A 115,343-nucleotide genomic window follows, 5' to 3' on the forward strand; every position below is an offset into this window, starting at 1 on the left:
CTTTTAATTCTTTACAGGGACAAACTGGATTTAGTTCCATTAAAGTAAAACCATTATCTTTTAATTGCACACAGCTACATGCTCCCCTTAAATCAGCCAATTGTGCCCCTTGGCTAATAACCTGCTGAACAGCCGTTTTGGAACAACCCGCGTTTTGTAGTGTTTGCAACCAAAGACTTTTTTGTGATCCCTCTTCACCCTCACGTGCTAATGTCGCAAAACCTACTCCAGTTTGCCCACCTTGGGAACCAATAACGCCAACCCCCTCACCCAAAGCTTGAGTTCTGATAATTGTTGGAATAGCACTTCCACCTGTTTGCTCCGCTTTTTGTGCCTGAGTAACATTTTGCTCTTCTTGCAATTTAGCATATTGAGCTGTTGGGCTAAGAACGCCTGGAATGGATTGGATACCGCCTGGACCTTGCCCAACAGTTGCAACTGCTGAAGGTCCGGTATTAATCGATCTTAATTTTAGATACCCTACCACTATAGCAATCAGTATTAATACTATTGTGAAAATAATAATAACTCGTGTCCGAGTATTAGAAAAAAGCGATTTTATATTTTCTTTTCTGCCAGCCATTTATAACCCTTCTACCTTGAGCTGCATGACCTTCCCATGCCAGGAAACTAATAACACCGGTGATTTTTGCATTTCATAAGCATGCGTCCCATCTGCGCTGGTCATACTTGCCAACCAGCCCGGCGACAATATTGTAAGATTGGTTCTAACATACATTCTGTCATTAGCTAACCATGCACGTGCGTCTCCTCCAGTAATACTTAACCGTTTACTTCCAGGAGGAGGCACACCATCTAAAACATGAAGAAGCAATTCACTTGCTGAGGGTGGAATGCCTGTTTCTAGAGGCATGGTTTTAGCATTAGGTCCAAAACCTTGAACCCGCAAATCAACTCGGTAATCTACTGCTTTTTGTCCTGGTATAAGCGTTAGCATCACGGGTGTATTTAAACCCCTTAAACGGACGGCCAAATTACCGTAATTGTATAATTTCATTGCTTGAATCATTATTGTATTACTTGTTTTATCCCATTGAATATTAAATGAGTTTGGATCACCTAAATCATAAGCAGCAATCGGCCATGGTGCTCCTGATGAATCAAGAAAAACCAATGAAGAAACAAATCCTTGTGCCAACCGAATGACAGGGGGAGTCGAGCCTGGAGATAAATTCACAAATTGAGAAGTTGCTGTAGGCTTTGGAGGGGTTCCAGCAGGTGAGGCCTTAGCATACTCCATAGTTTCACTTATTTGTCTTAAATGAACAATTTGCTCCGTACTCAATGGATAGATATTTCGTGTCATATCTTTAAATGCTTTATTGTCAATAACCTCTTCATCAGTTTGGCTTATTATCTGCGGCGCATTAGGATTAGGCGCAGCCGCCGCCGGTGGAGGAGTTTGAGCTGCAGCTGGTGGCTTATAAATATTACCTGCAAGAGGAATAGGAATATTTGGCCCTTGATTTTGGGCCGGTGGAGGAGTTTGACCGGGAGCAGGTGCCGGAGCGGCTTGCCCTGGTGGCAGACCTTGTTGTCCTGCTGGTTGATTTTGTGATAATCGTTGTTGTAGTAAGCGTAACTGTTGTAAGGCTTGTTGGGCACTATCAGACTGATCCTGTGCATAGGCTGGACCAGGTATCCAATAGGCTATTCCATACATCAAACAAAACTTTAAAAACCAGTTCAGCTTTTTCATTAAGACACTCCACCTGCGGCAGGTCCTACAACAAATTGCGATATACCTATTCCCCTTGGCGAATTTAAAGTAGAAACACGAGTAATTAACATAGTAACCACATTATTTTGCTGAGTAAATTCGCTGGCACTCTGGTATGTTACTAATATAGGCATTTGTACACGCCATGAAAAATTTCCGTTCAACACACCTTTTTGCAAGATAATGGGCGCGCGCGTTGCTACAGCAGAAACAATCAGTTTTTTAGCCTTTACTGCATCCAGGTTATTTGACTGCTGTAAAGCGTTTAGAAATTGATCCCAACCTTCGGGTGTAAAAAACCCAGAGGAAGCCTGTAATTCATCTCTATAGTTAACGAAATTATAAGTAAATGCAGCAATAGCAGCCTGATTTGCCCATTGCAATACAGCTGAATCTGATTGGTTTGGCTCATTTAAAGGAAATAGGGGCGTAATACGGCCATTAATACTCGTAGCAAAATATTTAGGAGCTGGTGGATGGGTAATCATATATACTAATAGCGCAGCCAGGATTATATTGACAATAAGAGCAATTAACAACGCAAGTATTACTTTACGTTGACTGTCTTTATAAAATTTATTTCTTAGTGCAACAACTGTTAAGGCATCTTCAGCCATAATATCCTCTATCTATTGCTTATTGTGGTATCAATTTATCTTCCTCAGCCTCTGCAGGCGGATCAGGAGGAAGTAACGCATTCGATGAATAATTCGGAGCAAGAAGAGCTTGTAGCTGAATAGGAGGAGCTATCCCACTTGTTGCATAATAATCTCGCTCAGGCTCTGTTAAATGAATGTAAGCGATTAATAATCCAAAAATGCAGTTTATTAACAGAGAAATAATTAACGCGATTATCCCGCGTCTGTATGAATTAACATAGAAATTCTTACTGCTTTTTATTACTTCCCACGCTTCACGACTCATTCTTTCCCCTATGCCACAGCTCTTCTGAAAGTAATTTCTACTCGTGCATTTATTGAATTATCACCACCCTTAGTGTATCCAATAATAGGTTTATCACTACCTAATCCTTGTGTAAAGATAAAACGACTATCTACTCCCTGAGACCAAAGGTATTCACTAACGACTCGCGATCTGGCTAAAGTCAACGCATGCTCTCTTCTTGGCGATACATATTTATTACTGTAACTAGCTACATTAATGGCAATTTTACGAAATTGTATTAGAAATGCGGCAATTTCATTTAATAATGGATAAGACTTCCATTTTAGATGAGGTGTTTCTGGTTCAAACAAATAACTAGCAGGAATGCTGATCATATAATCCTGACCAATCGTAATTACTTTTACCCCTTTTCTATTTAGTTTTTTAGCAAGCTTCATGATGGTAGCATCACAGGCACCAAGAACTTTACATGGATACTTCGGCTCGTCTTTCTCCAATGCCCAATAATCACCGTTACAGGAGGTCAACGTCAATAAGGCAATCAATCCAACAGCCTGAATTAGATTAATACGTACTGATCTCACTCATATTCCTCATATTTCAAACGACCACTTAAAATGATTCTGACTGTAGTTCTATTGTGTGTTCCATCTTTAAGAAAAACATACAAATTATTACGTTACAATGAATTCAAAAAAATAGCTATTTTTTTAAAACTTTATTTATTTCTTTACATTTTTTTGAGTAAAAACAAAGCGCCAAGGCTTTTTTTTTCACAACTAAAAAAGGAAAACAACGTGCTTTAGTTACTGATTCCAAAGAGCGTTGTTTTCCATAAAAGTGAGTGTTTTTCTTAAACATCTGTAGTGAAACATTAGCCATGAACACGCATGGCTAAATTTCTTGAGATACACAATGGTATTTACCAGAAAAATACGCAGTAACGTCGTAATTAGTATCAATTATTCTTCAGCTTTCTTCTGCGCATTTTCACGTTCACGCGCAATTTTTTCTGACAAAGTTTTTACCAAATCAGTTAACTCATCTGGAGCAATGGCATCTCTCTCTTCAGGTGGATAGCTGGTCGCCAATTGGAAATCTTTAATAAGTTCATTTGCAACCGTACCAGCATATTTATCCTTGGCTCCGGCCAAACGTTCAATATTCATCATCTGATTGCGTGTTTCATTGATAGGCAGCAAGGACTCTGAAAATGCTGCTTTATCACTAACCAAAACTGGAGGATCCTCAGGGCGTTCTCGCAAAGGACTAAATATCGTTAATGCGCCTTCAACTTCTTCTTCAATTAAATCTTCAACAGGTTCAGGTTCATTATGACCATGGAATGCAATTAAAGCAGAAACACCTCGTTCTATAGGCTCTTCTATGGGTGATTCACGCAATAACTTAGAAATAAGGGTAATTTCTTCACTTTCTGTTGTCTTACTAATTGATAAATCACCACTTTCCAAAATTGTCTGAAATGAGGCTAATTGTTTTTGTAACCTCATTATATAATCGTCTGGTGGCGCTTCTACTTTTAAAAATTGATTTAATTTTAACTTCTTAACGGGTTTAGGATTCGCATAAAACATGCGGGCACGAACAATTTTTGACTTGAAGAATATATGTGCCTCACCTTCTGTTTGTTCTTTTAAATCCAATAGGTCAACACGAGCTCTCTTTTCAAACGAAGAACTTTTACTGTCCATGTACGTATTGGCCATACTGGTGTCTTTAGCTTGAAATGAATCCACTTTGGTTACATAAGCCTCGCCTGCGGTTTTGGTGAAGAAATCCCATGTTTCTGTAGGATCTTCCAATTTCATACATATTTTAATGTTTGTGTTTGCACCGATAGACGCAGCTTCTTCTTTAGAAGCCTTTTGGAATGCAGGTAAATCTTGTCCTGCAAAAATCGCTGAGAACCCAAGAGAACGCGCTTGCGCAGGAACCACTGCAAACCCTTGAACTGCATAATATCCATACTCGTCCAGGATACACATATACGGTGTAGGTGCATTCGTTGGCTTTCTCAAGATTACATCTCGATAATCCCCTTCGACATCTTCCCCCAAACCTGCTGCCATCATTGCTTTTAATGAAGAAACGATAATTTTACCAAGGTTAGACAACTCATCGGGAGATTTTTCTAATGCGGGTAATAATACAACCAAAATCCTTCGATTCAATACCACGTCCTTAAAATCTACCTCAGCCAGATTCGTACGGACAATATGACCATAAGTATCTGCCAAGGATGAAAACGCTCTTACCAGCTGCATGGTAATAAAACCGTGTTGTTCCAAAACTTGTGACACTTGCTTTCCTTTTTTCTCTTTATTGTAACCTGGCAAGGTGCCTAAGTAGTTACGTAAAGGGTCTGTAACCAATTTTGGAATCTGTTCGATGTTAACACTTTCTTGATTATCACGTGGGAAGATTTTATCAACGACAATAGTTTCTAATCGAGTTAAATCAAAGTAATTACGGATGGTATCCGCATCCAAAAGTATTGCTCCCTCATCACGCATATATACCAGAAGTCGCATTAAGGCTTCTACGAAAGCGATAGCACGGCCCTTCCACATGTCTCCGTCACCGCCTCCTTTTGAATCACCCATCAAACTCACTACAAGCTGGGTTAACATACTGGAAGAACCTTGAGAAAAGGGATTAAACGTATTAGACAATCTTCTTTCTTGTGGACCAATAATATCCCGGGCACCGGTCATAAAGTTAATCAGAAGCAAATCGTCTTCACGTCCCATGCTCCTGACCATGGAAAAAACTTTAGCATAAAGTGAGTTATCGCCTTTTCCGTCGACATAAATAAAACCACTTCCTTGTACTAAAGCATTAAAAGCGAGGGAAACCAAACATTCTGTTTTACCACTACCGGTGGATCCAAAGATTAAGGCATGGGTACGCATATCATCATTGGCAAACCATAACTCATGTCCCGTTTTACGATCATTACCAAAAAATGCAATTCCACGAGCCATATTGGGCTTATTAACGCCTGGTTTCATATCGTTATAATCTTTTACTCGAGAAATTAGAGGAAGGCGAAAAGGTAATTTTTGTTTGCGTGTATAACTGTAAAGAAAACTTCCACCACCCACAAGCATCAGGAATGTTGCGACCTCAGAGAAATAATAGGACATTGCTGATAAAGTAAAAAGTATAATCGAAATATTCGTAGGATCAGCGAAGAAATCAGCCATTCGCTGTGTCAAAGTCCGCGTATCCCTAAGTAAGAGGGTAGGATCTAACTCATGACGTGAATCAATACCGCGCATCATGGCTCTAACTCCTGCATTTGTCGGGGTGTTAACTTAACTTCTTTTATAGCAATTTCCAAAGCTTTAATCGCCTCATCTATCATAGGCACCAAAGAACGCCGTCCCATTTCTTTCTCTGCTTTCCAGTGAGCGAAAGGGCCTGCAACTTCTGAAAAAGGTGTTTGCCTACCAACACAATTGAGCATATACCATAAACGCCTATCAACGGGTCTTAACCATAAAAACTCAGAACTCGGAACAACCCCATCCATCCGGGCTTTTTCAAGTAAAGAAGCCATTATACTTAAAGTATAGGCATGTTTTGTAACAACTTCCTGGATAAGTTCTGTATTTTTATATTTTTCTATTGTAGGCCTAGCTACACTATAATCCGGTTTTCCTGCAACATAAGATTTATCTAACGTTGATAAAATAGTGTTGGCCGCATCTCTATCTCGATTAATACGGGCAATAAACACAGCAGCTAATGCATAAGCTTGTGGTGAACAATGCTCGAAACCATCCCAGTAAGGACCTAATTGTAGGGTAAAAACTCGTTTTGCATCGCCTCGCCGTATCCCAGCAGTCATCTCTTGTCCAGGTACCGGATCGTCCAATAACACATCTTCTTTTTTTAATAAATTGTATTTACGTGCAAATTCCATTGGCGTCAGCGCCATTGCCCAAGGGCCTTGATTTATATCCTGGTCTACTAAATCTTCTTTAACTACAGGCATAATTGCAGGCCAGTTAAATTGCTCCTGTTCCCGTAATTTTTTCATATCATAAACTTTACGAAACTTTAGGGTGATATTTGACTGATAGAGTAAAACTGCCAAAACAAGCAGGACAAGAACCACGGGATAACGCATAAAATCACCAACAGCACGCGTTGTTTCCATCAGCTGCTCCCAATTTACTGCATTGGGATCTATAGTTTGCATGATTTGAATCAAGCTTGCTAGCTGATCACTGTGAACAAACAAATTAACCAGTTTTGCCTGCCAAATGTTAATTTGAAAAACAAACATCACAATGTACTGATGTCCCATTTTCCAAATAAAAAACACAGTAATAAATAATAGTACCATCACCCATATTGGGCCCATGCCACTATCTTGACCTTGTTGTTGCGGTTGTTGTGCCATTAGCGATTACTTCAAAATAGTTTGTTTCTTTCTAAGTATATACTGCTCTAGGATAATTTTGCGAGAGATTCGCAAGTAATACTGTACATGACTATAAAGAGGCATGTTAAAACAGAATCATTAGACCTCTTTCCAAACTCGCTGTGGTGAGGGAAGTGCAAGGAGACACGAAGCGCAGAACCGGAGTGTACACGACGCCAGTACATGAGGATTCGAGCACCGTATCGACGAAGCAATTCCCCGCCACAGTAGAGTTTGGAAAAGGTCTATTGTTCTTTAATCAAACGACCACGTGAATACTTATAAACACCGCTTAGATGAACAAAACGGGTAATATTCTCAACATTTAAAGCCCTATCCTTTAGCGTAAGTAAGGGGCTACCTAATTTGTCAGACAGCGTTTTATCAGCAGAAAGATTAATTATATCCGTTTTATTAATGTAAATAGCGACATAAGCCTCATTCTGTTTGTTTTCTTTTGATTTGATTAACGCTTGTACTTGCTCTTCATCTGCATAGATGGGGCGAGAAATCATTTGCCGCGGCAAATTAATGATTATTCTTTCCCAAGACTGAAGATTGGACCCATCTGAAGAATATAAAGAAACAAAAACCTCTTGCTGGCCGCCTCTTAGAGCAAGACGGTTTGCTAAATGGGCATCTGATTGAATTTGTGCCTGGCTGCGCTCATTAATTTTTTTGGCAAACCCATCACGAATTCCAATTAAACGATTACCAATTGACCGTAGAAAATTCGACTTATCCCAAGGGCCATTTTGAATTGCATAATCCAATGCCTTAAGAATCGCATCATTATGCTCTTTAGTGAAAGTATTTTTTTCCATAAATCCAAAATTTAAGAATAAAACGTTCTGCAAAAAATCAATGCAGTATTATGGAGTATAACAGTAATTTCGATTATATAAAAAAGATAAAATTCACAAAGAGCTAGGGACCTCTTTGTGAATGCTGAAAAAAATAATTAAATTGTACTCGATGATTCCTAAACTCAACTACCTGAAGTCAATCCAAAACCAGTTCTCTCTTCAGCAACCTGTTCAATTTCTTGAGTGGTTTGTTCTTGCCTAGCTTCTTGAAGTTGTTCTTTAACGCCAGGTATTTGTTGCTTCGCCTCTTGAGTTTGTAGGGCTTCTTGTGGCAATGCAGCAGGGCCTTGGTCATGGACCTTAAGTACAACATCTACGAACTTCTCTGCCTCAGTAAGGTCAGATACATCGCGACCACTTTGCTTCATCGCTGATACCATTTTTTCCACTGGGTTTTTGATTTCAGTAGTAACCTTGTTCTTTAAATCTTGCCCGCCATGCTCGTTTTTAAAAAATGCCATAACGTTTACCCCTAAACCATAAAATCTTTAATTAACATAAGTCTATCAAAATCAATTATAAATGCATCTAAAATTACCATTACTTACGATTTCTTTACAATATATTTTAATAAAACACATCTAGTCGTACATCAACTCATCCAAAGGGGTATAATCACGACTTGGCCCACCTTGAATTAACTCATTTAATACGTCAGTCATACACAACAAACGTAACACATTAGGCGTTACTTCATCAAAAACGACTCTGAGTCCTAACAAGGCTCCTTCTGCCTCATCAAATGTAGCTCCCAAACCATATCCAAGGCATAAAGAACACAATTGATCGGCTCGTTTTGCAATTGCTGGTAACAACCCTGTATCTGCAAAAACCTCCTCATAACTCACAAATCTATCATTAAGATAAAATTTTGCGTTCAAACTTGCGGCTATAACGGACATACATTTACTAATATCACGTTCCATACTATCGCCACCACGGTTTTGAAGACTTAATCGATCCTGCCAAAGTGCTCCTTATCCATCTTAAAAAAACCGGGACTGTAAAACCGTAATGCTCAATGATGCCAAAAAAACTGCAGAGATTAAAACCAGTATCCCTGTCCAAATTCTAATATGCATTAGAAATAAAAAAATTGGAAACGCAGCTCGAGCATCAACTATAAAAAAACGTGCGCTGCGCGCAGAATCCCTCCAATGTGCAGTTTCAGCAAATCCTGCCATATTCAAGCCTCAAAAAATAATACTTCTTTCTAAAAAGTATATACCTAAATTTGGGCTTTAGCATCGTTGTTTTTAGTAAAAATTAATAATATTTTTACAACGATTTGCTCTATTAATAAATATTATGTTTATGAATTAACATTTAAAACATAGCCCTCTCCGGATAGAGAGGGCTAAATGACTACGGATGATTGCTTATTTTTAATACGGATGACCACTAAATTACTTTTTATCCATCGGAGAATATCCTTTTGAAAAAGACGGTCCTAAAATATTGGTTAGGACATTTTTCATTTCCTCAGATGGTTTTGCAGAGGGTACTAATTGAGGTACAGCAAACTCTTGTCCAACTTCCTCTATTTCCTGCGAGACTTCCTCAAGACGGGAATTACTCTGTCCAGCAGCCAGTTTTCCTAACATTTTAGAAGTACTGTATTGACTCATCTGAACTCCTCTTATTACACCAATACTACTAAATTAGCATATACAACTTAAGGAATTATTAACACAATTATTTTTTTTATAAAAAATACTATTGAGTAGTGAGTCTGTTTTACGTTATGTTTAAAACTGCCTATAAGAAAATAGGTTCAATTGTCATTTATGGATGAATGCAATTGCTCACCTGACAGAAAAAGTCAGAGCGATTGAGAAACGATGGAGTCTAGGTCATGAGACTCCGGAAAAGGAGGAAATATGGCTAAAGGTGAAGTGAAATGGTTTAATAATGCCAAAGGCTGGGGGTTTATTATTCCAGAAAATGGTGGCGATGATATTTTTGTTCATTTCTCATCGATTCATGGTACAGGCTATAAAACATTAGTTCCCGGACAAGTAGTCAATTATGATGTGGAACAAGGTGACAAAGGTCTACACGCAGCTAATGTAATCGTACTCAATGAAAATGCTGAGGCTGAGACGGCTTAATTAAATTAACGCAGTATCGTCGTGGTGCTGCGTCCATAAAGCCATAGCAGAATAAATTTTGAACAAATACTGAATTAAGAACCATCTTCATGTATGATGGCCTTATTCTATTTAAGGTCAGTAAATTGCTGATGAAGCGTGGTTTATTACTTATAAATCTTGGGACCCCTAACAGTACAGATACTTCATCTGTCCGGAGTTATTTGCGCGAATTTCTTACTGATAAGCGAGTCATCGATCTCCCTGCCTTCCTTCGCTATATATTGGTTTATCTGTTTATTTTACCGTTCCGCTCAAAGCGTTCTGCCCGTGCTTATCAATCCATATGGACTGAACAGGGTTCTCCTTTGCTATTTCATAGCCAGAATTTAATGAATGAGGTACAAAAAGAAGTTGGATCAGAACACGTAATTGCTCTTGGCATGCGTTATGGGACTCCCTCTATCACCACCGCTTTAAATCAGTTAAAGCAATGCGAATCCATTACTATTTTGCCTTTATATCCACAATATTCATCAGCGGCTAATGGATCATCCATTGCTGAAGCCATGCGTATTCTCAGTTCTTGGGATCTGGTTCCATCAATCAAAATCATAAGTGATTTTTTTCAACATCCAGCGTACCTTAAAGCACAAGCTCAAACCATTAAAACTTATCTTCAAGAGCAAACGCATGTTCTTTTTAGTTATCACGGAATTCCTGAGCGCCAAATTACAAAAAGTAGTTGCAAATCAATTTGTACCGAATCTTGTCCCGCTTTAACAGATAATATCCAGAGATGTTATAGGGCTCAATGTCATCAGAGTAGTCGTTTATTAGCAAGTGAACTGGGCTTATCTAAGAATAGTTACAGTACCGCTTTTCAATCAAGATTGGGTAAAACACCCTGGATAAAACCTTATACTGATCACCTTCTTGCTGAATTGATTGCTAAAGGGATTAAAAAACTAGTTATTGTTTGTCCTTCTTTTGTTGCTGACTGTTTGGAAACACTGGAAGAAATAGGCATACGTCTTAAAAAACAATGGGTAACACTTGGTGGTGAAGAATTAATTATCGTTCCGAGTATGAATAATGATCCTTTATGGATAAAGGCCATAATCGCAATAGCACAAATGCAATCCGATTCCCAATTTAGGAGTATTTCGTGAATCTGCAATTAATCATCCCCAAAATAAGGAATGTTCTACGTTCCAAATATAAGATTATTGGATTATCGAGTATACTTCTTACCGCCTTAGGCATTTACTACCTATTTTATTATCAGGCAAAATCCCCCCCTCCCCAACCCCCTAAAATAGTCGAAACAGTGACTGTAACACCGACTACAATTGAAAAAACAATAAAGCTCATAGGGACTATCCGTCCCAAACATGCAACTGTTCTTGTTGCTAAAGGGTCTGGAATGCTTGACACCCTCATAAGTTCAGGGCAAACAGTCGAAAAAGGAGATTTAATTGCTAAAATAATTAATCCAGACATTGAACGAAGCTACCAACTCTCTAAAGAAACAGAACAACTGGAAAACACTCAATACCGACGTCTTAAAAATTTGCAAAAACCAGGATTTGTGAGTGCAAGGGAGGTAGAAGAGAAAAAAAGAATCTGGATCGACACACAAAAAGAAAAAGCCAGAACCAAAATCGAACTCAAAAACATGCGTTTTTATGCGCCATTTGACGGGGTAATTGGTGCATTTAAAATTAAGGAAGGAGCCCAAGTCACCGAAGGTGCGCCTGTAGTGAGTATTTATGATCCTAACTCATTAACCGTTGAACTTGATGTGCCCTGCACTAATACTCTTTCAATTAAAGAAAACCAACCTGTTTATATATTGAACCAACTTTATCATTTAAGTCATGTACAGAAAATGATAGACGATGAAACACATATGTGTCCTGCGGACGTCGATATCCAATGCACTCACTGCTTAGTTGGCGCAAGCGTATCCGCTCTGCTCGTAGTGAAGAAAAAAACAGGGGCATTAGTCATTCCAACACAGGCCTTATTTCTCAAACAAGGTAAAACACATGTTTATAAGGTTGTTAATAAAAAAATAGAGCTCGTTGCTGTCAAAACAGGGATACAAGAAAAAGATAAGGTAGAAATTATTTCAGGAATACAATCCGGGGAGCACATAGTGAGTAAGAGCCCGGAACGATTATATCCAGGACTGGAAATATCAATTTATAAAGGCTAGCTACCCTGTTATGAAATTTACAAGCTATTTTTTAAAACATCCTGTGATTGCAATTATTCTTAATAGCATGATCCTGCTCTTGGGAATATTATGCTTTCATTCATTATCCCTGAGAGAATACCCCGACATCAGTTTTCCAGTCATTACGGTGAATACCCACTATCCTAATGCCAGCCCTGAATTAGTTGAATCTGTGGTCACTAATGTGCTTGAGGATCAACTTGCTGGCGTAGAGGGATTGGAGTTAATGACGTCACGCTCTAATCCAGGAAAGTCATACATTACCTTACGCTTTCGGCCAGGAACTTCCATGGAAAAAGCGCTAAATGCCACGCATGAAGCAGCACGCTTAGCACAAGCAGAACTTCCTACAACAGTAAAAGCACCCATAATTGAACGTCAAAGACAAGCAGATGGCTTACCTTTTATAGGCATTGCTTTGGAATCTTCTTCTTTAAATTTCGGCGAATTAACGCATTATGCCAACTTGAATCTAAAAAATGTGTTCCGAAGTCTTAAAGGAGTTGCCTCAGTTGATGTATGGGGACAGCCTTTTACTTATTCCATTCAATTAGATCAAAAAAAATTATATAGGTTTGGAATTAATGTCGATGAAGTAGCCAATGCAATTGCCAATAACCGCTTTTCTCTGCCTGCAGGTAATTATCAAAACAAAATCCCTACTACACTTGATTTTGAATTAAAAACTCCTGAAGACTACGAAAATCTGATTATCAAAACTCAAAACCATTATCCTGTCTTTCTTAAATCTTTAGCTCGAATTCAATTAACTACTGACAATAATCAATTCCGGGTGAAGGTCAATGGTAATTCAGGTTTGGTTTTAGCTATTAACCGTGCGAATGACGCAAATCCCATTGAGGTATCCCAAAGTGTACGCAAGGAACTGAATGCTTTAAAAAAAGGTTTGCCCGAGGACATTAAAACTAAAATCATTATTGACCAATCCGAATTCATTAAAGCATCTCTTAAAAACATCCAATCTTCTATTCTCGAATCTATTTTCTTAGTCTTAGTCATTATTTTTATCTTTTTGCGGAATATACGCGCCACAATAATTCCATTAATTGCAATTCCAATTTCACTTTTAGGTTCTTTATTATTTTTGAAAATTGCAGGCTTTACTATAAATCAAATGACTCTTCTAGCAATGGTATTGGCTGTTGGTTTGGTTGTAGACGATGCAATTATTGTTCTTGAGAATATCTGGCGTCATATCGAAGATGATTTATCCCCCATGGATGCAGCACTTAAAGGATCAAAACAGATAGGTTTTGCTATCGTTGCCATGACCTTAACTTTAACTAGCGTTTATGCTCCGATTGCTTTAATTGATGGCATGATTGGTCAATTATTTATCGAATTTGCCGTTGCCCTGGCTGGTAGCGTATTCATTTCAGGAATAGTTGCGCTGACGCTTTCTCCTTTGATGTGCGCTACCTTTCTCCATAAAAATACAAAACAGTTATGGCCCGCCATAGATAGATTCTTAAGTAAACTAGCTCAGTATTACTATAAGTTACTGAATATCATTATTTATCGGAAAAAAACCATCCTCCTCACACTTCTCCTATCACTAAGCATAAGTCTGCTTTTTTATAAAGTGATTCCTGGTGAAACAGCACCAAAAGAAGATCGCGGTTTAGTAGGAATCTATACTCCGCCTGTATCTGGAGACAACTTAGATACGCTAGAAGCCAATACAAAACGCGTGCAACAGTCTATAGGAAAAATCCCCGAAGCAAAAAATACGTTAACCTTTTTAGGAAATTGGGGTAGTAGCATCGTCATGCCTTTAGAAGCTCATAAACAAAGAAATCGTTCTGCAGAGCAAATTGTCAATTCATTAAAACCCAAAACAGAGCAATTACCCTCAGTCGATGCCTCAGTCTGGAGCTGGGACTCTGGATTACCTGGAGTAGAGGATGCCCTCAATAATTCGGAATTAGAACTGGTCATTTCCACCACTGAAAATTTCCGACAATTATTTGATGCAACAGAACATTTTAAAAAAACACTGGATCAGAACAAAGAATTTGCCTCTACTCACTATGACTTACGTCTTGACTCCATGGGGTACTCTGTAAATATAGATAAAAATGCCTTAGCCCAGTTAGGATTAACTCCCGCTCAATTAGCGAAAACAATCGAAGTTTTTTTCAGTGGTGATAAATCCATGTCTTTTCAAAAAGATGGTGTATCTTATAACCTCACTTTAGAAGGTTCTTCTAAGCCCTGGACGTTAAACGAGCTTTATCTTACAACCCCCTCCGGAAAACGCATTTCTTTAGGCGCAGTAGCTCAAATGAAACGACGTGCACAACCGACTGCATTGGAGCATGTTAACCAAATGCGCGCTACCACTTTATATGCCCAATTACCTGAAAAACAATCCTTTAAGAAAGGAATGAATAAACTCTTGAAACTGGCAAAAGAAAACCTTCCCAACCAATATAAATTGAGTTGGACAGGTGCTGCTAAAGCATATACTGAATCGTCACACACAATGGTATTGTTATTCGCCTTATCAATACTCTTTATTTATGCCATTCTTGCAGCACAATTTGAGAACTTTGTTTACCCGTTTATTATTCTGTTCACCGTACCCTTAGCGTGTTTTGGCGCGTTACTTTTTGCCTACTTATTTGGCCAATCCTTAAATATTTTTACTCAAATTGGCCTGGTCACTTTAGTAGGATTAATCAGTAAGCATGGTATTTTGATTGTAGAATTTGCCAACCAATTACAAAAGGAAGGCTTTGCCTTAACAGAGGCAATAAAAAAATCGTGTTCATTAAGGTTACGTCCTATTCTCATGACTACTGGTGCCATGGTTTTTGGTGCCATCCCCTTGGTGCTCTCACATGATGCTGGGGCCGAGGCAAGGCATGCGATAGGTACAGTGCTTATTGGAGGCTTATGCATAGGTACATTGTTTACTTTATTTGTACTTCCCGCCGTTTATTTCATGATCTCAAAAATAATAAAAAAAGCGGGGAGGCAATAAGAAAATTGAGATAATCATTGTGATGCATGGTCAGATCGATTATACCATGTCAAAATTAAAACTCATCGATTCGAGATTCAGGACATTTGACCATGCATTTACTTTTTGATTTTGATGGAACACTAGTAGATAGTTATGATTACGTCATTGAAGCAACTAATTTATTAGCTGAGCAATTTAATTATAAGAAGATCAAGGAACATGAAATCGAATATCTGCGCAATCTTTCTTCAAGAGAGTTAATCAATTTTTTAGGTGTATCCTTTTACAAAATACCTTCACTAATTCGACAAATTAGACATCTTTTACATGATAAAATGGCAAATATGAAACCAGTTGCCCATATTTTATCAATATTAGAGATTTTTTATAAATCTGGATATCCCTTGGGTATTTTGACCTCTAATTCGATTGATAATGTTCTTATGTGGCTAGAGATGCATCAAGTTCATCACTTTTTTAATTTTATCCATGACGAATCAAATTGTTTTTCTAAACGACATTTACTAAAAAAAACACTAAGGAAATATAAAATTGATAAAAGCAAAGTTTTTTATATAGGTGACGAAACTCGAGATATTGAAGCTGCAAAGAGAAATAATATCCAGTCAATTGCTGTTACTTGGGGCTATAACTCAGAGAAATCCCTATTAAAGCACCAGCCAACTTATCTGGCGAAGCAACCTGAAGATCTATTATCTATCTGCTTGCACAACCAAGATCTGATCCCTTAAGTGTTCCTATACTCTGCTCAACTAATTTAAGGTACTATGAAAAAGTTTGTCTTTTTACAGGGAGATTATATTGAAAAGGATATGTTTTTTAATGATTTTTTTTGTTTCTCAAGCAATAAGTTCTGTATTTAGTCTGGAAGATGTTCAAAAGCTAAGGCAGCATTTTTTTGCAAATATTCAATCGAATGGCGCAATAATTGCCGCGCCCTCCAAACAACATCCAGACTATTATTATGATTGGATTCGCGATTCTGCAATTGCCATGGATTTGATTGAAAAATGGTATGAATCTTCTCAGGCATTTGGATACAAAGAGCGCTTATTTAACTATGTTTCCTGGACACAAAAGCTCCAGCATCAGCATGATCCAACACCCGGCCAAGATATATTGGGAGAACCAAAATTTTATATTGATGGCTATCCTTTCGAAGGCCCTTGGGGAAGACCACAAAATGATGGCCCAGCCTTAAGAGCCTCGGTTCTGATTCGTTTTGCTCAACATTTATTAGATAATAATGAAGCAGAGTATGTTCAAGCCAATCTGTATAATAACAATCTGGATCCGCACTCAATGGGCGTAATTAAAATGGATTTGGAATACACTGCGCATCATTGGTCTGATAAAAATTATGATCTTTGGGAAGAGGTTTTTGGACATCATTTTTTTACCGCTATGGCACAACAGAAAGCGCTCTTTGAAGGTGCGGCTCTTGCTCGACGTCTCAACGATAATGAGGCTGCAGTGTATTATGAACACCAAGCAAGGCTAATCAATACACGACTGAACCAACATTTTGATTCAGATCATCAGACAATTCAAGCAACGCTTTTACCCCATCCTGGTCCCCAAAAAACTTTAGAACTTGATTCCTCAATAATTTTGGGAATTTTATTTAACCCACAAAAGAATGGAGATTTATCTCCTAGTAGTACCTATGTCCGGAACACAGTAAAAGCCTTATATGATCAGTTCAATTCAATGTTCCCAATCAATAATAAGCATTCGGGAGAAATTTTGTTTGGTCGCTATCCTGGAGATACTTATGATGGATATCAAACTAACAGCATAGGTAACCCTTGGTTTATTTTAACTGCCACTATGGCTGAATATCACTATACCCTTGCTGATAATTTACCCTTAATCAATCAAAGCGAAATAGCAAAAAATATTCAAACCGGAGATAATTATTTAAAACTTATAAAAAAATATGCTCCCGATATGAAATTAAGCGAACAAATTAATTTAAATACAGGAGTACAACAAGGAGCTCCTTCGCTTACGTGGAGTTATGTAGCTGTTTTACGCGCTATTGAGCTAAGAGATAAACTAACAAGTAAATTAAACCATTCTTCACTAGAAATGGTTTAATAAGACTTCCTTGTTCGTCCTGACTGGTGTGTGATTTCTGGGGCGCCGAGGACAAGCCCAGAGGAAGCCTCGCGAATTTCCCCACTTCCTACATACCGCGTTTTATGCGCGGTATCCAGAACGATGCTTTGATTTACTATTTGAGTTCTATTACAAGGCAAGAGCTATTGGATACCGCGCATAAAGCGGTACGTAGGGAGGTTTATGCAGCCCATTACCTCTTAGGTAGATGCTAAATAGGGTGATTCTTTTTTACTAATGTCTTGAGAGGATATCTCTTCACGGCCTAATAAACGTAACGATTTACCCGACATAATGTAATTCTCTATTTGTTCCAAACTGATGCCTTTTGTCTCCGGCATATAAAAATAGGTATACATGAGCCCTAAAAGACAAATCACTGCATATAAAGCAAAAGTATATTCAATACCCATCATTTTCTCCAAAAGCGGGAAACTAAAAATGACTACTGTATTAAAAGTCCAATTACTCATCGCAGAGAACCCCATTCCGGCACCACGTACATGCAGAGGAAATATTTCAGCCATTGCAATATGTGGTATTGGCCCCACACTCACTGCGAAAGAAAAAATATAAAGAATCAAACAAACGACTGATAAAAAAGGAAGCCAAACAACTTGATATAATGAAAACACACATAAAGCCAGCAAACTAAAAAACATACCGGAAAAACCATACAGCAATAGGTTACGACGTCCTACTTTATCAACACTAAGCATTGCTATAATCGTCACCAGTAAATTAACCATACCAATGCCAATCGTTGCTAATATTTGTCCGGTAATACTGTTCATCCCTAAATTTTTAAAAATTTCAGGCGCAAAGTAGATAATTACATTAATTCCACTCAATTGTTGTAAACAAAATAACATAGTGCCCAGCATCAAAACTGGCAATAAAGGACTCTTAAACAACAACAGCCAACTTCCCTTTTTAGGCTCATTTGCCAATGTCATTTCGATATCTGTCAACTCATGTTGGATTGAATGGCTTTTACGCAGCTTTTTTAAAGCCTTGGATGCTGCCTCACGACGTCCTACACTGCACAACCATCTAGGAGATTCTGGCATGAGTAAAATTCCAATACTTAAAATGAGGGCTGGGAAAGCACTTGATGCAAACATGGCGCGCCAATCATTATTTTCAAGAAACAAGTAATTGACTGAATAAGAGCAGACGATTCCTACAGTCATTGCCAATTGATAAATGGCAACAACAGCTCCTCTGGTTTCGTAAGTTGCTGTTTCCGCCAAGTACAAAGGCGCCATGACTGAAGCCATACCAATTGCCAGACCAAGAACTAATCGTGAGATAACGAGTACCACAATAGAATCAGCGAACCCTGCTCCTAATGCGCCAAAAAAGAACAACACTCCAGCAAAAGACAGTAACGTACGACGGCCAAAACGTTTGGCTCCCTTTGATGCCGTAATCGCACCAATCAGCATGGAGCCAAAAAGCGCACCAAAAGGCAAAGCTGATGCCATCACACCAATATGTGTTGCGGTTAAATTGAAATGATTTTTGACCAACTCCAAAGAGCCGGCAATGATCCCCTCATCATAACCAAATAAAAAACCAGCAACCGAACCAATAATTGCAACAATCCATGTCATAATTTAACTCCTCGATCGATAATTCAAAAATTCGGCATAAAGCGCACATCCCTGTGAGCTGTCCATTGTACTTTTTAACTTATTATGTTGTGCCTGGATTATGCTTCGCTGTTTTCCAGCCAATCATCTAGTCCCATCCTCTTACACTTTGACGCACAGCAAAAGATAAATCAGTAATTAATGACCAATTACCTTTTTTAATTGCTTCTTCGGGTACGATCCAAGATCCTCCGACACACAAAACATTAGGTAGCGCCAAGTAATCAGAAAAATTCACTTCATTAATCCCACCCGTTGGACAAAATCTTGCCTGAGGAAATGGTCCATGCATTGCACGCAACATATTGACTCCTCCTGCAGCTGCTGCGGGGAAAAATTTATAATGGGTATATCCCAAAATTAATCCTTCCATCAATTCAGAAACACTGGATATACCAGGAATTAAAGGAATGCTAGAAGTAAGCCCAGCAGTTAATAGAGCCTGTGTTTTCCCAGGGCTTAGTGCGAATTTTGCACCGAGATCTGCAACCTGCCTTAATTGTTCTGGCGTAGTTACAGTACCCACACCAATTAAGGCTTCAGGGAAGGTTTTTATCAATAATTTAACCGCATCTAAGGCGATTGGTGTTCTCAATGCAACTTCGATTACATGAATACCCCCTGCAAACAATGCAGTAGCCAAAGGAACCGCATGCTCTATTTCTTTAATCACAATAACCGGAATTACAGGTGATGTACTCAATACAACTTCCGGTTGCACGATCCAATTTGGAAACGACATAAACCTCTCCTTGTCGCTAGATATAGTGAAACCCGATTAGCGTTATAGAGGCTGTTTACAGCCCCCTAGCCGGTATCTTTTATTTTTATCTAGACCTCAATTGCTTTAAATAAACTGCAGCCCCTAATATTCCCGGTTGCTCGGCAGTAATCACATAAGTCGGGATTTTTGCATTAAACGCTTTAAAACGACCTTTTTCTTCAAAACACGATCTAAAATCACTACGATCCAGCAATGAAATAAGTCGAGGAACAATACCACCAGCAATATAAACCCCGCCAAAAGCTGCAAAAATTAATGCCAAATCCCCTGCATAAGAGCCTAGAATTGCAAAAAATTGCGCTACTGTCGCTTCGGCGATAGTACATTGGTGTGCCAAGGCCAAAGTAATAATTTCTGACGCAGGAGCATACACTTTTTCTTGCTTATGGAAAGCACCCAGTGCTTGATACAAATTTTCCAAACCATGGCCTGACAATAAGCGCTCATAAGATACATGATCATACTTTTCTTTCAGATAACAATAAATAAACCACTCCTGCTCTGTTTTTGCACCCCAACTCATATGCCCGCCTTCCCCTGCTTGGGCAGAATATCCTTCTTGATTTGATACGAGGAAAGCAACACCCAATCCTGTTCCAGCCCCCAATACCGCTCTTGCACCATTTTTATCTGCGGTACCTCCTCCTATCTGGAATAATTGTTGGTCTGATAAGACCGGCAAGCTCATGGCAATCGCATTAAAGTCATTCAAAACTTTGAGTTCTGTCAGACCTAATTTATGCTTTAATTCACTGATGGAAAAGCGCCAATGTGCGTTAGTCATACAAATAACATCATCAAGCACTGGACACGCAATAGCCAGAGCGACTTGCTTTATTTCTTTTAATTCGTGTTGTGCCTTATAAGCGAATAAAACTGATTCAAGACTGTCGTATGCGGCACATGAATAAATTTCAATTTTATCCATGACCAAATTTTCTAAATTAACACGACTGAAACGCGCAAAAGTTCCACCAATATCAGCAACAATCGCATACGATTTTAAATCATCAAAAATCATAACAAGACTCTTTTCCCTGAAACAAACTACATGCTCCCTGCTCAGCTCCCGTAAACTGTGTTCTTAGGCTGGTAAACAGCTCTCGGCCCATGCCCCGATGAACTTCCGCTTCATTTAAAACAGCACGACTTCTTTGCCCTAACTCATAATCAGTAACTAATAATTGCAATATGCCTTGCTCTGCATCAATTAATATCATATCTCCTGTTTCGATACGGCATAGCACTTCGTTCTCTACCGCCTCAGGCGTAACATGAATCGCCGCAGGAACTTTACCTGAAGCACCAGACATACGTCCATCAGTTACTAAAGCAACCTGATACCCTTTATCCATGAGTACACCAAGCTTGGGGGTCAATTGATGTAATTCAGGCATTCCACAAGCTTTAGGTCCCTGAAAGCGAAGTACAACCACACAATCGTGCTCCAAAATACCTTTTTGAAACATCAGCTCAAATTCTTCTTGGCTGGAACAAACCACCGCTGGAGCCTTAATCTTGCTTTTCCCCGCGGCAAGTCCTGAGGTTTTAATTACAGCACGTCCTATATTTCCACTTAATACTTGCAATCCGCCTTGGGCCTTAAAGGGAGTTTTAGTTGAAGTTAATACGCTTTCATCATTTGATACAGAAGGTCCAGAAATCCATAGTAATCGCTCATTATCCAATAAGGGTTGTTGCGTATATCGTTGCAAACCATAGCCTATTACTGTATGCACGTCTTCATGCACTAATTGAGCGTCCAGTAACGCATGAATAAAATATGCCATTCCACCAGCTCGTTGAAAATGATTGATGTCCGCATATCCATTAGGATAAATTCTGGCAATTAAAGGAGTTACTGCGGACAATTGAGCAAAGTCATCCCAATTGATCGAGTAACCCGCCATGGCAGCTATTGCAATTAGGTGCATTGTATGATTGGTTGAACCACCCGACGCCAACAATGCGACGATCCCATTAACAATATTTTTAACATCCATCAGTTGACCAATGGGTAAATAATCTTCACCTAAATCAGTTAAAGAGAGAATCTGTTGTGCCGCAGCCCGGGTTAGCGCATCGCGCAGCGGTGTGCCAGGATTGATAAACGAGGAACCAGGAAGTTGTAACCCCATAGTTTCAATAATTAATTGATTGGAATTCGCAGTACCATAAAAAGTACATGTCCCAGGGGAATGGTATGAGGCAGCTTCTGCCTCAAGCAAGGCGTTTTTATCTGTCTTTCCTTCTGCAAACAATTGGCGAATACGCGCTTTTTCCTGATTTGATATACCTGATGGCATAGGGCCTGCAGGAATAAAAATAAACGGCAAATGTCCAAAGCTCAAAGCCGCCATCAATAAACCAGGGACTATTTTATCGCAAATCCCCAGCATGAGGCCACCATCAAACATATTATGCGACAAACCTATAGCCGCTGACATAGCAATTACATCACGGCTTAACAAGCTTAACTCCATTCCTATTTGACCTTGAGTAATGCCATCGCACATTGCTGGAACGCCTCCTGCGAATTGTGCTACACCTCCAGCAGCAGAAATGGCATCTTTGATTAAGGATGGATAATCCTTATAAGGTTGATGTGCCGAAAGCATGTCGTTATAAGCAGAAACAATAGCTATATTTGCTTTGGTCATACCGCTCAAATTTGCTTTATCCAGCTTCGCACAAGTAGCAAAGCCATGTGCTAAATTACCGCAGTGAAGCATACTTCGCTGCGGGCCTTTAATACGCAATTTTTCTATATGTTTCAGATATAAATCTCTGTTAGGCGCACTACGCTCACGGATGCGATCTGTAACTTGAGCTACAATCGGATGCATTCTTTTTCCTTAAGGCGCATACATCACCTGAACGTCAGTATTAAAGTTATTTAAAAAAGCACTCACTGGCATAATCATAGGATCATGCTCTGCCATTGCTTGATGCAATACAGTCAATTTTTTCTGGCCTAGCAAATGAAAAAAAATCTTGCGACTTTTTAATAGCCTTTTTTTGGACAGACTTATTCGCTGATGGGGTGCAGTCTTCGGACTGACACGAACTACTGCAGCAGCATTATCATCCATCCCCATTACAAGCTCATCAGCGCACGGAAATAAAGAGGCAATATGCCCGTCCTCGCCCATTCCTAATATAACCGCATCAAAAGTAGGCAAAGAGGCGATTATATGCTCAGTTTGTTCTAGAGTATGACCTTCTTTATATAAACTCAAAAAATGAGCTTTAGATGCCTCATGCTGAAGTAAAAAATGACGAACTAACCGTTCATTTCTATCCGGATCATCCGCAGAGACACAACGCTCATCAGTTAAAGTTACAGTAATTTTATCCCAGGGAATATGAGTTTTCGCCAGAGCTTTGAATAAATCAATAGGAGTTTTTCCGCCTGAAACTACTAAATAAGCATGGCCACGATGTTCTATGGCCTCACACAGAATCTGCTTTAGCTGACTAACCAGATCATCGGTTAATAAAGGGGCTTCACTAAAACTACGTAACAGCATTTTGCTCCCCCCATACATGTGCTTTGCCATTATATAAACGAATTACTTCCAAAGGCCCCCAAGTACCCGATGGATAAGTATAGAGAGGGGTATCTTGTCTTTCCCATGCTTGCTTAATTTCATCAATCCATTTCCAGGCTTGCTCTACTTCTTCGCGGCTAACAAAGAGATATTGATGGCCTAACATCACTTCCAACAATAAGCGCTCATACGCATCAGCAATTCTTTGTGAATTGAACAGATGATTGAAGTTTAAATCCAGCTTACTGTCTCTTAATTGCATGCTTTCACTGAGGCCAGGAATTTTATTCATCATCCGCAGTTCTACGCCTTCATCGGGTTGCAAACGAATGATGAGTTGGTTAGGAGAGAGCTCTTGTTTGAATTGTTTAAAAATATTGTAAGGCTGAGGTTTAAAGTAAATGACCACTTCACTCTGTTTTTTTGATAGTCTTTTACCTGTTAATAAATAAAAAGGAACGCCAGACCAGCGCCAATTATCTATATATGCTTTAATTGCAACAAAAGTTTCAGTGGTTGATCCTTTATGAGCACCTTCTTCATTTAGATATCCAGGCACCTGTTGGCCTTTAATCATGTTTCCCGCATATTGAGCTCGCACTGTATGTTCGTGAACATGTGTATCAGAAATAGTCCGTAATGACTTTAATACTTTTAACTTTTCGCTACGAATACATTCGGCAGATAAGCTCATTGGCGGCTCCATTGCCAAAAGAGACAATATTTGTAATAAATGATTTTGCAGCATATCCCTTACTTGACCTGATTTATCATAATAACCCCACCGTCCTTCGACGCCTACTTCTTCCGCAACGGTAATTTCAACCTTATCAATTGCCTGATTATCCCAATTTGAGGAAAAAATCGCATTAGCAAAGCGCAGTACCAGAAGATTCAATACGGTTTCTTTACCTAAATAATGATCAATTCGATAAATCTGCTCTTCAGCAAAAAAGTGAGCAACCTCATCATTAATTGCAATAGATGAAGGCAAATCATGGCCAATTGGTTTTTCTAAAACGACGCGTGATGGTTGCTTGGTTAAACCAATACTAGAAAGACCCTGACAGGTTTGCGCATATAATGAAGGAGGAATCGCAAAATATGAAATAGTAATCCGGTCTGCACGATTTACATAATTCATTATTTTTGCATAATCCTCAGGCTTTGTAAGATCGATCGGGCAATAGGCCATCCTTTGAATAAGACGTGACCAAACCTGCTCCTCCAGTTCCTCACCAAGAAACATTTGAACTTTAGATTTTATTAATCCGGCACAGTCCATTAATGTTAATGAGTCACGTGCACACCCGATAATACGTGTATTCGCGTGAAGCAAATGTGCTCGTTCTAACTGATACAAAGCGGGAAATAATTTACGACAGGAAAGATCCCCTAAAGCACCGAATATAATTAAATCACAAGGATACTTTACAGTGACTTCTTCGAGCATGCTCATCCTAAACAATCATTTTTTGAGGTTCAATACTAAATTGAAAGACAGTACAGATCAACTCCAATCAAATTATTTGGAAAAGCAACCACAATATGCATGAACTATTTAATATGCTGAATTTTCAGGGTAATCATTGCAAAACCTTTTTTTTATGCTATATGAAATAAATAAGATAGCCGTTCGCTTCTGCCTGACATCCAATGGCTTAGCTATGGAGCGATGACTTAGATGAGTAATTTGTATGTACTTACCTTAACTAAATCATTATTAGGAGAAGCAAATGCTTAATAAGAGATTTTCAGAAAGACTTAATAAAGAGCTTGATAATATTGGCGCACCCGAATCAAGTGCAGAGCGCATTGAAGTATTATCAAAACTGGTTAAGATTCCCAAGTTTAAAGCAGAAGCATTGCTGAATGGCGCAACAAGTCCAGATGAAAAGCTGCTCAACGCATTAGCACAAGAATTCGAAGTCAGTGCGGATTGGCTAGTGGGTAAAAGCGATAAAAGCGATTCATCACATTAATAAATATGTCGTTAATACTCGCATAATTTATATTGGCTATAATTAGATCAAAATGGTCGCGATTATGGGGTATTTGTATTATGCGTACACTGATTGAAATCGATACAACAACCGTAGACTCATTAACAAAAAAAATCGGAAATTATCCTTATGAAGGGACAGTTTGCCTCAGCGAAGAAGGAAGAGAGGAGTTATATAAAGGGATAGAAGAATATGAAAAAGATCGTCTTATTTTAGCTAAAGCTTATTCAGATAAATATCATGAAAATATAGACCCTTATGATTCCTCTGATCCTCAATTTTTTAGGAAAAAACTCATAGAATACATTCAGACGCATCCCGTCCCTATTTTCGAGGGCGACCCTAAGATAAGAGAAACCAATCCGGAAGAAGCTACCATAGAAATGGAAAAATTTCTTGGTAAACAAGGTGTTCATTTATACAAACTCGCGTTGCAAGAAGAAATGTGTAGCAGAGAATTTAGAGATGCAGTCGTCATCAAATCAACCTCTCATTTAAATGGGCCGAAATGGCAAGAACGTCCTGTAGTGATCGTAGCAGGCCCTTCGGCCTCTGGAAAATCCCATGCTGCTAAGGCTGCAATGGATAAAGCCAATCAATTTTTAAAAGCTGACTTTCATGATATGAGTGGAAATAATGTCATTGCTGCTGATGGGGGGATTATCCGTGAAGTGTCTCAAACGCGCAAATTTGTCATTCAATTAGCCAATAATCAAGGATATACGGGTATTAGTGATTTATATAGCAAATCGAATTCACTTATGGATGGTATAAAAGATAGAGTACGTGAAGCAGCATTTTTAACTCCAGAATTAGGCGTTGTCATTCCAGAAACATTTACATCATGGATCGTGTCTAATAAAGGAAAAGGAATGCTGAAAAAAATTGAACAGTTAAGTGACACAAAACATATTTTTACACGTGTAGAAGGTCATGAGCGCAGCAATTTTAAAAAAGTTGTCGCCTTTATGGGGTCAAGACGGGCCTGGAAAACAAAGGACTTTACACAGCAAGAACTAGACTTGAATTGTGAGGGTTTATCAGAATCTAAAGCATATAATTCTAATGCATTTTTCCTCGGTGAATTAGGCTCAAAGCACGCAGAAAACTGGTTTAAGAAAAACAGCAAAGACCAATTAAATATGATCATAACCAATGATCTCATTCTTTTAAAACCAGACCCTGATCAACCTGGAAACTGGATTGCCGCTGAAAAAAACGATAAAGGCGCTCGCTTATTCTCTGAAAGCGTCTATGAACAATGGCAAGGATTACCCTCTAAACCTGATTTAATCGACTACTGCAACTCAGTTTCTCGCAGCATCATTACCACTTCACCACAAATGGCCTTTGCCATAGCCCAAAACAAAATTACACTAAGAATAGAAGCGGTCCATGAAAAAATAGATAAGGTATTGCGTAATTCGCCAATTAATGAAGAAAGACTCAGGTATTTAAACTTAAGACAGGAACTCTTAAAAGGACTTACTAATTTTTCTCTTGAGAATTTAGAAAGCTGGAGTGATATCGAGCAAATGAGGAATCAACTCGACGGGCAGATACTCGTGTTAAAAAGCGATCCTAGTGCGAAGAAGATCTTTACCAAAACAACATCGGATGCGATAAATACATTCACAGCAATGCTTGATAGAGCAACTAAGGAACTCCAAAATGGCTCAACTTTCTACGAAGATCGAGCTGAAACGTGCTTCTTTAAAAGAAAATATCAAGAAGCTCTTTCTGAAGGCGATGGGAAAAAGGAAGAGGATACGAGCACCTGTTCCCCCACTTAAAAAAACTTCAGGATTTTATTAGGGTCTGCAAGAGAAATAATTCGCTCTGCAATGTTCGTAATGCCAATTTCCCTGGCTTTTTAGGTTACCCAGGATAAATTACATACAACAAGGATGTTTGTAGGTCTTTTTTTAACCAAAAATTTCATTCCTTGTTTTAAAATAGATATTACTTTACAATTTTTCCGCATAATTTGGTTATAATTTATATTTTCTAGATTTTTTTAAAACGTAATCATTGGAATGAGCGTGTCTAAAGTCAATAGTTATCAATATAAATGGTATGCTTTTATTGGAATCGCCTTACTCTCTTTTGGGTGTTATCTCGATTATACAGTAGTGAATGTTGCCTTACCCACCATACAACAGGAACTCCAAGCAAACCTCGTCTCAATGCAATGGATAATGAATATTTACTTTCTGGCATTATGTGTTTTAGCGACAGTTATGGGAGGCTTTGGTGATTTATATGGCCGTCGACGTTGCCTATATCTTGGTAGCGTAATTTTTGTTATTGCGTCGATTATCGCTGGCATTTCTTCCAATATCCATTGGCTCATTTTGGGTCGACTACTCCAAGGAGTCGGAGCTGCAATCATCTTCCCTCTAGGTCTTTCATTGCTTCCACAGTTTTTTCCTGAAGAAGAACGGGGTAAAGCTGTAGCATGGTTTGGGAGTATAGGTGGTATGGCATTGGCTTTAGGTCCTCTTTTAGGTGGACTCATTGTCACTTATTTAGGATGGAGATGGATTTTTTTCATTAATATCCCTATCTGCTTATTAGGGTACTTATTTTGTTTCAAATCAGTTTCAGAATCGCAAACAAATGCCCATCAACTTGCCTTAGATATAAAAGGCATGTTCTTACTTGCATTTACCATAAGTGGCATAGTGCTTGGTTTAATTTATAGCCAAACCTATGGTTGGACTGCATCCCTGACTTTAATCTGTTTTGCTGTGGCCATTATTACAGGTATCTTATTAATTAAAGCCGAAGAGAATCACCCTAATCCCCTTATTGATTTTAAAGTTTATTCGAATTTGCTCTTTTCGGCAGGAGCTATTCTCTGCTTTTTAGCGGGAATGTTAAGTTCTGTTACTTTGTTTTTTGATCCTCAATATTTACAAATCATAAAAAATCACTCTGCAGAGCTATCCGGATTTATTTTATTCGCTATTCCAGCCTCTGTTTTTTTAATCGCATTTTTTGCAGGAAAACTCATGAGTCGCCTGGGATTATTACATACCATTTTATTAGGATTGTTCTTCGCATGTTTTGCTACTCTATTACAAGTGTTCTTTACCAGTAATATCTCCCTATTTTATGTTATTTTTGCATTTATTTGCCTTGGTAGCATGTGGGCAATGGGTAACACCGCTTCAGTCATTGCGGCACAAACAGCTGTAGGTCCTGAACGTGCAAGCGTGGCAACAGGCTCTATGGTCACTTTGTTTAATATCGGGGGATCTTTAGGCTTAACACTTGCGATTGTTATTTATAATTTTGTCACGAATAACCTTTTATCGAAGTCTAGTGAACTAAACGAATCACAAATTTCCAGTTTAAAGGATTTCATCGCAAATCCTGCTCATTCGCTACAAATTCCTGAAAATGATGTAATTCATCCATTATTTAATAAAATATTCATGAATGGTTTTATTGGGGTGATGGCGTTTTTATTCATCTCTTCACTTAGTGCATTCCTAGTGGTTTGGCAAAGTAACCGCGCTGAAAGCAGAATCAAAGTAAATACACTTGCCAATGTTAAACGAAATAGTTCCATCGCCTAATCAAGCGGGACTGTTGCACTTACATTAACCATGAAACCTATCATTGGCACTAATCGGTTTTGCATGCTTCTCAATATATTCAATAATTTTTCCAGCAATATTAATACCAGTAGCTTTTTCTACGCCTTCAAGACCAGGTGAAGAATTGATTTCCAAAACTAAAGGCCCATGATTGGAGCGAATTAAATCCACACCGGCAACTTTTAAGCCCATCGTTTTAGCGGCACTGACTGCAATTGAGCGCTCTTGTGGCGATAATTTTACTTTGACGGCTTTTCCGCCCTGATGAACATTAGCACGAAATTCCCCATCTTTTGCCTGGCGTTTTACAGCGGCAACTACTTTCTCCCCTACAACAAAACAACGGATATCGACACCTTTTGATTCTTCAATAAATTCCTGCACCAAAATGTTGGCATGCATTTCTTTAAATGCATTAATGATACTCACCGCGGATTGATGACTGTCTGCCAGGATTACGCCTTTGCCTTGTGTTCCTTCCAACAACTTAATCACTAAAGGTGCACCACCAACCATGCGTACTAAATCCTCAGTGTCATCAGGTGATTGAGCAAAGCTAGTCAATGGCATAGGAATACCTTTGCGTGCTAATAACTGTAAGGAGCGAAATTTATCTCGAGAACGTGCGATTGCTAAAGACTCATTTAAAGGATACATACCCATTGTTTCCAAATGACGCAACACTGCAGTTCCATAATAAGTATTCGATGCACCAATTCTTGGAATCACTGCATCAAAATGAGGCAAAGGAGACCCACCCCGATAATGTACCTTAGGACAGGAGGCTGCGACATTCATATAACAATATAAAGGATTAATAATTCTAATTTCATGACCAGCAGCTTCGCCCTCTTCCTTCAGACGCTTGTGAGAGTACAAATGTGGATTGGTGGCCAATATTGCAATTTTCATGAAAAACGTGTTCCTCAACTTTTTTTATTTTTATTATTAGAAATTCCTGGATGACTAAAACTTTATTTACAACGGGTTCGTATAAATAAAGCCTAGTCCAAAAAATGGAAATTCACATTGGAAAAATGAAAATATGTTTATAAAAAATCCTCTATCTTAAGAAACCAATAACAGGTAATCCTTGGCTAATAAATCAGCATGATGCGGCGTAGTAAAAAATGCATTAAGTTCACCCTGAGGGTTAAATAGCATTAAAGCGCCACTATGCTGAATATCATAATTTGTTGAATCATTTCCTTTCTCAATTACTTTAGCGTAAGCAATACCCATTTCCCGAGTCATCAATTTAATGGATTCTTCATCTCCTCGTGCTCCGTAAAAATCAGGATGGAATGAAGTCACATAACTGCCTAATTTCTCTTGGTCATCACGCTCTGGATCGATTGATATCATCACGATGCGGGGTAAATTCTTTACACCCTTATCTTCAAGCAGATGATACATTTTTGTTAATTCTGCCATAGTAGTTGGGCAAACATAGCCACAGTTTGTAAAGCCAAAAAACAGTACAGTCCATTTTCCTTTTAAGCTCTTATTATCAAATGATTTCGAATCAATTCCTGTCAAACTGAATCGATTAACCGGTCGTGGATTTTCAAGGTAGGTGCCATGAAAATTCGACACATCAATTTTTTTCTTAAAATGGACATGTTGGCCTACAAAGATTCCCGAAAATAATCCTGCAAGAGCCAGCAAAACAACTACAGTAAAGGTAACGCTTTTAGCCTTTAAACTCATTTTACCTCCTTAGAGGAACGCATATGAAATAACTCTCATCAATCAATTTTCATAAGAAAATCGACTCACATTGTTCATAGAGTTTATTTCAATACCTATTCCTATAAATAATGATCAATCAATAAAAAAACAAACAATAACATCAAATACACTATTGAAAATCTGAATGTTTGCATCGCAACCACAGGTTTATCTGTCCGATAGAGTTTATGCGACCAAAACAAAAATCGCGAACCCAGCACTAACGCACCAATTAAATAAAATAAACCACTCATACCAATAACAAAGGGCAATACACTGACTACCAGTAATAAAATGGTATATAAATAAACATTCAATTTAGTAAATGCAATCCCATGGGTTACGGGCAACATTGGAATTTGTGCATGTTGATACTCTTCATAACGATAAATAGCCAAAGCCCAAAAATGAGGTGGTGTCCAAATAAAGATAATTAACACCAGCAATAAAGCTTGCGGGTCCAATTGATTGGTCACTGCGGTCCAACCAAGCAATGGTGGTGCAGCACCGGCTAATCCACCTATGACTATGTTTTGTGAAGTAGCTCTTTTTAAATAGCCTGTATAAATACCCGCATAACCAATCAATGTAACAAAAGTCAGTAGTGCAGTTAATTGATTAACAAAAACGACTAACACAGTCAGCCCCAGAGTTCCTATAATTACAGCAAACAATAAAGCTTGACGCACTGAAACTTGACCACTGGCAACAGGTCTTTTTTTGGTTCTAGCCATAATGGCATCAATTCGTTTATCCACCAAATGATTAATTGCAGCAGCACTTCCTGCGCATAATCCAATTCCGAATAATGAAAAAAACAATAAAGACAGATTAACCCAACCTGGTGTAGCCAAATACATGCCGACAACTACCGTCAATAACATGAGCAATACGACTCGCGGCTTACATAACTCAAGGTAATCACGCCAAGCAGTTGACGAGGATTGAACTACATGATCAGCGTGCATCATTTTGCCCCTTACGCGTAAAATGCAGTGTGCTAAAAAGTGTCGCTAATAATAACGCTGCGCCCCCATTATGAGCTACAGCGACACCAATTGGGAGTAAATAAATTACATTCAAGATACCTAAAGTAAATTGAACCAACACAAGTAACAACATCACTACGGCTGCGGTTTTAAGATACTTAAAATCGCTTCTTCTTAAGATCCATAATGCGAGCACAAGAATATAAACAGCTGTGATTATTGCTCCCAATCGGTGAATGAATTGAATCGTTACTCGAACCTCATGATCAAGTAAACCACCTTGATAATTAGCTCCTACAGGTGAAAATAAATTAAATCCTTGTGCAAAATGCAAATCGGGTATCCATACCCCATTACACATTGGGAAACCAATACATGAAATCCCTGCATAATTTGAGCTTACCCAACCACCTAAAGCAATTTGTAGAAAAACGATAATCACTGCGAGACGCAGCCAAAAACGCCATCGGGGTAAGTCTTTCCCTTTCAGTGAACTGATTTGCAAGCGAAAACGACTTAAACATGCAACGATAAGCATTCCACCTAAAAGATGTCCCATAACTACTACGGGTAACAGTTTCAAGGTTACTGTCCACATACCCAAAGCAGCTTGAAACAAAACCAGTATGATTAATGCTGCAGGTAAATGCCAAGGCAAATCATTACCTTGTATACGCTTACGTACTACATAAAAACAGATAAAAAAGATTAACAATGCCAAAGAACCTGCGGCATAACGATGAACCATTTCCGTCCATGCTTTTCTAGACTCAATAGGAATTTGGGGGTATTGAGTTTGCGCGGCCTGCAATTTTTCCTTGGCGCTGGGAAGGACCATCTGGCCATAACAACCAGGCCAATCAGGACAACCCAAGCCAGCATCTGTCAAGCGTGTATAAGCGCCCAGCATGACGACTAATAAGGATAAAAGCACAGCGAATGACACTGTATATCGTAATAATTTATTCCGCATCAGACTATTCACTCTTGTTTTCCGTTGTATTGAGCAACAACTTCAAATCTTTATATACATCATTAGGATTAACCTGAGATGCATAACTGAGAATTAAATAATTACCTGGATCAGCGATGAACACTTTTGCTTCAGACAATAAAGCATCTTTAGTAGTAAAGTCAGCTGCAGATAATTTTGCCACTTTAAAATCAACTTCCTTTAAAAAGGCCTGTTGTTCTTGCGATAGGGAAGGTGCTTTATCGCTGATAAGAAGCCACTGATCTACCTGGTACAATTTACGCCCCAATGCCAGGCGAACTCGAGCAAGAACATCCAACTCGTTCATACATACTTGGTCGCAAGCTGCTGGACTCCAAAAAATAATACGCCATTTGGGCTTTTCGTCCAAAACACTCAACTTTACTGGTGGATTCAGTAAATCCCCTTTATTGACTCGTGAGGATCCCAACCAGGAAGGATGTTGGTAAAATAGATATGCAGCTATTCCAGGAGCGACAAATATTATAACCAACAACAATAAAATATAATATTTACTAGCTTGTTTTCTCATTTTTTTTCTTCAGATTTAATCCTACAAATATAATTAGTACCACTAATGCCATCACAAACCACTGTAAAGCATAAGCTAAATGCCGCTGTGGCGGCATGGATACCGTCTCCCACTCACGTACAAATCCATTTGCATCGTGCTTGTCGAGGCGAATAATAAACGGAGAGACTGATTTTTGCAAAACTTGACTTATCAATTGATCATCCACACGTTCCAAAATGATTATCTTATTTCCTTTTTCTTCCAAAGCAGGTCCCAAAACCCATTGATTTTTACTTGGAAAGTATGCCGAGCCCTGTAATTCTATCACTCCTTGGGGAGACTGGATGTTTGGAAGAACGCGACGTGTTAACTCGCCTGGAACCCAACCTCTATCTATAATAATGATAGAGCCATCAGATAATTCCAAAGGTGATAACACATCATAACCAAATTGATGATTATGATGCTGGTTATCCAGTAAAAAAACCTGAGGTAAATACCTACCTTTGAGTACTATGCGTTCATATTGTAAAGGCAATTTTTTCTTTGCAGTCCAGGGAACTGGTTTTTGCCTCTCTTGTGTCTTTTGTGCAACAATCATTTTTGTTTTTTCATCGGCACGATGGATTTGCCAAAATCCAAGGCGTACAAATAAGGAAAAAAATAAGAGAGCGAGGATCAGCATTGACCAGCTTGGGGTGAAACGAAATTTAAAACAGGGTAAACTAGGCATCATTATTAATTGTTCAAATGTTAGTCATGATAAGACAGCAATTTCGGGAGTATAACAAATGATCACTAAAATTATCATCATCTGTGTCATGATTATCATCGCCGGCTCTTTAGCAAGCGGTCTTTTTTTTCTTATTCGAGACTCAGGTAATTCCAAACGCACTGTGAAAGCGTTAACTATAAGAATAACTATTTCGGTGAGTTTATTTATATTTTTATTAATTGCTTTTAAACTGGGTTTAATTAAGCCTCATGGCATTTAATTAACGTACGTTCGAAATAATAAAAAGTTTTTTACTTTTTATTTTGCTAAACGAACGTTATCCCCTAAAAATGCGAAGCATTTTGTACGGGATCCATCCTGAATAACGCAACCGTTCAGAGGATATGTTTGAATCTTGGTGAACGGTTGAATTTGAGCGTAGGTTGCGCGAAAATGATGCTGAGGAAACGTAGCATACATCACAGTATGTGAGGCTTACGAAGCATTATTTTCGCGCAAGATGCGCCAAATGTAGCCGTTCGGTGAATGGGGCGTGAACGCTTACTGAATAACCCTGACCTTAAGGATATAATATGCGTATCTTGTTAATCAGTTTTCTATTTCTCTGTAATTGGATACATGCTGACACGATAAAAAACTACATGAACATTGCTGATAATATTCCACAGATGGAAATTAAAGCAGACGCCCAAGCTCAAGCATGGGCTCGCTCAGCGCGTCATGTTTTAACCATAACTTGCGAAAGCATTGCAGAAACAATGATTCATGCCAATGAAATTGCAAAAAATCAAGGTAACCCTATATTTTGTTTGCCAGCAGGGGTACAACTTAATGCCTTTACTCTTTGCGAGTTGATTCAGCAAACTTATAAGGAATTATCAAGCCAGCAAAGCGATAAAGATTCCATGACTGTATCACAGGTAGCCTGGTTAGGCGCGAGTAAACATTATCCTTGTCAACAAGCCCAAAATGCAATATCTCATGTCTCTGCAGCATTCGGACGACCTTCAGAACGACATTAATCGAACGCTGTATTTGGCGCATCTTGCGAGAAAATTGTCCCAATCAATGCTCACATACCGTTGTATGCTGCGCTTGCTTAGAAAAATTTTCTCACAACCTGCGCTCAAACCCAACCGTTCGAGTATATAAGGGACCTGGGCTATTACCATTAATCGATAAAATTGGAAAAGCGCTGCAGCATAGCAGCCTGGATTCTATTTCACTACCATCTCCAGGCTGTAGGCATTACGTCAATTTTTATTTATTAAATTCTTCAAAAGCTTCTAAAGCTTCAGCCGCATACATTAAAGATGGGCCGCCCCCCATATATATAGCCATACCTAAGGTTTCCAAAAGCTCTTCGCGCGTTGCTTGTAATTTAATTAGGGTTTGAGAATGAAATCCGATACAACCTTGGCATTGTTTCGCAACGGCCAAAGCCATAGCAATTAATTCCTTGGTTTTTTTATCTAATGCACCGTCTTTAGTCGCTGCTTGAGCCATCGCTGAAAATCCAGACATTACTTCTGGCATTTCCTTACGCATTTTTGCTATTTGGGTACTAATATCTTTGGTGACTTGAGTAAATTTATCCGACATTTAAAATGCTCCTTTTTGAAACCACTTATTTATGTTTCATTTTCTTGTTATTCATGAGTCAACACGAAGTAAATGGTTTAGTTTGAGTAATTATTTTCAATAATGAATACCGAGAACGCACTCTCGGGCCTGTTTACATTTCTACTAACTGGGCCAAACTCGCGAAATGGAAACCGGCTCTAAATTTACCGCATTACGTTGTTTAGAAAAAGATTATTAATTAAGAAACAGCACGATTTAATGTTTCTTTCGCTAAAGTCAGGCGACGTTCTACTTCCCCTAACTCAGCTTTTAAATGCAAAATCGCACTTGAATTACGATTATGTTTCAAATGCTCCAATGCTTTAGTCATTGCCTGCTGTTGTTCTAAAAGCGTATGAATTTCCATTTCAAGATCATTTATCCATTGTTGTCTGGTACTCAACATCTTTATGCCAAAATAAACTTTTTCCCTGGATTTATTTTTGCCTTGATGCATTTGGCATAAAACGACTAAGACATTAATTTTTTGTCTGATTCGCTCAGCCAAATAAAAAGCACTGTGCCTGTTTTGCTGTTTGGATAACGCATGAATGTCCGCTTTAATTTCTGCAATGCATGCAGAACCACTTGCGTCTGCATCAAAACGAAATAACCCCTTAGGTAACTGGTGACTTGAAAAAAATGAACCAAGCTCGCTAATTTTCCATTCCAGCTCAGGTAATCGTTCCATTAACTGGCTCAGTAATTTATTCGATGCTTCTGCGGGTATATCCATACTTTTCTATCTAACGTGTGTACATGTTTTAGTCCGGAAGAGCAGCGCCCAATACAGCTGTTTTTCCTTGTAACCAAGTACTTATAAACGGGGGTATACACATTAAAATTAAACCACCAATTAGGGTCAACTCGTAACGCGGCAGGCTACCTACATTAATACCTTCTGGTGGGATAAAACTCACCGCCAAGGTGGCGCATACACCAATAATGCCTACACCGGCAACAAATAACATACCGATTAAACCGCCAGGGATTTGAAAAGGTCGATGATGATGCGGCTCTGCAACTCGCAACTTAATTGCTGCTGCAAACATAATGAAATACATCAACATGTACAATTGTGCAGCTAAAGCGGTTAATAACCAATAAGAGCCATTCACGCTAGGCATAAACAAGAATAAACCTGACAATACAGTAACAATGCTTGCCTGGGTATAAAGCATAACAACTGGCGCACCTTTAGCATTAGTGCGTTGGAAATATTCAGGTAAATTGCCATCTTCTGCAGCAACCAATAATCCTTTTGTCGGTGCAATTATCCAGTTACTCACACCACCAAGCCCCCCTAAAACCAGCATTACTGCAACCACAGGCATCATCCAATACAAGTGATAACTGGAAAAGAATGCTTCGAATGCTTGCATAATTCCTGCTACCAAATTGATGTCCTTTCCGGGTAAAACAATTGCTATTGCCAAGGAGCCCAATATTAAGGTACTTAAAATAATTCCTACAGAATAGATCAAGACTTTAGGAAAAGCATGCTGCGGATTGTCAACATCATTCGCATGAACTGTCGCAATTTCGATACCACAAAAAGACATGATGATCGCGGTTAGGGAAACCCACATGGAATGATCATTTAAATGGGGCACAATACTCGGAATATCAAATTGGATTTGCAAAGGATTACCTTGAGTAACCCAAACAACTCCAAGACCGATAATCAACGACATAGGCAACAACAAACCAGCAAGAGAACATAGATTACTGAATGCGGCTGAAGATTTCATGCCACGCAAGTTCAATATCGTAGCGCCCCAAAATGAACTCACGATTATCGCCCAGAGAAAGTAAGGATTACTTGTCAGTGTCGGATTAATTAAATAGCCGATCGTTCCTGCGACAAAAGATAAAATCGTTGGGTACCAAATTACATTTTCTATCCACTGCAGCCAAATGGCTAAAAAACCCATTTTTTTACCAAAAGCCTGTTTGACCCAAATGTAAATCCCTCCCTGCTTTGCCCATCCTGAAGCCAGTTCTGCTGAAACCAAAGCAGTAGGGATTAGAAAAAATAAAGCACCTAAAATAAAATAAAAGATTAATTGACTACCAAATAAGGCTGTAGCAGGCAAATTGCGTATGCTATCTACAGAACCAACCGTTATCATAGTCAGACTGAAAATTGTCAGTGAATGTTTTTTATCGATCATCGCATTCCTTCAGTGCAGTTTTGGGCATGCAGAAGCTTAATTATATAAAAATTAGCTTAAGAAACCCTTAATAATAGGGTAATAGTTAAACAAAATGTTCCTTAATTTCATTTACCAACCCACAAGCTTTTAGCGTGCACTGTAAAATAACATGATTTAATCAGAAAATCTCTGCCTTTTTTCCTATCTTTATGCACAAAATCATTTACCCCGCCAGGGATGGGATGTAAGCAATATCAAAAACTTCCTGCTAAAAAATTAATTATATTCGCAGAAAGTAGCGACTTCGCTTGAAAAAGAAAAACTCCGATTCGATTTCGCCTGCCTCAATTAAATAGTCACACACTGAAAAAATCATGTAAAAAGCACACTGAAATACAGAAATTTTACTAAACTTCATTATACTAATATCTATGGACTTAATCCTTAAGATTTTAAGTAGGATAGTAACCTTGACCTACTTCAAATTGAATCATAGACTGAATAGTTTCATATCATAGCTTCTCTATGCTATAGTTCCTCTTTTTTTCGGGCAACATATCATGTTTGAAACCTTAACCGAACGTTTGACCCGCACCTTCAAAAATCTACGAGGGAAGGGTCGATTAACTGAAGATAATGTACAGCACGTCTTGCGTGAGGTCAGGCTTTCACTGCTTGAAGCAGATGTTGCCTTACCTGTCATTAAAGAATTTATAGAGCAAGTGAAACAGAAGGCTTTAGGGCAAGAAGTTTTAACCGAATTAAATCCCGATCAAGCCTTTATTAAAATTGTTCATGATGAATTAATCCATATCATGGGCGATGAGCGTGCCGAGCTTAACTTTAAAACCCAACCTCCTGCAGTATTTCTGATGGCTGGATTGCAAGGTTCGGGAAAAACAACCAGTACTGCAAAACTCGCCCGTTATTTGAAAGAATCTGAAAATAAAAAAGTAATGGTAGTCAGCGTCGACGTTTATCGACCCGCTGCAATCCAACAGCTTAAAGTATTAGCAGAACAAATCGATGTCGCTTTCTTCCCGGCAGAAGCAAATGAAGAGCCGCTCACTATTGCAAAAAAAGCACTTGATACTGCGAAAAAGCAATATATGGATGTGCTGCTGATCGATACAGCGGGTCGTTTACATATCGATACCGATATGATGAATGAAATTAAAGGATTGAACCAGGAACTGAATCCGATTGAAACCCTATTTGTTGTAGACAGCATGACCGGACAAGATGCTGCAAATACAGCAAAAGCTTTTCATGAAGCGTTACCCTTAACAGGGGTCATTCTGACTAAAACAGATGGTGATGCTCGTGGGGGTGCGGCTCTGTCTGTAAGGCACATTACAGGAAAGCCAATCAAATTTATTGGTAGCGGTGAGAAAATAGAAGCTTTAGAACCATTTCATCCTGAACGAATTGCCTCAAGAATTCTTGGTATGGGTGATATTCTTACCCTTATTGAAGAGGTCGAACGAAAAGCAGACAAACAAGCGAGTGAAAAACTAGCTAAAAAGCTGAAAAAAGGCAAAGGCTTTGATCTGGAAGATTTCAAACAACAATTACTGCAAATGAATAATATGGGTGGTATTGCTGGTATGATGAGCAAGCTACCTGGTGTCAGCCAAATGATGCCGCAACAGGCAATGAATCAAGTCAGTGATAAAGCCATGGCGCAAACCATTGCGATTATCAATTCCATGACTCCCAAAGAACGCCGTATTCCCAAACTTATTGTGGGTTCACGCAAAAAACGTATTGCCTTGGGTTCAGGAACACAGATACAAGACGTAAATAAATTACTAAAGCAATTTGAACAAATGCAAAAAATGATGAAAAAATTTACCAAACCTGGTGGGATGCAAAAAATGATGCGTGGAATTGGGGGTATGGCTGGGTTAAAAGGCATATTACCCGATGATTTTAAATAATTCTCAAGAATTACTTCACATGCTGAATTAATTTTCGTACAATACACGGCATTTTTACGTAACCACTCTAAAGTAGAGGAAAACAATGGTCGTTATACGTTTATCAAGAGGTGGCGCCAAAAAGCGTCCGTTTTATCATATGGTCGTTACTGACAGCCGCAAACGTCGCGATGGCAGTTATATTGAGCGCATCGGTTATTTCAACCCTATAGCACGTGGGCAAGAGGTGCGTCTGCATATTGATACAGAAAAATTAAGTCACTGGCAAAAAGTGGGCGCACAATTGTCTGACCGCGTTAGTGCTTTAATTAAAGAATATAATAAAAAAGGTGAAGCTGCTTAATAACGTGAATAATCAGGAAAACTGGATAGTAATTGCCCGTTTTGGGCGACCTCATGGTGTTAAAGGTTTTGTTACGGTTCATTCCTTTACAGAGCCTCGTGATAATGTTCTAAAGTATGCAGATTGGCATGCCTTTATTAACAATAAATGGCAACCAATCAAATTATTGCGTGCTGAAGTACAAAATAAATCCATCATAGTCCAAATTGAAGGTTATCCTGAACGTGAACTCGTAGCAAACCTCACTAATATAGAAATTGCAATTCAACAGGAGCAACTGGAAAAACTAGAACCTGGTGAATATTACTGGCATCAAATCATAGGTATGAATGTGATCAACCAACAAGGTGAACCTTTTGGAAAAGTCATTGAAATAATTCCTACGGGTGCCAATGATGTGTTGGTTGTAGAAGGTAGCGAAAGACATTTAATACCTTATTTACCCGGCAAATTTATATTAGATATTGATACCAAACAGCGAGCAATTACTGTTGATTGGGATGTGGATTTTTAAGTGGTACTTCATCTTGGAGTGATTAGCTTAATACCTGAAATACTTAATGCCCTGAATTATGGCATTACGGGAAGGGCAATTGAGCAGGGATTAGTAAAAATTGATTACTGGAATCCCAGAGATTGGTCTTCTAGGCTCTATAGGCAAGTTGATGATAAGCCTTATGGGGGCGGTCCAGGAATGGTTATGATGTATGAGCCCTTAAAAGGGGCTATTATGCAGGCACGTAGTCAACTGCCAAGTCATTGCAAAACGATTTATCTAAGTCCTCAGGGCAAGGTAATTCGACAAAATGACTTGAATCAAGTAGTAAATGACAAACAATCCCTGCTTTTTATTTCTGGACGATATGAAGGAATTGATGAGCGTATTCTTCAACATTATGTGGATGAAGAATGGTCTCTTGGAGATTTTGTTTTAAGTGGCGGTGAGCTGGCAGCCACGGTATTTATCGATGCAATTATTCGTTTAATACCAGGTAGCTTAGGGCATCTTGGTTCAGCAGAACAAGATTCATTTATGAATGGGTTACTGGATTGCCCTCATTATACACGACCAGCAACCGTTGATGGATTAGAGGTGCCACCGGTTTTACTCGGTGGTAATCATAGAGATATAGAACTGTGGCGAAGAAAACAATCTCTAGGTAAAACTTGGCTTAAACGTCCAGATTTACTTGAAAAAATACAGTTAAGTGAAACAGACAAGCAATTGCTTGCTGAGTTTAAGTATGAACACGGTGATTCCTAGAGGATGAACCAATTTGAGGAGTAATCCATGACTAATATAATTGACCAACTGAATGCTGAGCAAATGCAAGGCAAGGAAATTCCTGAATTCAATTCTGGTGATACTGTTTTGGTTCAAGTGAAAGTAATCGAAGGTACTCGTGAGCGTTTGCAAGCCTTTGAAGGTATTGTTATAGCAAAACGTAATCGTGGTTTAAACTCTGCATTCACTGTTCGTAAAATTTCACACGGCGTTGGTGTTGAGCGTGTATTCCAAACTTACAGTCCAATTGTCGACAGTATTACTGTAAAAAGACGTGGTGATGTACGTCGCGCTAAACTTTATTACCTACGTAATTTGGCTGGCCGTGCAGCACGTATCAAAGAAAAATTAACCGGTAAAAAAGCAGATTAATATTTAATCTCTCTCTACTCTAAATTTAATTTGTCCCCGCGCATGCGGGGATTTATTTTTGCGCGCTATTTTCAATAGAGTTGTTTGCATTTCTACTATCTTAATCCAAAGTATAAACCTCAGCTGAAGCATTGTGTTGATGTGATGATTATTAAGCATCACAGCGACTACTCGAAGGCGCTCCTATTATTGGCAAACTTAATTCACATTACCCAATTCCTCAAATTCAGCTTTAAAAAATTCCAGCTTTTTTCTCTGCAAAATTTCATCACGACTAAATTCAATAATATTTTTGTTTGCTATACACCGCCAATTTTGCATATTAGTTATATATTCTTTATTTTTAATCTTAAATACATCTGGTGTGAATGCTGCAACGTTTTCCCCAGCATTTTTATCTCGTGCTGAGGCAAATACAAAAGCCTCAACTTTTGCCTCTCTCATCTCCATACCTAAAAGTTGACTATGTTCATAATTTGTTTTGCTTGATATTTTATCTTGATATTTTTGAAATGGAGACTTTGTCAAGTCAATTCCATTTTTTGTTTGTATATAAGTCTTAAATGCGGTCATTCGAATCTCAATGTATTCTAGATTAGCTAAAGTGTCATCAAAAAATTTCAACCGGTAAAATGCTACTTCTGCAAATGCTGTCTGCTGAGATAAAGAGCCATACCACAGCGAAGGCTCATAAGTATTGCCAAATCGGGATCCATACTCAAGCGGAGGATATCTGAAAGGAGTAAAAATTAAATAGTGCTTATTATTGGCTACTTGAGGTTTTGAATTATCGAGTAATTTTTCTAAAAGATCATGTTCTTCGCTGCTCTCAACTAAATCTCTAGAGCTTGAACTATATTGATCCTCGACTATTCTCCACGGTTCCAACTCCAAATATTTGAAAAATTTTAAACCGTCACATTCGATCCAAATACTCATAATTTGCCGCGCATTGCATCTAAATAGTTAAGTACCCTAATTAAACCAGGAATAGTTTTTATTTCTTCAATAGGTTTATTTTTAAAATATTTATTTTGACTATTGAGCCATAATTTAGCTTTTTCATGATTATTTCCAACCATAGCATTTAAGCTTCTATATATCCTTAAAAGTAATAGAGCGATTTCACCTTCTTTTGTATGAGGTGAAATTAATTTTTTCCCCTGACTGAGACGAGATGCACTGGGTTCACTTATGCCAATGATTTTACCTAAGTCTTTTCCGGTTAAAGAATAAAATTTTACCAAGTTGCACAAAGCCTTCGACAAAACAATTTCTTCTTTATGATGTGTGCTACTAGAGGTTTTCATTTTGAATCTCCTTTCATTTGAAATTATAGTTTCATAATATTTCATATGCAAGTTATTTCTTGGAATTAAATCAGTTATTCATATGTTCACTTAATAGGAATTGGGAGACAGCTAGTATGCTGGTCTGGATAAAATGAACAGAACGGCACCAAATGCCAAACGATGAGATTAAAAAATTACAAAATCTTAACTAAATTTCCATAAAAGCTCTTTTTTGCTAGCATTTCGCTAGATTGAGTCAAAATGACCTGATTTTCTGCGCTCCGAAGCGCAGCATACACGGAGTATGTGAGCATCGGAGCGCAGAAAATCAGGTCATTTTGGCCAAGATAGTAGAAATGTAAACAGACCCTAGATTTATTTTTTTAATTCAGAATTAACCGTGTCAATTGAATTAAAAGTCATAGCCGTCCCGGTAATTAACTCGCCAATTGTTTTTTCATGTAAGACAATACTAAAAAAACTAACTCCTATTCCAGTTACCCACCTCCAGGTATGTGCCAGAGTTGAAGGAGGTGAAATTTCATCCAACCTATCCACCTCTCCTTTTCCAGGGTGCAATTCACGGAGTGAATTAACGTAAGTAGCAATTACCTCCTTCACATCCGCTGCCAATTCAGTTTGTTCATATAAATAACCAAGAAAACGTCTAGCCATACTTAATCGAGTAGCATAGAGTTCATCGTCTTTTAGTTTGATACGTTCCAAGTGTAAAATATAGTCTTCAAGAAGATATCTCGGCTTCGTAATCGCATCCACTTTTTGAAAAACATCAGCCACATCCTTTGCATCAACATGTTCTACCCATTGATAAAACTGAGTTTGCATCCCTTCCAATCGTTCCTGATAAATAAATTGATTCAACTCCCTAAGACTTTTTTCAATGAGTGGGTTTACTGTATCCTTCATCACTTTTTCTTCTGAAGGCAACGCCACATGAATGTCAGATTTCTGAAAAACCATACAGATAAACAAGGCACTGCTAATTATTTTGAGCGAATACTCTAACTTTCCTCGTAATGGCCTATATTCCAAATCACATACCGCTTGCAGGACAGCTAATTTTTTAGCGTCTTCCTGCAAGAGGGTTAATTTTTTATCCTCTTCTTCTAAGCGATCTGAGATATTTAATTTTTTTGCATCTACCTCTAAATAAACATTGTTTAACCATTCAAAAATCAAAAAATTTACAGTGTCATCTGCATCTTTAAGCGCGTATTTTTGGGTAATAAAATCAGTCCATCCTAAAAATTGAAGATATTTTCCTTCACGCAGAGCTTGAATGTATTCAGAACTGGAAGAGAGCATAACGTTCCTTTAATGCTTTTTTTGAATCTTATCCTATACTTAAAAAACATAAACATGCAAATGGTGCACACTATGAAAAGGAAATGGTATGTTACTTTTGCTGTATCTCTTTTACCCTTTAATTTAGCTTTTGCAAATTGCGATTTAACCCAGTTTCGTTGGGAATGTGATTTACCGGTACACGTTAAACCGAAACCTGGAGCCACATCACTCGTATATTGTGGTAACTCCTACGGCTACATCACAAAACAGCAATACGACATACTGGCTCGTTATCAACGTGCCAATGTTAATATGGTTTTGGATATTAATGGTGAATATATAGACAGTCCTTGTATCGGGGCGCAGAGATAGTACAATAGCTTCGATTTAATTCCCTTATTAGCTTTGGGGAATTATCATAGCCCTGGCGCAGCGCAGCAAGCCTGGGTTTGTCTGAAGCTTAGCTATCGGGTTCCGCTGCGCTGCACCCAGGCTACACGTAGATGAATGAGATGATCATTGAATTCGACGGTATTCCCATAGAAATATCAAGAAAAAAAATCAAAAACATGCACTTACGCATTTACCCCCCAGATGGTTTAGTTAAGGTAAGCGCCCCTCTTCGCTTCAGTGAACAGCTTATCAGGCAAAGTCTTGAATCGAAAAGCGCATGGATTCACCAGCAAAGAGAGCGGATTCGTAATCGTCCTGTTGAGGAGGATTGCACCTTTAAAATGGGATCCACTGTCGCATTTCTGGGAAAAAAATATATATTAATCATTGAAGAGCATCAGGGCCCCACACAAATTAAAATCAATAATGAACTGATGTACTGTTATGCTCAACCTAATAGTTCACCTACTCAGATTCAAATCATCCTTGAGCGTTGGTACAAACAACAAATGCAGATATTATTGCCTGCTCTCATTCAACACTGGGAAACTGTTATCGGTGTCAAAGTGGCTGAATGGGGAATAAGAAAAATGAAAACACGCTGGGGTTCATGTAACACGAAAGCAGCGCGTATCTGGTTAAATCTCAATCTAATCAAAAAATCATCTATTTGTCTTGAGTATGTTCTTGTTCATGAGTTAGTCCATTTATTAGAACCAAGTCATAATAAACGCTTCTATGGGTTAATGAGTAAATTTATGCCACAATGGCGCGAATATGAATACCAACTTGAAGGACGTGTGCTTTGATTGATTACGACCAACTTATTCATAAGCTTTGTAACCAAGGATTCTATATTATTGATGGATTTCTAGAGCCATCTCAATGCCAATCATTACGTGCAATGGCTAAGAAACTGTATGAGCAAGGCTTGTTTCGAGGTGCTAAAATAGGCCTTAAGCTTGAATCACATGAAAATGAAGTCATTCGCACTGATGAAATTTTTTGGCTGGATGAAAAGGAAACAAATCCAGCACTACGCATCTTTTTAGAACGAATACAGCAGTTAGCTCAAATATTGAATCAGTCACTTTTTTTGGGTTTACATGAATTTGAAACCCACTTCGCCGCATATCAACCAGGCACCTATTATAAAAAACATATCGACCAATTCGCTACGCAAAAAACACGAAAAATTTCATGTGTGTATTATTTAAATAAGCACTGGGAAACTGAGTTTGGAGGAGAATTAAAACTTTATAATACCCAAGATCAGTTCATTGAAAACGTTTTGCCATTAGAAAATCGGTTCATATGCTTTAATAGTGAATTACCCCACGAAGTGTGTATCACGCATCAGCCTCGATACAGTATTACCGGATGGATGAAAACTCATTCTCATTTTTTGCTGAATCGCGACGGGTTTTCCAATTTAAGCAGAGCATATTAGTCCCAGCGTTTTCTTCACTCTGCTTTGAATCAAAATGAACCAAAAGCATGCTCGCGAAACAATGTGTTTATTGTGTATAATGATATTTTTTATTTTCACTTAATCTTCTATGCATGCCTTAGATATCAAACAATTATTTAAAACCTATGCTAATGGTGTACAAGCATTAAAAGGAATTGATTTAACCATAAATCAAGGTGATTTTTTTGCTTTATTGGGGGCTAACGGTGCTGGAAAATCGACAACCATCGGTTTAATTTCTACGTTACTTAATAAAACATCAGGCAGTATCAGTATTCATGGTTATGACTTGGAAAAAGAGCCCGAGAAAGCCAAATCCTGTTTAGGCCTTGTGCCTCAAGAAATCAACCTTAATATTTTTGAAAACTGCATACAGACCCTGATAAATCAAGCAGGATATTATGGAATTTCACGAAAAAATGCACAACCGCGAGTTGACGCGCTCCTTCAACAATTAGGTCTTTGGGAGAAAAGGAATTCGATAGCACGACACTTGTCCGGTGGAATGAAACGTCGGCTCATGATCGCCAGAGCATTAGTGCATCAACCTAAAGTACTTATTCTTGATGAGCCTACAGCGGGCGTAGATATAGAAATTAGACACAGTATGTGGGAATTTCTTACTCGCACTAATGCAGAAGGAACGACCATCATTCTCACGACCCACTATCTGGAAGAAGCAGAACAGTTATGTAAAAACATTGCCATCATTGATAAAGGAGAAATTATAAAAAACTCCTCGATGAAGGCTTTACTACAAACACTGCGTCATCAAACATTTATCTTTAACACAGAGAACCGTATCGATATTTTACCCGATTTACACCCCTTTAAGCCCACCCTAATTGATAGCACAACTATAGAGCTCCGTGTCGATAACAATTTGAATTTAAATGATGCATTTGCATTGTTTACCCAGCATGGAATAAAAATTCACAGCATGCGAAATAAAACCAATCGTTTGGAAGAACTCTTTTTGGATCTTATAAAAAATGGCCATTAAACAACAAGTTATTGCATTATATACTTTGGTAAGACGCGAGCTTGTGCGTATGTTTCGCATTGCAAGCCAAGTTTTTTTACCTCCGGTAATTACAACCACACTCTATTTCCTCATCTTCGGTAGTTTAATCGGACCTCGTATCGGCTCCATTCAAGGAGTCAGCTATCCAATGTTCATTGCTCCTGGATTGATTATGATGTCGGTCATTGTTAATTCTTACGGTAATGTATCCTCTTCGCTTTACAGTGTCCGCTTCCAAAAAAGTATAGAAGAAATGCTTGTCAGTCCAATGCATAACGGCCTCTTACTACTTGGTTATGTTTTGGGGGGGGTTTTTAGAGGGCTAATCGTTGCTGCTTTGGTTTATCTTATTGCCTGTTTTTTCTTAACCATTGAATTCAGTCACTTACCGATGACCCTATTGGTTGTATTGCTCGTATCTGCTGTATTTTCTCTGGCAGGCTTTACGAATGCAATGGTTGCACGAAATTTTGATGATATTATGATTATTCCAACCTTTATACTCACTCCGCTCACTTATTTAGGTGGCGTATTTTACAGCATTAATATGCTTCCAGAGTTTTGGCAAAAAGTATCCTGGTTAAATCCCATTTTATATATGGTTAATGCACTGAGACAAGCAATGATTGGGCAAAGTGAGGTCAATCTCAGTTTAGCCATGGGAATTATTTGTCTTATGTTAGCGTTACTTACATTCATCAATATGTTTTTATTAAAAAAAGGCGTAGGGTTTCGCGAATAATCATAATATTATAAATGCTAGATACCAACGCGTACTTACCTCCAAGTTTCATCAGAAGAAGCGTTTGTAATCATATTCGGAGGCTATGAACAATGTGGATTTAAGAATAACCATATGAGCTACGCACATTATATTCTTCCATTTCTTCAAGTTTATGTACTCCCTTGATCAAATGTAAGATGTCATATTTATAAAGGGTAAGACTTGAAGCTTTTCCATCAAAACCGTTAGGCTCACGGTGTAAATCGTTCAAAGTAAAAGTCCCTGTATATATCGTTCCATTGTGCATGATTTTATATTGAAGCTTATAGTATGTTACTTTTCTAACTTCGTTATTTTCATTAAAGGTATCGAAACCATGTTCCGTTGCTAAAAGATAGATTTTATAAGGTTCCATATTCTCATCTTCAACCATGTCCTCCAAAGTATATTTATCTTCTAATAAGCATTTAACAGTTGCTACACCGCGGGAAATTGTGCTTAGTAAGGCAATAATAGGCATTGCTATGGCAAGAATCGTTATTTCCAAGTAATTAATCAATGTGGCCAGAGCAACTTCCAAATCACCCATAAAAAGAATACAAAGGGAATAAGGCAATAATAATTGTGCCAACGTAGCACCTACTAACATTGAAAAGGAAGCTGTTATAGGCTGAAATAATACTCCTACAAACTCACTTTTGCTTGCAATAGTACCAATAAAAGTATGTTTTATATCTCGTCTATTATGCTCCCATAGGCTTTGGTAACGATTTTGATCGGACTTATTAAAACGCATGCTTGTAACATTTGAGAAGAAAAGCAAATTATTATACATATTGTGGCTTCTTAAAAAAATTAGAGAACTTCTAGAAAATACTCTACGGTTACGACAGAATTTTAGCATTTTTGATAATGTTTTCAATAAGTTATTTCAAAACTCGCTGCAGTGAGGGAAGTGCAAGGAGAAATGAAGCGCAGAACTGGAGTGTACACAAAAGTCACATGAGGATTAGAGCACCGTATCGATGAAGCAATTTTCCACTGAAATAGGGTTTGGAAAGAAGTCTAATGAGTTCCGCGGACAAACCGCGGAACATTGGGTGTAAAAAAGTTACTTGCAGCCTAAAGTGTAGCGGGAATTTGACAAATTAATGAGATATCAGCTATAGCGGCAACCTGGGCAGTGGCTGTTGCAGTAGAGGTTGATGTACTCGTTACCTCAACGGTAGAAACAAATGATACGCTATCGGCACCACTCCCACTTCCAGTATTAGCAGTACTCCCAGATTCAGTTGTGATTACTGAAACCGCTGTAGCTGCCGCAGTTTTAACCTCGCCTTCTTTAGGGAAAGGAGCATTTATCATGCGATCAGCAGTCACACGAACACTTGCACCAGGTCGAAGATATTCTCCCCTCGCCAAAACAAGCCCCTCAATCACTTGAATGTAAGTCTCTTTTCCAACTACGTAAACACGAACCCTTGTTCCAAGTATTGCAAGCGATAAAATTGGAGTTTTAAGTGATTCTTTTATTTTCTCTGGTGTGTTTATTTCAAGCTTACCTTTGCTTAATTCCGCCTTAATTTGTACCGCTTCCTTAGGAGCATAAGCCAAAATTTTGTAGTTCGAATTTGCTCCCATACTAACCAATGCGCCGTTTGAATATTGCAGATTCGCTGCAGCATCGTCACCAGTCACCACTTCATCCCCAACATTTACGCTAGAGCCACGGCTAATCCCTCGCTCAGCTCCATTATGACGTGCTACAACTTTTTTCTGGGTGAATAAAACAGTGGCAGCAGATTGAGCAAATAGCTGGCTGGCTAGCATCAATAATCCTGTAAATATTACTTTTTTCATATATATTCCTGTACAATTTTTTCCATTATAAAGTAGTTACAATCCTTAGCCATTAAGAATCTTTCGATAAAATAATGAAAGATCATTTATGCTGATGCATGTAAATTCCATCCCAGTTTTCAGGAGGGGGAGTTTCCATAAATGCTTTAACACGTTCAAGATACAGCTGATATAAATAAACATCTGGAAATTTGGTTTTTAGCATAGCAAATTTTTTTTCTGCGGACGACCAATTCTGCGCATAATACTCTTCTAAAGCTTTATGATACTCTTCCAACTGAGTTAAAACCTCTTCAGAAACATCACTCACCTTACCGAGAGGCTGATAGATAGTCAATCCGCTTTTTCTTCCTTTAACAGTAATTTTATCTATGGCTCTCCAAGCAAAATGATCTTGACCTGCACATGTCTTATCGCTCACCAAAATAGTCACTTGGTAAAATTTTGTTAAATCTTGTAACCGCGAAGCAAGATTCACTGTATCTCCAATGACTGTATACGCACGGCGAAATTCTGAACCCATATCACCAACGTTCATCAACCCTGTTGCTAGGCCAATGCCAAAACTAACGGCCGGCAAGTCTTTTTCCTGCATTTTTTCATTGATTTCAGGTAATTGTTTTACCATCGCGAGAGAGCACATAATAGCATGAGTAGCGTGATCTTCATCAAGCATAGGAGCTCCCCAAAACGCAACAATCATATCCCCCACATATTTATCAATCGTTCCTCTAAAGCTAAAAATTATTTCTGTAATTGGTGTGAAAAAAGCATTTAACAATCGTTTTACATTAGACGCCTCCAAGCTCTCACTAAGGCTTGTAAAATTACGTATATCACTAAATAAAACAGTCATATTTCGCTCTTGCCCTTCCATGCTGTACTGCTCAGGAGATTCTATGAGCTCTTTAACATAATCTTCTGGAACGTATTGACCAAACAGCTGATTTATTTTTCTTTTTTGTCTTCTCTCGATAACAAATAAGTAGCCATAATTCGTTATAGTCTGAAGCACAATTAAGGTTAAAATCAGGGCTATAGGAAGATATAAACTTTTATAGACAAACAAATAAATAGATAAAGCCCAGATACCGATAATACTGATTATCGCCAGGATCAAAATTCTGGAAACACTCAAAAAAGAAAATAAAAAAGTAAAAAATAATCCAATTAATATCAAATACAATCGAGCTTTATCAGTACTCCAATCATATTCTGATACCAATTGCTGCCCGACAATACCTTGAACCATATTTCCTACCATCTCTACCCCAGGATACGATTGTGCAACTGGAGATTGATGCAGATCCGCCAAAAGGATTATCGTTGACCCAATAATAGCAATTGCCCCTTGCAATTGCTCTGGATTAATTTTGTCCTGGATAATATCTGTCGCAGAATAATAATTAAGTGCGCCGATATGTCCCCAAAATGGAATAAGAATCTGTCCATAAGCGTTTGTCGGTATAAATACATTCCCCATTTGAATCCCATACAATTGATGACGACGCGTTTTAAGGGTAATGTGTTTTACCATCAAATAATTCATAGCAGTTGCAAGCGCCAATGTAGCGTATAATTTGTTGTCATAGCTTGCTAACATAAGCCCATGTCGTATCGTTCCGTCCAAATCCGGTACATTTGTAACAGCTCCCGCTTGTGTCGATGCTTTTAGAAATAATGGCAAACAACCGTTATATCCGGAAAATTGATAAAGAGGGAGATTATCTCTGTATAAATAATTACCTTCTGGATTAGTTAAAGGTGAAGGTAAGTCTCCCCTCCTGATTTCTTTGTCATTATGAAATAAAAAACCCAATACCACATTATGATCCAATAATGATTCAGCCAAAATACGATCATTGTCCACTTTAGGGGCAATTTGCTCAAGAAAATCGGGCAACTGTTTTTGTCCTAAGGATAATTGAGGCATTAATTTCTGTAACTCATTCTTGAGTCCTATTGCATAATTTACTTCTGCCTCAGCCATAACGATATCTGTTGCTATGGTCACAACACCATCTTGTTTTAACTTGTTAATTAAAGTAGCTATTTTGTTTCTAGGCCAGGGCCATCGGCCTTCTTGCTCCACTGACTTATTATCAATATCAATGATAACAACTCGAGGAATTGTTTGATGTGGGCGCCAGTTTAACTGAACGATGTGATCATAAGTTCGATAATCCAACTGAGTAATGAGTGAACTGAGAAGAGGTATGTGAATTACATCAGCCAAAAAGATAAGAGCTAACCAGAAAAGACCTAAAAGGACTTGTGTCCCTTTAGATTTTATTGATTTTGGCGAGAAATAACGATGATCCTTCTTCACTAAATATCGTCCTTAAATACTTTCCTTAACAAAACCAGAAAGTGAGCAAAGATAAATTACATCCTGGACCTCGTTTACAATTCGCTAGATTGAGTCGCAAGGCCTTAATCGTATTACTTAACCAAATTTATATTCTAATGCAGCTAGAGTTTGATAACTCTCAAAAATTCCACCCGCATTATAATATTTTTCCTCAACACGAATGGTTGCATTTTTATAAGTTATGGCAATACCTCCGCCTACACGAAATCCACTTCTATCCATGTTCAATTGAGGAAGAGAACCATTTATTATGCTTGCAGGATCGACTAGTGGACGACTATTTGAAAACTGTGCCACTTGAATCAATCCTCCACTAATGAAAGGCATTACTGAAGGCTTAACAAAATAACCCAATTCAATATTTTCCAAAATTAAAGTCGCTTTATTTGTTAGTGGCTCAATCACTTGAAATGTAACAGTAGATGGGAAAAAATAATTATATCTTCCCGTATTAATTTCACTGTACAACACTCCGAGATTAGCTCTCATAAGCAACTGCTTCCAAGCTTTTCTGTAAATTCCATTTACGCTGACAAACCAGTTGTTATTATTATTCGTTGCTTGAGCGATTAGCGGGGTTGGATTCATAACAATTTCGGTTACCGTATTAAATTTATTGTAACCATAACCTCCCGACACATCAGCATAAATCTGGGGAGTGAACACTTTAAATATATGGCCGAAAATTGTATTGTTATGTATGGTCTGTTCCGAAGTAGTTACAAATCCTGGGTTTAGTAAAAACTCGGAACTCAGTGCAGTATCAATTCTAAAATAATAAATACCGGCCATCATGGTCTGACCTAGAGAAATGTGGTCAGCTCCCGGAGAATAAAGATTTGAATGTCCGTTATATCGGTTAAAATTTCCACCTGAAGTCGAATCAAAATTAAAATCAGTATACCCATAGAGAAATTCTGGTGTTATTTTCCTCAGATATTCCGAAATCTTTGTATTATTTGTTGTTTCATCTTTTGACAACGTATTTGCATTAACGCAGAATCCATTGCATATCAAAAAAGCTGATAAAATTAAGGATTGTATTTTCATCACATCTAAATTCCTTTTCAGAGAAGGTGTTCACTTTCGGGATATAATCATAAACTTAAAATATAAGATTATTCAAGAACAGAGTCATAGAGATGCTATAAACATTTTTTCTTTTTTAGAATTTTCATTTGCGCTTAAATCCCAAAGCGTGTAACCGTTGTTCAATCGAAGGATGAGTTGCAAAAGCACTACTTAAAGACTTCACAGGATCAATATCCGCTGGATTAAAGAGATAAGATGCCTGTCTTACCTGTTCATGAGGTGTATTACCGTACTCCGTTGAATAACGCTCCGCGTATTGCTGATGATCGTCGCTAATTTTGAGTAATGCCCGGGCTAAAGGTTCATTGTCACGCATTAACTCTACGCAGCCAGCATCTGCCATATATTCGCGCGTTCGACTTAAGAATAAGGTTAACAAAATAGTAATTAAAGGCAAGACATACCGAAGAACGATAATAACCATTAATAATCGATTATCTCCACGTCTTCCATTGCGTTTAAATACTGCAGAATAAAACAGTATGTCTATCACAATCAAAAGAATATTACTCAAAACCGCCACCATTAGGGTTAGCTTAATATCATAGTGACGAATATGACTTAACTCATGAGCCATCACTGCTTGCAGCTCTGCCCTATTCAACTTTTCTATTAAACCTCGAGTAATTGCAACCATTGCTGATTTTTCACTATACCCGCTTGCAAACGCATTCATGTAATCTGCTTCGATAATAAAAACTTTGGGCATATACTGCAAACCGGCAGCAACCTTCATTTCCTCAACTACGTTATATAATTGTTGTTCCTGCAAGTTTTTCGCTGTTTGGGGTGTAATCTCACGATATTCAGTACCTAATAACATAATTCGGTCGTAAAATGCATACGTTATTAATAACGATATTACGGCGATACCAACCATAATAATAGTCGCATAGGGAGTGACCTGCAGGCGAATCAAAGCAAGAAAAATTTGCTGTAAAGGAACCTGTGGGTAGGTCGATTGCAAAACAAACAAATCAGCAACCAAACCCACAGCAAAAAAAATTGCAACAAAAAAAGCGATTACCGCACGTGTCTTGCGTTGATTCAACTGTATTTGCGCACGCCAATTCGCTACGCCGCCATGATAGTCTTCAAGGCTCATATTCTAAACTCAAAATTTTACGGTATAGTCTTCTTTCGCTTGAATCTGCTCTTCAGGGAGTCCCCAGTAAACAAACTCTTTATCAAGAGCAGAAGCAAACATAGACACCACCATGGATTCAAAGAACGATTTCTTTTTAGCATAATAACGCTCTACACCATCGTTATAAGCCTGCTTAGAATAGGCCAATTTATTTTCGGTATTGACGATCTCTTCCTGCAACTGCATGACATTTTGGCTTGCTTTCAAATCAGGATAATTTTCAAATACTACATTCAATCCAGCTGCAATCTGAGAAATTTGATTCTCGGCAGCAATACGACCTTCTTCATCCCCTGCCGTTTTAGCTGCTTGAGCTTGATTACGCAAAGCAACTACATCTTTTAATGTGGTTTTCTCATAATCCATATATTTTTTTACGGCTTCAATTAAGGACTCAAATACCTTAAAGCGACGATCGAGTTGAATATCTATTTGTTTTTTGTCGTTATTAATCGCCTCAATTAATTGAATTAAGGTATTGTAAATGCTAATAGCCCATAAAAATATAAGTACTACAATAATGATAAGAGCAATAAAAAAGGTACTCATTTTTCTTCCTATGTAAAATTTTCTACAATTTAGTTATAGATCGAAAATGATAAAAAAAACAGGGGAGTTTCTGAAGATTTGTTGAACCGTAAGAGATAAAGCTGATGATTAAAAGTCAAATTGGATGGTGTATCCATTTTTTATCCTATTATTTATGTTGGATAGCCTGTTTCTATTTTGCAGCACAAAATGAAGTATATCTTGGGCCCATGATTGGATTACTGTTTATTTTTGTGCAAATCGCCTGGCAGTCAATTAATCGATTGCCATACTTAAATGCGGTTTATTTTGCACTTCTGATCGGATTCATTGGCTCAATTACTGATATGATTTGGCTGCATCAAAATTATATTTATTTTAAAGCAAATCCTTTTAGTTCTTATTTTACAGCCCCATGGATGATTTGCATCTGGTTGAGTTTCGGATTGAATCTTATTTTTCTTAATGAAAAATTGACCCATTATTATTTTATTTGGTTCCTGCTTACACTTTTTTTAATGCCATTTGCTTATAAAATTGGCGAAATATGCAATATAGTAGTTATAGAAAACGCTTATCCATTCTATTTTTTGGTGGGAATTACTTGGGCATTACTCTTACCAGCGAGCTTTTATGCATACAACTATTTAAAAAAATTCAATATTATAGACGTGCGAGTAATTTAGCTGGGAAAATTATCGCACGTTCAAAATAGGTTTCAAAAATTGTCCTGTATAAGAGCGTTCACATTCAGCAACTTGTTCTGGCGTGCCTGTTGCCACAATACGTCCACCTTTACTGCCACCTTCAGGCCCTAGATCAATAATCCAATCTGCCGTCTTAATCACATCCAAATTATGTTCAATAATTACAATCGTATTCCCTTGCGACCGCAAACGGAATAGGACAGCCAATAACTGCTTGGTATCATGAAAATGCAATCCTGTTGTAGGCTCATCAAGAATATATAAAGTGCTTCCTGTATCTCGTTTTGATAGCTCACGGGACAACTTAATTCTCTGAGCTTCACCACCTGAAAGAGTAGTCGCACTTTGTCCCAATTTAATATAAGACAAACCAACATCCATCAAAGTCTGACATTTTCTGGCTAATACTGGAATCGCTGCAAAAAAATGACTTGCATCTTCAACTGTCATTTCTAAAACTTCGTGAATATTTTTACCTTTATACTGAATATCAAGCGTTTCTCGATTGTAACGTTTGCCTTTGCATACATCACATGATACATAAATATCAGGCAAAAAATGCATTTCAACCTTAATGAGACCATCCCCCTGACAGGCTTCACAACGTCCACCACGGACGTTAAAGCTAAAACGTCCTGGCTGATAACCTCGTGCTCTAGATTCAGGGGTTGCCGCAAATAATTCTCGGATATGAGTAAAGATACCGGTATAGGTAGCTGGATTGGAACGAGGAGTTCTACCAATCGGACTCTGATCAATATCAATTACTTTATCGCATAAGCTTAAACCAGTAATCTCCTTGACTGAGCCTGGAGTAAATAAACTTGCCCTATTTAACAGATTCGCAGCACTTGGATATAAAGTATCATTGATCAGACTCGATTTACCTGACCCCGAAACGCCCGTAATACAAGTAAGTAAGCCCAAAGGGATGCTGACATCGACATCCAGTAAATTATTACAAACCACCCCTTTTAAATGAATCATTTTTTCGGCATTAACGGCTAACCGAGTGTCAGGAATCGCTATGGATTGTTTCCCAGATAAATATTGGCCTGTCAATGAAATAGACGATTGCATAATTTCTTGTGGTGTCCCGTGAGCTACAATTTCACCACCATGTACCCCAGCCCCAGGTCCTATATCCAGGACAAAATCAGCACTGCGAATCGCATCCTCATCATGCTCTACTACGATGACCGTATTCCCCAGATTCCGTAAGTGCATCAATGTTTTTAATAACCGATCATTATCTCGTTGGTGCAATCCAATAGAAGGCTCATCCAAGATATACATAACCCCAACCAGACCTGAACCAATTTGACTGGCTAAACGAATACGTTGTGCTTCTCCTCCTGATAAAGTTTCAGCACTACGAGTTAATGAAAGATACTCCAGACCTACATTGACCAAAAATCCCAATCGCTCAACAATTTCTTTATTAATTTTTGCCGCAATTTCGCCTTTATATCCTGTCATTCGTAAATTTTTAAAAAATACGTAAGCCTTTTCAATCGAATATGCTGTGACCTCAGGTAAATTTTTATCATCAATAAACACATGTCGCGCTTCTTCGCGTAATCGTGCACCCTGACAACTCTGACAAGGACGAGATGATAAATATTTAGCAAGCTCCTCGCGTATCATTCCTGAATCAGACTCACGATAACGCCGCTGCATATTCGGAATAATTCCTTCAAATGAATGTCGTTTAATCATATACCCGCCATTGGGTCGATGATAATGAAAGTCTATAATTTCACGTCCACTGCCATATAGAACAATTTGACGCATTTCTTCGGGCAAATCACAAAATGCAGTATGAGTATCAAAACCATAATGTTGTGCAAGCGACTCAAGCATCGAGAAATAATAAGTGGTTTTTTTATCCCAACCGCGAATAGCCCCTTCAGCCAAGCTCGCTGTATGATCATGGATGACCCGCTCGGGATCAAAAAACTGATCAACTCCCAACCCATCACACGCAGGACACGCACCTACAGGATTGTTAAAAGAAAAAAGCCTGGGTTCTAACTCACTGAGGCTGTATCCACATTCAGGACATGCAAATTTGGAAGAAAAAACGAGATCATTAAATTGTTCATCCATAGAAGCTACTATTGCGAGGCCTTCTGCCAAATTTAAAGCATTTTCGAATGACTCACTTAAACGCTGAGCAATATCAGGTCTGACTTTAAAACGATCCACAACGACTTCAATGGTATGTTTTGTGCGTAAACCCAGCTTAGGGGGGGAATCTAACTCGTAAAGCACGCCATCAATACGTGCACGAACATACCCTTGAGCTTGCAACTGCTGCATCAGCTGAACCTGCTCTCCTTTGCGTTCACGTACAACTGGAGCCAAAATCATCACTTTACTGTCAGTAGGCAAAGCTAAAACCTGATCCACCATCTGACTAATCGTTTGTGCATGCAAGCTAACGTGGTGTGTAGGGCAACGAGGCTCTCCTACACGCGCATAAAGTAACCGTAAATAATCATAAATTTCGGTAATAGTACCCACTGTGGAGCGGGGATTGTGGGAGGTTGCTTTCTGTTCAATAGAAATTGCTGGAGATAAACCTTCTATCGAATCAACATCAGGTTTTTCCATCATTGCTAAAAATTGACGTGCGTAAGCGGATAAAGATTCCACATAACGACGCTGCCCTTCGGCATATAAAGTATCAAAGGCTAAAGAGGATTTACCTGAACCTGATAAACCCGTAATTACAATTAATTTATCACGTGGCAAATCCAGGTCGAGATTTTTAAGATTGTGGGTTCGTGCACCACGTATGGTGATTGTTTGCATAGAATTCGATAATTTGGTTTAAACAATTGAGTTTTATATTTCGCGGCTGCAAAACCATGTAATTATACGCAAAAAAAATGAGGCGTATAGATCAAAATAATATCTTTTAAGAATGAAAAATCACCCTCAGTCTAGTTCGTCAGCATTTTAAAGAAAACTGCAGTGGTTTACCATGAATTACCGAAAATTGTTGGATACATATTTTTAATGCAAAAATTATACTACAATAAAAACCTTAAGTTATTCTTTTTAAAAATTAAATCGGATTTAAAAATATGAGGTCTTTTTTACAAAGGATTCTGTTATGGGTGGTATTTTCTATATCTCCATTTACTCTTTATGCACAAAGTGATAATCAAATATGTCAATGGGTAAAAGAAACTCTATTGGCTACCTTTTCTCTTGATTACACGTATAAACCAAGTGATGACGAAGAGTTACATAAAAGCTACACAGAGAATGCCTGGAATGCACTCACTGAGTTTTTAGGAAATTATCTTCCTATTATCCAGGAAAAACGTCTAACACTACACCCTGTATTTATTAAAGAACCATTTATCACTGAAAAAGGTACTTTTTCTGGGGTTCGTTCTTGGCGCGTTAACGAAGTGATATCCATTCCTGAATTAAACATTATAATCGCTTTTTCCGTGTTAGTTATTGAGGCGAATCCATTATCAAATGGACGCTACCTGATCCAGAGTATGGACATGGTAAAAAAGGAAAACTCATGAATATCCTGACTCGTTTCAAATTCTTTCTCTGGGCATTTGGTCATTTTAAAGTACCCCTACTCGGCTATTTAAGACCGCGACTCATCCAACTGACTGACACGGACATTGTTGTATGCCTACCCTTAAAAAGACGAAGCCGCAATCATTTAAATTCTATGTATTTTGGAGCCTTGTGTGCTGGTGCTGACTTAGCGGGAGGTTTACATGGCTTTTATCATGCGTCACAAAAACAACTTAAAGTTTCCCTTGTTTTTAAATCGTTTCAAGCACAGTTTTTGCGTAGACCTGAATCTGATGTTTATTTCGTTTGTCATGAAGGAGCAGAAGTCAAGGCAATGTTAGAAGAATCGCAAAAAACTGGAGAACGAGTGACTCGACCTATTCAGATCAAAGCGTATACAGATTATCCTGGTATGACAGAATTGGTTGCAGAGTTTATTTTAGAATTGTCAGTAAAAACATGCGCTTAGGCTAAACTCAATTTTTTTAAAACACGAGCGAAATACTCAGAAATTAGTCATTGATTTATCTACAATAACAGGCGAAAATATTGCCAAACTGTGATATTATTAGTGACGCTAATATATTGACAGTATACAATTTATGACTGCATTAGGCTATCTGTAATGATATTTGAAGAATATATAAAGTTATTAGAGTCATTTAAACAGAACCAGATATCTAAATTACTGGAACGAATTGACACTAAAATTTTTGACATTCTATACAGTAAGCACGTCAATCCTCGAATCAGTCCTTATTTTCCTCGCTATGAACTTTGCTTCATGTCCGATGAAACAGAATTAAAACCCGGAAAGATATACATAAGAGAACAACAGGGGAAAATAGCCTTTTCAGTCATCACCCCAGACAAAAAGACGATTAAAGATGTCATCTTAGAAGAGCTTGATGCCCCATCACCATTTACCTATAAAATTGCCTTGATCACTGATGGCGGAAAACTGGAAAAAGGCTCATTTTATGTACGTATGGTGAAAGCAGGTCTTGAATACACTGTTCTTGATCCCAATGGTAAATTAGTAACTGCTGTAATCAAAAAAGAAGAGCTCAAAATTAATTTAAACACAGGCTTTACTCCTAAAGACTTAGAGCCTTTTATGCCCGAGATTCTTGAGATTACATCAAAAAGAACGCATACCCTCCCTTTTACACTGGACGCTTTTAAAGCACGAATTTTGTCAGCCGCTGCAAGAAAAGGCCATATCTCATGGGCTCCTTTCTCTAACTACTCTCTTGATCCCGATAATATTTCTCAAATTAAAAAACTAATCAATGCTCTTTACTATGCACGCTTGACCTTTTTAGATTTGGAAAATATAGATGTCAGAAACATAAAACGAAGCTATTCTGATTTCAAATTACTCTACAGTAAAACAATAGATCTGGCTTATGACGCAAGTTACCTGCTCACTCATTTAGATGTTGATCTCAGAGAGATGTTTCAAGAGGAATTATCCGTTATTCTGCCTTTATTCAGCAAAATACAAGCTTTTGCAGAAAAACATGCTAAAGAGAAAAAAGCGATAGTAGAAGCACTTGAACCCATGCCTTTAGCCTATAAAGCAGGCGAAGTTGCAGGAATCGCTGTGGATCAACTGCGCCCCCTTAGTGGGGATGTAGATTATAATTTTCTTACTCAATTCAGTGCAGTCTTACCAAGCTACATTGATCAATTAACCCATTACATAGAGCAATTTTCTTCGCAAATTAAAGAGTCCGAACCCAAGCTTAATCAAGAAAAGCTGGATGAGTTACAAAAAGCTGCACTTCATTTATTGAATGATATAGAAAACTTAAAAGGAAACAGTATTTTTGTTTCACTTAGATTTTTAAATTACATTCATATAATTCGCAATATAATCACTTTATCCATGAGCTCTTTGGAACAAATAGGAGAGCTTAGTGAATCATCTCAGGATGTGGTCCGTCATAAATTAGCACAACTTAAGTACGAGGTATTTCCTACTTTATTTAGTTTAGTCGATAAAATCGAAGATTACGCCATGCTTAAGCCTGGGACTTTGTCTGTTCCTTTGATGGAGAAGATCAAAGTCTTATATGAGAAAATACTTTACTTACCTAAAAAAGCAATCGATTTTAAAACGAAAGGCGAAGAGTTACTCGAAATTGAAGACTCTCGATTTATCGAATTAAGATTGGAAATGACCTATAAAAGGATCGACAAGGCCAATAAAAAATTATATAAAATTCAAAAAGCATCTGTTGCGTGCACGCAATTTTTTGCACTATTAAACGACCCAAGTTATAACAATCTTTGTTTGCACCAACTTCCTCCCGAGGTTAAGAAAGAACTAACCAAACACTATAAGCTTCTTAAGCCTTATATGGCCAAACTGGACATTGATTTAAATGAACTCATCATCTCAAGATTGACAGAACCTGGAAAAGAAGACTGGTACTCTTTTATAGGAAGAATGGGAAGAACTGTGCGTTTCAGAAAAAGACAGCTTCCAGCAGACCATATAAGTTTTGTTTTGGCAAAAAAAGAGGTCCTGACTGATTTAATCACTAAAGATGAGAACAGTCAGATTTTTCATATTAATTTAAATAAAGACTTAATTGATTCCGTTCATAAAAAGGCAAATTTAGCTTTATTCCCATATAGCGAAAAAACAAATGTATATACTCTTGATGAATCAATACCATTACAAGTCGAGCAAGATAAAGATAAAAAATCCAAACTCACAAAAAAAGAGTTTCAACAAATTCAAAATGCTTATTTACGTTTTGCAAAGCTAGTAAAAGACCAAATAGCAGAAAAACCCGCTTTTTATGAAAAGAACTTGGACCTAAGCACTTTTGACGATAAAGTCAAAAATGAGTGTCATCAATTATTTAAGGTATTCCAACCTTACTTAAGTTCAATTGTCTCATCTGAATTTAAAGATTCAAGGAAAAGCCTTGAACATTATTTATCGGATGTATTTACAGAAAAACAGGTCACAAACATCCCATCAGTAGAGCTTTTTCTGGGATTGGATAAAAATATCCAAGAGTTCCTCGACCGTATCAATTTTGAGTGGATTAGTAAAAATGACTTTCAAAAAATTCTGGGTGCCTATACTCGCTTTGCTCAAATAATTAAAAAACAAATTGAGGAGAAACCCGAGCTTTACGGTAATCACTTGCTATTAACAAGTTTTGATGAGCAAGCAAAAGAGGAGTGTCGTAATTTATTTCCTATTTTTCAACTCTATTTAAAATTTTTAATACCGCCTGAATTTAAAGATTGTGCTCAAAATTTTGAACAATACTTCGCTGCTTTACTTGCAAATAAGCCAATAGAAATATTAGAAGCACCACCTGCATCTTTGTTTTTGCAGCTGGATAAATATGCTCAGGATTTTTTTGCCAAATGGGAAGATAAAAGCCAAACCTATTATAATTTTGCAAAAAAAGCATTTCTTGACAAAAAAGAGTCACAAACTCTAGCGACCAAACGCGCAGAAGATGCAAAACTGCATTTTAAAACAATAGAAGACGATAAATTACTGCAAAATCCCGAGCAATTAAGCGCAGATCAAACTCTTGAAGTCTATCAATGGTATCGAAATAAGCATAATAAATTTCTGGTTGTGCAAAATGCTTACGTTCAATTTATTACCTTGCTCAAAAAAGAAATACAAGTAAGACCGCAGATTCAGGGTAATATGTTGCTTCTGAATCGTCTCGATCCCAAAGTAAAAGATCAATGTCGTAATTTATATAGTATTTTCCAACCTTTTTTCATTTGTGCTGTACCTCCTGAAATGAAAGAGGATGCTTTGAAGTTTGATAAATATTTGGTTACCCTCTTATCAAACAGAAAAATGAACAGAAAGGATGCCCCATCAGTTCGAATGTTCTTGGATTTAGATGGACACTTTCAAGAATTCTTTTCTCGCATCACGGATGAATGGAATCGAAGAGCGCAACGGTTTTATAACTTGGCTCAAGAAAAATTTACCTTCGAAAATAATTCAACTGCACTAAAGCCAACCCCAAAAACGGGTAGGGAGCACTACGTCATTCCCCACCAAAACTATTCCAAGTGCATTCATGAGTTTAGGCAATCCTTATTTGAGGTAACTAAACTGTTTAACCAAGCAATGCAGCATGAATTAACACCGTATGAGGCTAGAAAATCAAAGTCCTCTGAAATAATCGATCTTTCTCCGACAGGAATTTTCCACGATGTGCAAGAAACATTCTTACCCTCATCCTCCCCTCCATTTCCTGAGATGGAAGATAATAATCAGAGGTTGACACAAAGTAGACAAGTTTGTGTTTTAAAGGACATATTTAACAGTATGTTTCATTTAGAAGGGATCGTTCTTGAACTAGAAAAATTAAACAATCAAAGTACAAAAAGTTTTTATGTTTACTATTTATTACAAGCTTATAGCCATCTAAATGAAATTATTAAGTCAGCCAAACGTTTGGCGGCAGATCCCCATTTAGGATTCATAGCGCGTGATTTACTTGATAAAGCACAAAATCTTTATGCAATCTTTCAGGAACATTCTGATGCATACCAGGTTGGCTCCGAACAAGTTCCCTATGGACCAAAAAAAGTAGAATACAATCCACTTTGGTATGTTCTTAATGCCTTTTATATTAGTCCCAAACACATTAGAGCCTTAAAAAACACGAATTACCTAACAACTGAAGAGCTGAACGAATTACATCTACGCGCTAAAAAAGCTACTTTGATTATAGAAGCTCTAATTAAGAATTCTGATTCTTATTTTAAATTGTTCCTGCAAACACCAAATATGATTTATCTATATCAGGAACTTACAACAAAACTCAATGAGTTTACGAGCACTTCTCATGATGGAATAATGGATAATCTAGAGAAGATAAGATCTACTGTGTTTACTCCAATGCTTCTTGAAGCAGATCGCTGGGAAAACAGATTAGGACTTTCCCCAGGAACATTCTCAGGTCCATTAAGACAAATCACAGATGAATTCTTTAAAGGATTATTACATTCTCTGGACTTGAATTCCGCAACACGTATACGGTTAGTTTGTGATAAGGAGCCTCTAGAAACTAGGACTTCAATCATTAAAAAACAGATAAAAAACGCAAAAAGATTTCTAAAAAAAATAGATAAAGACCATCAATATGTTGAAAATTTATACCATTGGTATCTAGAATTGACAACACCTGTTGATATTTTGGATATTCCTACTGCTACCCAGGCAAGAGTTCCTCTGGAGCAAGCTAAAATTGAGTTATGTGCTGCTTATAAAAAAGCATTACCTAAACTGGCGAAACTCAAGCTAGATAAAAAGGTGGAAATCGCCCCCAGCCAATATCCTGAAGATCATAAACTCGATAAACTATGTAACTTTGGGCTTAAGGCCTATGACCCCCATTTTACTGAAATCGAAGCATTAATTGTTGCCAGTCATCATTACTATCTAGGCGTAAAAGCAACCCATCAAATGCAGTTAGATACTGCAAAAGAGAAATTGAGTTACCTTGAAAACCTGGTTCCAATTCAGAAACAAGAGAAGTTGGCTTTTATCGAACAATATACTGCCGAATCATTCGACAAACATATGAAAGTGATGTGCAATCGCCATATAGGCTTGCAATACACCGATAAAGAATATACGGATCTACTTCAATCCTATTTACTAAAACTCAGGACTGAAATAATTGCCCAATCAAAAACAGCTGCGGATATTGATCAAAACATTAAAAAACTATTGAAAGATGAAATCAGTAAATTTGAGAAAAAGTACTATGAGGAATATTATCAGCTTGATACTATAAAAGTCGCTTTGGCTCAATTCAAAATTTACTTCAGCAATTCCCGTATTGCGATACACGCTCAGAGTGCTTTATTTGAAAGTGATGAGACTTTAAGAGAAAAATCCACGCGCATTAGTAAATTAGATATAATTGCTAGCAATACGAAATTGAAAGTTAAAGATCGCATAAAACAAATAAAAGATGAAGTTGATATTATTAAAAATCCTAATTTCTCAAGAATTATTCTGGCACATAAAAAAGTAGATGCTTTTAGTTTTACTTACTTAAAAATATGCTTTTTCTGGCTGCTTGAAGCGTTGGGTTTGTATACCCCAACCCGACAAAAACTTCTTGATGGACTCAACGATGCTATAAAAAACCCACTCCAAATTGGTGAGCTAACCAAACGTTTTGGTTTATTTGCTGCCACCCCAACGACAAAAGATGTAGAGGCTAAAAGGTATGAAGCACCAGCGATGCCCGTTGCAGCGCCCTCCGCTTGATCCTGTCTCTTAGTCATAAGTTAAGAATCTTGGGGAAAAGTCAGCAGCTTTATCCGCGCATCCGTAACTATCCTAATGACTCTTCTTCATCCAAATGTTCCGCTGCAGCTTTTTTTGTATGATCTTCCGCCAACCACAGATACATTGCGGGAACAACAAAAAGAGTAAACAAAGTACCAATTGAAATACCCGTTGCGATCACTAAACCAATATTGTAGCGACTTTCAGCGCCAGCGCCTGTAGCAAAAATTAATGGTATAACTCCTAAAACCATAGCAGCTGTGGTCATTAGAATAGGGCGTAACCGAATTGCAGCTGCTGACTTAATGGCATCTAACTTCTTTTGCCCGTTTGCTTGTAAGTCATTGGCAAATTGCACAATCAAAATACCGTGCTTACTGATGAGACCAATTAAGGTAACCAAACCCACTTCACTATAAATATTCAGATTAGCATTACCAATACCCAAACTAACAAAAATCATTGCACCACAAATCGACATAGGCACACTAATCAAAACAATAAGCGGGTCACGGAAGCTTTCAAACAAAGCAGCTAATGACAAAAAGATAATAATTAACGCAAAGAAAAACGTGATAATCAGACTTGCACCTTCTTGAATAAATTGTCGTGATTGAGACGCGTAATCGATGTAATAGCCCTGAGGCAAAATCTCTTTGGCAATATTAGCAAAAGTATCCAAGGCATGTCCCATTGATACACCAGGAAAAGCAACAGCAGAAATTGTTGCAGAGTTGAGCTGTTGAAAATGATTTAAAGATTGAGGAACAACTTGTCGCTGCAAAGTAGCAACTGTAGACAGAGGAATTGAAGCTCCTGACGCAGTCCTCATATAATAATTCAATATTTGATCTGTATTTAAACGCGTCTCTCTCTTTACTTGCGGAATAACCTGATAGGACCGGCCCGCAAAATTAAAATAGTTAATATACCCCTCGCTCAATGCCGACCCAAATAAATTGCCAATATCCTGCATGGTTAAACCAAACTGGGATATCTTATCGCGATCTAAATTGACCTTAGTCTGAATTTTATCGATTTTAAGATCAGGATCAATAAAAGCAAAAAAACCTGTAGCATAAGCTTTATCTAAAATAAGCTGTAACACCTCATTCAATTTATCAAAAGTTTCTGTCGTATTAATCACAAATTGAATAGGAAGTCCGCTCCCCCCTCCTGGTAATGAAGGTAACTGAAAGGCAGCTACTTTGGCCCCAGCAATCTTATTAAGTTCTTCTTGAACTAACGGCTGTAATTGATTCGTTGTTCGTTGACGTTGATCCCAAGGTTTTAAAACCATACCAATTATGGATGTATTTAATCCTTGATAACCATCAACTTGAAAAATGTGATCCGTTTCAGGATATTTTTTAAAAATTGCATTCACGGCATTTGCGTAAAGTTTCGTTTGGGCTAATGATGAATTCGCAGGCCCTGTAACTTGGGCAATAATAATCCCTTGATCTTCTTGCGGTGCCAATTCCGAATCGGAAGAAATAAAAAGAAAATAATTACTAAAAAGGATAATCGCTGCAAAGACAATAACAACTGGCAAATAATTTAATGTTGCCGACAAAATTCGTTCATAAGATTTCTCGAGTTTTGTAAACGAATTATCGACATAAGTCATAAAACGTCCCTTGTTGTCTCCCTCTCCTGTTTTAAGGAATTTGGAACACATCATAGGTGATAAAGTTAATGCAATTACTGCTGAAACAGTTACTGCACCAGCAAGCGAAAAAGCAAACTCGGTAAATAAAGCTCCAGTTAACCCTCCCATAAAACCAACAGGCAAGTAAACCGCAATTAAAACAATGGTAATTGCAATAATTGGATTTGCCAATTCACGTGCCCCCAATAACGCAGCTTTAAATCGAGTTTTTCCTTCCTCGATGTGGCGTTGCACGTTTTCAACAACAATAATCGCATCATCAACTACCAGGCCAATCGCAAGCACCATAGCTAATAAAGTGAGCAGGTTAATTGAATAACCCAAAATAAGCATAATCCAAAAAGCGCCAATTAGTGATAAAGGAATCGCAATAATTGGAATAACAACAGAACGAATCGATCCGAGAAAGAGAAAAATAACAACGGTTACAATAAGAAATGCTTCTAATAAAGAAAGGATTACTTCATGGATGGAAGAATTAACAAATAAACTGGCATCATAGACAATGTTTCCTCGCAAACCTTGAGGCAATTGCTCCTGAATTGTGGGAAATATTTTTTTAATCGAATCAATTACCGTCAAAAGGTTAGCCGAAGGTGCCACAACAATACCGATATAAACTGCCGTTCGCCCATCAAAACTGACTGAAGTGTTATAATTTTGTGCTCCTAGGTCTACAGTAGCCACATCACCCAAACGAATAATGGCTCCATTTTGAGCTTTAATAATCATATTCCTGAATTGATTGACGTCAGTTAGATCGGTACTTGCAGTAAGATTTTGAATAAACATATGTCCATCGGTACGACCAACTGCTGAAATAAAATTATTATTTGCAAGAGCAGTTCCGATTTCTGCTGCAGAAATACCGTATCCTGCCAACTTCACTGGATCGAGCCATGCGCGTAAAGCAAAAGTTTGATTTCCAAGTATTTCTGCTTTCTGCACTCCATTAACTGCCTGTAATTTCGGCTGTACTACTCGAATCAAATAATCGGTAATTTTATTAATGGGTAATTCATCGCTATAAAATCCTATGTACATCGAATCAATCGTTTGTCCAACCGTAACTGTAATTACCGGTTGCTGTGAGTTTTCAGGGAGCTGATTCAATACTGCATTCACTTTGGTGGTGATATCGGACAATGCTTTCAAGGGGTCGTAATTTAGGAGAAGATTTACTGTAATCGTACTTGTACTCGAAGTACTGATAGAGGTCATATAATCAATACCACCAGCCTGGGCGATTGAATTCTCTAAAGGTGTAGTAATAAAACCGGCAATGACATCGGGGTCTGCACCAGTATAAGTTGTAGTAACAGTTACTATGGCATTTTGTGTAAACGGGTATTGCATTATGGGCAAAGAATTAATAGAGCGTAAGCCCATTGCTAAAAGCATCAAGCTAATCACTGTAGCCAGTACAGGTCTTCTAATAAAAATATCCGTAAACCGCATTCTTACAATCCTTAGATTATTGCTCTATTGTAGCCTGGGTGCAGCACAGCAGAACCCAAGGATCCTTTCCTATTTCGATTAAAAATTTCCCGGGTTCCGCTGCGCTGCACCCAGGCTACAAATCTATCACTACGCTGTATTACCGCTATTTCTCAACGACCTTTGGTGATGCCTCATTACTTGGTTGTATTTTATTATTGATTATGACGCGACTGCCATTTTTAAGCTTCAATTGACCACTGGTAACCACAATATCTCCCGCGCGCAATCCTTTTAATACAGCAATTTGATCCCCTCGTGTATCGCCAACGGTTACAAAAACCTGTTTGACTACAAGAATGGGTTGATTATTACTGTCTTTTTGTTTGCTTTCTTGAACCAGGTATACAATATCTCCATAAGGGTTAAAGCTAATCGCTGATTGCGGTAACGTCAGATAGCTTTTTTTCATTCCGGCAGCAACCTCAACGCGAGCAAACATACCTGACTTCAATTGAAAATCAGGATTCGGGATAGTCGCTTCGACCAACACATTACGGGTCGCACTGTCTACAATAGGTTCAATGGTAGTGATTTTTCCTTGAAAAAACGTGTCGGGAAACGTATTCGTAGTGAGCTTTACTGTTTGTCCAAGCTCTAACGTCCCTAAATCTTGCTGGGGTAAATAAAAATCAACATAAATCGGATCTAAGGCCTGTAATGTAGTTACAGTATCCCCTACATTAAGATACTGCCCTGGATTAACTCTATTGATCCCTAATTGGCCCGAAAAAGGGGCGCGTATTGTCTTTTTTTCCACAGTTGCGGCTTGTTGTGCCACTTGGGCTTGTAAATTTTTGAGATTCCATTCATCAGCATCTACCGTTTGTTTACTTACTGCATGAACAGCATATTGCGCCTTATTACGTTTATAGATAATTTTTGCTAATTCGACCTGTGCTTGTAATGAATGCAATAATCCAAGTTCAGCCTGCGCATTTAATTGCACCAAAACAGTGTCCTTTTTAACCATTGCACCTGGTGTGAAATAGATCGTCTGTACCATACCCGCAAGCTCTGTTGTTACATTCACACCAAGGCGTGTACGCATACTGCCTACTGCTTTTAAAGAAGGTTGCCATAATGAAGCCTCAACTTTCATCGTGGATACCGTAACTGCAGGTGACTGCGATTTGAGGAAAAATTGATTTCTCATATAGTTACTAAAAGCCTTCCAACCAAAAATCAGGCCGAAAAGAATCCCCACGGAAACTAACATAATAATCATCTGTTTTTTCAAAAAAATTTCTTTCATCATAGACACTCTTTGACACACCAAGGTTTATGCCACCAGCCCCCACCTAAAGCCTGGAATAATGCAGCGGTATCGCTATAGCGTAGAGCCTGTGCTTGAATACGACTAATTCGCGTCTGTTGATACTGCTGTTGTGCGTTTAATAAATTGATGTAACTTACCCCGCCTAAGCGATATTGTTTTAGCGTAAGATTTAAAGCGTCTCGCGCCGCATTTTCGGCTTTTATTTGTGCTTGCAATGTACGTGCATCGACTTCTAATCCTCTTAAAACATCTGCCACATTTTGGAACGCTTGCAATACAGTTTGTTTGTACTGCGCTGCAGTCTGTTGATAAGCTGCTATTGCAGCGCGTCGTTGTGCAAATAAAGCCCCTCCATGGAATAAAGGTTGAACTATTTTTCCAGTTAAAGCCCATACCTCGTGTCTTTTGGTAAAAAGGTTGTCAAACGAGGTATTAAGCCATCCCTCATTGGCAGTAATAGTAAATTTCGGGAATAAATTGGCTGTTGCTACCCCAATTTGGGCACACGCTTCATGAAGTAAGGCTTCAGAAGCGCGCACATCAGGACGTTGACGAACAAGATATGAAGGCAAACTCACAGGCAGCTCTACGGGTAATTTTAAGCGATCCAATTTAAGAATGGGTAAAGGAGCCTCTGGAAAAACACCTACAAGCGTAGATAAAGCGTGTTTAGCCTGAGATAAGTTTTTTTGAAGTGGTGGCAAAGTCGCTTTGGTCTGCTCAAGCAAGGTTTGTTGTGTCAATACATCTTCTTGGGAAACACCTCCTAACCGATATTGCTTGTTTAAAATATCAAGAAGTCCTTGCTCTGCCTTGATTAAATCAACAGTCACTTCAATTTGTGCTTGAAACGATGCCATTGCGACTGAGGTAGTAACAATATTAGAAGTCAAGGTCAAATAAGCAGCAATTACTTGAAATTGCTGATAATCAACCTGGGCTATTAATGCTTCGATTTGCCGTCGTGCCCCCCCAAAAACGTCCAAGGTGTAGGATAAATTAAATGAAGTATAAACGAGATTAAACGTCACACTGTCGGCTGGAATACCTATTTGTAAACCTGAATAACGCTGTCTTTGCACCATCTGACTTGCATCGATTGACGGCCACATCGTATTGCCAATTTGAACTTTGAGATTTTCCTGGGCTTGTCGCAAAGCTGCAGAAGCCGCAGCTAAATTGGGGCTATTGGCTAAGCCCATTCGAATGAGCTGATTCAATTCCGGTGAATGATAAAGCTCCCACCACAATAAAGGAATATCTTTATTAGTAATAAAAGATTGGGCTTGGCCACCTGCTCCAGAAGTACTTACGGTTTTTGCCGGTAGCGGTTTTTCAGTATATTTTTTGACTTTAGGTGGATTGGGTGTATGAAAATTAGGTCCAACCATACACGAAGTTTGCAGCAGCGTGCTTAGCGATATAAGAATAAAAACTTTTAGATGCTGTTTCAAATCAAACACTAAACACAATCCTTTACAAATCATCCAATGAATAACTTATTAATTTATCATGGATTAAAATGGGTTGACAGTTTTAGTGAAACTGAATTGTCATTTTTATTGAGTGCCATTTGCATCCAATACAATTGAATAACAAATGATCATAAAGTATAATTAGTGTCGATTTACCTGTCTATGCCCGTCCAGAATAGATTCATTGAAGTAATGAAGGAAGCGAATATGCCTGCTGTACAAATCACAGGAATGGGATATTATTTACCCAGAAATAAAGTTCTTTCTACAGAACTGGATTTTCAACTTAATTTACCCCAAGGAAGTGTACAAAAAAAATCCGGATTGATTTCACGTCACTTTGCATCTCCAGATGAAACAACCTCTTATATGGGCGCACAAGCAGCATTAGTTGCGGTGCGGCAAGCACACATTAAATTAACGGAAATTGACGCCATCATCAGTGCTTGTGGCGTAGGAGAACAAGCTATTCCTTGTACTTCTGCATTAATTCAAAAACAATTGGGATTGGAACAATCAGGAACGGCCTGTTTTGACGTAAACAGTACGTGTTTAAGTTTTATTAGTGCTTTAGACATTGCATCGTACTTAATTGAGGGAGAACGATATAAACGTGTTCTTATTGTTTCCAGTGACATTGCTTCAGCTGGATTGAATTGGCAAGATATGGAAACGTGCACTATTTTTGGCGACGGAGCTGCCGCATGCGTACTTGAAAAAAGCAATGGAACCAATCGAATTTTATCGTCACATCATGAGACGCACAGTATTGGTTCTACGTTTTGCCAAATTGAAGCGGGCGGTACACGTTTACCAGCAAAAAATCCGTTACAGAATATAGAACAAAGTCTATTTTATATGGAAGGTAAAAAAGTATTCAAACTTGCCTCCAAATTATTAGATAGCCTCATGGAAAATCTTTTAAATAAAGCCAATCTATCTATGAATGACATCGATTGGTTTATCCCCCATCAAGCAAGTTTGCTCGCGATGCATCATGTGCAAAAAAGATTGCATATTCCAACTGAAAAATTCGTTTCAATTTATCCTTTTCATGGAAATCAAATTGCAGCATCCATTCCTACTGCCTTATGCACTTTAATTGACAGCAAACAATTACAACGTGGACAATTAGTCCTGTTAATGGGTACAGGCGCCGGTTTAGCAGCTGGCGGCATAGTTTTGGAGTATTAATATGGCGTGCGTTGTTACCGGAGCAACAGGTTGTCTTGGACTCAATTTGACTCAACGATTAGTCGCAGACGGTCATGAGGTAATCGCTTTAGGACGTAATGAACAGCTTGGTAAAATCCTTACCCAATCTGGCGCACGATTTATAAGCCTGGACTTACTGGATAAAGAGAAATTAAAAAAAGTAGCTCGGGATGCCCAAACCATTTTTCATTGCGCAGCGCTTTCCAGCCCCTGGGGACGGTATAAAGATTTTTATGAAGCCAATGTACAAGGCACCCAACATGTAATTGAAGCAACACCCCCAAATGCCCGATTAGTTCATGTCTCATCACCCAGTATTTATTTTAATTTCACCGAACAACATAATATCAAGGAAGATGCAGCATTACCCTCAAAACCAGCCAACGATTATGTAAAAACCAAATTACTCGCCGAATCTCTAGTCGATAAGGCCTTTCAAGAAAAAAATATGAATGTGATTACTATACGCCCGCGTGCTATTTTCGGTCCTTACGATCGCGCCATTTTACCTCGCATACTTCAGAATGAAAAAAACGGTATCCTACCTATTATTGGGAATGGAGAAAATAGAGTCGATATTACCTATGTCGAAAATGTAGTAGAAAGTTTACTTTTAGCGGCACAGGCAAATCAACAATTTTGCGGTAAAAAGTACAACATAACTAATGGTGAGCCAAAGACTTTAATGACCATTATTTCAGAACTTTTTAGCGCATTGCAAAAACCTTTCATACCTAAATTTATCCCCTACTCAATTGCAAAAACATATGCTGGGTGTATGGAAAAACTCTATAATCTTCCCTTTATCCATAAAGAGCCGCGTTTGACCCGCTACAGTGCCGCGGTTTTATGCATGGGGCAAACCTTAAATATTGAAGCCGCTCAAAAAGATTTAGGTTATCAACCGAAAATTACTATAACTCAAGGAATAGACCGCTTTGCCAAGTGGTATCAAAAATCATGATAGAGTATCAATTATTCGAAGCCGGATATTGCACGCATTGTGCGCGAATGACTTTAAAAAGCGGGCATTGGAAACAATGTGAATACCCCGCAATCTGTGCTTTAATTAAACATCCACACCAAGGTTATATTCTATTTGATACAGGCTATAGCAATCGCTTCAATGAATTAACGCAAAAGTTTCCTTTTTCTATCTACCGGCGCTTAACACCTATGGTGTTAAAAAAATCGCTTAAAGAACAATTAGCAGAAAATAATATTCAAGCCTCGGAGATCAAAGCAATTGTAATTTCTCATTTTCATGCAGATCACATCGGGGGTTTAAAAGACTTCCCTAACGCCCAATTTTTCTGCCATCCTGAAGCCATAAACGACATCCGTCAAAAAACGGGAATAAAAGCATTGATACAAGGATTTTTACCCGGATTACTTCCTAAAGACTTTTATGAACGTTTGGTTGTGTTAAAAAATGAAGTAGCACTCAACCGCAATCTATCACCCTTTACCACCGGATTCGATCTGTTTAGTGACGAACAACTTATTGCCATTCCTTTGCCAGGTCATGCTAAGGGACAAATTGGTTTGTATTTTAAAGCAGCCCAAGAAACCTTTTTAGTTGCAGACAGTTGCTGGCACCAAGAAACCTTTAAAGAATTCATCTTGCCAAGTAACCTCACTTATTTAATTCATGACAATAGAGAGGCTTATCAGCAAACAATCAAGAAATTGCATCAGCTTTTTAAAAATAATAAAGAAATCGATATTATTCCTTCTCATTGCCAACATATACGCGCTCGTCTTTTGGAGAGTCAGCAATGATACTTAGGCTACTTTATTATTACTTTAAGGCACACTTTCTTAGAAAACGTTTCAAATCACGTGACCAATTATCTGCTTATCAGGAAAAACGATTTAAAAAACTCGTTAAAACGACCCTGTATAAATCCCCTTTTTATCAACCCTATTTGAATAAACCACTCAATGAATGGCCAATTATCAACAAAAAAATAATGATGCATCATTTTGATGAGATAAATACGGTAAAAATAAAAAAAGACCACGCATTAAAGCTGGCTTTAAAAGCAGAAAGCACACGTGATTTTTCTGCTTTAATCAATGGGATCGCAGTTGGGCTTTCTTCTGGAACATCCGGAACTCAAGGTTTATTTCTTGCCAATGAGAAAGAACGTGATGCCTGGGCTGGTATTTTGCTGGCTAAAGCATTACCCAAAGGACTCAAGAAAAAAGAGCGCATTGCCTTTTTCCTCAGGGCAAATAGCAGGCTCTATACAACGCTTAGTAAAAGAAAAAAAATTCAATTCCATTTTTTTGATTTACTCAAACATTTCGAGGCCCATATTGATCGTTTAAATGAAATACAGCCCACTATTATCTCAGCGCCAGCCTCTGTATTACTCGCTTTAGCCAAAGAAAAACACCGCTTATCAATTACCCCTGAAAAAATATTTGCTGTTGCAGAAGTTTTGGAAAAACGCGATGAACACATTATCAGCCATGCCTTTCAATGTCAGGTGGCACAAGTGTATCAATGCACCGAAGGTTTTTTAGCCATCAGTGATAAAAAAAGTAATCATTTATTAATGAATGAAGAATATGTAATTATTGAAAAAGAATGGCTGGATGAAAAACGATTTGTTCCTATTATCACCGATCTGCTACGTACGACCCAACCAATCATTCGCTATCGTTTAGATGATGTCTTAATTGAAGAACAATCAAATGGAGTTTTTACTCGGTTGGCAGGAATTGAAGGCCGCGTAGGTGATATTTGTTATGCGACCCAAAATAATAAAGTGCTACCTCTTTTTGCTGACCTAATTCGCCAGAAAATGGCCTCCTTTCCTTTTGAATTCGATGATTACACTATCCAGCAACATGCCTTAAATCACTTCACGATCCAAATCAGTCCTGATTTATCAGAAAAAGAAGCATTAATTGCTCATCTAAACGAGCTATTTTACTCACAAAATTACGATATACCTTCATGGCAATGGCAACCTTTTATAAAAAAGGAGTTGGGGGCAAAAAATCGAAGAATTCAAACTCTATTCAAAATTACACCTTCAAAGTAGATTTTGGATATAGAGCTTGACGATGAGTCAGCAACAGAATACTCCCTATAGCATCTATATGAATCTTAGTCACATCTCTGAGAAAACCAGTCCAACTCAACTCTGATATCCCGCCCCCTTGACTTGTCCGCGGACTCCAGAAGAACTGCACTGGACCCCGCGGAAAAACCGCGGGGTATGGGCAAAGATGTGTGATCAAAAGACAGATAGCATAAGAGGTAAGAGAAGATATTATCGCGATGCTCTTTGAATATCTTTACCCACATTGGATACGTCTTTTCCAAAACCGTGAACTGTTCCACATGAACTTAGTAAGCCCATTGTTGTAAGACAAATACTTACGATTGCTATTTTTTTCAGAATGTTCATCGTTTTTCCCCTCTCTTTTTGTTTTTAAAATTTTCCTTTATGTAGATTATTCTAGACCATATTTTTATAAAATTAGAAATTAATAATAAGTTTAAGTAGGCCCTAATATGATCATTAATATATTTTCCAAAAAATCTTCAATTTCATGCATCTAAAGGGAAATAAATTTTGGATATATTTTCTCAGATAGGTTGCTGGCTGCTGGATTTTGTTTTTGTTAATTGTTTTGTATTCAATACTTCCCTATAATCGCAGCGGATTTAATAATAAAAAAGGGGCTCAGTTATGAAAAAATGGATGGTACTGGCGACAACCAGCTTGATGATGATGAATGCACACGCCGATAAATCTTGGTGTGGTTATAAAGATTATTTTCGCTTAAGTGATGCATCCCATCCTGGTATTTATGTTGTCAGTGGATTTAACGATCAGGATGTTATTCTTCAATTAATTGGTCCTCGCAGTTTTGAAATCAGAGACTCATTCGCATGTCGCAGCGGCTATGCTCATGTTACTGTTGCCTATGATGCCGAGAATTGGTGTGTTCTTGATATTAAAGATGGTCCGTTGATGAACCACCCAACTGTTAGCGCTTCGTGTAACGGAATTCGCTATATTGATACAGTATACGATGGCATTGGCAGCTACTCTTATACCATTAATCTTGATTAATACAGCAAACTGTTGATTAGGATAAAGGCTTAAGGGACTACCTTTATCCATAGCCTATTTCTACCGTAGCTTAGAATAAGGTGTTGTCTTAGTTTTTCTCTTACCCATATCTAAAGACCAACCACCCCCCAAAGCTTTAATTAACTGAACACTGGCAATTTGTCGGCGAGTGCGGATGTTGACTAATGAAAGTTCTGATTGTAATGCAGTATTTTCTACAACCACAACCTGCAGAAAAGTAACAAGCCCTCCTTTATACCGATACAACTCTTGATCCCAAGCCCGTTTGGCCGCACGAGCCGCTGCTTTTTGAGTCCGATATTCTTTATCAAGCTGATGAATCGCAATCAGATTATCCTCTACTTCCTGGAATGCAGTTAATACTGTTTGTCGATACGTAGCAACTGTTTCAAAATACTGAGCTTTAGCCTGATTTAATAAACCTCGCAATCGACCGCCATCAAAAAGTGTTACTTGTGCCACAGGTTGACTTAAACTCAATAAGCTCTGAGGACCAAGTGACCAAAAAAGGCTTGGTTTTGAGATGAGATTCGCGAGACTCTGGCTTTGAAAACCAGCACTTCCCGTTAATTCAATCACAGGAAAAAAAGCAGCTCGTGCTACGCCAATATTTGCATTCGCAGCTTGAACCCTGGATTCCGCAGCAATGAGATCAGGTCGTCTATCCAGAATAGTTGATGGTATATTAGGCGCTATTTCCAGGAAAATTCTGGGTGATTTAGCAGGAGATATGGAAAAATTACTGGGTATTTCTCCAACTAATACTGCGATTGCATGTTCAAGTTGAGCTCGTTGTAAGCGTATGTCTTCTGCCTGGGTTTTTGCATTCTCAAGCTGAGTTTCTGCTTCATCTACATCAGCGATAGGCGCTGCCCCTCCTTGATAACGATTTTTGGTTAAATAAAGAGCCTCTTGATAGGCAACAACGGTCGTATCTAAGATACGTTGCGCTTCATCACTGCCTCTTAATGCAAAATAAGTATTTGCAAGCTCTGCTTGTAAACTCAAACGAATCGAAGCCATATCCGCAGCACTTGCATTCGCACTACGTTCACTGGCAATAACCGAATTGCGGATACTTCCCCACGCATCCAGTTCATAAGAGAGAAAACCACCCAGCAAAAATTGATTAAAAACAGACGTACTTGCAGGATTCGCAACTGTTCGTGAATTTTGTTGTCTATCCGCATTGGATATTCCTTGAATCGTGGGGAAAAAATAGGATCGAGCAACTTGTACTAACGAAACCGCCTCCTGAAAATGAGCGTAAGCCAATTTCAAATCTTGGTTTGCTTTATTCAGTTGATTTTCCAAATCATTTAATACTGGATCATGAAAAGCGTGCCACCAACCATTTGGAGCGACAATTCGTGGTGTAGATTTAATTTCCACCCATTGACCTGGTTCCTTGAAGTGTTCTGGAATAGGCATGGCAGGACGATGGTATTGGGGAGCGAAAGAACAACCTGTCAATGCAAAAACGAGTATACCAATACCAATAGACTTCGTTCCAAATACTGCTTCAGCGGAAAATTGCCTCTTCAGTATGGTGCTCAAATTCTCATGCGATCTCATGGATACAGTTTTGTGCTCCGTTTTTCCTTGCACTTTTCTCACTTCAGTGCATTTGGAAAAAAATCGAATCAATTTTTTCATGCAACAACTCGCACAGTTTCCCCGTTTCTAATTGCATCTGGAGGATTAAGTACAACGCGATCCCCGGGTAATACCCCCGTAGCAATTTCAACTGTTGAGCCAAAATCACGTCGAAGAGTAACGGACTTTAAGACAATCTTATTGTCTTTATCTAATGTTGCTACCTGTAATCCTGGTGCCTGAAAGAGCAAAGTATTGACAGGTAAAATAACCGTTTTAGGAGGAATAGGTAAAATAAACCAAACTTCAGTATAGCTACCAGGCAACAATTCTTCATTTTTGTTCGGAGTAACAAATTGAGCGAGTAACGTACGTGTCTTAGGATCAATCGCTTGTGCTGTTTCAAATAGTTTGGCCGGAAAAACTTGCTTGGGGTGCTCTGCAAAATGGAGCTCGACGGTCATATCCGGTTTAATTCGAGAAGAAAAATATTGGGGAATTTTGACATAAATTCGCAGGGGTTTTGTTTGGGCAATACGAAATAAGGGTGGTGCTGTTGAACTACTCCCAGCATCAATTAAATCACCAATATCTGTAGCTCGAGCGGTGATGACTCCATCAAAAGGCGCTATAACACGTTGAAACCCAACTAACTCTTGTAAATGTTGTAAATTAGCCTTTGCGGCAAACATCGCAGCGTCTAAAGCTGCAGCCGTACTTACTTTTTCGTCCGTTTCCTGCTGAGAAACAGATTTCGTTTTTACTAAATTGAGCCAACGCTTTGCAGTAATTTGTGCCAATTGATTGTTCGCTATTGCGGTCTCCAAATCAGCTCTTGCTTGACGTTCCTGTGCATCAAGCTCAGGCGTTTCAATAACCGCAAGCAAATCACCTTGTTTCACATGACTACCAATATCTACATACCATTTTTTTATATAACCATTAGCACGTGCAAAAATAGGCGATTCATGCCAGGCCTGCACATTTCCTGGTAAAATAATTTTTTCCACTCCTTTCTCTTGCTCTGCTGTCATCACGCGGACTACTGGAACAGCAGCCGCAAGAGTCTCATTACGTAAACTGATTGCTGCGGAAACACGTAAAATCATTATCATTAAAACAATGACTACAAGAACCGCAATAGCGATAATAAGTCGTCTATGCTTGTGACCCTTTATATGCGAGTGAATTGTTTTAAGCATGTTCCTTCCTTTGCGTCTTTTTCAATTTGCGTTGATGAATGACGTAAAAAACAGCCGGGACAAAAAAGAGTGTCGCCATCGTTGCAAAAGATAGCCCCCCAATTACTGCCCTTCCTAATGGAGCGTTCTGCTCACCACCATCCCCCAGGCCCAGTGCCATAGGAAACATACCAATAATCATGGCTAATGCAGTCATCATTACGGGGCGTAAGCGGGTCTTTCCTGCTTCAAGCGCCGCGTTCATTGGATCATTTTCCATTGCAAGATGATCTCGAGCAAAACTAATAATGAGGATGCTATTCGCTGTTGCAACCCCCATACACATAATTGCTCCTGTTAGGGCAGGCACGCTTAATGGAGTATGGGTAATAAATAACATCCAAGCAATTCCCGCAATAGCTGCAGGTAAGGCAGTGATAATAATAAAGGGGTCAATCCAGGATTGAAAGTTAATAACAATCAACAGATAAACTAATAAAATTGAGAATGCTAATCCCCAATACAACCCATTGAATGCATGTTCTTTCGTATCAATCTGACCACGAATAGCGACCGAAGAGCCTCTAGGCAAATCTTTTTGCGTGTCCTGAATAATTCTTTGGATGTCTTTAGTCACTGCTCCTAAATCTCTATCTTGTATCGAAGAAAAAATATCAATCACTGGCTGAACATTATAATGTGACTCCACAACTGAAGTCACAGTACGCTTCAGTTTTGCAAAAGAACCTAAAATTTGCTGCTGGCTAGGTAGTGTGACACTTCCAAACGGAATATTCAGCAAATCATTTAATGAAGTCATCACATATTGCGGTGCTTGAGTAACAATCGGATAAGAAACTCCATTCCTAGGGTCCAGCCAAAATGTAGGTGTGGTTTGAAAACTACCCGATAGAGTAACCAACAAATCAGTAGCGACATTGAACTGGGTAAATCCAAGTTCTTTTGCCATGCTACGATCCACATCCACAAAAAATTCAGGATAATTATTAGATTGTCTTATTCGTACATCAGTAAGACCTGGGACCCTTTTTAACTGATTCATCAGCTGATTAGCATAGTGCGCATTGTCTTTTTCTTTTAAGCCAATAACCTGAATGTTAATGGGTGATGGCAAACCAAAATTGATAATTTGATTTACGATATCTGCGGGTAAAAATGCGAAAGTAACTTGTGGAAAACGATCCCTTAGAACTGATCTTAATTGATGCACATAATCCGAACTGGGTCTATGCCCAGCTTTCAAGGAAATTAAAATGTCCGCATCTTCCGGGCCGTTCGTTGCCGAGTTGCTGTAGGATAAATTAATTCCACTTACCGGCAAACCAATATTATCAACAATACTTCCCAAATCCACGGGGGGTATTATTTGGCGAATTACTGTATCAATATTATCTACTATGCGTGCTGTTTCTTCTACTCGAGTTCCTGTCGGGGCACTAATATGTAATTTAATTTGTCCTGCATCCACATCAGGAAAAAAGTTTGAACCAAGCCACGGCCAGAGCAATATTAGTGAAATGCCAACAAAACCTAAAAAACAGGAAATAAAAACTTTCGTATTATTCAATACCCAAGATAGTGACTCAGCATACCGCGAGCGTAATAAGGTAAATTTTTTTTCGAATGCTTCATGTAGGCGAGCAAGCCGACTCTTATTTTTCTCTTCTTCTATCAGTTCATGCTTGTGTAACCAATACTTTGCTAAGGTAGCAACAAGTGTGCGTGATAAAATATAAGACATAAGCATGGCAAAAATTACTGCTTCAGCTAAAGGCACAAATAAATATTGAGCAACGCCCCCCAAATAAAACATAGGTACGAAAACAATACAAATACATAAAGTCGATACAAGAGCAGGTATTGCAATCTGTTTCGCGCCATCAAGAATAGCCTGTTCTACTTCCTTGCCTTGCTCCAAATTCCAGTTAATGTTTTCAATAGCAACCGTAGCATCATCAACTAAAATACCCACAGCAAGAGCCAAACCACCCAAGGTCATAATATTGATTGTCTCACCTAAAGCAGAAAGAATAGTAATCGATGCAATAATAGATAAGGGAATAGACAAAGTGATAATCAAAGTGCTACGTATACTGCCTAAAAAGAGTAAAATCATAAGTCCCGTTAATGCTGCAGCAATTACACCCTCAGTAATAACACCCCGGATAGCGGCAGTCACAAAGATTGATTGATCCGCAAAATAAGATAAGTTAAGCCCCTTCGGGAGCATCTCCTTAACTTTGGGCATTAAAGCTTTTACCCGATTAACGATCTCTAAAGTAGATGCACTCCCCGTTTTTTGAATTGACATCATTACCGCCCGTTGTCCGTCTACTCGCACTATATTGGTTTGCGGTGCAAACCCATCACGAACATGAGCAACATCACGGATATACAAAATTCGGCCTGGGGTAGATTTAACCGGTGCGTCATTTAAATCAACTGCTGAAAGCGGGCTACCATTTAATTTGACGATGTATTCATACTGACCTATTTTTTGTGTCCCTGCAGGTATAATGAGGTTTTGAGCAAGAATGGCATTATTAACCTCTTGTGCAGAAACCCCATACGTTTGCATTGCAGGAATGTCCAAATCGACCTGGATTTGACGTACTTTTCCTCCATAAGGATACGGTAATGCTGCTCCTTGTACTGTTGCAAGTTGCGTACGAAGAAAATTATTTCCCAAATCATTTAACTTCTGTTCCGGGATCGTCGCGCTTGACAATACAAGTTGTAAAACAGGAACCGTTGAGGCTTTATAGTTTAGTATCAATGGCGGTAAAGTCCCCGGCGGCAAATTACGCAGCATCGTTTGTGCAATTGCCGTGACCTGGCTCAAAGCCATATCGACATTCACATTGGGGTGGAAGAACAATTTGACCACGCTGACGCCAATGAGTGATTCGGACTCAATATGTTCAATATCATTCACTGTAGTCGTTACCGCACGTTCAAACACACTCGTAATGCGGTTACCCATTTCATCGGGCGGTAAACCAGTGAAACTCCATACAACACTCACAACAGGAATATTGATGTCAGGAAAAATATCTGTAGGAGTCCGCATTATTGCCAAAGGCCCAATGATAAGAAGCATTAAGGCCATGACAATAAACGTGTAAGGTCGCGAAAGTGCAATCCATACAATCCACATAAATATCCATATCAACTAATCTAAAAGGAGATCCATTATATCAATGAAACACATAAAATTTTAAGAATAAACTGGAGTTTTTTTAATCCCTTCTATCCGAATGAAATAATCCCGATTGAGCTTCTGTACCCTTACTCTACACTTCCAAGCAGATTGAGTTGGGAATTAAGTTAAATTTTTGTGGGCTGACTAAATTAGAGAAGGGTTAGTTAAATTTTGAAGAATGTTCACTTTCTTGATCATCATCTTGAATCGGCGGTTCAGGATTAATTTCTTCTTCTGCTATTTCTTTCTCCTTATCCTGCGGTAATTGAATCATTTCTATATTTTCCTTTTTTTTATTACCTAGCAGGAGAAGCATTAATTGATCTGAAGAGGGGGCTGGTTTTTCCGCTTTAATTACCGCTGAGTTATTTTCATGAAAAAGTAGCCCATCTTTTAAAAATGCTCTTACAAACTGTTCTGTCATTTGTTGGCCATCACTGAACGTATAATCAGGATGCGCGTCCATTATAAATGGTAGCGCCCTATTTACATCGAAAGCAACATCTAATTTCTTAATTTCGCGCTCTATCTCTGCCTGATCCTCTGGAGTAAAAACAACTTCTTCATCTATATGTAAATGAGTCATTTTATAAGTATTTCCCTTTTTTACCTCACGAAGGGCCGTCTTATATTCATTGTAAAGAGCATTATAATCCTCATAGTTATTGATACCTTTTATCCATTTTTCCTCCGCAAAATCTTTAATATATTCTGATACAAAAGTCTGCATTGCAACATCAGCTGTCATACTTGGTTGATCTCTGATCTCTAAAAACTTGTAAGCGGATTCTATTTGTCCATCAAGACAATAACCTAAAAAATTACTACTCCATTCGAATAATAAATCAGTCTTTTTGGCTCTCTCATACTGTGCAATAAAAGAGTCAATGATGGCATTTAAACCACTTTTTAAGTCAACATGGGAATACGCTTCATTGAGAGGAGCATAGGGATCAATGTGAAGTGGAATGCCCCTTATATACAGTAGACTAGGTTGTGTAAGATCCGCTTTTATATTTGCGTATCCTTTTTCAATGTATTTATTTTTATTATTTTCTAGTTCATGAATAGCGGCAAGTAAATTTAAAAAATTTGAATTATTAATTCCTTTTTCTTCACATTCCTTAATAATATTTGTCTAAGGCTGAAGCACGACTTACGTTACTTCCACTTTCGTTACCATCCTTTAAATTTTTTATCTCTTGATCGATTTTTTTTATTGCTCTTTCCTCAAATGTTTCTTCTCTTCCAAAACTAGGCACTTTTATTTGCCTGAATTGCTTTGTGATCCACCAATAGGATTCATATTGGAAAAAATCGAGAAGTCCTCGATCTAATGATTTGGATAGGCCTGCATCTAAAGGAGGAAACTTTTCTATTAAATCATTAAATTCCTTTTTTTTCACCCAGGAGCTAAATTTATTACGAGGGTATTTCATACTAAAATCTTCCAAAAAATCTTTTAAGGATCGCTGCCCTTCATATCCAAATCCTTGTGGTGTTTCTTTTTCCAATTCTTTTAAAAATTCCTTTACATCATGTGTTTTTCGTCCCATATTTTTTAACGCATATTTCAAACTCTGCTTTTGGTTAAAAGCCAACTCTGATAATTCATTTTCTTTTCTTTTCACATTTGCTAGATCTTCATTTGCGGTTACCAATAATCCTGTTAATCGAATCACCTCCTCCTCATTTCTTTTAGGTAATTTAAATCCTTGGACAGGTTTTATATCACCACAAATAACTTCAATGATATTGGCCGAAGTATGTACCCCACAGCTTATTTGATCTCTTTGTTGCGCCCCAGAAGCACAAATAGTATTATAACCTTCCAAAACTCCTTTATCGATACAATTAGAAACTTGTTTCATTGCCTCGTCATAATCTTCTCCTAAGGAATCCATTATAGGTATTGTTTTAGTCTCCCTATCAATAATCACACTAACTGAATGGGTTCCTCCGCGCGTAGGTAACGAGAAAAAAACATAACGCGGTTTATTTATAGTAAAATCAATATTTTTTTTGCTAATTGTTCTGATAAGTCAAAATGCTTACCTACTTTATCAGGACCTACCATAAGCTCAATAAAATCATCGATACCCATATCCCTAAGCACCTGGGCAGCACCATTTACTATGGAAGCATTATCGAAATCTATATGAGTTTCTCTATATTTATTACCTCGATCTAATTGTTCATTCTTAGGTAATATATCAAAAGAACGGTATTTGATAGGCATATAACGTCCATGTTGTGCATATTTAATACAATTATAGTATAAATATAACGTTGAAATGGCAGTCAAATGAAGGGTGCTGTGTATGATGTTGATTTACAGGAAAAATTTTAGTTCAATGATGCAGATAGTCTTATAGTAAGTTCCGTCGAGACATCAGCGCGCATTTCGGGTTCGTTTCTAACTGAGGTCAAACTCCTGACCACAACGGACAAAACCAGCAAAACCATGCGATTGGCCATCAGGTAACTCTCCATCATTGTAGTGATATAACCAGAGCTTTGCTTTAATCTTTGGATCTAAGGTAACTAACTGATTGAAATGGGAATGTACGCCGCTGGGGGTTTCCATAGTTTCGCAATCGTGAAAAATAAGCGTTGCATTTCGATAATATTTTTCAAAACGCTCTGGAGTAAACCGTGCATCAGTAGTAATGAAGAATGTTTTTCCTTTATAGCCAATGGCCAAACCATAGCTTGGCATCAGCTTGTTATTGGAATAAATATGAATGGTTTGAACTAAATTCAGTTTCAACCCTTCCCAATTAAAAATGTGCTCATCATTGATTAAATGAACCAAAAAATAATCACTCAGAATTGCCTCTCTATCATCAAGTGTTTTCAATCCTCCACTTAAGCTATGCTCCCATAACCGATGAACTAAATCTTTATGAATGATTAACTCAGGTGGTCCATTAGAAGAAGCAAACTTACGTTGAAAAGCAAACCATTCGATCCCGCCTATATGATCAGCATGTAAATGACTAATATAAACCGCATCAATATCTTGAGGAAGATATCCTGCTTTAGTTAATGAAAAACGGATGTCCGTACCACAATCTATCAATAGTTTTTTACCACTATCCGTTAGAAGTAGCATATTTGATTGAAAATTCCCGAAATCCGTTCCAATACCGCTACCCGCCCCTAAAAATAACAATTTCATTAATTAATCCCTGAACTAAGTTAAGGATCAAGTCCGAGCTTGTCCTAAAAATCCCTAATAAACAGATATCTTCTTCATTAAAGAATAGCATTTAAAATTAGTTATTAGAAATAGCTCAAGTATTATAAATGAGCTATCCTCAATGTAAGTAGATGAGCCAAAACGAGAGAAACGTGCTAGGAAAACTCTATCTTAAAAACACGCGCCTTCTATATTTTTTTTTCTTCTTTCTAGCAATCACGCTTGCGAGTCTTATCCTTTGTTTGTTTGCATTAAAACACATTGCTGTCCAAGAAGTTCTCGATGGAAATGAACGTTATCAATTGTATTCGTTAGCGAACCAACTTCGCCAGAGTTCTGATGATTTAACTGAGATGTCGCGTCTTTATGTAATCACCGGCGAAAAAAAATATTATGATAACTATAATTAAACCTTAGCGATCCGTAATGGTACCTCACCTCGCCCTTTAAATTATGACGAATTGTATTGGGATTTGGTCCTTGGGGATAAACGTCCACAACCTTATGGACCAGCAAAATCATTATTGGCAATGATGTTGGAGCATCGTTTTTCTCTAAAAGAATTCTCCTTGCTGACTGAAGCTGAAAATCAAAGCAAAAAACTTGCAGAAACCGAAATCAAAGCGATGAATCTGGTCGAAGGAAAATATCAGGATAAGTCAGGAAATTACACGATTATTGGAAAACCAAATCGCCAATTAGCCCAACAAATGGTTTTTGGAGATGACTATTTACAAGCAAAATTAAAAGTGATGAAGCCCTTACAGGAATTTTTTACTCTGATAAGTGCTCGAACATTTTTAGTCAATGAAAAAATTGATCGGGAAATGTCAAAAATTATCGCCCTAGCACTTGGGCTCTCACTTCTATCAACCCTACTTATGCTCTTTTTTATCATTCATGCATTAAAAACATTATCCAAAGTAAATGAGAAAAATGATCTTTTATTATTGAATATTTTGCCAGAGTCAATTGCCTCACGCTTGAAAATGGGAGAGGAAGATATTGCTGATGAATATTCCCAAGCCAGTGTCATGTTTGCAGATATTATTAATTTTACCCAGTTAACTGATCAATTGGGCGCCAAAAAAACAGTAAATGTTTTAAATCGATTGTTTGCTGAACTCGACAAACTTACCGAAAAATACCATATAGAAAAAGTTAAAACCATTGGTGATAACTATATGGCCGTATCAGGTGTTCCTGAACAAACAACACGACATGCAATCAATATGGCAAATTATGCTTTAGCTGTTCTGGAAAAAATGCAAGATTTCAATAAAGAAAATCAGATGCAACTCCAATTGCGTATTGGTATCACCTATGGCACTGTCATTGCGGGGGTAATTGGTCATAAAAAATTTGTTTATGACATATGGGGAAACGTGGTTAACTTAGCCAGCCGACTGGAGGAAACCTCTCTTCCGAATAAAATCCAAATCTCGGAAAAAATGGCTTTTATGGTGCAAGATGAATTCATTGTTGAACCACGAGGAATTTTGGAAATGAAGGGAATTGGTGATGTAAAGACCTATTTTCTTTTGAAGAAAAAAGAAAAATAAAACTGCAGATGTTTTATTCGCCTTTATGGCACCGAGGACATATCCCATAAATATTTAATGCATGATCTGTCATCTGGAAATGTGCGCGTTCGGCTATTGTTTTTTGTCTTTGTTCAATGATTTCATCAACAAATTCTTCAACACAACCACATTTGATGCAAACCAGATGATCATGATGAGCCCCCTGACTCAATTCAAATACTGAGTGTCCTCCTTCAAAATTATGCCGAGTAACTAATCCTGCTGCCTCAAATTGAGTTAATACACGATAAACTGTGGCAAGGCCAACATCTTCTCCTGTTTCTAATAATGCCTTATAAACACCTTCTGCACTTAAATGATGATTGGGAGATTGCTCCAATATTTGTAATACTTTTAACCGCGGTAAAGTAATTTTCAATCCAGCATTCTTAAGCTGCTTACTTTCTTCCATTTAATGCTCCAGGTGTCTTTCAGTAAATGACGTGTTATTATGGCGAAATTTTTCACGATAGGCAAAAAAAATGAGGATAATAATTTTTCTACTTGGAATCGTATTTACTCTAACTCTGACCCAATGTTCTTCTTTTGATCTATCTCGACGAGTAGTTCAGCAGGGGAATTTATTACCACAAGCAAAAATTAACCGTCTCAAAATAGGTATGAGTAAAAATGATGTTGCTATATTAATGGGAACCAGTTTGTTAAGTCCCACATTTAATAATGACCGCTGGGACTATGCATACACCTGGCGTAGAGGCCGTGGATATATGACTATGGCAACAGTGAGCTTATATTTTCACAACGATAGGCTGACTCATGTTGAACGTAGCAAACTAAAGCCAGGCGTAGCGTCGCTTAATCATCCAGACATTAATCAAGAATAACTTTGTAGAACCCGGGAGAATTATTGCGTCTCTTAGTCACAAGTTAAGAATCTTGGGACAAGTCAGGAGATTATTGATAGAGAACCCGGGCTCCGCTTCGCTGCACCCAGGCTACAATATACTCAAGCTACGAATTTCGTCGAATATTGATCGCCTTTTGACGTCGTTTTTCTTTTGGATCTAGAACTAAAGGCCTATATATTTCTACTCTATCACCTTCGTGAAGCACATGCTCCAAAGAAACTTGTTTTGCATAAATTCCAACAGCCATGTTTCGCGTTTCCGGATGAGTCTCGTATATTCCTGAGACATTAAGGGCATCAAAAACTGTTGCCCCTTGTTTTAGATCTAAAGTCATATGCACCGTACTTTTATCTACAGCCACATAAACCAACTCAATCTTCACCATAAATTGCCTTGGCTCTCTCACAAAAAGAATCGACCATTTTATCCGTTACTTGCTCAAATACTGGACCAAGCAGCATGGAAAACATACGTCCTGCGAATTCAAACTCTAAGTCAAACGAGACTGTACATCCCTCGTCCACTTCATCAAAACGCCAAAAGCCCTCTAAATGACTGAATGGACCATCAACAAGACGAATTTCGATCATTTTATTAATTTGTAATCGATTACGTGTAGTAAAGGATTTGCTCATACCAGCAGCACCAATAACTAAAGTGGCCTGCACTTCATCTTCATCACGATGATGCACTAAGCTTTCTGTACAATAAGGTAGAAACTCCGCATAACGCTCTACTTCATTCACCAACGAATACATTTGCTCACAGGTATAATTGACCGTACGTGACTTTTTCACTATGGGCATTATGCTTCTCCCCGAATTTTATGTCTAAACCAAAGACTCAGATCTTTAATTTCTTCAAAACAAATTGAATGTTCCATAGGATATTTATAATAAGAAGTATGTTCATATCCTTTTTTCAATAACCAATCTTTACTTGATTCAGTCCATTGAGGTAAAACCAGTGGATCAAATTGTCCTGCCCCCATAAAAAAAGGTGTGCTTTTATCCAGATTTGCTCTGGTCTGCGCAGCTAAAGGTAAATAAGCAGACAAAGCAACAACTCCTCCCAAGCGAGCCGGTGTATGAAGAGCCGTATGTAATGCCATAGCTCCCCCTTGTGAAAATCCTGCCAGGAAAATTTGATTGTAGCTAAAGCCATCATTTAATTGTTCATCTATGACTTTACGAATCAGCAATTCTGATTGTTCAATTCCTTCTTTATCTTCTCTATCAATTAATTTGACGCCGATAATATCATACCACGCAGGCATAACCATCCCGCCATTTAATGTAACTGGGCGTTGGGGAGCATTAATAAATACATGGCGTATCGCTACATCTGCAATCGTTAACTGATCAACCAAACCCATCATATCGGAAGCATCAGCCCCTAATCCATGCATCCAAATAACACATGCTTGTGTTTGAGCCTGTGACTCTTTTATAAATACATTCAAAACAAATCCCCTCACAGACAAAAAAGAGAAATTATCGCTAATGCATCAACACAGTGCAAGTTATATACTCTCGATATTTTATAGAAGCCCTTTTGATCAAAAGAAAACCCAGTTGATTTATTTTAAAACCAAAATGTCGATCATGATATTCCGTTTTTACTCAATATGCATTATAGTTCGCTAGCGTGAATTAATAAGTAGCAAAAGATGTTTGAGAAAGATGAACAATTTACCCTTACGATGCTGGGGACCGATACAGTATATACCCCCACTCTAAAAAGTAAGAAAAAAACTAAGCCCTTAAAAAAAGGGGATATAGTACAGGAATATTACCCTAAGGGAGAAAGTCTAAGTATTGTTTCTACATTGATTAAAACAAAAGAGAACCCTGTAATTAATCCCAAACAACTTGCTCCTTATCAATCTTCGGAAGTCGCTGTTGTTAATGGACCCAAAACTGACGGGGCCGATGTTGGCGAAAAAATTGGAATTGGCCTGGGTATCGCTTTAAATGCTCTTGTCCGTGGACAAACTAAGCTTAATGATATTGCACACAGCAGGGGCGGGGTTGAGTCCATTCTGATTGCTCACGAACTCGATGCGATAAAAAAAGCCATGAGCTCTTGTGAAAATTTCGAGCAATTAATCAACGAATTAACGCTACAACAGACAAATAGGCAAAAAGGAAAGCCCTTTAATAATACTCCTGACATCATTAAACCTTTATTAACCCAACTCCCTAAAGATAAAGGAATACAAGAGCAATGGTTTAATGCACTAAAAACTAATATTGCCAATGCATCAATGAATCTTTTTATCATTGATCCGGTTCCTGGCGACTGCTGGCCAGTAACATGGTATGACGAACGATTTTTTACTCTTCCATCTTTTGTTAAACATGCCGAATTTGTCTATTACGAAAATGAACACTCTGATTGGGGTTTTACTCCAATCTATGTCGAGGCTTCAAATCCAGAGCAAATAATAATTCGGCATACCCTGCCCGGACATCACGGTACGGGTTCTGCTGGAAGTAATGCATCACAACAAAACGTTGTCGTTTCTCCCGATAAAACCAAAGCGACACACGTTCAAAAATTAATGATTTTTAAATTACTTAATTTTTTAACATCTCATGGGGTTGCATTTAAAGACGCACGAGAAATTTTTCACGAGCCTACCGGCTTAGGTAAAAAATATCTCGCCTTTCTGGAAGAAATGGACATTAGCGAAGGCATTGATGTAGCAAAACTTGATTTTCCAACTATATTTCGCAAGCTCTATGACAAGATTTATGAAAATAGATCGGCATATGAAGCATTTAATGCGACTCATTACACATTTATGGGAGTAGCTCCTCAAAGAAAAATGCTGCGCACTGGCCATAAATACGGTCTTTTAACCGAAGTTTTTCCTAAAAATATCGGATATGTTAATGAAGAGCACAGTACATTAATGAAAGAGTATTTTTTCAAAATACTTCAAGTTGCTTCACATGAAAATCATAGCTTGGCTGCATTGATTAAATCAGCGCAAAATGTATTATCTAAAAACATTAAAAAAATATCTAATCTTTCATTCTCAGATATTGAGCACTCAATTGCAGCAACTGCAATACTTGACAGTGAAAGTGCACGCCAAGATGTTTTAAGTTCTTTTGGCGCATTAATACAAAGAGTTAACCAACAATATCTAAGCGATGATTGGAGCGAAGGCGGTAAACAAAAAGAAAAAGAAGCACTTTTTGCAGCAATCATTGACATATTTGCAGAATTTACTGAATTAGCAAAAATAGAAAATGAAACCATAAAAAAATTTGTAGCAGACCTAATCGATTTAAGTTTAAAAGGAATTATTCAGACTGTTGGGCAACAACATGCAAACCTTAAAGAAGTACTGAATCGTTTACAAACACCCACTGATACCAATTTAAAATACTTTTTTAATTCTTTATTAACTCAAATTAATAAAGATGAAAGTTATTCAGGTGCAGAAATTAATCCGGAGATTATTAAGATCTTTGAAAGCCAGGATTTTGCTCAATTAGCTGATTATCCAGTAAGTATAAAAATAGCTTACATCTGCCGACAATTAGGCGACAAGCTTTCTAAAAACGATACTGAAGAAAGCTTAATTGAGCAACTTACAGCTCGATTTGAGGAACATTATGGCAGCTCTTTTGATGATTTTGAAAAATTGTTTCACCAGATCGAAGTCTTTATTAATGACACTGCAGCGCTAGGTCGATTATTTGAAACTCAAGAAGCCATTTTCAATAAGCATGAATTGACCCTCCGCAAGGAAGCCGAAACATTAATCGATATCGCTGCACAAAAATTTTATCGTGACAGACCCAACGCTCTGCCTGCGCCTGCAGGAAAAGGCACGTTCCAGGAATTAGTTGAACGTCATGCCATCAATAAATACGGTATTGTTGATAGACTAAAACAAGAAAAAGTTGCTTTAGAACAGGAAAAGCAGCAATTAAATGAACGCCTCGAAAAGATGCGGGAGCAAATAGCGGAAAAAGAAGAGCGAGTAAAAAGAACCAATGCTTCCTTAATGGCGGAACAAAGCAAAAAAAGCGAATACCAGGCGGCATTGAATAATGACAACGAAGCTGAGTATTTATTGCTTATTAATAAGAAGCTGATTCCATTAACACAAGAATATTTAGCATTACTTAACTCTCAATTATCCAATAGACCGAAAGAGTTGGAACAAGAAGATGAAATAAAAGAAGAGGATGATAAAATAAATTTTAAGATTCAAAAAGTAACCGCACTACTTAATGTTTTGGAAAATAAAGAAAAATTTCCCCATCCTGAAATGCGCTTGCGTTTATTTTACAAAAAGTTGGGTCATGTTGAAGCGGAACTCAAAAAACATCGTGATGCGAACTGGGAACGATATTTTCAAAATGCCTTAATCGCTGTAGGAATTATTGGAAGTCTCGGCCTAGGATTAATCGCGCTCGCAGTTTATACTCATGTAGGCTATTCATCGACAAAATCGTTTTACTTCTGGCAATCTTGTGGTGAGAATGTGGTCTCTACAATGAATAAGTATAAAAAAGGGCTTGATCTATCAATTGATGATGTTATTGATGAAGAAGAAATCCCCATAGATGACTTATCAATATAGTTGCAGTATGTGAACATAGCAGCACAGAAAATCAGGCTAGTTTGACCAAGATAGTAGAATGTTTACATTTCGCTAGCTTGAGTCAAAATGGTCAGATTTTCGAGTACCGAAGCGCAGCATACATGAAGTATGTGAGCATCGGAGCACAGAAAATCTGGACAGTTTGACCAAGATGGTAGAAATGGAAACAGACCCTACTTGAATTTTTACTTAAATCAATGGATAGTTACCCTCTAACTATTAATAACTTAGTACCCAATGAAACGAATTTACTTTTTATTTATGATTTGCATCCCCATATTGTTATTAGGATGTGGGCAAAAAGGGCCTCTTTATTTGCCAGAATCAACAAAAAATGCCATAAGTAATAAGTAACACGTGATGCAACGGGCAAAATTATGAAAATTAAATTTACCAAAATGCATGGGCTAGGTAATGATTTCATCGTGATTGATGGGATCCATCAGAAAATAAACCTAAGTCCCCAACAAATCGCCAGTATGGCTCAACGAAACACCGGTGTGGGTTTTGATCAATGCTTACTTATTGAATCCAGTCAGCAGGAGGGTATCGATTTTAACTATCGAATTTTCAATGCGGATGGTCAGGAAGTTGGGCAATGTGGGAATGGAGCACGCTGTCTTGCTTTATTTGCAAAATACTCCGGTTTAACTGATAAAAATCACTTAACTGTGGCGACCTCAACTACAAAGATGAATTTATATATCAATTCAGACTCAAGTGTCAGTGTCGATATGGGTATTCCACAATTAACCCCATCAGCCATCCCTCTTAGAGCGAAACAAAAAGCCGCCGAATATTCTTTGGAGCTTCCGCATAATCAACGAATAAGCTTACATGCACTCAGTGTGGGTAATCCGCATGCGGTATTATTGGTAGAGAATACAGAAACAGCCCCAGTCCATACTCTTGGGAAACAAATCAGCCTGCATCCAGACTTTCCTGAGCAGGTAAATGTTGGATTTATGCAAATTGTCAATCCAAAGCATATCAAATTACGAGTCTATGAACGTGGCTGCGGAGAAACACAAGCATGTGGAAGCGGCGCCGTTGCAGCCGCCGCTGTTGGACGTTTATACCATCAACTGGACAAACAAATCAAAGTCACGTTACCTGGCGGTGATTTATTTATTGACTGGCCAACATTCAATGAACCAATAATTCTGACTGGCCCAGCCGTTTTTGTTTATGAAGGTACCTTATTTTAAAAAACAGATATTCGTGCACGAGTTCTATTAACTTATCCTTTATAGCAACATCGCCTTTTATGCAAAATTAACACAAGTATTGAATTTTATTTACAAAGAGTTATCCTGAAAGAACGCCTCACACTCGCACCGTTACAAAATTTACATAAAACTTCTTTCGAAACTCGCTACAGCAAAGCAAAGTTGAGAAGAAGTAGAGTGCAGAACTGGAGTGTACATGGAGTACATGAAGATTCGAGCACCGACTGGCACAGCAATTTGTCACAGTTGAGGAAGTCCATTTTGGAAACTGGTGCTTGGCTAAAAGGAGAGAGTGCCATGACAGGAAGCAAAATACAAAGTTTTGATTTATTCAAAGCAGCTATGGGAAACCCAGAGTATTTAACGAAAATCAATAAGGATACAGGAAGCCAAGCCCAATTTTTAACAACTCTTGAAGAAGGAAATTTAACACTCCTAAATATTCTTGAATCCATTCAAATTGTCCAAAATTCAAAAGTAAAATCCCTCTTGATTATTTACTTATTAAGTCAAAAAGAATTCTTATCCTCTTTAAAAGGAGACTCATTATTAAACAGGTTGACTCTTCAAGATGTCCATATTCCTTCGCGCCTTAATTATCTAATTCATCAATTAGATTTAAAAACGCTCTCAACTCAATTGATTGGCAAATTGGAACCTGAAGCAGCGGTCAGTGTTCTTTGCTCAGTTCCTCATTTTCATCAATTAACCAAGACACAAATAGAGGCTTTATTTGAACGATATCCCCTCTATGAACGGCACAAGGTTCTAACTTATTGGATCAATCATTTTATCTCCATGCCTAATGCCCATTACATCTTGGCTCATTTAATGAACATTGCCGGACACAATATTATTGATGAATTGAGTAAAATGGAACCCAATCAGAAAGAAATAGTCATTCTCAATATTATTGAACATTTAGGACTATTTAATAACATACCTATTAAATTCCTGGATCATGCAAACAAAGAATCTCATTTGATTTTAGCGATGCGCTTTTATCTTAATGGACATTATAATAAAGCCTATGCAAGTTTTATTAATCAATTATCTAAACGATTATTAGATAAAAACCATTCTTTTTCACTCGAAGCAATTGAGTTACTTTTTTTCCTGAATGATAAACTTGCTTTTAAAGAGTTAGCAAAAAGAACAGCTCATTTAACAAATCGCTATTTAAGGAATAATGCACTAAAAGGAAATGTGGAATTATTTTATCAAAATAATCGAATTAACATTCAAAGAATGCTGCAAAATGTTCATTTAAATCCACTCTTTGCAGGAGGAGAAGCAAGAGAACAAAGACCATCAGCTGATCCTGACGAAAACCCCTTTATAGAAGGGTTAATTAAACATGATAAGTTGATTAATTGTTTTGAATATTTTTTAATACACTATAAAGGCAATTCTGAGTCAATTGGAAAACTGATTAATGACTACATGCAATTTTATGCGCAATCGGAAAATCTCGCAACTCGAGCAAAAGCAATACACCATATTGGTTTCATGCTAGGACGCCATGAATTAGATGGAACGGTTAAGGAAGCACTATTTACTGCTTTTTTAAACCATCCTGATTTTTTTGATGAACAAGTCAGTTATCAATTATTTTTATTTGATGCAAAGAGGATCATTCGGTATTTTGGCTTACGTGGTGGAAAAGAAAATTATCAAAGAGTTATTGATTTGTGTACTTTGGCACTAAAAAATCTGAACTCTGAAAAAAATCAAGAAATTATTCTCATTGCTCAAAAAGCACTTTCGGAAGCTCAACATGAGTTACGTTTTGCTAAAGAACAAGGATTTTTTTCTGGGTTGATCAAATGGATCAAACGATGTTGGATTTATGGATGGACTGGTTTTTTTAAACCAAACTCACCCGATTATGTCGTTCCAGAATCATTAGGTCTTAGGGAAAAAAATAAAAAACCATCAAATTGGGTAAAAAAATCTATATCAACTCGGGAGACAGAAAAAGATCTTCCGGATTTATTAAACGCAGTCAGTCTTCCATTAACACAAGAGCAATTTGAAGACATTATTAAGGCATTAGATAGCTACTCTTTACAAGCAATGCCGAAAGACGAGTTAAGTACAAGACAAAAACTTCACCGCCTCTATCATTATGTAATGAATCGTAAAGAGGAAAATGAAGGGCTTTATCGATGGTTAAAAGACAATCAAAATCCATTCATTACGAACCAATTTCGTTTATTGGAGTTGATGCTCAAAGAAAGACCTCGTGGTGATGTCGATTCATTACTTGCGCAGGTCAATGAAGATTCAGACCACCTACATTATGTTTTCAACGAATTAGATTGTCTGCTGCCTGAACTGGTAATCAAACCCAGCACTAAACCTTTAAAAAATCCACAAAGCTCTGACTTTGTAGCAAGCGCAACTAAAGTTCTTTCCGAATATACTTGCGAAGCAGCCGTATATGCACAGAGTGCATTTCATTGGGCGGAGGGTTTTTTTGCGAAAATAAAAAATCCTGTAAAAGAAGAAGAACCCTTTGAAGTAGAGCATATTGATTCTTTTGAAAAAACAATCAGCGGTAAAGGAGTACCTACAACTTAAGTTTCCAACGCTTATGCATCCAGTTCCATTGCTCGGGATGAGCTAAAATAATACGTTCTAAAGCTTGGTTATAAGCCAATGTATTATAGTACAGCGATTCTTGAGCACTCCCATAGTCTTTCCAAGGGATTGGATCATAAAACTCTAAGACATGTTTTCCATTCGGCAATCTATAGCCCGCTGCAGGAATTACTGGGACTCCAGTATAACGAGATAAGGTTGCTAAACTACGATAAGTTCCTGCCTTTACTCCAAAAAATTCTACAGCAATACCGTCTCGATTAACCAAAGAAGCATGTTGATCAAGAACAAAAATAACTGCATGATTTTGCTCCAAAGCAGCACAAACCTTATCTAGAGAGTTCTTTTTCGGAATAACGTTTAGACCTACTTGGTAGTATTGCTTAAATAAACTTCGCTCAATAAATTTGATTGATAAAGTACGACGAATAAAGTGAAACTGTCCTTGAAATTCTTTAAAATTTAAAACACCACCTATTGGCGCAACTTCCCAATTGCCAAAATGCCCAGTAAGAACCAAAACCCCTTTTTGTTGCGCTACGACTGCCAACATGTTTTCATGGCCACGAACCTCGACGTAATTTCGTAACTTCTCTTCAGACATAAAACGCAATTGAATTGCTTCTTTAAGGGATTTGAGTAAATGTGAGTAATAAGATATAGCAAGTCGTTTTTTTTGTGCGTCATTTAATTGATCACCATAAACGCGATCAATATTTGCCATAATGACTTGCCGCTTATAGGGTAATAATTTGTATACGAATCGACCCAGCACACTTACCGGCAATTCATTCATTTTTCTATCTAATTCAGTCACAAGCTTTGATCACCAAACAGGCATTCATACTGGCGAACCCACGATTAATCGTCAATGCATAAGGCCCTCTTTTTAGAGGCTGATGTTCTGCACTTACAGATAAACCATGACAACTGGATGCAATATTTTGCAAATTAGCAATACCGGGTACACATTTAGATGAAAGTGCATAGGTTGTCATTACTGCATCGATCAGACCGGAAGCACCTATAGTATGTCCCATAGACCATTTGAATGCGGTTACTGGAATTTCCTGCTGGGCAAAAACATTTTGTATTGCCTGCGATTCGCTATAATCCGATTTGCTATTACCATTACCGTGAGCAACAATAAAACCTAAATCATCCGCATTGAGTTTAACATGATCCAACGTACGCTGCATCAACGCTGCCAGTTGCTGCCCGCTTGCATCCAGGGAAAATAAACCTTCCGCTTCAGTGGTTGATAATCCTCCAATGATCTCTCCATAACACGTTGCGGAGCGTGCTCGCATGCTTGCTTCACTTTCCAATATCAAAGCAGCGGCACCTTCAGCTAAAATTGTACCATCATGCGCTGCATCAAAAGGTTTTAAATGTTGCTTACTCAATACGCCTAATTGCTCATAGTAAAACAAGGCTTGGGGTTCAGCTATATCATAGGCAACAACCACGGCTCGCTCTGCCTGGCCACTGCTAATAGCATGATATGCCTCCAATAAAGCCTGCGATCCACCCACTGCATGGTTCGTTACATTATGATTGGGACCTTTAAATTCATAGGTGATTCCCGTGTATGCAAGAACATTGTTAGGTAGTATTCGCAATAACCACATCGGATGAACTGTTTCGAACAGGTGCTCTGCAAATTGCTGCATATTACCTTGAGTTTTTGCCAGCAAAGGCAAAAAGTCATACTGTTGGAAATACTTATTTCCAGGAGAACCCACAAAAACAGCAGTTTGCTCATTAAATGAGTTAGGATCATCAAGAGTATCGCGATAAGTAATCATTTGACTGTGTTCGATTGCTTGTACCGCAGCATTAATTCCCATCACATCCTGACGTGAAATAACTTTCAGCAACTTACGATCGGGTAACATTTTTGCAGGATTAAAATCTTTTAACTCTCCAGCCAATCCATGAGACCAACTTGATAAATCCCAATGGCTCATTTTAGCAATTCCGTTTTTACCAGAAAGAATCGCATCCCAAGTAGCATCAGCGGTAGTGCCTGACGCTGTTAGGGCGCTTCGCCCAGTAATGAATACTCTATTGCTCTGACTCATAGGCCTGCTCCTTCAAACTCAGGGTGCTTAAATAACAAGCAACTATTTGAGCCACCAAATCCAAATGAGTTGGATAAAACCACGCCCAAAGAACGTTCACGCGGCCCATCAACTACATAATCTAAATCACATTCTGGATCTGGAGTTGTTAAATTGGCAGTCTTGGGTATCTGTGCCTGTTCTATGGATTTAACGGATAATACCGCCTCAAGCGCTCCTGCCGCAGCAATCAAATGTCCGGTCTGACTTTTAGTCGAACTTACAGGCAAGTTCGCAATGGACTCCCCAAAAACTGCTTTAATCGCATTCGTTTCACTTAAGTCATTCATCTTGGTCGAGGTACCATGCGCATTAATATAATCCACATCGGAGGCCTGCACTCCTGCATCCTGGAGGGCGCGTTCGATTGCTTGAATGGCTCCGTCACCATTTGGATGTGAATCAGTAATTCGGTAAGAACTTAAGGAATTCCCCTCTCCGGCTAACTCAGCATAAATACGAGCACCGCGGGCTTTTGCTTTACTCCATTCTTCCAAAATTAAAAAAGCAGCACCTTCTCCCAAGACAAAACCATTACGTGTTGCATCAAAGGGCCGACTCGCTGTTTCAGGGGTACTATTATAAGAAGATAAGGCGCCTAATAAGCAGAAACTGGATAATCCCAAAGGATTAATCATCGAATCAAATCCGCCAGCCAACATAAAATCAGCTTCACCCCGACGAATGACTTGCATCGCCAACCCTAAAGCTTGTCCGCCTGAAGCACACGCTGTATGTACGGAGGAAGCATAACCTCTAATTCCGAATTGTTGAATCAATAGAGACAGTCCTGAGTTTGGAGTTGTTTTGCCAAAATCGGATAATTTGTAAAATTCGTGTGTATTAGCAAGCAATCGTTCCCAATCCGCTTCACCATCTTGAGCACAAATTTGTTGAAATCGAGACAGATAGTCAAACTCAGCAGTCATCATACCGCTACCCGTAACTACTCCCCAGTGTGCTGCCGTTTGCTCCGTAGGCAAAATCCCTGCATCATCAAACGCTTGTTGCGCTGCCTCAAGAGCAAATCGCGTAAACGATACTGAAAAGCGACTCCGTTTTGTGATTAATTTGGGATCGAGTGTAAAATTTTTTACCTCAGCCGCAATATAAGCTGGAAAAGCGCTGGCATCAAATTGCTGGATTTCAGCAATTCCTGAACGACCCTCCAATAAATTGGACCATGTGGACTGCACATCAAGTCCTAAAGGAGAAACTGCTCCCAAACCTGTAATAGCCACTCGTCTTTTTTTCACTTTATTTACCTCTGGGAATTAAGTACTACATCCACGACACAAACACGTTTTCCTGTAACCTCACTGCGAAAAGCCAGGACCAACTCATCTTCTGTTTGTTTTTTGACTGTTACAAAACACTCAAGAATATCACCTGGATAAACGAATTCATTCATTTTTATTCTGCGCAATTCACTCATTTTATAGTGTACTGAATACCCTGCACGTTGAATAAATTCATATGCTAAATTTAACTTGCACTCCAATAAAACCGTCAGAGGTAATACAGGTTTCCGAGGGAAATGATCCGCAAAATAAGGAGCTGCCCGTGATATTCTTTTTTCAGCGATTAAACTAACCCCTGGCTGACTGGAACGAATTCTATCAAAAGTCATGGGTACTACAGGCAGTTCCAAACCCATAATTAGATCATCGTTCAATACTGGTGCACTTTCCTTGCTAATAACTGACCAATCTCCAGGACGATTAATTTCAGAAAATTGCTGCTTTACTTCATCTAAATCAATAAAATCAGCCATAGGCAATAAAGGGCCCAAAGCGCAGTCAATACTAAAGACAAGCTCATTACCCACTTTGGCTTCGCTACGATATTGCATTACCGAATCATCTAAGCGTTCAATAAATGACTCAAGCAATAAAGTCTCACCTACATAAGCCCGTCGATGCATGGAAGCCCTGGCGACAATACCCGCAACAGGCCTATGGGTAAATCCCTGAAGCTCCATCACATTCCATGCGGCCAATTGTCCTAGTGTTTCTCCGATTAAAGAAGAGATAAAACAGGGCCGCCCCTGCTCATCAACTGTGAGAAAAGCATCATTTGAGGTAACATGTTTGACTCCCCGGATCAACTGTCCAGGAGATGACTCTACTATACGATCAACAAATAAGAATCTCATCAGTATTTATTATGCCCTATTCACTTAATTATAAGATAACACCAGATTAAGCCTCCGCTCCGGTGGTTTGTTGTTCCTTAGCTGCAACAACAACTAATTTACAAAATGTTTCAATAGTAAATAACATAGGTATTTCATTGACTTTCATATTGGGCTTGAACTGCTCGGCAGGAACTTCACTTAAATAATTTTGCAATGCCTGCAAACCTTGTTCCGTTATGATGCCCCCTTTCTCGAACTCATTTTCTGCCAAATCACCACGTGCATTTTTTTCCAATTGACCACGAGGAATTTTAATTTTGAATTCCTTTTCCAATTGAAAAACCAAGTCAAGAAAATCAATAGATTCAGCGCCCAGATCTGCTATCAATCGACTGTTAAGAGATATTTCTTCTACATCAATCACTAGCACATCAGCAACAATTTCTCTAACTTTAGGATAAACGTCTGTTACATTCATATTTTGTCCTCAGAGATCAGCTAATTTGAAAAGGCCGAAATTATACCATAGATTTTTTTAAAGACACAAAATTAACCGTAGCGAGGTATTATCCAACCTGACTATACCCTGCATCAACAAATAAAGTATGCCCATTAATCATGGATGCTTCGGGTAAACATAAGAGATAAATGGCATTAGCTACATCTTGTGTTGTCAATGGCCTATCAGCCAGTGCGCGGGCTTGATACTCATCAAGTAACTGTTCCCTATTCGGGAAATGCTTTAATGCATCAGTATCAACTACCCCAGCAGAAACAGTATTCACTGTGATTCCATCAACTGCCAACTCAAGACTCAAAGAACGAACTAAAGCTTCAAGCGCTGCTTTAGATGCGCCAATAAATGCATAATTAGGAATAGCTCTAGATGCACCAAGACTCGATAAGGCGATAATGCGACTGCCCTTAGGCATTAGTGAATGCCCTTCTGTGGCCAAATGATTTAATGCCAACGCATTGGTTTCCAAACACCAGCGCCAATGCTTGGTTGACATCTTAATTGCTGGCTTTAGAACGCCACTCGCGGCATTACTAATTAAAAAATCAAGGTGATTAAAATGTTCATGGAATTGTGCAAACATTTCTTTTACAGACTGATGATCTGCTACATTAGCTTGCAAAGCAATTGCTTTACGGCCCAGGGCATGGAGTTCTTCAACTAAAGCTTGGGCTTCATCGGAACTGTTGTAATAAACTATGGCAATATCACTTCCTGCCTGGGCTAACTTTAATGCAGTCGCCTTACCGATGCCTCGTGCACCGCCAGTAATTAATCCAACTTTACCTGCAAAAACCAAACTCATGGAATAATCCTCATTAACTTCGATTTATCTAAGAATAAAAAATGCAACTGTTATAAAGCCCGCTTAAGAAATCATAATTCCTGTTACATGTAGCCTGGGTGAAGTGAAGCGAAGCGGAACCCGGGAATTCTTCCCTTAAAAAACCTGGGTTCCGCTTCGCTTCACCCAGGCTACGATTTCTACGATCAATTGCAAAAAAACTACATTTTCATTTTTATTCATCGATAAAGCAATGATTAGATCATTAAATTTTTAAATATCTTGTTTCTAGAGAGCTAACTTTGTACTATCGGCACACGATTAAGATAAATATATATTAATGAATGAAGCATTCTTGGTTTAAAACTGTGTTTCCTATAGCTGCGATTTTTTCATTTCGCATGCTTGGTTTGTTTTTACTCATACCTGTATTTAGCATTTATGCAGAAAATTTGCAGGGCGCCTCACCTGCTTTGGTGGGTCTTGCCCTAGGCATTTATGGTCTTGCGCAAGGCCTTCTCCAAATGCCCTTTGGCATGCTGTCCGATAAGATTGGAAGAAAACCCATGATTACTGTGGGCTTAATCCTTTTTGCTTTGGGTAGCTTACTGGGCGCCATAACTAATTCTATTTATGGGATGATTCTTGCCCGAACCTTACAAGGCACAGGTGCAATTGGTAGCGTTTTAATCGCTTTACTTGCTGATTTAACACCGGATGAACAACGCACTAAAGCAATGGCAGTCATTGGTATGACCATAGGCACATCATTTAGTTTGGCCATGGTAATTAGCCCAGCCGTTACCCATCATTTTGGTCTATCTGGTGTTTTTTGCCTAACTACTTTATTAGCGATTATAGGGATAGGACTGCTTCATTTAGTAATTCCTAAACCGGTAAACGAACACTTTCACATTGATAGTGAAACAAATCCCGCTTTATTGAAACATGTTATTTCTAATCTACAATTACAACGCCTCAATATGGGTATTTTTTGTCAGCATTTTATTCTCACAGCAACTTTTTTTGCTATCCCCTATATCTTAAGAAAGCAAGTAGAACACGGCCATTTATCACAGCAATGGCATTTTTATCTGCCCCTTATGCTCATTTCATTTATCCTTATGATCCCGTTTATTGTGCTTGCTGAAAAGAAAAGGCGCATGAAAAGTGTTTTTATTTTATCCGTGCTTACAATAGTAATAGCCCAATTACTGTTAGCCTATACTTTTCAAAATTGGTCTAGTCTGTGCGTTCTCATGTTAATTTATTTTATTGCGTTTAACATTCTCGAAGCCGCTTTACCCTCTTTGGTATCCAGACAGGCAAACCCAAGCAGTAAAGGCACTGCCATGGGCGTTTATTCAACCAGTCAATTTTTAGGACTTTTTATTGGTGGAGCGATGTCTGGTGTTTTGTATCAATGGAGTGGCAGCAAGGGCATTTTTATTTCGAATACTGTATTAAGTGGTTTATGGTTACTTGTTTCTTTTTCAATGAAGTCAAACGTTTCTATCGCAACACTTATTTTGCCTTGTTCCTGGGCTAAGAAAAAAGAGAATGTCATCGCTCAATTACTCAATGCCAAAGGTGTTATCGAAGTTGCATTCGCAGAAAATGAGCGCGTTCTGTATGTACGCGTTGATAGAGAGCGCTATGTTGAGGGCAGTGCGGAAAAAATAATTCATAACGGAAATCGCTAATGGAGTATTTAAATGAAAATATCTTTGAAGCATCAAACCACAGAACACAGTAATGCTGCATCCTGTCACGTGACAGAGTATCTTCTTAATGATCCAATGATTGATTGCGCCATAGCAAAAATATCAGGCCGATATCCTGAGGTACGGCGCATAGTTAATTTAGAATGTAATGAATTAGCATATGTATTCCAAGGCGAAGGTAAAGTAGTTGTCAATCACACAGAACATAAATTATCTACTGGTGATGCAGTATTAATTGAAGCGGGAGAAAAATATTACTGGGAAGGTAACCTGCAATTGTTTATTTCTTGTCGTCCGGCATGGAGCAAAGAACAACATCAATTAGTTGATTAACTTCTACATACTACTTAGCCTGGATGAAGCGAAGTAGAACCCGGGTTTCGGTCCTACGGCTCTTCACCCAGGCTACTCAAGTTGATACTCTCTGCAATGCACAAATTAAGTTACTGACGAACCAAGCGCACATTTTTACCTGCAAATGAAGTCTTTTCCGTAGAGCGATATGGATTAATATCCAAACCACCCCGTCGTGTATAGCGACCGTATACAGTCAGTTTTTCAGGCATGCAATAGTTCATAATATCAACAAAAATGCGTTCAATACATTGCTCATGAAACTCATTATGATTTCGATATGAAACAAGATACTTCAATAAACCTTCTCGATTAATTTTTTTCCCTTTATAGGTGATTTGTACGCTTCCCCAATCAGGCTGGTTTGTAACCAGACAATTTGATTTCAGCAGATTGGAAAATAAGGTTTCTTCCACAATTTCATCGCCTACAGAGAGAAATGAAGGCTCAACAAGGTAAATAGAGCACTCTATATCAAGATCATCAAGCGATTCCCCTTTTAAAGGCTGCTGTGCAGCAAACTGAGTGGTTGCTTCCAGAAGGTGAACATGGACCCAAACTTCTGCACCAACGCGTTCTTGTAAGTCTTTTTTAATTGTATTTTCTAATTCACTAACGCTTTGAATTCGAGTATTGTTGAATGAATTAAAATAAAGCTTTAGTGATTTTGACTCAATTAAGTTAGGTGAGCTGCAGTCATAAAACAATTCAGCAATCGCAACCATTGGCTTGCCTTTGGCATTTAGCCAGGAAACCTCATAGTGATTCCAGCAATCAAAGCCATAAAAAGGTAATTGAACTGGATCAACCCCAATTTCCTGTCGCTTTCCTGCTCTTGGGATAGGGTATAATCGATCGGGATTATACGTTTCATCATATGCAGATTTTTTGCCTAATTCGGATTGCTCCGCTTCGGATTGATATTTTTGCAATACGTGATCATTCATTGTATTTAACTCCAATATTTCTATAATTTTTGCAGTACTTTTCCAATTCACAGCTTGATTCATTTCCACCTGACTGGAAATATAAGTGAGCAATGATGCCGCTTCATTAATTCGCGCAGCTTTCTCGGTTAATTCACGTGCTTGTATGCCCATAGAGGTCATCACATCGAAATGTGGATTATCCATAATTTTTTTAATCGTCGATAAAGAAAAACCCAAAAACTTTAACGTGGTAATTTGTTGTAATCGTATTAAATCCGTTTCAGAATAAAGACGATAGCCACTCATTGAACGCTTTGTTGGTTTTAATAAGCCAATTTCATCGTAATATTGTAATGACCTAATTGTTAATGAGGTCATTTGGCTAATTTCTTTAATTTGGTAATATTTCATGCAACTTTCCCCCGAAAGTTGATTCTAAACTATCACGTAACGTGAGAGTCAATAGCTGAAAGCAAAAAATGTACTATAGGGATAATACAAGCATGTCTAAAAATGATCTTAGTTGGTTGAAATACATTACTGAAATTCAAGCAATCGCTCAAAATGGACTGACTTATTCAAATAATGAATTTGATAAAGAACGTTATTTAAGACTTCGCGAGATTGCTTCTGAATTTATAGCGAATTATTCAGACACGCCTCTTGCTGAGATAAAGCAGATATTTTCATCAGAAAAAGGCTATGCAACTCCGAAAATTGATGTGCGTGCTTTTATTCTAAAAAATAATAAAATCTTGTTGGTTAAAGAGCGTTCTGATGATCTGTGGACTTTACCTGGCGGTTGGGCAGAAACCAATGAATCAGCATCTGAATCCGTGATCCGAGAAGCAAAAGAAGAAACTGGATTTGATGTTTCTGTAATCCGACTGCTTGCCTTATGGGATAAACAAAAACATGAGCATCCGCTACAATGGCCACACGCTTATAAATGTTTTTTTCATTGTGACATTATGTCAGGAGCTGCAAAAGAAAATCTAGAAATTTCTGAAATTGATTTTTTTGATTTACAACGCTTACCTCCTCTCTCAACACATCGAGTAACACAAAAACAAATCATGCGTCTGTATGAACTTATTTCCAGTTCTAATCAAACACTTTTTGATTGACATGTGCTTGACTCTAACCTTACGTCATACATTAGCCTTGTGACCAAGGAGGAAAAACGATGAAACAATGGTATGCAAAAGAGTTTAGTCGACTGACGCAAGTTTCTGTAAGAACGCTGCATCACTACGACAAAATTGGTTTACTTAAACCCAGTTTACGTCTGAGCAATCGTTATCGTTTGTACTCTGAACGCGACTTATCAAAGCTGCAACAGATTATTGCATTAAAATTTTTTGGTTTTGAACTAGCACAAATCAAACAACTACTTGCTCATAATGCAAACATGCTGGAAAACCTAGGCATGCAAGCAAAATTTCTGCAAAAAAAAGCAGAAGCACTACTGCAAGCAAGCAAGATTTTAAAGCAAGTCACTGCACATTGTGGCAAAGAAAAGTCTATTCCATGGGAACAAATAATACAATTAATAGAGGTATATCGTATGACTCAACAACTTGAGAACTCTTGGATTAAAGAAGTATTTAATCCCGAAGAATTAGAACAATACGCACAATTTGAAGCCAACTTAAAATTCCGCTTTAATGAAAAAGAAAAGCAGCAATTCGAATCAAGCTGGTCTAATCTTGTCAATGAGGTTGAAGATAATTTACATCATGATCCTAAATCTGCAATCGGTGTTTCCTTGGCGAAACAGTGCATGGATTTAATCAATAATCTTTATGGAAAAGAAAATGCACATCTTCGCACTACCAAATGGGAAAAAGGTTTTAAAGAAGGAAAAGGACTTGAGGATTATGGATTAACATTTGAAATTGTTCACTGGCTCGATCAAGCGATTGATGCATATTGGTATCAACGTCTCTATGAAGTACTTGCACAAGTAAACAAGCTCCCATCTACTGAATTATTAGCCTTGTGGAATCAGATATTGGAGGAAATGTATGGAAATGCAAGCGAATCTAAAGTTACTATTTACGAGGTACTAATCCATGATGAGCTGGTGAGTAAAGAAGCCAAAGAATGGCTTAAAAAAATCTCGAATTAATCATTCTAATCAACAACAAGTACATCACGTCAGATATGCTTGTTGTTTTTTCTCTTTAGGGTCTGTTTACATTTCGCTAGTTCGAGTCAAAAGTTCATCTTTAACTCATCAGTGCAAGGGATATATAAATTAGGTATACTCTTCTCCTAACTTTCGCATACAGGAGATCTAAAATGGCACGTGGTATAAATAAAGTCATCCTAATTGGCAATGTGGGTGTTGACCCTGATGTCCGTTATTTACCTAATGGAAATGCGGTCACTACACTATCTATTGCCACAAGTGAAGCATGGAAAGATAAAGTAACAGGTGAAAAACAAGAGCGGACCGAATGGCATCGCGTAGTCTGTTTTAATCGTTTAGGTGAAATAGCTGGTGAATACGTACGTAAAGGCTCCAAACTCTACATTGAAGGTAGTTTAAGAACCAGAAAGTGGCAAGATCAACAAGGTCAAGATAGATATACTACTGAAATTGTAGCAAACGACATTCAAATGCTAGACAGTAAAGGGGCCGCATCATCCAGTTTTGATGAGATACCACAAGCCCAATTTACGCCAAGCAATCAAAATGCTGGAAGACAACAACCTGCGCAAGTACCTCAAGATGCGTTTGATCAATTGGATGATGATGTTCCATTTTAACTCCATCTGGATCTAAGCTGTCAGATTGTCTATTTGCCCTTATGAATAAGGGCGTTATATATCTTCATAAACAACTGTAGCCCCTGGATACGATAAAGATGAAGCCAGGGATACTCTCACTTTGACTGCAATTTAAATTAAGACGTCACTCTTTTTTTATAAATGATATATGACCTGTTCTTTCCAGATATGCATAGAGTACCTTATCAAAAGAAGAAGTATTTATTTGTTGACGCATTTGTTCCTCTATATCCTTTTTGGTGATATTTAAGCGTTGCAACACTTTCTTTTGCAGAAGGCCATTTTTTATAAGAAGATAACGTTTTCCCTTAAATATGCGTTCAAATCTTAAGGATTTTCTCGTACATATAGCTAATATTTTATGCGTGACGATCAAACCAACTAAACCAAAAATTGTAGAAAGCAAAGTAGCAGCACCATTTATTCCTCTGCTAATTAATCCACCAGAGATCACAATAATTAACAGATCAAATGAGTTATTTAATTTAAATCGTCGATCGCCAAATCGAATCAAAAGTGTACCAATCACTAATAACAATACAGCTCTTATAAACATTGTGGTCCTCATTTATTAAATAAATATAGGAAAGCATCCGTTATCTCCATGAACCAGTTATTAATTATTTTATATGACAAGATTACTTTTCTAATATTAGCTCTTCAAGCTACCCTTGATATACCTCATAAATTACGACCTTAGAAGCCCTTCATAAAAGGAAGTATTAGGTACCTTACTGCAGAAAAGAGCTTTTCGTCGATACAGTTTCGAAAGAGGTCTATTGCAATCATAAAACTCAATACTTGACATCTTAACTTCTAAGAAGTAGAAATTCTCTAAAACGTTTATACAAGACCTTTCAGTGAAACATAACGAAATTCACTTTTCAAACTCATAAAGACGTATCAAGGTATGTTACTTATGCAAAGAGGAATCAATTAAAGACTTACAATTGAGGTAACTATGGAAAAAGTTAATTTAGTTGAAAAATTTAAACTCTTTAACGAGCACTGGGCTCCACGAATTGTTGGAGAGCTAAATGGCCAATATGTCAAACTCGCAAAATTCAAAGGAGAATTTATGTGGCATAGCCATGCAACTGAAGATGAACTTTTTATGGTGGTAAAAGGTACACTCAAAATTGAACTTAGAGATAAAATAGTTACTCTAAAAGAAGGTGAGTTTTATATAGTACCTAAAGGTGTAGAACATAAACCTATAGCAGATGAAGAAGTGCATGTCATCTTATTAGAACCCAAATCAACAGAGCAAACAGGCGGTTTGGAGAGTGATTTACTTGTGGATAAACAACCGTGGATTTAATTCAGTAATACTAAATAAATTTATCTTCTCTATGGCTTTGACTGGATGAGGCATGCAGAGGAACCTAGAAACTCTGTCAATCAGCTTGTTACTTAATTTTCATCAAAAAAAACCCGCAACTGCGGGTTTTTTAGATGATAAAAATTAACTTTATTCTTCGGCATCATCATTGCTAACAGGACGATCGAGTAATTCAACAATTGCCATAGGAGCATTATCACCATCTCTATAACCACACTTGATGATACGCACATAGCCACCAGGGCGTTCTACAAAACGTGGACCTAAATCTTTAAATAATTTACCAACCGCAGATTTAGATCTTAGAATATCAAACGCTTGACGACGTTTAGCAACAGAATCAACCTTTGAAACAGTAATTAAAGGTTCAATGTAACGACGCAGATCTTTAGCTTTAGGCAAAGTTGTTTTTATCAACTCATGCTCAATTAAAGAACAACACATATTTGCAAACATAGCCTTTCTGTGGCTACTTGTTCGGCCAAAACTTCTGCCTGAATTACGGTGACGCATAACCAAAACTCCTAAACTTTATTCGCCAAAATTTGCTGGCGGCCAATTCTCAAGTTTCATACCGAGCGATAATGAACGTGAAGCTAATACATCCTTAATCTCAGTTAAAGATTTCTTACCAAGATTAGGAGTTTTTAAGAGTTCATTTTCAGTTCTTTGTACTAAATCGCCGATATAATGAATATTTTCTGCTTTCAAGCAATTTGCTGATCGAACAGTTAACTCTAAATCATCAACAGAGCGTAATAGAATAGGATCAAAATCATTGCGTTCTTTATTATCAGACCGAGATTCTTCAAATTTCATGTCAACAAATGCATGAAGTTGTCTTTGAAGAATACTAGCAGAGATCCGTATTGATTCTTCAGCATCAATAGTTCCGTTAGTTTCTAACTCAATAGTTAACTTATCAAGGTCAGTACGGTTTTCTACACGAGCACTATCAACATAGTAAGCCACTTTCTTAACTGGTGAGAAACTATTATCAATTTTAAGCTTCCCAACAGTTTTTCTTTCTACTTCATCATCGAAATGTCTAATGAATGAATCAGTACTGTGGAAACCAATTCCTCGCTCAACTTTCAAAGTCATATTCAATTTGCCTTTTTCATTCAAATTAGCAATGACTAGCTCAGGATTGATTACTTCTAATCCGTGAGTCAGTTGAATGTCTCCAGCAGTAACTTGACAAGGACCTTGCTTGTTCAATGTCACAGTGGCTTCTTCGCCAACCGACATTTTAATTGCAACTAACTTCAGGTTCAGTAGTATATCAACAACATCTTCCTGCACGCCTTCAATTGTGCTGTATTCATGTAGAACACCATCAATTGAAGCTTCAGTAATTGCACTTCCAGGCATCGATGATAACAAAATACGTCTCAAAGCATTGCCGAGAGTATGACCAAAGCCACGCTCCAAAGGCTCTAAAACTATTTTAGCTTTATAGGGCGATTCTGCCTGGACCTTAAGAACATTAGGTGTCAACATTTCATTGATTTCAGTATACATTCAGCTATTTCTCCGAGCTTACTTAGAGTAAAGTTCTACAACTAAGTTTACGTTGTAGTCTGAAGATAAGTCAGTTAACGTTGGTGCTGTAGAGAATGTTCCTTTGCAAGAAGAAGTATCTACAGTAATCCAATCACATGGAGCTCTTTGTTCGGACAAAGCTAAAGCTGCTTGGATACGACCTTGGCTTCGTGCTCTTTGACGAACAGATACAACATCTCCAGGCTTTACTAAGAAAGACGGAACGTTAACTATTTTATCATTAACAAGTATGGCCTTGTGCGTAACAAGTTGTCGTGCTTCAGCACGTGTACTTGCAAAACCCATACGGTACACAACATTATCCAAACGTCTTTCAAGCAAAGACATCAGATTTTCGCCTGTAGCACCTTTCATACGAGCAGCCATTTTGTAGTAACCACGGAATTGCTTTTCAAGAATACCATACAATCTTCTAATTTTTTGCTTCTCTCTAAGCTGAATTCCATAACCATTCAGGCGTGGTTTTTTATCACCATGTTGTCCAGGTAACTTTTCAGATTTACATTTGGACTTATGATCACGGACACCACTTTTAAGTAATAAATCACAACCTTCACGACGTGATAGCTTACATTTTGGACCAAGATATCTAGCCATTAATTACTCCTGAGTCTTATACACGACGTTTTTTAGGTGGTTTACACCCATTATGAGGTATACCAGTAACATCGGTAATTTCAACAATTTTAAAATCCTGTGATATTAGTTCACGAATAGTGGACTCTCTTCCAGGTCCGGGACCATGAACAAATACAGCTACAGATTTCATACCGTATTCTTTCGCAACAGCAGCAGCACGCTCAGTAGCAACCTGTGCAGCATAAGGAGTGCTTTTTCTTGATCCTCTAAATCCTGAACCACCTGATGTTGCCCAGCATAGTGCATTACCTTGTCTGTCAGTAAAGGTAACTATAGTATTATTAAAAGATGCATGAACGTGCACAATACCATCTGATACGACACGTTTAGCCTTTTTGCGTACTTTCTGTTGTTTTGACTTTGTTATTGCCATCTTACTTTCCTACATGAAAAATCAAACGGTAGTGCCTTTTCTGCGACCTTTTCGTGTACGAGCATTAGTTTTCGTACGTTGTCCTCGCAATGGCAACCCTCTTCTGTGTCTTAGACCACGATAACATCCCAGATCCATTAGGCGCTTAATGTTCATTGTCACAACACGACGCAAATCACCTTCCACAGTTATTTTTGCAATTTCTGTTCTCAAAGACTCAAGTTGAGCATCAGTTAGTTCCGATACCTTTTTTGAAGGTTCAATACCAACTGCGGAACATAATTTCAAGGATGTAGGTTTACCAATACCATATATTGCTGTTAAAGCAATCACAACATGTTTGTGATCAGGTATATTTACTCCTGCAATACGAGCCATTAACTTCTCCGAACGTTATTTTGTTCTGTCGAAAGGGACAGAAGAATACTATTTTTATAAAATTAAATCAAGCAGATATTAACCCTGCTTTTGCTTATGTCTGACATCTTTACAAATAACACGTATAGTGCCACTTCGTTTAATAATCTTGCAATTGCGACAAATTCGCTTTACAGATGCTCTTACTTTCATTCCTAACTCCGATAAAGATCATAAAAGACCAGGTAATTTGGTACCTTTAAAATTAGCCTTTTTCATTAAAGAATCATATTGCTGAGTCATTAAATGAGCTTGTACTTGAGCTACAAAATCCATAATAACAACTACGATAATCAGCAATGACGTTCCTCCGAAATAAAAAGGGACATGCCATGTATACATCAAAATCTGAGGCAAGAGACATACCAGAACTAAATAAATTGCACCGACTAAGGTCAAGCGAGTCATTACGCCATCAATATATTTAGTTGTTTGTTCACCCGGTCTAATTCCAGGGATATATGCTCCAGATTTTTTTAAATTATCAGCAGTATCTTTGGGGTTAAACACCAAAGCTGCATAAAAGAACGCAAAAAATATAATAGCTACAGCATATACGATCAAATACAAAGGTTGTCCAGGAGATAGAGCCATTCCAACATCAGCTAACCATCCAAAACCCTTAGTATGTGAGAAAAATTGAGCCAAAGTTGCAGGCAATAATATGATACTGGATGCAAAAATAGGTGGTATTACTCCAGACATATTGATCTTTAAGGGTAAATGACTCGTTTGTGCAGCATATACCTTTCTACCTTGCGTCCTTTGTGCATAATTAACTCTTATCCGTCGCTGTGCACGCTCCATAAATACTACAAATCCTGTTACAACCACTACAACAGAAGCAACAACGATTAGGGTTAATGCTTGCATTTGCCCTTCTTTAACCTGTTGAAGAACCGACGCAATAGCAGAGGGCATGCTTGATACAATTCCTGAAAAGATAATTAAGGATATACCGTTACCGACACCCTTTTCAGTAATTTGCTCACCCAACCACATTAAAAACATAGTACCCGTAACCAAGGTAACCACTGCGGTAAAGTAAAATGAGAAGTCAGCTTGTAGTGCAATTTGTTGTCCAGCTAACCAACGTGCCATTCCTAAAGACTGAAACACCGAAAGCACTAAAGTCAGATATCGAGTGTATTGATTTATCTTTCTGCGTCCAGATTCACCTTCTTTTTTTAGTTGTTCAAGTTTAGGAGAAACAACAGTAAAAAGTTGAAGAATAATAGATGCAGAAATATATGGCATAATACCAATTGCAAAAACCGTCACACGCGATAACGCACCACCAGAAAACATATTGAATAAGCCAAAAATTGTATTCTGTTGTTCATTAAAAAAATTAGCTAGGCGTGCAGGATCCAAACCAGGAACTGGTATATGAGCCCCCAAACGATAAACTAAAATACCAAGAACAACAAACAATAATCTTGATTTCAGTTCAGCCAATCCACCACGTGATTGGCTTGCATTATGTTTTTGGTTTTTCATAGTCACTCTTCTATGCTGCCGCCTAAACCTTCAATGGCTAAACGAGCTCCTTTAGTGACCCTTAAACCTTTAAGTTTGATGGCAGTAGTTAATTCACCAGATAAAATAACTTTTACATCCTTAATAGAACTGCTGATTAGACCTGCTTCACGCAATGCATCGAGATCAATTACGTCAACAGATAACTTTGCAAGCTCACTAAGGCATATTTGATCTACAGTTCTACCAACTCGAGACTTAAATCCCATTTTTGGTAAACGTCTTTGAATAGGCATTTGACCGCCTTCAAAATTAATCTTATGAAAGCCACCAGCTCGCGCTTTTTGCCCTTTATGACCCTTACCACTTGTTTTACCTAATCCTGATCCTATACCACGACCTAACCGTCTTTTGGGTCGTTTTGAACCAGGATCTGGTGATAGTGAATTTAAATTCATTATACACTCTCCTCAACCAGCAATAGATAATCAACTTTATTAATAAGGCCACGAATTGCTGGGGTATCATTATGAGATACGCTCGAATTAGTTTTACCTAGACCTAATTGCTTTACGATAGAAATGTGCTTTGGCTTTCTGCCTATAATGCTTTTAACCAAAGTTATTTTAATTTTCTTTTCCATAATTAGCCCGCCATTACTTCTTCAACAGTTTTACCACGCTTGGCCGCAACATAATCTGGGGTACCGATATTAGTTAATGCACCGATAGTAGCTCTTACAATATTGCTTGGATTGGTTGAACCAATACTTTTAGCTAATATATTTTGCACGCCTAAAACTTCTAAGACAGCTCTCATCGCGCCACCGGCAATAATACCAGTACCTTCACTTGCAGGCTTCATAAATACTTTAGAAGCACCGTAGTTCCAAGTAATTTCGTGAAATATAGTTGATCCAGAAAGTGGAATATAAACCATATTTTTCTTAGCTTGCTCCATTGCTTTTTGAATAGCAATTGGAACTTCTCTCGCTTTACCTCTACCAAATCCAACTTTGCCCTTACCGTCACCAACAACAACGAGTACTGCAAAGCCGAAAACACGGCCTCCCTTAACAACTTTAGCCGTACGATTAACCGATACTAGCTTTTCTTGGTAGCCATCTGATTTAGGTGATGATTCATCGAATGCCATAATCGTTCCTTAAAAATCTAATCCAGCTTCGCGTGCACCTTCTGCAAGGGCTTTCACTCGGCCATGATATTTATAACCAGCACGATCAAATGCAACTTGGGTAATGCCGTTCTCGCTTGCACGCTTACCAAGCAACTTGCCAACTAGGT

At 38.1% G+C, this 115,343-nt stretch carries 113 protein-coding genes and 3 pseudogenes (2 of these 116 running past the window's edge); 43 read left to right on the top strand and 73 right to left on the bottom strand.

The annotated features are described in order from the left end of the window. The 13 genes and pseudogenes from dotG to Lani_RS05020 all read right to left on the bottom strand — a co-directional run. Window positions 1–583, bottom strand: the start of a protein-coding gene (gene dotG / locus Lani_RS04960) for a type IVB secretion system protein DotG/IcmE (RefSeq protein ID WP_058388435.1). 2,600 nt of this gene lie to the left of the window's left edge; 583 of the gene's 3,183 nt are visible here — the first part of the coding sequence; the start codon lies at window positions 581–583; its stop codon lies beyond the left edge, outside the window. Then, window positions 584–1,720, bottom strand: coding sequence for a DotH/IcmK family type IV secretion protein (locus Lani_RS04965; protein WP_058388436.1), 1,137 nt, complete (start codon window positions 1,718–1,720; stop codon window positions 584–586). Beyond that, window positions 1,720–2,358 (bottom strand): type IVB secretion system apparatus protein IcmL/DotI, encoded by a 639-nt coding sequence (locus Lani_RS04970; RefSeq protein ID WP_058388437.1) that lies wholly within the window; start codon window positions 2,356–2,358, stop codon window positions 1,720–1,722. The genes Lani_RS04965 and Lani_RS04970 overlap by 1 nt, the downstream gene beginning before the upstream one ends. Window positions 2,359–2,377: 19 nt before the next feature. Then, complete coding sequence (gene icmM, locus Lani_RS04975) at window positions 2,378–2,665, bottom strand: type IVB secretion system protein IcmM/DotJ (protein ID WP_058388438.1); 288 nt, start codon at window positions 2,663–2,665, stop codon at window positions 2,378–2,380. Window positions 2,666–2,673: 8 nt separating this feature from the next. After that, on the bottom strand, window positions 2,674–3,231 hold the full coding sequence (gene icmN, locus Lani_RS04980; RefSeq protein ID WP_019233482.1) for a type IVB secretion system protein IcmN/DotK: 558 nt from the start codon (window positions 3,229–3,231) through the stop codon (window positions 2,674–2,676). A gap of 118 nt (window positions 3,232–3,349) precedes the next feature. Beyond that, window positions 3,350–3,529, bottom strand: coding sequence for a hypothetical protein (locus Lani_RS04985; protein WP_058388439.1), 180 nt, complete (start codon window positions 3,527–3,529; stop codon window positions 3,350–3,352). Window positions 3,530–3,609: 80 nt separating this feature from the next. Beyond that, complete coding sequence (locus Lani_RS04990) at window positions 3,610–5,952, bottom strand: TraM recognition domain-containing protein (protein WP_058388440.1); 2,343 nt, start codon at window positions 5,950–5,952, stop codon at window positions 3,610–3,612. Continuing rightward, window positions 5,949–7,079 (bottom strand): type IVB secretion system coupling complex protein DotM/IcmP, encoded by a 1,131-nt coding sequence (gene icmP / locus Lani_RS04995; RefSeq protein ID WP_058388441.1) that lies wholly within the window; start codon window positions 7,077–7,079, stop codon window positions 5,949–5,951. Before icmP ends, Lani_RS04990 begins: the two co-directional genes overlap by 4 nt. A 266-nt stretch (window positions 7,080–7,345) precedes the next feature. Next, window positions 7,346–7,924 carry a Dot/Icm secretion system protein IcmQ gene (gene icmQ / locus Lani_RS05000; protein ID WP_058388442.1) on the bottom strand — a complete coding sequence of 193 codons (579 nt, stop codon included), beginning with the start codon at window positions 7,922–7,924 and terminating at the stop codon, window positions 7,346–7,348. 164 nt (window positions 7,925–8,088) lie between these two features. After that, entirely contained in the window at window positions 8,089–8,427 is a 339-nt protein-coding gene (locus Lani_RS05005; RefSeq protein ID WP_058388443.1) for a hypothetical protein, read from the bottom strand. 120 nt (window positions 8,428–8,547) lie between these two features. Then, entirely contained in the window at window positions 8,548–8,892 is a 345-nt protein-coding gene (locus tag Lani_RS05010) for a type IV secretion IcmS family protein (RefSeq protein WP_019233476.1), read from the bottom strand. A 16-nt stretch (window positions 8,893–8,908) separates the two neighbouring features. Next, window positions 8,909–9,150 (bottom strand): annotated as a pseudogene (gene icmT, locus Lani_RS20630) (IcmT/TraK family protein); the annotation flags it as partial. 222 nt (window positions 9,151–9,372) lie between these two features. Further along, entirely contained in the window at window positions 9,373–9,594 is a 222-nt protein-coding gene (locus Lani_RS05020) for a hypothetical protein (RefSeq protein ID WP_058388444.1), read from the bottom strand. Between the two features lie 252 nt (window positions 9,595–9,846). Here Lani_RS05020 and Lani_RS05025 point away from each other — a divergent pair, with 252 nt between their 5' ends. The 6 genes from Lani_RS05025 to Lani_RS05050 all read left to right on the top strand — a co-directional run bounded on the left by Lani_RS05025 (window position 9,847) and on the right by Lani_RS05050 (window position 17,408). After that, window positions 9,847–10,077 carry a cold-shock protein gene (locus Lani_RS05025; RefSeq protein ID WP_019233473.1) on the top strand — a complete coding sequence of 77 codons (231 nt, stop codon included), beginning with the start codon at window positions 9,847–9,849 and terminating at the stop codon, window positions 10,075–10,077. 131 nt (window positions 10,078–10,208) lie between these two features. After that, window positions 10,209–11,228 (top strand): ferrochelatase, encoded by a 1,020-nt coding sequence (hemH, locus tag Lani_RS05030; RefSeq protein WP_058388463.1) that lies wholly within the window; start codon window positions 10,209–10,211, stop codon window positions 11,226–11,228. Continuing rightward, complete coding sequence (locus Lani_RS05035; RefSeq protein ID WP_058388445.1) at window positions 11,225–12,277, top strand: efflux RND transporter periplasmic adaptor subunit; 1,053 nt, start codon at window positions 11,225–11,227, stop codon at window positions 12,275–12,277. The genes hemH and Lani_RS05035 overlap by 4 nt, the downstream gene beginning before the upstream one ends. Before the next feature lie 10 nt (window positions 12,278–12,287). Next, a complete protein-coding gene (locus Lani_RS05040; RefSeq protein ID WP_058388446.1) occupies window positions 12,288–15,305 on the top strand; it encodes an efflux RND transporter permease subunit in 3,018 nt (1,005 codons plus the stop codon). A gap of 92 nt (window positions 15,306–15,397) precedes the next feature. Next, the gene (locus Lani_RS05045; RefSeq protein ID WP_058388447.1) at window positions 15,398–16,039 is read left to right on the top strand and encodes an HAD hydrolase-like protein; all 642 of its coding nucleotides are present in this window, start codon (window positions 15,398–15,400) and stop codon (window positions 16,037–16,039) included. 91 nt (window positions 16,040–16,130) lie between these two features. Then, window positions 16,131–17,408, top strand: a complete 1,278-nt coding sequence (locus Lani_RS05050) for a glycoside hydrolase family 15 protein (protein WP_058388448.1) — start codon at window positions 16,131–16,133, stop codon at window positions 17,406–17,408. 221 nt (window positions 17,409–17,629) lie between these two features. Here the strand turns inward: Lani_RS05050 and Lani_RS05055 are convergent, their stop codons facing one another. The 6 genes from Lani_RS05055 to zwf form a co-directional block, all read right to left on the bottom strand. Beyond that, the gene (locus tag Lani_RS05055; protein ID WP_058388449.1) at window positions 17,630–19,045 is read right to left on the bottom strand and encodes a sugar porter family MFS transporter; all 1,416 of its coding nucleotides are present in this window, start codon (window positions 19,043–19,045) and stop codon (window positions 17,630–17,632) included. Between the two features lie 127 nt (window positions 19,046–19,172). Beyond that, the gene (locus Lani_RS05060; RefSeq protein ID WP_058388450.1) at window positions 19,173–19,826 is read right to left on the bottom strand and encodes a bifunctional 4-hydroxy-2-oxoglutarate aldolase/2-dehydro-3-deoxy-phosphogluconate aldolase; all 654 of its coding nucleotides are present in this window, start codon (window positions 19,824–19,826) and stop codon (window positions 19,173–19,175) included. Window positions 19,827–19,911: 85 nt separating this feature from the next. Next, the gene (glk, locus tag Lani_RS05065; protein WP_058388451.1) at window positions 19,912–20,889 is read right to left on the bottom strand and encodes a glucokinase; all 978 of its coding nucleotides are present in this window, start codon (window positions 20,887–20,889) and stop codon (window positions 19,912–19,914) included. Then, window positions 20,879–22,714, bottom strand: a complete 1,836-nt coding sequence (edd, locus tag Lani_RS05070) for a phosphogluconate dehydratase (RefSeq protein WP_058388452.1) — start codon at window positions 22,712–22,714, stop codon at window positions 20,879–20,881. Before edd ends, glk begins: the two co-directional genes overlap by 11 nt. A 9-nt stretch (window positions 22,715–22,723) precedes the next feature. Next, entirely contained in the window at window positions 22,724–23,398 is a 675-nt protein-coding gene (pgl, locus tag Lani_RS05075) for a 6-phosphogluconolactonase (RefSeq protein ID WP_019233463.1), read from the bottom strand. After that, window positions 23,385–24,872, bottom strand: coding sequence for a glucose-6-phosphate dehydrogenase (gene zwf / locus Lani_RS05080; RefSeq protein ID WP_019233462.1), 1,488 nt, complete (start codon window positions 24,870–24,872; stop codon window positions 23,385–23,387). Before zwf ends, pgl begins: the two co-directional genes overlap by 14 nt. Window positions 24,873–25,155: 283 nt before the next feature. On the opposite strand from zwf, the gene Lani_RS05085 reads away from it, so the two are divergent. From Lani_RS05085 to Lani_RS05095, 3 genes are all read left to right on the top strand, one after another. Next, window positions 25,156–25,401: a hypothetical protein gene (locus Lani_RS05085; protein WP_019233460.1), complete on the top strand. Its 246-nt coding sequence runs from the start codon at window positions 25,156–25,158 to the stop codon at window positions 25,399–25,401. 80 nt (window positions 25,402–25,481) lie between these two features. Beyond that, complete coding sequence (locus Lani_RS05090; RefSeq protein WP_019233459.1) at window positions 25,482–27,215, top strand: hypothetical protein; 1,734 nt, start codon at window positions 25,482–25,484, stop codon at window positions 27,213–27,215. A 243-nt stretch (window positions 27,216–27,458) separates the two neighbouring features. Then, window positions 27,459–29,006, top strand: coding sequence for an MFS transporter (locus Lani_RS05095; RefSeq protein ID WP_040522484.1), 1,548 nt, complete (start codon window positions 27,459–27,461; stop codon window positions 29,004–29,006). 24 nt (window positions 29,007–29,030) lie between these two features. On the opposite strand, the gene rimK is transcribed toward Lani_RS05095, so the two are convergent. From rimK to Lani_RS05125, 6 genes are all read right to left on the bottom strand, one after another. Then, entirely contained in the window at window positions 29,031–29,939 is a 909-nt protein-coding gene (gene rimK, locus Lani_RS05100; protein ID WP_019233457.1) for a 30S ribosomal protein S6--L-glutamate ligase, read from the bottom strand. A 156-nt stretch (window positions 29,940–30,095) separates the two neighbouring features. Beyond that, complete coding sequence (locus Lani_RS05105; RefSeq protein ID WP_019233456.1) at window positions 30,096–30,737, bottom strand: SCO family protein; 642 nt, start codon at window positions 30,735–30,737, stop codon at window positions 30,096–30,098. 101 nt (window positions 30,738–30,838) lie between these two features. After that, the gene (gene cyoE, locus Lani_RS05110) at window positions 30,839–31,726 is read right to left on the bottom strand and encodes a heme o synthase (RefSeq protein ID WP_019233455.1); all 888 of its coding nucleotides are present in this window, start codon (window positions 31,724–31,726) and stop codon (window positions 30,839–30,841) included. Beyond that, window positions 31,716–32,720 carry a COX15/CtaA family protein gene (locus tag Lani_RS05115; RefSeq protein WP_040522538.1) on the bottom strand — a complete coding sequence of 335 codons (1,005 nt, stop codon included), beginning with the start codon at window positions 32,718–32,720 and terminating at the stop codon, window positions 31,716–31,718. The genes cyoE and Lani_RS05115 overlap by 11 nt, the downstream gene beginning before the upstream one ends. Window positions 32,721–32,724: 4 nt before the next feature. After that, window positions 32,725–33,273 carry a hypothetical protein gene (locus Lani_RS05120; RefSeq protein WP_019233453.1) on the bottom strand — a complete coding sequence of 183 codons (549 nt, stop codon included), beginning with the start codon at window positions 33,271–33,273 and terminating at the stop codon, window positions 32,725–32,727. After that, window positions 33,257–33,988 (bottom strand): SURF1 family protein, encoded by a 732-nt coding sequence (locus tag Lani_RS05125; protein ID WP_192814488.1) that lies wholly within the window; start codon window positions 33,986–33,988, stop codon window positions 33,257–33,259. Before Lani_RS05125 ends, Lani_RS05120 begins: the two co-directional genes overlap by 17 nt. A gap of 58 nt (window positions 33,989–34,046) precedes the next feature. Here Lani_RS05125 and Lani_RS05130 point away from each other — a divergent pair, with 58 nt between their 5' ends. Beyond that, on the top strand, window positions 34,047–34,250 hold the full coding sequence (locus Lani_RS05130; RefSeq protein ID WP_019233451.1) for a twin transmembrane helix small protein: 204 nt from the start codon (window positions 34,047–34,049) through the stop codon (window positions 34,248–34,250). Between the two features lie 313 nt (window positions 34,251–34,563). Further along, window positions 34,564–35,013, top strand: a complete 450-nt coding sequence (locus Lani_RS05135; protein WP_019233450.1) for a hypothetical protein — start codon at window positions 34,564–34,566, stop codon at window positions 35,011–35,013. Between the two features lie 238 nt (window positions 35,014–35,251). Here Lani_RS05135 and Lani_RS05140 read toward each other — a convergent pair whose 3' ends face one another. From Lani_RS05140 to Lani_RS05150, 3 genes are all read right to left on the bottom strand, one after another. Continuing rightward, on the bottom strand, window positions 35,252–35,593 hold the full coding sequence (locus Lani_RS05140) for a carboxymuconolactone decarboxylase family protein (protein ID WP_019233449.1): 342 nt from the start codon (window positions 35,591–35,593) through the stop codon (window positions 35,252–35,254). Window positions 35,594–35,813: 220 nt separating this feature from the next. Next, complete coding sequence (locus Lani_RS05145; protein ID WP_019233448.1) at window positions 35,814–36,350, bottom strand: hypothetical protein; 537 nt, start codon at window positions 36,348–36,350, stop codon at window positions 35,814–35,816. Between the two features lie 28 nt (window positions 36,351–36,378). Then, entirely contained in the window at window positions 36,379–37,788 is a 1,410-nt protein-coding gene (locus Lani_RS05150) for an APC family permease (RefSeq protein WP_019233447.1), read from the bottom strand. 542 nt (window positions 37,789–38,330) lie between these two features. Here Lani_RS05150 and ffh point away from each other — a divergent pair. The 5 genes from ffh (at window position 38,331) to rplS (ending at window position 41,710) form a co-directional block, all read left to right on the top strand. After that, window positions 38,331–39,710: a signal recognition particle protein gene (ffh, locus tag Lani_RS05155; protein WP_019233446.1), complete on the top strand. Its 1,380-nt coding sequence runs from the start codon at window positions 38,331–38,333 to the stop codon at window positions 39,708–39,710. An 85-nt stretch (window positions 39,711–39,795) separates the two neighbouring features. Beyond that, window positions 39,796–40,053: a 30S ribosomal protein S16 gene (gene rpsP, locus Lani_RS05160; protein ID WP_019233445.1), complete on the top strand. Its 258-nt coding sequence runs from the start codon at window positions 39,796–39,798 to the stop codon at window positions 40,051–40,053. A gap of 4 nt (window positions 40,054–40,057) precedes the next feature. Then, on the top strand, window positions 40,058–40,567 hold the full coding sequence (gene rimM / locus Lani_RS05165) for a ribosome maturation factor RimM (protein WP_019233444.1): 510 nt from the start codon (window positions 40,058–40,060) through the stop codon (window positions 40,565–40,567). After that, complete coding sequence (trmD, locus tag Lani_RS05170) at window positions 40,568–41,317, top strand: tRNA (guanosine(37)-N1)-methyltransferase TrmD (RefSeq protein ID WP_019233443.1); 750 nt, start codon at window positions 40,568–40,570, stop codon at window positions 41,315–41,317. A gap of 27 nt (window positions 41,318–41,344) precedes the next feature. After that, window positions 41,345–41,710, top strand: a complete 366-nt coding sequence (gene rplS / locus Lani_RS05175) for a 50S ribosomal protein L19 (protein ID WP_019233442.1) — start codon at window positions 41,345–41,347, stop codon at window positions 41,708–41,710. A gap of 198 nt (window positions 41,711–41,908) precedes the next feature. Here rplS and Lani_RS05180 read toward each other — a convergent pair whose 3' ends face one another. The 3 genes from Lani_RS05180 to Lani_RS05190 all read right to left on the bottom strand — a co-directional run bounded on the left by Lani_RS05180 (window position 41,909) and on the right by Lani_RS05190 (window position 44,328). After that, the gene (locus Lani_RS05180) at window positions 41,909–42,649 is read right to left on the bottom strand and encodes an RES family NAD+ phosphorylase (protein ID WP_019233440.1); all 741 of its coding nucleotides are present in this window, start codon (window positions 42,647–42,649) and stop codon (window positions 41,909–41,911) included. Further along, window positions 42,646–43,020 (bottom strand): antitoxin Xre/MbcA/ParS toxin-binding domain-containing protein, encoded by a 375-nt coding sequence (locus Lani_RS05185; protein ID WP_019233439.1) that lies wholly within the window; start codon window positions 43,018–43,020, stop codon window positions 42,646–42,648. The genes Lani_RS05180 and Lani_RS05185 overlap by 4 nt, the downstream gene beginning before the upstream one ends. A 357-nt stretch (window positions 43,021–43,377) precedes the next feature. Then, a complete protein-coding gene (locus Lani_RS05190; protein ID WP_019233438.1) occupies window positions 43,378–44,328 on the bottom strand; it encodes a helical bundle domain-containing protein in 951 nt (316 codons plus the stop codon). 72 nt (window positions 44,329–44,400) lie between these two features. Here Lani_RS05190 and Lani_RS05195 point away from each other — a divergent pair, with 72 nt between their 5' ends. The 5 genes from Lani_RS05195 (at window position 44,401) to Lani_RS05215 (ending at window position 47,940) form a co-directional block, all read left to right on the top strand. Continuing rightward, the gene (locus tag Lani_RS05195) at window positions 44,401–44,682 is read left to right on the top strand and encodes a hypothetical protein (protein WP_019233437.1); all 282 of its coding nucleotides are present in this window, start codon (window positions 44,401–44,403) and stop codon (window positions 44,680–44,682) included. Window positions 44,683–44,822: 140 nt separating this feature from the next. Continuing rightward, window positions 44,823–45,512, top strand: a complete 690-nt coding sequence (locus Lani_RS05200) for a M48 family metallopeptidase (protein ID WP_040522536.1) — start codon at window positions 44,823–44,825, stop codon at window positions 45,510–45,512. Continuing rightward, on the top strand, window positions 45,509–46,153 hold the full coding sequence (locus Lani_RS05205; protein WP_019233435.1) for a 2OG-Fe(II) oxygenase: 645 nt from the start codon (window positions 45,509–45,511) through the stop codon (window positions 46,151–46,153). The genes Lani_RS05200 and Lani_RS05205 overlap by 4 nt, the downstream gene beginning before the upstream one ends. 109 nt (window positions 46,154–46,262) lie before the next feature. Next, window positions 46,263–47,177 carry an ABC transporter ATP-binding protein gene (locus Lani_RS05210; protein ID WP_019233434.1) on the top strand — a complete coding sequence of 305 codons (915 nt, stop codon included), beginning with the start codon at window positions 46,263–46,265 and terminating at the stop codon, window positions 47,175–47,177. After that, window positions 47,167–47,940: an ABC transporter permease gene (locus Lani_RS05215; RefSeq protein ID WP_019233433.1), complete on the top strand. Its 774-nt coding sequence runs from the start codon at window positions 47,167–47,169 to the stop codon at window positions 47,938–47,940. The genes Lani_RS05210 and Lani_RS05215 overlap by 11 nt, the downstream gene beginning before the upstream one ends. Window positions 47,941–48,040: 100 nt before the next feature. On the opposite strand, the gene ceg9 is transcribed toward Lani_RS05215, so the two are convergent. From ceg9 to Lani_RS05245, 6 genes are all read right to left on the bottom strand, one after another. Then, complete coding sequence (ceg9, locus tag Lani_RS05220) at window positions 48,041–48,757, bottom strand: Dot/Icm T4SS effector Ceg9 (RefSeq protein ID WP_019233432.1); 717 nt, start codon at window positions 48,755–48,757, stop codon at window positions 48,041–48,043. A gap of 287 nt (window positions 48,758–49,044) precedes the next feature. Further along, window positions 49,045–49,782 (bottom strand): FecR domain-containing protein, encoded by a 738-nt coding sequence (locus Lani_RS05225; protein ID WP_019233431.1) that lies wholly within the window; start codon window positions 49,780–49,782, stop codon window positions 49,045–49,047. Between the two features lie 82 nt (window positions 49,783–49,864). Further along, window positions 49,865–52,111, bottom strand: coding sequence for a CHASE2 domain-containing protein (locus Lani_RS05230; RefSeq protein WP_019233430.1), 2,247 nt, complete (start codon window positions 52,109–52,111; stop codon window positions 49,865–49,867). A 117-nt stretch (window positions 52,112–52,228) separates the two neighbouring features. Continuing rightward, window positions 52,229–53,203, bottom strand: coding sequence for an autotransporter outer membrane beta-barrel domain-containing protein (locus Lani_RS05235; RefSeq protein ID WP_019233429.1), 975 nt, complete (start codon window positions 53,201–53,203; stop codon window positions 52,229–52,231). A gap of 124 nt (window positions 53,204–53,327) precedes the next feature. Next, window positions 53,328–54,350: a zinc metalloprotease HtpX gene (gene htpX, locus Lani_RS05240; RefSeq protein WP_019233428.1), complete on the bottom strand. Its 1,023-nt coding sequence runs from the start codon at window positions 54,348–54,350 to the stop codon at window positions 53,328–53,330. A 9-nt stretch (window positions 54,351–54,359) separates the two neighbouring features. Next, the gene (locus Lani_RS05245; RefSeq protein WP_019233427.1) at window positions 54,360–54,941 is read right to left on the bottom strand and encodes a LemA family protein; all 582 of its coding nucleotides are present in this window, start codon (window positions 54,939–54,941) and stop codon (window positions 54,360–54,362) included. A gap of 104 nt (window positions 54,942–55,045) precedes the next feature. Between Lani_RS05245 and Lani_RS05250 the strand changes: the two genes are divergently transcribed. After that, window positions 55,046–55,606: a DUF2878 family protein gene (locus tag Lani_RS05250; protein ID WP_019233426.1), complete on the top strand. Its 561-nt coding sequence runs from the start codon at window positions 55,046–55,048 to the stop codon at window positions 55,604–55,606. 9 nt (window positions 55,607–55,615) lie between these two features. Here Lani_RS05250 and uvrA read toward each other — a convergent pair whose 3' ends face one another. After that, on the bottom strand, window positions 55,616–58,444 hold the full coding sequence (gene uvrA / locus Lani_RS05255) for an excinuclease ABC subunit UvrA (RefSeq protein WP_019233425.1): 2,829 nt from the start codon (window positions 58,442–58,444) through the stop codon (window positions 55,616–55,618). A gap of 308 nt (window positions 58,445–58,752) precedes the next feature. Between uvrA and Lani_RS05260 the strand changes: the two genes are divergently transcribed. From Lani_RS05260 to Lani_RS05270, 3 genes are all read left to right on the top strand, one after another. After that, window positions 58,753–59,178: a DotI/IcmL family type IV secretion protein gene (locus Lani_RS05260; protein ID WP_019233424.1), complete on the top strand. Its 426-nt coding sequence runs from the start codon at window positions 58,753–58,755 to the stop codon at window positions 59,176–59,178. Continuing rightward, window positions 59,175–59,648: a DUF4442 domain-containing protein gene (locus Lani_RS05265; RefSeq protein WP_019233423.1), complete on the top strand. Its 474-nt coding sequence runs from the start codon at window positions 59,175–59,177 to the stop codon at window positions 59,646–59,648. The genes Lani_RS05260 and Lani_RS05265 overlap by 4 nt, the downstream gene beginning before the upstream one ends. A 156-nt stretch (window positions 59,649–59,804) precedes the next feature. Further along, the gene (locus Lani_RS05270) at window positions 59,805–65,468 is read left to right on the top strand and encodes a hypothetical protein (protein WP_019233422.1); all 5,664 of its coding nucleotides are present in this window, start codon (window positions 59,805–59,807) and stop codon (window positions 65,466–65,468) included. 67 nt (window positions 65,469–65,535) lie between these two features. Here the strand turns inward: Lani_RS05270 and Lani_RS05275 are convergent, their stop codons facing one another. The 3 genes from Lani_RS05275 to Lani_RS05285 form a co-directional block, all read right to left on the bottom strand. Next, window positions 65,536–68,619 (bottom strand): efflux RND transporter permease subunit, encoded by a 3,084-nt coding sequence (locus tag Lani_RS05275; RefSeq protein WP_019233421.1) that lies wholly within the window; start codon window positions 68,617–68,619, stop codon window positions 65,536–65,538. Window positions 68,620–68,764: 145 nt separating this feature from the next. Beyond that, a complete protein-coding gene (locus Lani_RS05280) occupies window positions 68,765–69,913 on the bottom strand; it encodes an efflux RND transporter periplasmic adaptor subunit (RefSeq protein WP_040522532.1) in 1,149 nt (382 codons plus the stop codon). Continuing rightward, a complete protein-coding gene (locus tag Lani_RS05285; RefSeq protein WP_019233419.1) occupies window positions 69,913–71,400 on the bottom strand; it encodes an efflux transporter outer membrane subunit in 1,488 nt (495 codons plus the stop codon). The genes Lani_RS05280 and Lani_RS05285 overlap by 1 nt, the downstream gene beginning before the upstream one ends. 219 nt (window positions 71,401–71,619) lie before the next feature. Between Lani_RS05285 and Lani_RS05290 the strand changes: the two genes are divergently transcribed. From Lani_RS05290 to Lani_RS05305, 4 genes are read left to right on the top strand one after another with little or no spacing between them, the layout of a single operon-like run. Continuing rightward, on the top strand, window positions 71,620–72,606 hold the full coding sequence (locus tag Lani_RS05290; protein ID WP_019233418.1) for a beta-ketoacyl-ACP synthase III: 987 nt from the start codon (window positions 71,620–71,622) through the stop codon (window positions 72,604–72,606). A gap of 1 nt (window position 72,607) precedes the next feature. After that, a complete protein-coding gene (locus tag Lani_RS05295) occupies window positions 72,608–73,591 on the top strand; it encodes an NAD-dependent epimerase/dehydratase family protein (protein WP_019233417.1) in 984 nt (327 codons plus the stop codon). Further along, entirely contained in the window at window positions 73,588–74,409 is an 822-nt protein-coding gene (locus tag Lani_RS05300) for an MBL fold metallo-hydrolase (protein WP_019233416.1), read from the top strand. Before Lani_RS05295 ends, Lani_RS05300 begins: the two co-directional genes overlap by 4 nt. Next, a complete protein-coding gene (locus Lani_RS05305) occupies window positions 74,406–75,683 on the top strand; it encodes a F390 synthetase-related protein (RefSeq protein WP_019233415.1) in 1,278 nt (425 codons plus the stop codon). The genes Lani_RS05300 and Lani_RS05305 overlap by 4 nt, the downstream gene beginning before the upstream one ends. Window positions 75,684–75,914: 231 nt before the next feature. Here Lani_RS05305 and Lani_RS19675 read toward each other — a convergent pair whose 3' ends face one another. Beyond that, window positions 75,915–76,052, bottom strand: a complete 138-nt coding sequence (locus tag Lani_RS19675; RefSeq protein WP_081595161.1) for an entericidin A/B family lipoprotein — start codon at window positions 76,050–76,052, stop codon at window positions 75,915–75,917. 285 nt (window positions 76,053–76,337) lie between these two features. Here Lani_RS19675 and Lani_RS05310 point away from each other — a divergent pair, with 285 nt between their 5' ends. After that, window positions 76,338–76,724 carry a hypothetical protein gene (locus Lani_RS05310; protein WP_019233414.1) on the top strand — a complete coding sequence of 129 codons (387 nt, stop codon included), beginning with the start codon at window positions 76,338–76,340 and terminating at the stop codon, window positions 76,722–76,724. A 60-nt stretch (window positions 76,725–76,784) separates the two neighbouring features. Here the strand turns inward: Lani_RS05310 and Lani_RS05315 are convergent, their stop codons facing one another. From Lani_RS05315 to Lani_RS05345, 7 genes are all read right to left on the bottom strand, one after another. Then, on the bottom strand, window positions 76,785–78,401 hold the full coding sequence (locus Lani_RS05315) for an efflux transporter outer membrane subunit (RefSeq protein ID WP_019233413.1): 1,617 nt from the start codon (window positions 78,399–78,401) through the stop codon (window positions 76,785–76,787). Continuing rightward, window positions 78,398–79,543, bottom strand: a complete 1,146-nt coding sequence (locus Lani_RS05320; RefSeq protein ID WP_019233412.1) for an efflux RND transporter periplasmic adaptor subunit — start codon at window positions 79,541–79,543, stop codon at window positions 78,398–78,400. Before Lani_RS05320 ends, Lani_RS05315 begins: the two co-directional genes overlap by 4 nt. Further along, window positions 79,536–82,700, bottom strand: coding sequence for an efflux RND transporter permease subunit (locus tag Lani_RS05325; protein WP_019233411.1), 3,165 nt, complete (start codon window positions 82,698–82,700; stop codon window positions 79,536–79,538). The genes Lani_RS05320 and Lani_RS05325 overlap by 8 nt, the downstream gene beginning before the upstream one ends. A 205-nt stretch (window positions 82,701–82,905) precedes the next feature. Next, on the bottom strand, window positions 82,906–83,493 hold the full coding sequence (locus Lani_RS05330; protein WP_019233410.1) for a hypothetical protein: 588 nt from the start codon (window positions 83,491–83,493) through the stop codon (window positions 82,906–82,908). A gap of 376 nt (window positions 83,494–83,869) precedes the next feature. Next, window positions 83,870–84,649, bottom strand: coding sequence for a HEPN domain-containing protein (locus Lani_RS05335; RefSeq protein WP_019233409.1), 780 nt, complete (start codon window positions 84,647–84,649; stop codon window positions 83,870–83,872). Between the two features lie 95 nt (window positions 84,650–84,744). Continuing rightward, a complete protein-coding gene (locus Lani_RS05340; RefSeq protein ID WP_019233408.1) occupies window positions 84,745–84,984 on the bottom strand; it encodes a hypothetical protein in 240 nt (79 codons plus the stop codon). A 177-nt stretch (window positions 84,985–85,161) separates the two neighbouring features. Continuing rightward, window positions 85,162–85,926, bottom strand: coding sequence for an MBL fold metallo-hydrolase (locus Lani_RS05345; RefSeq protein ID WP_019233407.1), 765 nt, complete (start codon window positions 85,924–85,926; stop codon window positions 85,162–85,164). A 152-nt stretch (window positions 85,927–86,078) separates the two neighbouring features. Between Lani_RS05345 and Lani_RS20730 the strand changes: the two genes are divergently transcribed. Together Lani_RS20730 and Lani_RS05350 are read left to right on the top strand one after the other, a co-directional pair. After that, window positions 86,079–86,357: a hypothetical protein gene (locus Lani_RS20730; RefSeq protein ID WP_223499504.1), complete on the top strand. Its 279-nt coding sequence runs from the start codon at window positions 86,079–86,081 to the stop codon at window positions 86,355–86,357. Between the two features lie 51 nt (window positions 86,358–86,408). Then, entirely contained in the window at window positions 86,409–87,509 is a 1,101-nt protein-coding gene (locus tag Lani_RS05350; protein ID WP_019233406.1) for an adenylate/guanylate cyclase domain-containing protein, read from the top strand. A 13-nt stretch (window positions 87,510–87,522) separates the two neighbouring features. Here Lani_RS05350 and fur read toward each other — a convergent pair whose 3' ends face one another. Then, window positions 87,523–87,942, bottom strand: a complete 420-nt coding sequence (fur, locus tag Lani_RS05355; RefSeq protein WP_019233405.1) for a ferric iron uptake transcriptional regulator — start codon at window positions 87,940–87,942, stop codon at window positions 87,523–87,525. Window positions 87,943–87,981: 39 nt separating this feature from the next. Here fur and Lani_RS05360 point away from each other — a divergent pair. Further along, a pseudogene (locus Lani_RS05360) lies at window positions 87,982–88,375 on the top strand (outer membrane protein assembly factor BamE). Window positions 88,376–88,502: 127 nt separating this feature from the next. Here the strand turns inward: Lani_RS05360 and Lani_RS05365 are convergent. The 3 genes from Lani_RS05365 to Lani_RS05375 are packed head-to-tail and all read right to left on the bottom strand — an operon-like array spanning window position 88,503 to window position 89,861. Further along, a complete protein-coding gene (locus Lani_RS05365) occupies window positions 88,503–88,784 on the bottom strand; it encodes an RnfH family protein (RefSeq protein WP_019233403.1) in 282 nt (93 codons plus the stop codon). Then, complete coding sequence (locus Lani_RS05370; RefSeq protein WP_019233402.1) at window positions 88,771–89,205, bottom strand: type II toxin-antitoxin system RatA family toxin; 435 nt, start codon at window positions 89,203–89,205, stop codon at window positions 88,771–88,773. Before Lani_RS05370 ends, Lani_RS05365 begins: the two co-directional genes overlap by 14 nt. Next, entirely contained in the window at window positions 89,205–89,861 is a 657-nt protein-coding gene (locus tag Lani_RS05375) for an alpha/beta hydrolase (protein WP_019233401.1), read from the bottom strand. The genes Lani_RS05370 and Lani_RS05375 overlap by 1 nt, the downstream gene beginning before the upstream one ends. A gap of 207 nt (window positions 89,862–90,068) precedes the next feature. On the opposite strand from Lani_RS05375, the gene Lani_RS05380 reads away from it, so the two are divergent. The 4 genes from Lani_RS05380 to Lani_RS05390 all read left to right on the top strand — a co-directional run bounded on the left by Lani_RS05380 (window position 90,069) and on the right by Lani_RS05390 (window position 96,838). Further along, window positions 90,069–93,005 (top strand): hypothetical protein, encoded by a 2,937-nt coding sequence (locus Lani_RS05380; protein ID WP_019233400.1) that lies wholly within the window; start codon window positions 90,069–90,071, stop codon window positions 93,003–93,005. Between the two features lie 258 nt (window positions 93,006–93,263). Then, window positions 93,264–93,380: an LPS translocon maturation chaperone LptM gene (gene lptM, locus Lani_RS19680; RefSeq protein WP_081595160.1), complete on the top strand. Its 117-nt coding sequence runs from the start codon at window positions 93,264–93,266 to the stop codon at window positions 93,378–93,380. Window positions 93,381–93,403: 23 nt separating this feature from the next. Next, window positions 93,404–94,234, top strand: a complete 831-nt coding sequence (dapF, locus tag Lani_RS05385) for a diaminopimelate epimerase (RefSeq protein ID WP_019233399.1) — start codon at window positions 93,404–93,406, stop codon at window positions 94,232–94,234. Between the two features lie 198 nt (window positions 94,235–94,432). Further along, window positions 94,433–96,838, top strand: a complete 2,406-nt coding sequence (locus tag Lani_RS05390) for a hypothetical protein (protein WP_223499506.1) — start codon at window positions 94,433–94,435, stop codon at window positions 96,836–96,838. On the opposite strand, the gene Lani_RS05395 is transcribed toward Lani_RS05390, so the two are convergent. The 6 genes from Lani_RS05395 to fabL form a co-directional block, all read right to left on the bottom strand. Next, window positions 96,828–97,655: a lysophospholipid acyltransferase family protein gene (locus Lani_RS05395; RefSeq protein ID WP_019233397.1), complete on the bottom strand. Its 828-nt coding sequence runs from the start codon at window positions 97,653–97,655 to the stop codon at window positions 96,828–96,830. The genes Lani_RS05390 and Lani_RS05395 overlap by 11 nt on opposite strands. A gap of 13 nt (window positions 97,656–97,668) precedes the next feature. Beyond that, entirely contained in the window at window positions 97,669–98,943 is a 1,275-nt protein-coding gene (locus Lani_RS05400; RefSeq protein ID WP_019233396.1) for a beta-ketoacyl-[acyl-carrier-protein] synthase family protein, read from the bottom strand. After that, a complete protein-coding gene (locus tag Lani_RS05405) occupies window positions 98,940–100,238 on the bottom strand; it encodes a beta-ketoacyl-[acyl-carrier-protein] synthase family protein (protein ID WP_019233395.1) in 1,299 nt (432 codons plus the stop codon). The genes Lani_RS05400 and Lani_RS05405 overlap by 4 nt, the downstream gene beginning before the upstream one ends. Window positions 100,239–100,243: 5 nt before the next feature. Beyond that, window positions 100,244–101,137: an ApeI family dehydratase gene (locus Lani_RS05410; RefSeq protein ID WP_019233394.1), complete on the bottom strand. Its 894-nt coding sequence runs from the start codon at window positions 101,135–101,137 to the stop codon at window positions 100,244–100,246. 46 nt (window positions 101,138–101,183) lie between these two features. Continuing rightward, on the bottom strand, window positions 101,184–101,597 hold the full coding sequence (locus tag Lani_RS05415; protein ID WP_019233393.1) for an acyl carrier protein: 414 nt from the start codon (window positions 101,595–101,597) through the stop codon (window positions 101,184–101,186). Window positions 101,598–101,685: 88 nt separating this feature from the next. Further along, the gene (gene fabL / locus Lani_RS05420) at window positions 101,686–102,441 is read right to left on the bottom strand and encodes an enoyl-[acyl-carrier-protein] reductase FabL (RefSeq protein ID WP_019233392.1); all 756 of its coding nucleotides are present in this window, start codon (window positions 102,439–102,441) and stop codon (window positions 101,686–101,688) included. A 323-nt stretch (window positions 102,442–102,764) separates the two neighbouring features. Here fabL and Lani_RS05425 point away from each other — a divergent pair, with 323 nt between their 5' ends. Both Lani_RS05425 and Lani_RS05430 read left to right on the top strand, forming a co-directional pair. Further along, window positions 102,765–104,123, top strand: coding sequence for an MFS transporter (locus Lani_RS05425; protein WP_019233391.1), 1,359 nt, complete (start codon window positions 102,765–102,767; stop codon window positions 104,121–104,123). A gap of 12 nt (window positions 104,124–104,135) precedes the next feature. Continuing rightward, entirely contained in the window at window positions 104,136–104,477 is a 342-nt protein-coding gene (locus tag Lani_RS05430; RefSeq protein WP_019233390.1) for a cupin domain-containing protein, read from the top strand. Window positions 104,478–104,587: 110 nt separating this feature from the next. On the opposite strand, the gene queF is transcribed toward Lani_RS05430, so the two are convergent. Continuing rightward, complete coding sequence (queF, locus tag Lani_RS05435) at window positions 104,588–105,445, bottom strand: NADPH-dependent 7-cyano-7-deazaguanine reductase QueF (RefSeq protein WP_040522529.1); 858 nt, start codon at window positions 105,443–105,445, stop codon at window positions 104,588–104,590. A gap of 237 nt (window positions 105,446–105,682) precedes the next feature. After that, window positions 105,683–105,838, bottom strand: a pseudogene (locus tag Lani_RS21090) (MerR family DNA-binding transcriptional regulator); the annotation flags it as partial. 92 nt (window positions 105,839–105,930) lie between these two features. On the opposite strand from Lani_RS21090, the gene Lani_RS05440 reads away from it, so the two are divergent. From Lani_RS05440 to ssb, 3 genes are all read left to right on the top strand, one after another. Then, window positions 105,931–106,554, top strand: coding sequence for an NUDIX hydrolase (locus tag Lani_RS05440; RefSeq protein WP_019233388.1), 624 nt, complete (start codon window positions 105,931–105,933; stop codon window positions 106,552–106,554). Between the two features lie 59 nt (window positions 106,555–106,613). Beyond that, window positions 106,614–107,558: a MerR family transcriptional regulator gene (locus Lani_RS05445; RefSeq protein WP_019233387.1), complete on the top strand. Its 945-nt coding sequence runs from the start codon at window positions 106,614–106,616 to the stop codon at window positions 107,556–107,558. Window positions 107,559–107,731: 173 nt separating this feature from the next. Continuing rightward, complete coding sequence (ssb, locus tag Lani_RS05450; RefSeq protein WP_019233386.1) at window positions 107,732–108,202, top strand: single-stranded DNA-binding protein; 471 nt, start codon at window positions 107,732–107,734, stop codon at window positions 108,200–108,202. 145 nt (window positions 108,203–108,347) lie between these two features. Here the strand turns inward: ssb and Lani_RS05455 are convergent, their stop codons facing one another. Beyond that, window positions 108,348–108,779 carry a DUF421 domain-containing protein gene (locus Lani_RS05455; RefSeq protein WP_019233385.1) on the bottom strand — a complete coding sequence of 144 codons (432 nt, stop codon included), beginning with the start codon at window positions 108,777–108,779 and terminating at the stop codon, window positions 108,348–108,350. A 405-nt stretch (window positions 108,780–109,184) separates the two neighbouring features. Here Lani_RS05455 and Lani_RS05460 point away from each other — a divergent pair, with 405 nt between their 5' ends. Beyond that, entirely contained in the window at window positions 109,185–109,544 is a 360-nt protein-coding gene (locus tag Lani_RS05460; RefSeq protein ID WP_019233384.1) for a cupin domain-containing protein, read from the top strand. A gap of 150 nt (window positions 109,545–109,694) precedes the next feature. On the opposite strand, the gene rplQ is transcribed toward Lani_RS05460, so the two are convergent. From rplQ to rplR, 11 genes are all read right to left on the bottom strand, one after another. Further along, entirely contained in the window at window positions 109,695–110,078 is a 384-nt protein-coding gene (rplQ, locus tag Lani_RS05465) for a 50S ribosomal protein L17 (RefSeq protein WP_019233383.1), read from the bottom strand. An 18-nt stretch (window positions 110,079–110,096) separates the two neighbouring features. Beyond that, window positions 110,097–111,089: a DNA-directed RNA polymerase subunit alpha gene (locus Lani_RS05470; protein ID WP_019233382.1), complete on the bottom strand. Its 993-nt coding sequence runs from the start codon at window positions 111,087–111,089 to the stop codon at window positions 110,097–110,099. Between the two features lie 18 nt (window positions 111,090–111,107). Continuing rightward, on the bottom strand, window positions 111,108–111,728 hold the full coding sequence (gene rpsD / locus Lani_RS05475; RefSeq protein WP_019233381.1) for a 30S ribosomal protein S4: 621 nt from the start codon (window positions 111,726–111,728) through the stop codon (window positions 111,108–111,110). 16 nt (window positions 111,729–111,744) lie between these two features. Next, a complete protein-coding gene (rpsK, locus tag Lani_RS05480; protein WP_003633055.1) occupies window positions 111,745–112,143 on the bottom strand; it encodes a 30S ribosomal protein S11 in 399 nt (132 codons plus the stop codon). A 21-nt stretch (window positions 112,144–112,164) separates the two neighbouring features. After that, the gene (rpsM, locus tag Lani_RS05485) at window positions 112,165–112,521 is read right to left on the bottom strand and encodes a 30S ribosomal protein S13 (RefSeq protein WP_019233380.1); all 357 of its coding nucleotides are present in this window, start codon (window positions 112,519–112,521) and stop codon (window positions 112,165–112,167) included. Between the two features lie 78 nt (window positions 112,522–112,599). Continuing rightward, on the bottom strand, window positions 112,600–112,713 hold the full coding sequence (rpmJ, locus tag Lani_RS19685; RefSeq protein ID WP_081595159.1) for a 50S ribosomal protein L36: 114 nt from the start codon (window positions 112,711–112,713) through the stop codon (window positions 112,600–112,602). Window positions 112,714–112,731: 18 nt separating this feature from the next. Beyond that, window positions 112,732–114,060, bottom strand: coding sequence for a preprotein translocase subunit SecY (gene secY, locus Lani_RS05490; RefSeq protein ID WP_019233379.1), 1,329 nt, complete (start codon window positions 114,058–114,060; stop codon window positions 112,732–112,734). A gap of 2 nt (window positions 114,061–114,062) precedes the next feature. Beyond that, window positions 114,063–114,497 carry a 50S ribosomal protein L15 gene (gene rplO, locus Lani_RS05495; protein WP_019233378.1) on the bottom strand — a complete coding sequence of 145 codons (435 nt, stop codon included), beginning with the start codon at window positions 114,495–114,497 and terminating at the stop codon, window positions 114,063–114,065. Beyond that, window positions 114,497–114,682, bottom strand: a complete 186-nt coding sequence (gene rpmD, locus Lani_RS05500; RefSeq protein ID WP_019233377.1) for a 50S ribosomal protein L30 — start codon at window positions 114,680–114,682, stop codon at window positions 114,497–114,499. The genes rplO and rpmD overlap by 1 nt, the downstream gene beginning before the upstream one ends. Before the next feature lie 2 nt (window positions 114,683–114,684). Then, window positions 114,685–115,194 carry a 30S ribosomal protein S5 gene (rpsE, locus tag Lani_RS05505; protein ID WP_019233376.1) on the bottom strand — a complete coding sequence of 170 codons (510 nt, stop codon included), beginning with the start codon at window positions 115,192–115,194 and terminating at the stop codon, window positions 114,685–114,687. Between the two features lie 9 nt (window positions 115,195–115,203). Beyond that, window positions 115,204–115,343: the end of a 50S ribosomal protein L18 gene (gene rplR / locus Lani_RS05510; RefSeq protein ID WP_019233375.1), read on the bottom strand. It continues 220 nt past the right edge of the window; the window shows 140 of its 360 coding nt (coding positions 221–360); its start codon lies beyond the right edge, outside the window; its stop codon occupies window positions 115,204–115,206.

The sequence above is a fragment of the Legionella anisa genome, assembly GCF_001467525.1.
In the GTDB taxonomy this organism is placed as follows: domain Bacteria; phylum Pseudomonadota; class Gammaproteobacteria; order Legionellales; family Legionellaceae; genus Legionella; species Legionella anisa.

Excerpts from the sequence above, each read along its gene's own strand:
- Lani_RS04965 (WP_058388436.1), bottom strand. The coding sequence starts at position 1,720 with ATGAAAAAGCTGAACTGGTTTTTAAAGTTTTGTTTGATGTATGGAATA.
- Lani_RS04970 (WP_058388437.1), bottom strand. The coding sequence starts at position 2,358 with ATGGCTGAAGATGCCTTAACAGTTGTTGCACTAAGAAATAAATTTTAT.
- icmM (WP_058388438.1), bottom strand. The coding sequence starts at position 2,665 with ATGAGTCGTGAAGCGTGGGAAGTAATAAAAAGCAGTAAGAATTTCTAT.
- Lani_RS04985 (WP_058388439.1), bottom strand. The coding sequence starts at position 3,529 with ATGGCTAATGTTTCACTACAGATGTTTAAGAAAAACACTCACTTTTAT.
- Lani_RS04990 (WP_058388440.1), bottom strand. The coding sequence starts at position 5,952 with ATGATGCGCGGTATTGATTCACGTCATGAGTTAGATCCTACCCTCTTA.
- icmP (WP_058388441.1), bottom strand. The coding sequence starts at position 7,079 with ATGGCACAACAACCGCAACAACAAGGTCAAGATAGTGGCATGGGCCCA.
- icmQ (WP_058388442.1), bottom strand. The coding sequence starts at position 7,924 with ATGGAAAAAAATACTTTCACTAAAGAGCATAATGATGCGATTCTTAAG.
- Lani_RS05005 (WP_058388443.1), bottom strand. The coding sequence starts at position 8,427 with ATGGCATTTTTTAAAAACGAGCATGGCGGGCAAGATTTAAAGAACAAG.
- Lani_RS05010 (WP_019233476.1), bottom strand. The coding sequence starts at position 8,892 with ATGGAACGTGATATTAGTAAATGTATGTCCGTTATAGCCGCAAGTTTG.
- Lani_RS05020 (WP_058388444.1), bottom strand. The coding sequence starts at position 9,594 with ATGAGTCAATACAGTACTTCTAAAATGTTAGGAAAACTGGCTGCTGGA.
- Lani_RS05025 (WP_019233473.1), top strand. The coding sequence starts at position 9,847 with ATGGCTAAAGGTGAAGTGAAATGGTTTAATAATGCCAAAGGCTGGGGG.
- hemH (WP_058388463.1), top strand. The coding sequence starts at position 10,209 with ATGAAGCGTGGTTTATTACTTATAAATCTTGGGACCCCTAACAGTACA.
- Lani_RS05040 (WP_058388446.1), top strand. The coding sequence starts at position 12,288 with ATGAAATTTACAAGCTATTTTTTAAAACATCCTGTGATTGCAATTATT.
- Lani_RS05045 (WP_058388447.1), top strand. The coding sequence starts at position 15,398 with ATGCATTTACTTTTTGATTTTGATGGAACACTAGTAGATAGTTATGAT.
- Lani_RS05050 (WP_058388448.1), top strand. The coding sequence starts at position 16,131 with ATGATTTTTTTTGTTTCTCAAGCAATAAGTTCTGTATTTAGTCTGGAA.
- Lani_RS05055 (WP_058388449.1), bottom strand. The coding sequence starts at position 19,045 with ATGACATGGATTGTTGCAATTATTGGTTCGGTTGCTGGTTTTTTATTT.
- Lani_RS05060 (WP_058388450.1), bottom strand. The coding sequence starts at position 19,826 with ATGTCGTTTCCAAATTGGATCGTGCAACCGGAAGTTGTATTGAGTACA.
- glk (WP_058388451.1), bottom strand. The coding sequence starts at position 20,889 with ATGATTTTTGATGATTTAAAATCGTATGCGATTGTTGCTGATATTGGT.
- edd (WP_058388452.1), bottom strand. The coding sequence starts at position 22,714 with ATGCATCCGATTGTAGCTCAAGTTACAGATCGCATCCGTGAGCGTAGT.
- pgl (WP_019233463.1), bottom strand. The coding sequence starts at position 23,398 with ATGCTGTTACGTAGTTTTAGTGAAGCCCCTTTATTAACCGATGATCTG.
- zwf (WP_019233462.1), bottom strand. The coding sequence starts at position 24,872 with ATGCTCGAAGAAGTCACTGTAAAGTATCCTTGTGATTTAATTATATTC.
- Lani_RS05085 (WP_019233460.1), top strand. The coding sequence starts at position 25,156 with ATGCTTAATAAGAGATTTTCAGAAAGACTTAATAAAGAGCTTGATAAT.
- Lani_RS05090 (WP_019233459.1), top strand. The coding sequence starts at position 25,482 with ATGCGTACACTGATTGAAATCGATACAACAACCGTAGACTCATTAACA.
- Lani_RS05095 (WP_040522484.1), top strand. The coding sequence starts at position 27,459 with ATGAGCGTGTCTAAAGTCAATAGTTATCAATATAAATGGTATGCTTTT.
- rimK (WP_019233457.1), bottom strand. The coding sequence starts at position 29,939 with ATGAAAATTGCAATATTGGCCACCAATCCACATTTGTACTCTCACAAG.
- Lani_RS05105 (WP_019233456.1), bottom strand. The coding sequence starts at position 30,737 with ATGAGTTTAAAGGCTAAAAGCGTTACCTTTACTGTAGTTGTTTTGCTG.
- cyoE (WP_019233455.1), bottom strand. The coding sequence starts at position 31,726 with ATGCACGCTGATCATGTAGTTCAATCCTCGTCAACTGCTTGGCGTGAT.
- Lani_RS05115 (WP_040522538.1), bottom strand. The coding sequence starts at position 32,720 with ATGCGGAATAAATTATTACGATATACAGTGTCATTCGCTGTGCTTTTA.
- Lani_RS05120 (WP_019233453.1), bottom strand. The coding sequence starts at position 33,273 with ATGAGAAAACAAGCTAGTAAATATTATATTTTATTGTTGTTGGTTATA.
- Lani_RS05125 (WP_192814488.1), bottom strand. The coding sequence starts at position 33,988 with ATGCCTAGTTTACCCTGTTTTAAATTTCGTTTCACCCCAAGCTGGTCA.
- Lani_RS05130 (WP_019233451.1), top strand. The coding sequence starts at position 34,047 with ATGATCACTAAAATTATCATCATCTGTGTCATGATTATCATCGCCGGC.
- Lani_RS05135 (WP_019233450.1), top strand. The coding sequence starts at position 34,564 with ATGCGTATCTTGTTAATCAGTTTTCTATTTCTCTGTAATTGGATACAT.
- Lani_RS05140 (WP_019233449.1), bottom strand. The coding sequence starts at position 35,593 with ATGTCGGATAAATTTACTCAAGTCACCAAAGATATTAGTACCCAAATA.
- Lani_RS05145 (WP_019233448.1), bottom strand. The coding sequence starts at position 36,350 with ATGGATATACCCGCAGAAGCATCGAATAAATTACTGAGCCAGTTAATG.
- Lani_RS05150 (WP_019233447.1), bottom strand. The coding sequence starts at position 37,788 with ATGATCGATAAAAAACATTCACTGACAATTTTCAGTCTGACTATGATA.
- ffh (WP_019233446.1), top strand. The coding sequence starts at position 38,331 with ATGTTTGAAACCTTAACCGAACGTTTGACCCGCACCTTCAAAAATCTA.
- rpsP (WP_019233445.1), top strand. The coding sequence starts at position 39,796 with ATGGTCGTTATACGTTTATCAAGAGGTGGCGCCAAAAAGCGTCCGTTT.
- rplS (WP_019233442.1), top strand. The coding sequence starts at position 41,345 with ATGACTAATATAATTGACCAACTGAATGCTGAGCAAATGCAAGGCAAG.
- Lani_RS05180 (WP_019233440.1), bottom strand. The coding sequence starts at position 42,649 with ATGAGTATTTGGATCGAATGTGACGGTTTAAAATTTTTCAAATATTTG.
- Lani_RS05185 (WP_019233439.1), bottom strand. The coding sequence starts at position 43,020 with ATGAAAACCTCTAGTAGCACACATCATAAAGAAGAAATTGTTTTGTCG.
- Lani_RS05190 (WP_019233438.1), bottom strand. The coding sequence starts at position 44,328 with ATGCTCTCTTCCAGTTCTGAATACATTCAAGCTCTGCGTGAAGGAAAA.
- Lani_RS05195 (WP_019233437.1), top strand. The coding sequence starts at position 44,401 with ATGAAAAGGAAATGGTATGTTACTTTTGCTGTATCTCTTTTACCCTTT.
- Lani_RS05200 (WP_040522536.1), top strand. The coding sequence starts at position 44,823 with ATGATCATTGAATTCGACGGTATTCCCATAGAAATATCAAGAAAAAAA.
- Lani_RS05210 (WP_019233434.1), top strand. The coding sequence starts at position 46,263 with ATGCATGCCTTAGATATCAAACAATTATTTAAAACCTATGCTAATGGT.
- Lani_RS05215 (WP_019233433.1), top strand. The coding sequence starts at position 47,167 with ATGGCCATTAAACAACAAGTTATTGCATTATATACTTTGGTAAGACGC.
- ceg9 (WP_019233432.1), bottom strand. The coding sequence starts at position 48,757 with ATGTATAATAATTTGCTTTTCTTCTCAAATGTTACAAGCATGCGTTTT.
- Lani_RS05225 (WP_019233431.1), bottom strand. The coding sequence starts at position 49,782 with ATGAAAAAAGTAATATTTACAGGATTATTGATGCTAGCCAGCCAGCTA.
- Lani_RS05235 (WP_019233429.1), bottom strand. The coding sequence starts at position 53,203 with ATGAAAATACAATCCTTAATTTTATCAGCTTTTTTGATATGCAATGGA.
- htpX (WP_019233428.1), bottom strand. The coding sequence starts at position 54,350 with ATGAGCCTTGAAGACTATCATGGCGGCGTAGCGAATTGGCGTGCGCAA.
- Lani_RS05245 (WP_019233427.1), bottom strand. The coding sequence starts at position 54,941 with ATGAGTACCTTTTTTATTGCTCTTATCATTATTGTAGTACTTATATTT.
- Lani_RS05250 (WP_019233426.1), top strand. The coding sequence starts at position 55,046 with ATGATTAAAAGTCAAATTGGATGGTGTATCCATTTTTTATCCTATTAT.
- uvrA (WP_019233425.1), bottom strand. The coding sequence starts at position 58,444 with ATGCAAACAATCACCATACGTGGTGCACGAACCCACAATCTTAAAAAT.
- Lani_RS05265 (WP_019233423.1), top strand. The coding sequence starts at position 59,175 with ATGAATATCCTGACTCGTTTCAAATTCTTTCTCTGGGCATTTGGTCAT.
- Lani_RS05270 (WP_019233422.1), top strand. The coding sequence starts at position 59,805 with ATGATATTTGAAGAATATATAAAGTTATTAGAGTCATTTAAACAGAAC.
- Lani_RS05275 (WP_019233421.1), bottom strand. The coding sequence starts at position 68,619 with ATGCGGTTTACGGATATTTTTATTAGAAGACCTGTACTGGCTACAGTG.
- Lani_RS05280 (WP_040522532.1), bottom strand. The coding sequence starts at position 69,913 with ATGAAAGAAATTTTTTTGAAAAAACAGATGATTATTATGTTAGTTTCC.
- Lani_RS05290 (WP_019233418.1), top strand. The coding sequence starts at position 71,620 with ATGCCTGCTGTACAAATCACAGGAATGGGATATTATTTACCCAGAAAT.
- Lani_RS05295 (WP_019233417.1), top strand. The coding sequence starts at position 72,608 with ATGGCGTGCGTTGTTACCGGAGCAACAGGTTGTCTTGGACTCAATTTG.
- Lani_RS05300 (WP_019233416.1), top strand. The coding sequence starts at position 73,588 with ATGATAGAGTATCAATTATTCGAAGCCGGATATTGCACGCATTGTGCG.
- Lani_RS05305 (WP_019233415.1), top strand. The coding sequence starts at position 74,406 with ATGATACTTAGGCTACTTTATTATTACTTTAAGGCACACTTTCTTAGA.
- Lani_RS19675 (WP_081595161.1), bottom strand. The coding sequence starts at position 76,052 with ATGAACATTCTGAAAAAAATAGCAATCGTAAGTATTTGTCTTACAACA.
- Lani_RS05310 (WP_019233414.1), top strand. The coding sequence starts at position 76,338 with ATGAAAAAATGGATGGTACTGGCGACAACCAGCTTGATGATGATGAAT.
- Lani_RS05315 (WP_019233413.1), bottom strand. The coding sequence starts at position 78,401 with ATGAAAAAATTGATTCGATTTTTTTCCAAATGCACTGAAGTGAGAAAA.
- Lani_RS05320 (WP_019233412.1), bottom strand. The coding sequence starts at position 79,543 with ATGCTTAAAACAATTCACTCGCATATAAAGGGTCACAAGCATAGACGA.
- Lani_RS05325 (WP_019233411.1), bottom strand. The coding sequence starts at position 82,700 with ATGTGGATTGTATGGATTGCACTTTCGCGACCTTACACGTTTATTGTC.
- Lani_RS05330 (WP_019233410.1), bottom strand. The coding sequence starts at position 83,493 with ATGACAGCTGATGTTGCAATGCAGACTTTTGTATCAGAATATATTAAA.
- Lani_RS05335 (WP_019233409.1), bottom strand. The coding sequence starts at position 84,649 with ATGGATTCCTTAGGAGAAGATTATGACGAGGCAATGAAACAAGTTTCT.
- Lani_RS05340 (WP_019233408.1), bottom strand. The coding sequence starts at position 84,984 with ATGCCTATCAAATACCGTTCTTTTGATATATTACCTAAGAATGAACAA.
- Lani_RS05345 (WP_019233407.1), bottom strand. The coding sequence starts at position 85,926 with ATGAAATTGTTATTTTTAGGGGCGGGTAGCGGTATTGGAACGGATTTC.
- Lani_RS20730 (WP_223499504.1), top strand. The coding sequence starts at position 86,079 with ATGAGCCAAAACGAGAGAAACGTGCTAGGAAAACTCTATCTTAAAAAC.
- fur (WP_019233405.1), bottom strand. The coding sequence starts at position 87,942 with ATGGAAGAAAGTAAGCAGCTTAAGAATGCTGGATTGAAAATTACTTTA.
- Lani_RS05365 (WP_019233403.1), bottom strand. The coding sequence starts at position 88,784 with ATGGTGAAGATTGAGTTGGTTTATGTGGCTGTAGATAAAAGTACGGTG.
- Lani_RS05370 (WP_019233402.1), bottom strand. The coding sequence starts at position 89,205 with ATGCCCATAGTGAAAAAGTCACGTACGGTCAATTATACCTGTGAGCAA.
- Lani_RS05380 (WP_019233400.1), top strand. The coding sequence starts at position 90,069 with ATGTTTGAGAAAGATGAACAATTTACCCTTACGATGCTGGGGACCGAT.
- lptM (WP_081595160.1), top strand. The coding sequence starts at position 93,264 with ATGAAACGAATTTACTTTTTATTTATGATTTGCATCCCCATATTGTTA.
- dapF (WP_019233399.1), top strand. The coding sequence starts at position 93,404 with ATGAAAATTAAATTTACCAAAATGCATGGGCTAGGTAATGATTTCATC.
- Lani_RS05395 (WP_019233397.1), bottom strand. The coding sequence starts at position 97,655 with ATGAATGAATTGCCGGTAAGTGTGCTGGGTCGATTCGTATACAAATTA.
- Lani_RS05400 (WP_019233396.1), bottom strand. The coding sequence starts at position 98,943 with ATGAGTCAGAGCAATAGAGTATTCATTACTGGGCGAAGCGCCCTAACA.
- Lani_RS05410 (WP_019233394.1), bottom strand. The coding sequence starts at position 101,137 with ATGAGATTCTTATTTGTTGATCGTATAGTAGAGTCATCTCCTGGACAG.
- Lani_RS05415 (WP_019233393.1), bottom strand. The coding sequence starts at position 101,597 with ATGAATGTAACAGACGTTTATCCTAAAGTTAGAGAAATTGTTGCTGAT.
- fabL (WP_019233392.1), bottom strand. The coding sequence starts at position 102,441 with ATGAGTTTGGTTTTTGCAGGTAAAGTTGGATTAATTACTGGCGGTGCA.
- Lani_RS05425 (WP_019233391.1), top strand. The coding sequence starts at position 102,765 with ATGAAGCATTCTTGGTTTAAAACTGTGTTTCCTATAGCTGCGATTTTT.
- Lani_RS05430 (WP_019233390.1), top strand. The coding sequence starts at position 104,136 with ATGAAAATATCTTTGAAGCATCAAACCACAGAACACAGTAATGCTGCA.
- queF (WP_040522529.1), bottom strand. The coding sequence starts at position 105,445 with ATGAATGATCACGTATTGCAAAAATATCAATCCGAAGCGGAGCAATCC.
- Lani_RS05440 (WP_019233388.1), top strand. The coding sequence starts at position 105,931 with ATGTCTAAAAATGATCTTAGTTGGTTGAAATACATTACTGAAATTCAA.
- Lani_RS05445 (WP_019233387.1), top strand. The coding sequence starts at position 106,614 with ATGAAACAATGGTATGCAAAAGAGTTTAGTCGACTGACGCAAGTTTCT.
- ssb (WP_019233386.1), top strand. The coding sequence starts at position 107,732 with ATGGCACGTGGTATAAATAAAGTCATCCTAATTGGCAATGTGGGTGTT.
- Lani_RS05455 (WP_019233385.1), bottom strand. The coding sequence starts at position 108,779 with ATGTTTATAAGAGCTGTATTGTTATTAGTGATTGGTACACTTTTGATT.
- Lani_RS05460 (WP_019233384.1), top strand. The coding sequence starts at position 109,185 with ATGGAAAAAGTTAATTTAGTTGAAAAATTTAAACTCTTTAACGAGCAC.
- rplQ (WP_019233383.1), bottom strand. The coding sequence starts at position 110,078 with ATGCGTCACCGTAATTCAGGCAGAAGTTTTGGCCGAACAAGTAGCCAC.
- Lani_RS05470 (WP_019233382.1), bottom strand. The coding sequence starts at position 111,089 with ATGTATACTGAAATCAATGAAATGTTGACACCTAATGTTCTTAAGGTC.
- rpsD (WP_019233381.1), bottom strand. The coding sequence starts at position 111,728 with ATGGCTAGATATCTTGGTCCAAAATGTAAGCTATCACGTCGTGAAGGT.
- rpsK (WP_003633055.1), bottom strand. The coding sequence starts at position 112,143 with ATGGCAATAACAAAGTCAAAACAACAGAAAGTACGCAAAAAGGCTAAA.
- rpsM (WP_019233380.1), bottom strand. The coding sequence starts at position 112,521 with ATGGCTCGTATTGCAGGAGTAAATATACCTGATCACAAACATGTTGTG.
- rpmJ (WP_081595159.1), bottom strand. The coding sequence starts at position 112,713 with ATGAAAGTAAGAGCATCTGTAAAGCGAATTTGTCGCAATTGCAAGATT.
- secY (WP_019233379.1), bottom strand. The coding sequence starts at position 114,060 with ATGAAAAACCAAAAACATAATGCAAGCCAATCACGTGGTGGATTGGCT.
- rplO (WP_019233378.1), bottom strand. The coding sequence starts at position 114,497 with ATGAATTTAAATTCACTATCACCAGATCCTGGTTCAAAACGACCCAAA.
- rpmD (WP_019233377.1), bottom strand. The coding sequence starts at position 114,682 with ATGGAAAAGAAAATTAAAATAACTTTGGTTAAAAGCATTATAGGCAGA.
- rpsE (WP_019233376.1), bottom strand. The coding sequence starts at position 115,194 with ATGGCATTCGATGAATCATCACCTAAATCAGATGGCTACCAAGAAAAG.